General features: G+C 73.6%; 98 protein-coding genes, 5 tRNA genes and 1 pseudogene (1 of these 104 cut by a window edge). 48 read left to right on the forward strand and 56 right to left on the reverse strand.

All coding sequences use genetic code 11. From position 1 onward, the window contains the following. Nucleotides 1-12: 12 nt before the first annotated feature. Nucleotides 13-1,005, forward strand: a complete 993-nt coding sequence (locus ABZY91_RS02285) for a helix-turn-helix transcriptional regulator (RefSeq protein ID WP_355399169.1) — start codon at nt 13-15, stop codon at nt 1,003-1,005. A 74-nt stretch (nt 1,006-1,079) separates the two neighbouring features. Here the strand turns inward: ABZY91_RS02285 and ABZY91_RS02290 are convergent, their stop codons facing one another. The 4 genes from ABZY91_RS02290 to ABZY91_RS02305 form a co-directional block, all read right to left on the reverse strand. After that, nucleotides 1,080-2,369: an LLM class flavin-dependent oxidoreductase gene (locus tag ABZY91_RS02290; protein WP_329952481.1), complete on the reverse strand. Its 1,290-nt coding sequence runs from the start codon at nt 2,367-2,369 to the stop codon at nt 1,080-1,082. Next, nucleotides 2,366-3,436, reverse strand: a complete 1,071-nt coding sequence (locus ABZY91_RS02295) for an LLM class flavin-dependent oxidoreductase (protein ID WP_355399170.1) — start codon at nt 3,434-3,436, stop codon at nt 2,366-2,368. The genes ABZY91_RS02290 and ABZY91_RS02295 overlap by 4 nt, the downstream gene beginning before the upstream one ends. 514 nt (nt 3,437-3,950) lie before the next feature. Next, entirely contained in the window at nt 3,951-5,228 is a 1,278-nt protein-coding gene (locus ABZY91_RS02300) for a PTS transporter subunit EIIC (protein ID WP_329883631.1), read from the reverse strand. A 922-nt stretch (nt 5,229-6,150) separates the two neighbouring features. Next, on the reverse strand, nt 6,151-7,440 hold the full coding sequence (locus tag ABZY91_RS02305) for a PTS transporter subunit EIIC (protein WP_329952479.1): 1,290 nt from the start codon (nt 7,438-7,440) through the stop codon (nt 6,151-6,153). Between the two features lie 426 nt (nt 7,441-7,866). On the opposite strand from ABZY91_RS02305, the gene ABZY91_RS02310 reads away from it, so the two are divergent. The 4 genes from ABZY91_RS02310 to rdgB all read left to right on the forward strand — a co-directional run bounded on the left by ABZY91_RS02310 (nt 7,867) and on the right by rdgB (nt 10,286). Next, nucleotides 7,867-8,100: a PTS glucose/sucrose transporter subunit IIB gene (locus tag ABZY91_RS02310; protein WP_030060521.1), complete on the forward strand. Its 234-nt coding sequence runs from the start codon at nt 7,867-7,869 to the stop codon at nt 8,098-8,100. 269 nt (nt 8,101-8,369) lie between these two features. After that, nucleotides 8,370-9,104 (forward strand): ribonuclease PH, encoded by a 735-nt coding sequence (rph, locus tag ABZY91_RS02315; RefSeq protein ID WP_329952478.1) that lies wholly within the window; start codon nt 8,370-8,372, stop codon nt 9,102-9,104. Between the two features lie 166 nt (nt 9,105-9,270). After that, nucleotides 9,271-9,660 (forward strand): hypothetical protein, encoded by a 390-nt coding sequence (locus ABZY91_RS02320; RefSeq protein ID WP_329883635.1) that lies wholly within the window; start codon nt 9,271-9,273, stop codon nt 9,658-9,660. A 20-nt stretch (nt 9,661-9,680) separates the two neighbouring features. Then, nucleotides 9,681-10,286, forward strand: coding sequence for an RdgB/HAM1 family non-canonical purine NTP pyrophosphatase (gene rdgB / locus ABZY91_RS02325; protein ID WP_355399174.1), 606 nt, complete (start codon nt 9,681-9,683; stop codon nt 10,284-10,286). Nucleotides 10,287-10,354: 68 nt separating this feature from the next. Here rdgB and ABZY91_RS02330 read toward each other — a convergent pair. The 3 genes from ABZY91_RS02330 to ABZY91_RS02340 all read right to left on the reverse strand — a co-directional run bounded on the left by ABZY91_RS02330 (nt 10,355) and on the right by ABZY91_RS02340 (nt 11,926). Then, nucleotides 10,355-10,429: transfer RNA gene (locus ABZY91_RS02330), tRNA-Leu, on the reverse strand. A gap of 9 nt (nt 10,430-10,438) precedes the next feature. Next, on the reverse strand, nt 10,439-11,368 hold the full coding sequence (locus ABZY91_RS02335) for an HNH endonuclease (protein WP_355399176.1): 930 nt from the start codon (nt 11,366-11,368) through the stop codon (nt 10,439-10,441). Between the two features lie 72 nt (nt 11,369-11,440). After that, nucleotides 11,441-11,926, reverse strand: a complete 486-nt coding sequence (locus tag ABZY91_RS02340; protein ID WP_355399178.1) for an HPP family protein — start codon at nt 11,924-11,926, stop codon at nt 11,441-11,443. Nucleotides 11,927-12,020: 94 nt separating this feature from the next. Between ABZY91_RS02340 and ABZY91_RS02345 the strand changes: the two genes are divergently transcribed. Together ABZY91_RS02345 and ABZY91_RS02350 are read left to right on the forward strand one after the other, a co-directional pair. Then, a complete protein-coding gene (locus ABZY91_RS02345) occupies nt 12,021-12,629 on the forward strand; it encodes an ABATE domain-containing protein (RefSeq protein ID WP_355399180.1) in 609 nt (202 codons plus the stop codon). A 312-nt stretch (nt 12,630-12,941) separates the two neighbouring features. Then, complete coding sequence (locus ABZY91_RS02350) at nt 12,942-15,326, forward strand: chitinase C-terminal domain-containing protein (protein WP_329952528.1); 2,385 nt, start codon at nt 12,942-12,944, stop codon at nt 15,324-15,326. Nucleotides 15,327-15,437: 111 nt separating this feature from the next. On the opposite strand, the gene ABZY91_RS02355 is transcribed toward ABZY91_RS02350, so the two are convergent. Both ABZY91_RS02355 and bcp read right to left on the reverse strand, forming a co-directional pair. Beyond that, nucleotides 15,438-16,184: a hypothetical protein gene (locus ABZY91_RS02355; protein WP_355399182.1), complete on the reverse strand. Its 747-nt coding sequence runs from the start codon at nt 16,182-16,184 to the stop codon at nt 15,438-15,440. Between the two features lie 162 nt (nt 16,185-16,346). Next, nucleotides 16,347-16,823: a thioredoxin-dependent thiol peroxidase gene (gene bcp / locus ABZY91_RS02360; RefSeq protein ID WP_329883641.1), complete on the reverse strand. Its 477-nt coding sequence runs from the start codon at nt 16,821-16,823 to the stop codon at nt 16,347-16,349. Between the two features lie 174 nt (nt 16,824-16,997). Here bcp and ABZY91_RS02365 point away from each other — a divergent pair, with 174 nt between their 5' ends. Then, the gene (locus ABZY91_RS02365) at nt 16,998-17,309 is read left to right on the forward strand and encodes a DUF3618 domain-containing protein (protein WP_329883643.1); all 312 of its coding nucleotides are present in this window, start codon (nt 16,998-17,000) and stop codon (nt 17,307-17,309) included. A gap of 214 nt (nt 17,310-17,523) precedes the next feature. Further along, nucleotides 17,524-17,826 carry a co-chaperone GroES gene (locus ABZY91_RS02370; protein ID WP_329883752.1) on the forward strand — a complete coding sequence of 101 codons (303 nt, stop codon included), beginning with the start codon at nt 17,524-17,526 and terminating at the stop codon, nt 17,824-17,826. A gap of 194 nt (nt 17,827-18,020) precedes the next feature. On the opposite strand, the gene ABZY91_RS02375 is transcribed toward ABZY91_RS02370, so the two are convergent. Further along, entirely contained in the window at nt 18,021-20,516 is a 2,496-nt protein-coding gene (locus ABZY91_RS02375) for a transglycosylase domain-containing protein (protein WP_355399185.1), read from the reverse strand. Between the two features lie 287 nt (nt 20,517-20,803). Here ABZY91_RS02375 and ABZY91_RS02380 point away from each other — a divergent pair, with 287 nt between their 5' ends. From ABZY91_RS02380 to ABZY91_RS02425, 10 genes are all read left to right on the forward strand, one after another. Then, entirely contained in the window at nt 20,804-21,679 is an 876-nt protein-coding gene (locus tag ABZY91_RS02380) for an ABC-2 family transporter protein (RefSeq protein WP_355399187.1), read from the forward strand. Next, the gene (locus tag ABZY91_RS02385; protein WP_329952473.1) at nt 21,672-22,592 is read left to right on the forward strand and encodes an ABC transporter permease; all 921 of its coding nucleotides are present in this window, start codon (nt 21,672-21,674) and stop codon (nt 22,590-22,592) included. Before ABZY91_RS02380 ends, ABZY91_RS02385 begins: the two co-directional genes overlap by 8 nt. A gap of 106 nt (nt 22,593-22,698) precedes the next feature. Next, nucleotides 22,699-23,658 carry an ATP-binding cassette domain-containing protein gene (locus ABZY91_RS02390; protein WP_329883647.1) on the forward strand — a complete coding sequence of 320 codons (960 nt, stop codon included), beginning with the start codon at nt 22,699-22,701 and terminating at the stop codon, nt 23,656-23,658. A 258-nt stretch (nt 23,659-23,916) separates the two neighbouring features. Then, nucleotides 23,917-25,167 (forward strand): glycosyltransferase, encoded by a 1,251-nt coding sequence (locus tag ABZY91_RS02395; RefSeq protein WP_355399189.1) that lies wholly within the window; start codon nt 23,917-23,919, stop codon nt 25,165-25,167. Continuing rightward, a complete protein-coding gene (locus ABZY91_RS02400) occupies nt 25,164-26,591 on the forward strand; it encodes a nucleotide sugar dehydrogenase (protein ID WP_355399191.1) in 1,428 nt (475 codons plus the stop codon). Before ABZY91_RS02395 ends, ABZY91_RS02400 begins: the two co-directional genes overlap by 4 nt. 93 nt (nt 26,592-26,684) lie before the next feature. Further along, nucleotides 26,685-27,980, forward strand: a complete 1,296-nt coding sequence (locus ABZY91_RS02405) for a DUF445 domain-containing protein (RefSeq protein ID WP_329952470.1) — start codon at nt 26,685-26,687, stop codon at nt 27,978-27,980. A gap of 238 nt (nt 27,981-28,218) precedes the next feature. After that, on the forward strand, nt 28,219-29,238 hold the full coding sequence (locus tag ABZY91_RS02410; RefSeq protein ID WP_329883754.1) for an adenosine deaminase: 1,020 nt from the start codon (nt 28,219-28,221) through the stop codon (nt 29,236-29,238). 148 nt (nt 29,239-29,386) lie between these two features. Further along, nucleotides 29,387-29,941, forward strand: a complete 555-nt coding sequence (locus ABZY91_RS02415) for a hypothetical protein (protein WP_355399193.1) — start codon at nt 29,387-29,389, stop codon at nt 29,939-29,941. A gap of 320 nt (nt 29,942-30,261) precedes the next feature. Then, on the forward strand, nt 30,262-31,218 hold the full coding sequence (locus ABZY91_RS02420) for an ATP-binding cassette domain-containing protein (protein ID WP_355399310.1): 957 nt from the start codon (nt 30,262-30,264) through the stop codon (nt 31,216-31,218). Beyond that, nucleotides 31,215-31,991, forward strand: coding sequence for an ABC transporter permease (locus ABZY91_RS02425; RefSeq protein ID WP_329952468.1), 777 nt, complete (start codon nt 31,215-31,217; stop codon nt 31,989-31,991). Before ABZY91_RS02420 ends, ABZY91_RS02425 begins: the two co-directional genes overlap by 4 nt. A gap of 76 nt (nt 31,992-32,067) precedes the next feature. On the opposite strand, the gene ABZY91_RS02430 is transcribed toward ABZY91_RS02425, so the two are convergent. Next, nucleotides 32,068-32,799, reverse strand: coding sequence for a TetR/AcrR family transcriptional regulator C-terminal domain-containing protein (locus ABZY91_RS02430; RefSeq protein ID WP_329883652.1), 732 nt, complete (start codon nt 32,797-32,799; stop codon nt 32,068-32,070). Nucleotides 32,800-32,989: 190 nt separating this feature from the next. Here ABZY91_RS02430 and ABZY91_RS02435 point away from each other — a divergent pair, with 190 nt between their 5' ends. After that, nucleotides 32,990-34,489: an MFS transporter gene (locus ABZY91_RS02435; protein ID WP_355399196.1), complete on the forward strand. Its 1,500-nt coding sequence runs from the start codon at nt 32,990-32,992 to the stop codon at nt 34,487-34,489. Nucleotides 34,490-34,602: 113 nt separating this feature from the next. On the opposite strand, the gene ABZY91_RS02440 is transcribed toward ABZY91_RS02435, so the two are convergent. The 5 genes from ABZY91_RS02440 to ABZY91_RS02460 form a co-directional block, all read right to left on the reverse strand. Beyond that, nucleotides 34,603-35,244: a peptidase inhibitor family I36 protein gene (locus ABZY91_RS02440; RefSeq protein ID WP_355399198.1), complete on the reverse strand. Its 642-nt coding sequence runs from the start codon at nt 35,242-35,244 to the stop codon at nt 34,603-34,605. Between the two features lie 115 nt (nt 35,245-35,359). After that, on the reverse strand, nt 35,360-36,379 hold the full coding sequence (locus ABZY91_RS02445) for a CU044_5270 family protein (RefSeq protein WP_329952465.1): 1,020 nt from the start codon (nt 36,377-36,379) through the stop codon (nt 35,360-35,362). Further along, a complete protein-coding gene (locus tag ABZY91_RS02450; protein ID WP_329952464.1) occupies nt 36,376-36,990 on the reverse strand; it encodes an RNA polymerase sigma factor in 615 nt (204 codons plus the stop codon). The genes ABZY91_RS02445 and ABZY91_RS02450 overlap by 4 nt, the downstream gene beginning before the upstream one ends. Nucleotides 36,991-37,101: 111 nt before the next feature. Continuing rightward, nucleotides 37,102-37,287 carry a DUF397 domain-containing protein gene (locus ABZY91_RS02455; RefSeq protein ID WP_355399200.1) on the reverse strand — a complete coding sequence of 62 codons (186 nt, stop codon included), beginning with the start codon at nt 37,285-37,287 and terminating at the stop codon, nt 37,102-37,104. A 4-nt stretch (nt 37,288-37,291) separates the two neighbouring features. Beyond that, nucleotides 37,292-38,155, reverse strand: coding sequence for a helix-turn-helix transcriptional regulator (locus ABZY91_RS02460; RefSeq protein ID WP_355399202.1), 864 nt, complete (start codon nt 38,153-38,155; stop codon nt 37,292-37,294). A gap of 270 nt (nt 38,156-38,425) precedes the next feature. Here ABZY91_RS02460 and ABZY91_RS02465 point away from each other — a divergent pair, with 270 nt between their 5' ends. The 4 genes from ABZY91_RS02465 (at nt 38,426) to ABZY91_RS02480 (ending at nt 40,645) form a co-directional block, all read left to right on the forward strand. Further along, on the forward strand, nt 38,426-38,788 hold the full coding sequence (locus ABZY91_RS02465) for an ATP-binding protein (protein ID WP_355399204.1): 363 nt from the start codon (nt 38,426-38,428) through the stop codon (nt 38,786-38,788). 22 nt (nt 38,789-38,810) lie between these two features. Next, nucleotides 38,811-38,954, forward strand: a complete 144-nt coding sequence (locus ABZY91_RS02470; protein ID WP_355399206.1) for a hypothetical protein — start codon at nt 38,811-38,813, stop codon at nt 38,952-38,954. A gap of 211 nt (nt 38,955-39,165) precedes the next feature. Beyond that, on the forward strand, nt 39,166-39,585 hold the full coding sequence (locus ABZY91_RS02475) for a hypothetical protein (RefSeq protein ID WP_355399208.1): 420 nt from the start codon (nt 39,166-39,168) through the stop codon (nt 39,583-39,585). 496 nt (nt 39,586-40,081) lie between these two features. Beyond that, nucleotides 40,082-40,645, forward strand: coding sequence for a hypothetical protein (locus ABZY91_RS02480; protein WP_355399210.1), 564 nt, complete (start codon nt 40,082-40,084; stop codon nt 40,643-40,645). A gap of 124 nt (nt 40,646-40,769) precedes the next feature. Here the strand turns inward: ABZY91_RS02480 and ABZY91_RS02485 are convergent, their stop codons facing one another. From ABZY91_RS02485 to ABZY91_RS02535, 11 genes are all read right to left on the reverse strand, one after another. Then, on the reverse strand, nt 40,770-41,171 hold the full coding sequence (locus tag ABZY91_RS02485) for a hypothetical protein (protein ID WP_329952461.1): 402 nt from the start codon (nt 41,169-41,171) through the stop codon (nt 40,770-40,772). A 318-nt stretch (nt 41,172-41,489) separates the two neighbouring features. Beyond that, nucleotides 41,490-41,843 (reverse strand): hypothetical protein, encoded by a 354-nt coding sequence (locus ABZY91_RS02490; RefSeq protein WP_355399212.1) that lies wholly within the window; start codon nt 41,841-41,843, stop codon nt 41,490-41,492. Nucleotides 41,844-42,008: 165 nt separating this feature from the next. Continuing rightward, on the reverse strand, nt 42,009-42,911 hold the full coding sequence (locus tag ABZY91_RS02495) for an aminoglycoside phosphotransferase family protein (RefSeq protein ID WP_355399214.1): 903 nt from the start codon (nt 42,909-42,911) through the stop codon (nt 42,009-42,011). Nucleotides 42,912-43,023: 112 nt separating this feature from the next. Next, entirely contained in the window at nt 43,024-44,364 is a 1,341-nt protein-coding gene (locus tag ABZY91_RS02500; protein WP_355399216.1) for a serine hydrolase domain-containing protein, read from the reverse strand. 187 nt (nt 44,365-44,551) lie between these two features. Next, nucleotides 44,552-45,856, reverse strand: a complete 1,305-nt coding sequence (locus tag ABZY91_RS02505) for a serine hydrolase domain-containing protein (protein ID WP_355399218.1) — start codon at nt 45,854-45,856, stop codon at nt 44,552-44,554. A gap of 258 nt (nt 45,857-46,114) precedes the next feature. Continuing rightward, nucleotides 46,115-46,885 carry a CDP-alcohol phosphatidyltransferase family protein gene (locus ABZY91_RS02510; RefSeq protein WP_329883665.1) on the reverse strand — a complete coding sequence of 257 codons (771 nt, stop codon included), beginning with the start codon at nt 46,883-46,885 and terminating at the stop codon, nt 46,115-46,117. Between the two features lie 195 nt (nt 46,886-47,080). After that, nucleotides 47,081-47,869: a YidC/Oxa1 family membrane protein insertase gene (locus ABZY91_RS02515; protein WP_355399220.1), complete on the reverse strand. Its 789-nt coding sequence runs from the start codon at nt 47,867-47,869 to the stop codon at nt 47,081-47,083. 159 nt (nt 47,870-48,028) lie between these two features. Further along, nucleotides 48,029-48,325: a DUF6412 domain-containing protein gene (locus ABZY91_RS02520; RefSeq protein WP_329952455.1), complete on the reverse strand. Its 297-nt coding sequence runs from the start codon at nt 48,323-48,325 to the stop codon at nt 48,029-48,031. Between the two features lie 79 nt (nt 48,326-48,404). Beyond that, on the reverse strand, nt 48,405-48,953 hold the full coding sequence (locus ABZY91_RS02525; RefSeq protein ID WP_329952454.1) for a hypothetical protein: 549 nt from the start codon (nt 48,951-48,953) through the stop codon (nt 48,405-48,407). Continuing rightward, nucleotides 48,950-50,407: a hypothetical protein gene (locus tag ABZY91_RS02530; RefSeq protein WP_355399222.1), complete on the reverse strand. Its 1,458-nt coding sequence runs from the start codon at nt 50,405-50,407 to the stop codon at nt 48,950-48,952. The genes ABZY91_RS02525 and ABZY91_RS02530 overlap by 4 nt, the downstream gene beginning before the upstream one ends. A gap of 3 nt (nt 50,408-50,410) precedes the next feature. Further along, complete coding sequence (locus tag ABZY91_RS02535) at nt 50,411-50,830, reverse strand: type VII secretion target (RefSeq protein ID WP_355399224.1); 420 nt, start codon at nt 50,828-50,830, stop codon at nt 50,411-50,413. A gap of 137 nt (nt 50,831-50,967) precedes the next feature. Between ABZY91_RS02535 and ABZY91_RS02540 the strand changes: the two genes are divergently transcribed. After that, on the forward strand, nt 50,968-51,252 hold the full coding sequence (locus ABZY91_RS02540; protein WP_188295332.1) for a type II toxin-antitoxin system Phd/YefM family antitoxin: 285 nt from the start codon (nt 50,968-50,970) through the stop codon (nt 51,250-51,252). Then, nucleotides 51,245-51,670, forward strand: a complete 426-nt coding sequence (locus ABZY91_RS02545) for a type II toxin-antitoxin system VapC family toxin (RefSeq protein WP_329952452.1) — start codon at nt 51,245-51,247, stop codon at nt 51,668-51,670. Before ABZY91_RS02540 ends, ABZY91_RS02545 begins: the two co-directional genes overlap by 8 nt. 107 nt (nt 51,671-51,777) lie before the next feature. Here the strand turns inward: ABZY91_RS02545 and ABZY91_RS02550 are convergent, their stop codons facing one another. After that, the gene (locus ABZY91_RS02550; protein WP_355399227.1) at nt 51,778-52,878 is read right to left on the reverse strand and encodes a Gfo/Idh/MocA family oxidoreductase; all 1,101 of its coding nucleotides are present in this window, start codon (nt 52,876-52,878) and stop codon (nt 51,778-51,780) included. A 582-nt stretch (nt 52,879-53,460) separates the two neighbouring features. Here ABZY91_RS02550 and ABZY91_RS02555 point away from each other — a divergent pair. From ABZY91_RS02555 to ABZY91_RS02570, 4 genes are all read left to right on the forward strand, one after another. Next, entirely contained in the window at nt 53,461-54,240 is a 780-nt protein-coding gene (locus tag ABZY91_RS02555; protein WP_329883673.1) for an HAD-IIA family hydrolase, read from the forward strand. Between the two features lie 84 nt (nt 54,241-54,324). Further along, complete coding sequence (locus ABZY91_RS02560; protein WP_355399230.1) at nt 54,325-55,554, forward strand: low temperature requirement protein A; 1,230 nt, start codon at nt 54,325-54,327, stop codon at nt 55,552-55,554. 181 nt (nt 55,555-55,735) lie between these two features. After that, on the forward strand, nt 55,736-56,413 hold the full coding sequence (locus tag ABZY91_RS02565) for a uracil-DNA glycosylase (RefSeq protein ID WP_329883756.1): 678 nt from the start codon (nt 55,736-55,738) through the stop codon (nt 56,411-56,413). A gap of 200 nt (nt 56,414-56,613) precedes the next feature. Next, nucleotides 56,614-57,690, forward strand: a complete 1,077-nt coding sequence (locus ABZY91_RS02570) for a glycoside hydrolase family 6 protein (RefSeq protein ID WP_355399232.1) — start codon at nt 56,614-56,616, stop codon at nt 57,688-57,690. A 159-nt stretch (nt 57,691-57,849) separates the two neighbouring features. Here ABZY91_RS02570 and ABZY91_RS02575 read toward each other — a convergent pair whose 3' ends face one another. Beyond that, nucleotides 57,850-59,142 carry a hypothetical protein gene (locus ABZY91_RS02575; RefSeq protein WP_355399234.1) on the reverse strand — a complete coding sequence of 431 codons (1,293 nt, stop codon included), beginning with the start codon at nt 59,140-59,142 and terminating at the stop codon, nt 57,850-57,852. 402 nt (nt 59,143-59,544) lie between these two features. Further along, nucleotides 59,545-60,141: a VTT domain-containing protein gene (locus tag ABZY91_RS02580; protein WP_329883678.1), complete on the reverse strand. Its 597-nt coding sequence runs from the start codon at nt 60,139-60,141 to the stop codon at nt 59,545-59,547. 536 nt (nt 60,142-60,677) lie between these two features. Between ABZY91_RS02580 and ABZY91_RS02585 the strand changes: the two genes are divergently transcribed. Beyond that, nucleotides 60,678-61,793, forward strand: coding sequence for an LLM class flavin-dependent oxidoreductase (locus ABZY91_RS02585; protein WP_355399236.1), 1,116 nt, complete (start codon nt 60,678-60,680; stop codon nt 61,791-61,793). Nucleotides 61,794-61,841: 48 nt separating this feature from the next. On the opposite strand, the gene ABZY91_RS02590 is transcribed toward ABZY91_RS02585, so the two are convergent. After that, a complete protein-coding gene (locus ABZY91_RS02590) occupies nt 61,842-63,692 on the reverse strand; it encodes an EAL domain-containing protein (RefSeq protein ID WP_355399312.1) in 1,851 nt (616 codons plus the stop codon). 761 nt (nt 63,693-64,453) lie between these two features. Then, complete coding sequence (locus tag ABZY91_RS02595; RefSeq protein WP_329883681.1) at nt 64,454-64,882, reverse strand: OsmC family protein; 429 nt, start codon at nt 64,880-64,882, stop codon at nt 64,454-64,456. Between the two features lie 343 nt (nt 64,883-65,225). Here ABZY91_RS02595 and ABZY91_RS02600 point away from each other — a divergent pair, with 343 nt between their 5' ends. Continuing rightward, a complete protein-coding gene (locus ABZY91_RS02600; RefSeq protein WP_355399239.1) occupies nt 65,226-65,588 on the forward strand; it encodes a chorismate mutase in 363 nt (120 codons plus the stop codon). Between the two features lie 190 nt (nt 65,589-65,778). After that, nucleotides 65,779-66,669, forward strand: a complete 891-nt coding sequence (gene lepB, locus ABZY91_RS02605) for a signal peptidase I (protein WP_355399241.1) — start codon at nt 65,779-65,781, stop codon at nt 66,667-66,669. On the opposite strand, the gene ABZY91_RS02610 is transcribed toward lepB, so the two are convergent. From ABZY91_RS02610 to ABZY91_RS02620, 3 genes are all read right to left on the reverse strand, one after another. Continuing rightward, nucleotides 66,632-67,816, reverse strand: coding sequence for an EamA family transporter (locus ABZY91_RS02610; protein WP_355399243.1), 1,185 nt, complete (start codon nt 67,814-67,816; stop codon nt 66,632-66,634). The genes lepB and ABZY91_RS02610 overlap by 38 nt on opposite strands. 127 nt (nt 67,817-67,943) lie before the next feature. Then, nucleotides 67,944-70,469 carry a transglycosylase domain-containing protein gene (locus ABZY91_RS02615; protein WP_355399244.1) on the reverse strand — a complete coding sequence of 842 codons (2,526 nt, stop codon included), beginning with the start codon at nt 70,467-70,469 and terminating at the stop codon, nt 67,944-67,946. Nucleotides 70,470-70,712: 243 nt separating this feature from the next. After that, nucleotides 70,713-70,786: transfer RNA gene (locus ABZY91_RS02620), tRNA-Lys, on the reverse strand. Nucleotides 70,787-70,910: 124 nt separating this feature from the next. Between ABZY91_RS02620 and ABZY91_RS02625 the strand changes: the two genes are divergently transcribed. Together ABZY91_RS02625 and ABZY91_RS02630 are read left to right on the forward strand one after the other, a co-directional pair. After that, nucleotides 70,911-71,138, forward strand: coding sequence for a hypothetical protein (locus ABZY91_RS02625; RefSeq protein WP_355399246.1), 228 nt, complete (start codon nt 70,911-70,913; stop codon nt 71,136-71,138). Next, nucleotides 71,135-72,037 (forward strand): alpha/beta hydrolase, encoded by a 903-nt coding sequence (locus tag ABZY91_RS02630; RefSeq protein WP_355399247.1) that lies wholly within the window; start codon nt 71,135-71,137, stop codon nt 72,035-72,037. Before ABZY91_RS02625 ends, ABZY91_RS02630 begins: the two co-directional genes overlap by 4 nt. 31 nt (nt 72,038-72,068) lie before the next feature. Here ABZY91_RS02630 and ABZY91_RS02635 read toward each other — a convergent pair whose 3' ends face one another. The 5 genes from ABZY91_RS02635 to ABZY91_RS02655 form a co-directional block, all read right to left on the reverse strand. Next, complete coding sequence (locus ABZY91_RS02635) at nt 72,069-72,767, reverse strand: GPP34 family phosphoprotein (protein ID WP_355399249.1); 699 nt, start codon at nt 72,765-72,767, stop codon at nt 72,069-72,071. Nucleotides 72,768-72,954: 187 nt separating this feature from the next. Further along, a tRNA-Lys gene (locus tag ABZY91_RS02640) sits at nt 72,955-73,028 on the reverse strand. Nucleotides 73,029-73,125: 97 nt separating this feature from the next. Then, nucleotides 73,126-75,330 carry an ABC transporter ATP-binding protein gene (locus tag ABZY91_RS02645; protein WP_355399251.1) on the reverse strand — a complete coding sequence of 735 codons (2,205 nt, stop codon included), beginning with the start codon at nt 75,328-75,330 and terminating at the stop codon, nt 73,126-73,128. Then, a complete protein-coding gene (locus ABZY91_RS02650) occupies nt 75,327-76,217 on the reverse strand; it encodes an ABC transporter permease (RefSeq protein WP_355399314.1) in 891 nt (296 codons plus the stop codon). Before ABZY91_RS02650 ends, ABZY91_RS02645 begins: the two co-directional genes overlap by 4 nt. Before the next feature lie 96 nt (nt 76,218-76,313). Further along, nucleotides 76,314-77,297, reverse strand: coding sequence for an ABC transporter permease (locus ABZY91_RS02655; protein ID WP_329883690.1), 984 nt, complete (start codon nt 77,295-77,297; stop codon nt 76,314-76,316). A gap of 363 nt (nt 77,298-77,660) precedes the next feature. Here ABZY91_RS02655 and ABZY91_RS02660 point away from each other — a divergent pair, with 363 nt between their 5' ends. Together ABZY91_RS02660 and ABZY91_RS02665 are read left to right on the forward strand one after the other, a co-directional pair. Beyond that, nucleotides 77,661-79,370, forward strand: a complete 1,710-nt coding sequence (locus tag ABZY91_RS02660; RefSeq protein WP_355399254.1) for an ABC transporter family substrate-binding protein — start codon at nt 77,661-77,663, stop codon at nt 79,368-79,370. A gap of 574 nt (nt 79,371-79,944) precedes the next feature. After that, nucleotides 79,945-81,135, forward strand: coding sequence for a low temperature requirement protein A (locus tag ABZY91_RS02665; protein WP_355399255.1), 1,191 nt, complete (start codon nt 79,945-79,947; stop codon nt 81,133-81,135). Nucleotides 81,136-81,290: 155 nt separating this feature from the next. On the opposite strand, the pseudogene ABZY91_RS02670 reads toward ABZY91_RS02665, so the two are convergent. After that, nucleotides 81,291-82,271 (reverse strand): annotated as a pseudogene (locus ABZY91_RS02670) (LysR family transcriptional regulator); the annotation flags it as partial. Nucleotides 82,272-82,896: 625 nt separating this feature from the next. Between ABZY91_RS02670 and snpA the strand changes: the two are divergent. Next, nucleotides 82,897-83,523 (forward strand): snapalysin, encoded by a 627-nt coding sequence (snpA, locus tag ABZY91_RS02675; RefSeq protein ID WP_329883693.1) that lies wholly within the window; start codon nt 82,897-82,899, stop codon nt 83,521-83,523. A gap of 270 nt (nt 83,524-83,793) precedes the next feature. Further along, the gene (locus ABZY91_RS02680) at nt 83,794-84,453 is read left to right on the forward strand and encodes a pentapeptide repeat-containing protein (protein WP_355399258.1); all 660 of its coding nucleotides are present in this window, start codon (nt 83,794-83,796) and stop codon (nt 84,451-84,453) included. A gap of 48 nt (nt 84,454-84,501) precedes the next feature. Here ABZY91_RS02680 and ABZY91_RS02685 read toward each other — a convergent pair whose 3' ends face one another. Next, nucleotides 84,502-85,299, reverse strand: coding sequence for a phosphoribosyl-dephospho-CoA transferase MdcG domain-containing protein (locus ABZY91_RS02685; protein ID WP_355399260.1), 798 nt, complete (start codon nt 85,297-85,299; stop codon nt 84,502-84,504). A gap of 203 nt (nt 85,300-85,502) precedes the next feature. Between ABZY91_RS02685 and ABZY91_RS02690 the strand changes: the two genes are divergently transcribed. Continuing rightward, nucleotides 85,503-86,462 carry an SDR family oxidoreductase gene (locus tag ABZY91_RS02690; RefSeq protein WP_355399262.1) on the forward strand — a complete coding sequence of 320 codons (960 nt, stop codon included), beginning with the start codon at nt 85,503-85,505 and terminating at the stop codon, nt 86,460-86,462. Here ABZY91_RS02690 and ABZY91_RS02695 read toward each other — a convergent pair. After that, nucleotides 86,453-87,496, reverse strand: a complete 1,044-nt coding sequence (locus ABZY91_RS02695; protein WP_355399264.1) for a WYL domain-containing protein — start codon at nt 87,494-87,496, stop codon at nt 86,453-86,455. The genes ABZY91_RS02690 and ABZY91_RS02695 overlap by 10 nt on opposite strands. 177 nt (nt 87,497-87,673) lie before the next feature. Here ABZY91_RS02695 and ABZY91_RS02700 point away from each other — a divergent pair, with 177 nt between their 5' ends. Further along, nucleotides 87,674-87,970 (forward strand): hypothetical protein, encoded by a 297-nt coding sequence (locus ABZY91_RS02700; RefSeq protein ID WP_355399266.1) that lies wholly within the window; start codon nt 87,674-87,676, stop codon nt 87,968-87,970. A gap of 132 nt (nt 87,971-88,102) precedes the next feature. On the opposite strand, the gene ABZY91_RS02705 is transcribed toward ABZY91_RS02700, so the two are convergent. After that, nucleotides 88,103-91,327: a S41 family peptidase gene (locus tag ABZY91_RS02705; RefSeq protein WP_355399267.1), complete on the reverse strand. Its 3,225-nt coding sequence runs from the start codon at nt 91,325-91,327 to the stop codon at nt 88,103-88,105. Between the two features lie 358 nt (nt 91,328-91,685). Between ABZY91_RS02705 and ABZY91_RS02710 the strand changes: the two genes are divergently transcribed. Next, nucleotides 91,686-93,272: a glycosyl hydrolase family 18 protein gene (locus tag ABZY91_RS02710; RefSeq protein ID WP_355399316.1), complete on the forward strand. Its 1,587-nt coding sequence runs from the start codon at nt 91,686-91,688 to the stop codon at nt 93,270-93,272. Nucleotides 93,273-93,309: 37 nt separating this feature from the next. Here the strand turns inward: ABZY91_RS02710 and ABZY91_RS02715 are convergent, their stop codons facing one another. Then, on the reverse strand, nt 93,310-93,672 hold the full coding sequence (locus ABZY91_RS02715) for a MerR family transcriptional regulator (RefSeq protein ID WP_329883699.1): 363 nt from the start codon (nt 93,670-93,672) through the stop codon (nt 93,310-93,312). Nucleotides 93,673-93,737: 65 nt separating this feature from the next. Here ABZY91_RS02715 and ABZY91_RS02720 point away from each other — a divergent pair, with 65 nt between their 5' ends. Continuing rightward, a complete protein-coding gene (locus tag ABZY91_RS02720) occupies nt 93,738-94,937 on the forward strand; it encodes an MFS transporter (RefSeq protein ID WP_329883700.1) in 1,200 nt (399 codons plus the stop codon). Between the two features lie 80 nt (nt 94,938-95,017). On the opposite strand, the gene ABZY91_RS02725 is transcribed toward ABZY91_RS02720, so the two are convergent. Together ABZY91_RS02725 and ABZY91_RS02730 are read right to left on the reverse strand one after the other, a co-directional pair. Continuing rightward, nucleotides 95,018-95,701 (reverse strand): response regulator transcription factor, encoded by a 684-nt coding sequence (locus tag ABZY91_RS02725; RefSeq protein WP_329883701.1) that lies wholly within the window; start codon nt 95,699-95,701, stop codon nt 95,018-95,020. After that, nucleotides 95,698-96,921 carry a sensor histidine kinase gene (locus tag ABZY91_RS02730; RefSeq protein WP_355399270.1) on the reverse strand — a complete coding sequence of 408 codons (1,224 nt, stop codon included), beginning with the start codon at nt 96,919-96,921 and terminating at the stop codon, nt 95,698-95,700. Before ABZY91_RS02730 ends, ABZY91_RS02725 begins: the two co-directional genes overlap by 4 nt. Before the next feature lie 239 nt (nt 96,922-97,160). On the opposite strand from ABZY91_RS02730, the gene ABZY91_RS02735 reads away from it, so the two are divergent. Beyond that, nucleotides 97,161-97,931 carry a DUF2306 domain-containing protein gene (locus ABZY91_RS02735; protein ID WP_355399272.1) on the forward strand — a complete coding sequence of 257 codons (771 nt, stop codon included), beginning with the start codon at nt 97,161-97,163 and terminating at the stop codon, nt 97,929-97,931. A gap of 17 nt (nt 97,932-97,948) precedes the next feature. Then, nucleotides 97,949-98,884, forward strand: a complete 936-nt coding sequence (gene hemC, locus ABZY91_RS02740; RefSeq protein WP_355399274.1) for a hydroxymethylbilane synthase — start codon at nt 97,949-97,951, stop codon at nt 98,882-98,884. 96 nt (nt 98,885-98,980) lie between these two features. On the opposite strand, the gene ABZY91_RS02745 is transcribed toward hemC, so the two are convergent. Both ABZY91_RS02745 and ABZY91_RS02750 read right to left on the reverse strand, forming a co-directional pair. Then, nucleotides 98,981-99,054: transfer RNA gene (locus ABZY91_RS02745), tRNA-Lys, on the reverse strand. 129 nt (nt 99,055-99,183) lie between these two features. Continuing rightward, nucleotides 99,184-100,092 (reverse strand): NADP-dependent oxidoreductase, encoded by a 909-nt coding sequence (locus ABZY91_RS02750; protein ID WP_355399276.1) that lies wholly within the window; start codon nt 100,090-100,092, stop codon nt 99,184-99,186. 176 nt (nt 100,093-100,268) lie between these two features. Here ABZY91_RS02750 and ABZY91_RS02755 point away from each other — a divergent pair, with 176 nt between their 5' ends. Both ABZY91_RS02755 and pgi read left to right on the forward strand, forming a co-directional pair. Continuing rightward, complete coding sequence (locus ABZY91_RS02755) at nt 100,269-101,852, forward strand: Na+/H+ antiporter (RefSeq protein ID WP_355399278.1); 1,584 nt, start codon at nt 100,269-100,271, stop codon at nt 101,850-101,852. Nucleotides 101,853-102,176: 324 nt separating this feature from the next. Beyond that, nucleotides 102,177-103,838 carry a glucose-6-phosphate isomerase gene (gene pgi / locus ABZY91_RS02760; RefSeq protein ID WP_355399280.1) on the forward strand — a complete coding sequence of 554 codons (1,662 nt, stop codon included), beginning with the start codon at nt 102,177-102,179 and terminating at the stop codon, nt 103,836-103,838. Between the two features lie 129 nt (nt 103,839-103,967). On the opposite strand, the gene ABZY91_RS02765 is transcribed toward pgi, so the two are convergent. The 6 genes from ABZY91_RS02765 to ABZY91_RS02790 form a co-directional block, all read right to left on the reverse strand. Next, nucleotides 103,968-104,041 (reverse strand) — tRNA-Lys (locus ABZY91_RS02765). A 120-nt stretch (nt 104,042-104,161) separates the two neighbouring features. Then, nucleotides 104,162-104,692, reverse strand: coding sequence for a bifunctional DNA primase/polymerase (locus ABZY91_RS02770; protein WP_329883708.1), 531 nt, complete (start codon nt 104,690-104,692; stop codon nt 104,162-104,164). Between the two features lie 206 nt (nt 104,693-104,898). Further along, on the reverse strand, nt 104,899-105,306 hold the full coding sequence (locus ABZY91_RS02775) for a hypothetical protein (RefSeq protein WP_329883709.1): 408 nt from the start codon (nt 105,304-105,306) through the stop codon (nt 104,899-104,901). A 214-nt stretch (nt 105,307-105,520) separates the two neighbouring features. After that, nucleotides 105,521-106,876 carry an AAA family ATPase gene (locus ABZY91_RS02780; RefSeq protein WP_355399283.1) on the reverse strand — a complete coding sequence of 452 codons (1,356 nt, stop codon included), beginning with the start codon at nt 106,874-106,876 and terminating at the stop codon, nt 105,521-105,523. Nucleotides 106,877-106,884: 8 nt separating this feature from the next. Continuing rightward, on the reverse strand, nt 106,885-108,549 hold the full coding sequence (locus ABZY91_RS02785; RefSeq protein ID WP_355399284.1) for a hypothetical protein: 1,665 nt from the start codon (nt 108,547-108,549) through the stop codon (nt 106,885-106,887). Then, nucleotides 108,546-109,877 carry a hypothetical protein gene (locus tag ABZY91_RS02790; protein ID WP_355399286.1) on the reverse strand — a complete coding sequence of 444 codons (1,332 nt, stop codon included), beginning with the start codon at nt 109,875-109,877 and terminating at the stop codon, nt 108,546-108,548. Before ABZY91_RS02790 ends, ABZY91_RS02785 begins: the two co-directional genes overlap by 4 nt. Before the next feature lie 200 nt (nt 109,878-110,077). On the opposite strand from ABZY91_RS02790, the gene ABZY91_RS02795 reads away from it, so the two are divergent. Beyond that, on the forward strand, nt 110,078-110,728 hold the full coding sequence (locus ABZY91_RS02795) for a histidine phosphatase family protein (RefSeq protein ID WP_329883713.1): 651 nt from the start codon (nt 110,078-110,080) through the stop codon (nt 110,726-110,728). Between the two features lie 24 nt (nt 110,729-110,752). Here the strand turns inward: ABZY91_RS02795 and ABZY91_RS02800 are convergent, their stop codons facing one another. Then, nucleotides 110,753-111,990, reverse strand: partial view of a tetratricopeptide repeat protein gene (locus tag ABZY91_RS02800; protein ID WP_355399288.1) — the 3' portion only. Its footprint extends 307 nt past the window's final position; only the last 1,238 of its 1,545 coding nucleotides appear in the window; the start codon falls outside the window, past its right edge — the gene reads right to left on this strand; it ends in the stop codon at nt 110,753-110,755.

Genomic DNA, 111,990 nt, shown 5'->3' on the forward strand with positions numbered 1-111,990 from the left:
TAGGCTGCGCCGATGGAGAGCCCCACCGGCGGCGACGCCACCCAGCTCTACGCCCGCCTGCTCGCCGAACCCGGCCGCCCGCCCGCCGCCGCCGGCCCCGACTGGGACGAACCGCGACTCGCCGCCGCCACCGCCGAACTGCTGGCCCTCGGCCTGCTCCAGCCCACCGCCGCCGGAGATCCCCCCGGCCACGCCGCCGTCTCCGTCGACACCGCCGTCCGCCAACTGCTGATCGACGCCGACGAACAGGTCACCGCCCTGGTCGGCGCGCTCCACCGGGCCCGCGACTCGGTCGACCGCCTGCACACCCGCTACCTCCCCGTCCAGCACCGGCACCGGACCGGCAGCGCCCTCGAACTGGTCAGCGGCGCCGAACGGATCGCCGCCCTGCTGGAGGACGCCGCCCGCGGCGCCCGCACCGAGGCGCTCTCGCTCCGCCCCGGCCAGGACCTCTCCGAGGCCGCCCTCGCCGGCAAGCTCGCCCGCGAGCGGCTCGCCCTCGCCCACGGGGCCGCGCTGCGCACCATCTACCCGGCCGCGGCGCTGCGCCGGCCGGCCGTGCTCGCGCACGTCCGGGAGCTGACCGCGGCCGGGGCGCGGATCAGGACGGCCCACTCGCTGCCGCTCTGGCTGATCGTGGTCGACGCCCGGCTCGCGATCCTGCCCGCCCCGGGCGCCGGGCCGGGCGGGGACGCCCCCGCCGCCGAGGCGGCGGTGGTGGTGCGCGAGCCGGCGCTGGTCGCGCTGGTGGCCGAACTGTTCGAGTACTTCTGGTCGGCGGCCTGCACCCTGGTCGAACTCGTGCCCGGTGCGGAGGAGATGACGGATCGGCACGGCGCGGTGCTGCGGTTGCTGGCGGCCGGGCTGACCGACGTGGCGATCGCCCGGAAGCTGGAGGTGTCCGAGCGGACGGTGCGCCGGCTGGTCGCCGAACTGACCGCCGGCCTGGGCGCGGAGAGCCGCTTCCAGGCCGGCGTGTACGCGGCCCGTCTCGGCCGCGTCTGACCGCCCCGGCCCGAGATACGGCCCGAGACGGCCGGGGCGGGGCGGTGCGGCCGGACGGTCGGACGCGGGCCGGGTCAGCGCCGGTTGGGGACCGGCAGGCCGAGGTGGTCGCGCAGCGTCGTCCCGGAGTACTCGGTGCGGAACACCCCGCGTTCCTGGAGCAGCGGCACCACCCGGTCGACGAACCCGTCGAGCCCGCCCGGGGTGAGGTGCGGGACGAGGATGAAGCCGTCCGCCGCGTCGCTCTGCACGTAGGTGTTGACCTGCTCGGCGATCGCCTCCGGGGTGCCGATGAAGGACTGCCGGCCGGTCACCTCGATCACCAGCTCGCGGCTGGTGAGCTTCTTCTCGGCGGCCACCGCGCGCCACTTGGCGGCGATCTCCAGCGGATCGCCGAGCGTGGTCCGGCCCTTGACGATGCCGGAGTCCGGGAGCGGGTCGACGGTGGGCAGCGGGCCGTCCGGGTCGTGGTCGGAGAGGTCGATGCCCCAGACCTGCTCCAGGTAGCCGATCGTGGTCGCCGGGCTGACCTGGGCGCGCCGGATCTCGGCGGCCCGCTCGACGGCGTCCGCCTGGGTGTCGCCCAGGACGTAGGTGACCCCGGGCATGATCTTGAGCTCGTCCGGCTTGCGCCCGTACGCGGCCAGCCGGCGCTTGACGTCGGCGTGGAACGCCTGGCCGGCGGTGAGGGTGTGGTGCCGGCTGAAGATGACGTCGGCCGTGGCGGCGGCGAACTCGCGGCCCTCGTCGGAGTCGCCGGCCTGGATGACGACCGGGTGCCCCTGCGGCGGGCGGGGCACCGAGAGGGTCCCCTCGACGTCGAACTGCGGGCCCTGGTGGCGGACGGTGCCGCCGTCCGTCGCGTCCCAGAACTCCCGGGCCAGCTGGACGAACTCGGCGGCCCGGGTGTACCGGTCGGCGCGGTCGAGGTAGCCGCCGCGGCGGAAGTTCTCGCCGGTGAAGGCGTCCGAGGAGGTCACCACGTTCCAGGCGGCCCGGCCGCCGGACAGGTGGTCCAGCGAGGCGAACCGGCGGGCCAGTTCGTAGGGCTCGTTGAAGGTGGCGTTGACGGTGGCGGCCAGCCCGAGGTGGGTGGTGACGGCGGCGAGCGCGCCCAGCACGGTGATCGACTCGGGGCGGCCGACCACGTCCAGGTCGTGGATGCGGCCCTTGACCTCGCGCAGCCGCAGGCCCTCGGCGAGGAAGAAGAAGTCGAACCGCCCGCGCTCGGCGGTCTCCGCGAGCCGGCGGAAGGAGCTGAAGTCGATCTGGCTGGCGGACGCGGGGTCGGTCCAGACGGTGGTGTTGTTGACGCCGGGGAAGTGCGCGGCGAGGTGGATCTGCTTGAGCGGGCGGTCCGTCATCGGGTCACCTCGGCGGGAGCGGCGGGGGCGGCGGCGTCGTTGCCGGCGGCGGGGGTGTGGGTGATGGTGGCGGCGACGGCGTAGCGGCCGGCCGGGCGGGCCAGGCCGAGGTGGTCGCGCAGGGTGCGGCCGCTGTACGCGGTGCGGAACAGGCCGCGCTCGCGCAGCGCCGGGACGACGCGGTCGGCGACGGCGGCGAGGTCACGGGCCGGGTCGGCGGGCACCAGGTGGAAGCCGTCCACTCCGCCGCCGCCCTCGGTCACCTCGGTGACCAGCGCGGATGCGGCGGCGTCGTCGGTGAGCGCGGCCGGGATCCTGGCCAGGATCCGCAGGGACTCGCCGCCGCGCAGCCGCAGTTCGGTGGCGGCGGTCAGCCGGGCGGCCCGGTCGGGGGCGTCCAGGAGGACGACGTCGGCGTACCGGACGGCCGTGTCGACCCGGGCGCGGCCCCCGGCGGTGGCGTCCGGGGCGAGGTCGGAGGCGGAGACCGTGACGGCGACGACCGGTCGGCCCTGCGGCGGACGCGGGGTGATCGAGGGTCCGCGGACCGAGAAGTGCGGGCCCTCGAAGTCGATGTAGTGCAGCTTCTCGCGGTCGATGAACCGGCCGGTGGCGGTGTCGCGGATCTCCGCGTCGTCCTCCCAGCTGTCCCAGAGCCGGGAGGCGACCTCGGCGGCGTCGGCCGCCTCGGCCCAGAGCTCGTCGGTCGGCGCGGTGCCCTTGCGGCCGAAGGCCTTCGCCTCGGCCTCGGTGTCGGAGACGCCGACCAGCCAGCCGGCGCGGCCCTCGCTCACCCAGTCCAGGGTGTTGACGGATATCGAGGTGTGGAACGGCTCGGTGTGGGTGGTGGTGACGGTCGGCACCAGGCCGAGGCCGCCGGTGACCGGGGCGAGCCTGGCGAAGGTGGCGAGCGCGTCGAGCCGGCGCGGCTCGGGGGTGTAGGAGTCGTCGAGGGTGACGAAGTCGAGGGTGGCCCGTTCGGCGAGGTGGGCGAGGGCGGTGAAGTGACCGGCGTCGACGTGGCCCGGACTGTCGAGGGCGGCGGAAAGATGCAGCTGGCGGGGCATGTGTGGCCTTGACTTTCCTCGTACGGAAGCGGTGCGTGCGGAGGCGGTGCGCCGGGCTGCGAGGTGCGCGGACGCGGTGCGTACGGACGCGTGGTGTGCCGTGCGGGCCCGCCGCGCGCGGGTTCGCGCGCGGTGCGGCCGGGCGGACGGCGGCATGCCCGGGTCACGGGCGGGACGGGAGGCGGTGCGGCCGGGGCGCGGCGGGGACGTCAGCGGCGCGGCGGCGGGGGGAACGCTCGGGTCAGGCGCAACACGCCGCGGACCACACGCGACCGAAGTCGATGTGGCTGCGGGTGACCAGCATGCGAGGGGCGTTCACCGCTTCAGTTGACCAGCGATCTTCCCGGTTCGTCAACCACCGTCTCACCGGGCGGCCTCCGGTACGAGACACGGGCGGTCTCCGGTACGGGGCACGGACGGGACCCGGTACGGGACACGCGAACGGCCCCGCCCCGCCACCCGGGGGAGCGGGTGGCGGGGCGGGGCCGTGAGCGGCGTCAGGTGGTTCCCGGCGTCAGGCCTTGGTGACGTCCTCGATCTCGTCGTCGTCCTCGCGACCGGGGGTCTTGAGGTCGAACTTGACGATCGCGAAGCGGAAGAGGAAGTAGTACAGGGCGGCGAACGCCAGGCCGAGCGGGATGATCATCCACGGGTCGGTGGCCTTGTTCCAGGCGAGCAGGTAGTCGATCAGACCGCCGGAGAAGGTGAAGCCGTCGTGCACCCCGAGCGCCCAGGTGAGGGCCATCGAGACGGCGGTGAGGAGCGCGTGGATGACGTACAGCAGCGGGGCGATGAAGACGAAGGAGAACTCGATCGGCTCGGTGACACCGGTGACGAAGGAGGTCAGCGCCAGGGACAGCATCATGCCGGTGACGGCCTTGCGGCGGTGCGGCTTGGCGGTGTGGGCGATGGCGAAGGCGGCGGCGGGCAGCGCGAACATCATGATCGGGTAGAAGCCCGACATGAACTGTCCGGCGGTGGGGTCGCCGGCGAAGAAGCGGGTCAGGTCGCCGTGCACGACGGTGCCGTCGGGCTTGGTGAAGTCACCGGTCTGGAACCAGGCGAAGGAGTTCACGAACTGGTGCATGCCGACCGGCAGCAGACCACGGTTGACCAGGCCGAAGGCGCCTGCGCCGAGCGCGCCGGCCCCGATCAGGGTGTCGTTCAGGCTCTTGATGGCGTCGCCGATCGGGCCCCAGGTCAGGGCGAAGAGGACACCGACGGCGGTGCCGACGAAGGCCATGATGATCGGGACGAGACGGCGGCCGTTGAAGAAGCCGAGCCAGTCGACCAGCTTGGTGCGGTGGTACTTCTGCCACAGCACGGCGCTGAGCAGACCGATCACGATGCCGCCGAGCACACCCGGGTTCTGGTAGGTCGGGGCGACCCACTTGCCGTCCGTGACGTGGCCCTCGGTGATCGGGAACGCGGTGAGCACGTTCTTGTAGACCAGGAAGCCGACCAGGGCGGCGAGGGCGGTCGAGCCGTCGGCCTTCTTGGCGAAGCCGATGGCGATGCCCACCGCGAAGAGCAGCGGCAGGTTGTCGAAGACACCGTTGCCGGCGGTGGCGAACACCGCGGCGACCTTGTCCCAGCCGAGGCCGTCCTTGCCGAAGACGTCGTCCTGGCCGAGGCGCAGGAGCAGACCGGCGGCCGGGAGCACGGCGATGGGCAGCTGGAGGCTGCGGCCGATCTTCTGCAGACCCTGGATCAGGTTCTGGCCGAACTTCTTGGTGGGGCTTGGCGTGGCCGGAGCCGCGGCGGGCGCCGGTGCCTGCGCAGACTGACTCATGGGGGTGGGTTCCTAACGGCAAGGGCGGGTCGGTCGGGGGACAGGCACAGGGGGCCGAACCGCGAACTGGTCTACACCACACGTGGTGTAGACCAGTTTTGTAGCACGGGTGGAGAAGGGGGGGAACCCCCGAAAGCGCTGCTGATGGGAAGCGCTATGAAATCGAAACCTACTTGCGGATCGACGATCATGATTACCCGCGGTGATTGGGATTTTGGCTATTTGCGCAACAAAAAGCCGGGACCCCCGGCAGGCCCGGCCCGCAGGGCCGTCGGAGGCCGGAGGGGAGGCCCCCCGGGAGCCCCGGGCGGCCCCGGACGCGGGGGAGGGGCGGGCGGGGGTCCGCCGGAGGACGGCGGGGGATGTGGCCGAGGTCGCGGCGGCCGGGGGAGCCGGGCCCGAGCCGGCCCGCCCCGGACGGTCGCGGCCCGGCGGGGCGCCGGTGTCATGTACCCCCCTCGCCGGGCACCCGGTAATCGTCGTCGGGATTGCTCCCCGGTCCGCCGCCGCGATCTCTTCGCGCAGGAAACCGGAGGCGAAACGGCAGGGCGGCGGTGGTGGCGGATTGTCCGGCGGTGGTTCTCGGCGGGTTGTGATCTTCCCCCCACCCGGACCGCTCCCACCCCCCGGCCGCGGTCCGCGGGCGCCGTGCCCGCCGGGCGGCCCCCTGCGGCCCACCCGTTGCCCTCCTGTGCGGGCCCCGTTGCCCGTCGACGCCCGCCCGCCGTGCCCGCCGGTGCTGTCCGGGTGCCGCCCGGGCGCAGGCCGGGCGGCAGTCGGGGCCGTGGTCCTGTCCCCGAATTTCCGGTCCCTGAATTGTCCGGAGTTTCGTGTCGGGACCAAAGACCCGCCCCGGATAAGCCGAAAGCCCCCGGACCGGTCGTCCGGGGGCTTTATCGGATAGCTCGTGGTGACGCTCGGTTTATGCCTTGGTCACGTCCTCGACCTCGTCGTCGTCCTCGCGTCCGGGCGTTTTCATGTTGAATTTCACGATGATGAACCGGAACAGCACGTAGTACACGACGGCGAAGCAGAGCCCGATCGGGATGATCATCCAGGGCTTGGTGGCCAGGCTCCAGTTGATCGCGTAGTCGATCAGGCCGGCCGAGAAGCTGAACCCGTCGTGTACCCCCAGCCCCCAGGTGACGGCCATCGACGCGCCCGTCAGCAGCGCGTGCACCGCGTACAGCGCCGGGGCGACGTAGGCGAAGGAGTACTCGATCGGCTCGGTCACGCCGGTGACGAAGGAGGTCAGACCGACCGAGAGCATCAGGCCGTAGATCTCCTTGCGCCGGTGCGGTTTGGCCGCGTGGGCCATCGCCAGGGCGGCGGCGGGCAGCGCGAACATCATGATGGGGAAGAAACCGGAGGTGAACTGGCCCGCCGTGGGGTCGCCGGCCAGGAAGCGCGGGATGTCGCCGTGGACGACGGCGCCGTCCGGTTTCGTGAAGTCGCCGAACTGGAACCAGACGAAGGTGTTCAGCAACTGGTGCATGCCGATCAGCAGCAGTGCGCGGTTGGCGAGGCCGAAGATGCCCGCGCCCCACGCGTCCAGGTCGGCGAGGGTCTGGCTGAAGTCGTTGAAGGCCCGGCCGATCGGCGGCCACGCCCAGACCGCGATGACGGCGACCACCATGCCGACCAGGGCGGTGATCATCGGCACCAGGCGGCGCCCGTTGAAGAAGCCCAGCCAGTCCACCAGTCTGGTGCGGTGGAAACGCACCCAGAGCCACGCCGACAGCAGACCGATCAGGATGCCGCCCAGCACGCCCGGGTTCTGGTAGGTCGCCGCGGCCGCCTTGGCGGAGGTGAAGTCCACGCACTGGTTGCCGACCAGCACGGTCGGCAGCTTGCAGTCCTCCGGGAAGGCGTGCAGGACCTGGTAGAAGACGAGGAAGCCGACCACGGCCGCCAGCGCGGTCGAGCCGTCCGCCTTCTTCGCCATGCCGATCGCGACGCCGATGCAGAACAGCATCGGCAGACCGAGCGAGGAGTCCAGCAGCGCGCCGCCCGCCGCCGCGAAGACCTTGGCGACGTTGTCCCAGCCCAGGCCGTCCTTGCCGAAGACGTCCGGCTGACCGAGCCGGTTGAGGATGCCGGCGGCCGGGAGCACCGCGACCGGGAGCTGGAGCGAGCGGCCCATCTTCTGGAGGCCGCCGTAGAAGGTGTGCCACCACGCGGTCTGCGGGGCTGTGGCGCCTGCCGAACTCATCCTTCGCCCTCCGAGAGCAGTTGCCGGCCGCGGGCCCCCGGGGGGACCTTCGGGCAGGGCCAGGAACACCCGGGGCTCTTCCTGCGTTCATCGGAGTACACATATATTGGTGTAGACCACTTCGGGACGCAGGCCGCGAGCACCGGGAGCACGAACCCCGCTGATCGTCATCCTCGGACGGCGGTCCGGGGCATGCGCGCCGGAATGGGCCAAAAGTGGACTAACGTGGCATATCGCTCCGGATCGGGTCATGCTGGTCGCGCTGCCGGGCAGCACGACACGGCATGACGCGGTACGACCGTCGGCTGACCTCGCGTCAGCACCGAACCGGACCCATCACCCCCCGACCTCCGGCCGGGGACGGCAGCACAGCGCACGACGGCACCCGGCAGAGCAGCCGACGGGCCGAGACAGAGGGAGAAAGCAATGGCCAGCAAGGCTGAGAAGATCGTCGCCGGTCTCGGCGGCATCGACAACATCGAAGAGGTCGAAGGCTGCATCACCCGCCTGCGCACCGAGGTCAAGGACGCCTCCCTCGTCGACGAGGCCGCGCTGAAGGCCGCCGGCGCCCACGGCGTCGTCAAGATGGGCACCGCGATCCAGGTCGTCATCGGCACCGACGCCGACCCGATCGCCGCCGACATCGAGGACATGATGTGAGCTGAGCCCACCAGGCTCACCACCCCCTCGGCCCGCCCGCCCCCGTGGCCGGCGGGCCGAGGCACGCCCGGACCCGGACGCGGCCCGGACGCACCCCGGGACACCGCCCGGACGCACCCCGGACACGGGCCGGACGGGCACGGCGCCACAGCCCCTCCGGGCGGCCCCCACCACCCGTTCGGACCCCCGCCACCGCCCGCCCCGGGCGCACCCGGGACTCCACGGGGCGTACCCGGACCACCCACCGAAACCGGCTACGCTCGGTGCCTATGTCACGCATCGACGGCCGCACCCCCGACCAGCTCCGCCCCGTCACCATCGAACGGGGCTGGAGCAAGCACGCCGAAGGCTCCGTCCTCATCTCCTACGGCGACACCAAGGTGCTGTGCACCGCCAGCGTCACCGAAGGCGTCCCGCGCTGGCGCAAGGGCAGCGGCGAAGGCTGGGTCACCGCCGAGTACTCAATGCTCCCCCGCGCCACCAACACCCGCGGCGACCGGGAGTCCGTCAAGGGGCGGCTCGGCGGACGCACCCACGAGATCAGCCGGCTCATCGGCCGCTCGCTGCGCGCCGTCGTCGACCACCGGGCGCTCGCCGAGAACACCATCGTCCTCGACTGCGACGTCCTCCAGGCCGACGGGGGCACCCGCACCGCCGCGATCACCGGCGCCTACGTCGCCCTCGTCGACGCCGTCGCCTGGGCGCGTGACAAGAAGATCCTCCGCGCCAAGGGCCAGCCGATCACCAGCGGCGTCAGCGCCGTCAGCGTCGGCATCATCGACGGCGTCCCGATGCTCGACCTCCCGTACGAGGAGGACGTCCGCGCCGAGACCGACATGAACATCGTCTGCACCTCCGACGGCCGCTTCGTCGAGGTCCAGGGCACCGCCGAGGGCGCCCCGTTCGACCGCGCACTGCTCGACCGGCTCCTCGACCTCGGCACCCTCGGCTGCGCCGAACTCGACGAGATCCAGCGCAAGGCCCTCGGCTCCCTCGAAGGCTGAGGTCTCGGTTCCGCTTCGGTTCCCGAAAACCCCCGGGCTCCGGCCTCGGTCGCTGTACAGGCCGGGTCCGGAGCCCGTACGGTTCCCGCAGCACCCGGTTGCGGGAACCGTGCACCCTCGGCGCGCGTCCTTCCCTTCCGGAAACCCGCGCACCGAGGAGGACCGGATGCCCCAGAGCATCGCCCGCCCCACCATGCTCGCCGTGGCCGGCCTGATCGCCATCCTCCCGCTCAGCGCCGTGAGTTGCGCGGCAGCCCAGAAGGCGCTCGACTGCGGCAACACCGCGGTCAAGATCACCGGTGACATCACCGAGGTCAGCAACGCCTACAGCAACGCCAGCAACGACGCGGCCGCCGCCGGGCAGGCGCTGCAGAAGCTCAAGAACGACCTCGACCAGCTCGGGAAGAACTCCAAGGACACCGACGTCTCCCAGGCCATCACCGACCTCTCCACCCAGGTCGACAAGGTCCAGCAGGCCGTCAACAACAAGCAGGTGCCGGACCTCAAGCCGCTCGGCGACGCCGCCTCGAACCTCACCAAGGTCTGCACCGGCTGACGTCCGGTTAGGGTGGTTTCATGACCACCCGACTCATCCTCGCCACCCGTAACCAGAACAAGGTCGTGGAGCTCCGCGACATCCTCGGCAGCGCCGGCCTGGACGTCGAACTGGTCGGCGCCGACGCCTACCCGGAGATCCCCGACGTCCGCGAGACCGGCGTCACCTTCGCGGAGAACGCGCTCCTCAAGGCCCACGCCCTCGCGCAGGCCACCGGCCTGCCCGCCGTCGCCGACGACTCCGGCCTCTGCGTCGACGTCCTCAACGGCGCCCCCGGCATCTTCTCCGCCCGCTGGGCGGGCAAGCACGGCGACGACCGCGCCAACCTCGACCTGCTGCTCGCCCAGCTCTCCGACATCGACGCGGTCCACCGCGGCGCCCACTTCTTCTGCGCCGCCGCCCTCGCCCTCCCCGACGGCACCGAGCGGGTCGTCGAGGGCCGCCTCCTCGGCACCCTCCGCACCGAGCCGTCCGGCGACGGCGGCTTCGGCTACGACCCGATCCTCCAGCCGCTCGGCGAGACCCGCACCTGCGCCGAACTGACGCCGGCGGAGAAGAACGCCATCAGCCACCGCGGCCACGCCTTCCGCGCCCTCGCCCCGGTGGTCCGGGACCTGTTGGGCTGAGTACGGCCGGGAGAACGACAATGTCCCGTTGACCTTCGATTCGAAGGTCAACGGGACATTCTGCTCGGTACGCCCGGTGGGACTCGAACCCACGACAATACGGACCTAAACCGTACCTCTCTAGCCAGCTGGAGTACGGGCGCATACCAGAGCTAGCCTACCGGCTCACTGTCCGGTGGGCCGCACCTTTCTGTCCGGCCTTCCGGCCGTTCCTTTCGCCGTGCGGCGCCCACACCCCCCGGAGCGGCCCGCTCCTTGTTCCGCCCGCAGTAGGTCGGCGTGATGGAGTGACAGTTCGGACAGAGCAGCCGGAGGTTCTCCCGCCTGTTGTCGAGCCAGTCGCCGTTGAGGTGGTCGACCTCCAGCGTCATCGGGAGCCCGAGCCAGACCGGGGGCGTGTCGCACATGTCGCAGCGATCCGGGTGCCCGAGGTGGACGAGCATGGCCCGGAGGCGGTCGCCGGGGATCCGGTGGCTTCCCGGTGGACGCCGGACGAGCAGTTCCTCGGCTCTCTTCCGCGGCCCCGTCCGTTGCCCCCTGTTGTGCGCCTGCCCGGTGAAGTGGCCGGTGTCGAGTCGGTGGAAGGCGATGCTCTCCCTGACCAGGGTGCGGGAGTTGCCGCCGTCCACCATGCCGAGCGCGAGTATGACGCCGCGGAAGCTCCGGTTGGTCGCGACGGCCTGTGTCAGGACCTCGCGGGGGATCGCTGCGGCCCTGCGGCCGCCGTCGCCCCGGAAGGTGAAGTGCGAGGTGTCGATGTCGAATTCGGCCAGTCGCTTCTTCAGGTACGAGTACAGGCTGTCGTAGGGCGTCACTCCCAGGTGCACCATCATCGCGTTGATGCTGTCACTGTTCGCAGCGGCCTCGGTCAGGGCTTCGCGCGAGTACCGGCGACGCCCGTAGTCCGGGCGGCCCTCGTTAAAGTGCGAGGTGTCGATCCCGTAGTGCCGCAGCCGCTTGCTCAGGTAGCTGTGCGTGCCACCCGCCATCGGTACGCCGAGCCGCCGCATCATGTCGTTGATGCTGGTCGACTCCGCGGCGACCGAGGCCAGCAGCTCGTGGGTGTATCTGGTGACCGGCATGGTGTTCCCCTTCGGGCGTGTGGGCCCGTCCCCCGTGTGGGCGAACGACCGGCCGGTCGTCCGGTCACGGGCTCACCACCAGTACGTGGGGTAGCGGCGGTTGCGGAGGCGGGCGGCGACGAGGCCGGTGAGGGTGAGGAGGGCGGCGGCGAGGGCCAGGAGCGGGAGGAAGTGGCGGGGGTCCGGGGAGGTGAGGGTGACGATGACGGCGGTCGCGGCGGCGGGGGAGTGCGGGGTGCGGGCGAGGGTCATGACGCCGAGGGCGAGGCCGCCGGCGATGGCGGCCGACCAGTAGGCGGGGGTGGTGAGGGCGAGGACGGCGTAGCCGGTGAGGGCGGAGAGCAGTTGGCCGCCGATGACGCTGCGGGGTTGGGCGAGGGGGAGGTCGGGGGCGCCGGCGATGAGGGCCATGGAGGCGGCGAGGGGTGGGATGAGCAGGGGGTGTTCGGTGAGGGTGCCGAGGGCGGCGAGGAGGAGGAGGGCGGTGACGGCGGTGGCCGTGGAGGCGAGGACGGCGGTGGTGGCGGGGCGGGCGGGGGCTCGGCTGGGGAGGGGCACGGCGGCGGCTTCCTAACGCTTGTCATTGACTTGTAGCGTTAGTTTGCTCGGCTTGGCTAGCGGATGGCAAGCCGCGTTACCGTTAGGTATGGGTATGGGCAGGGATGTGGTGGAGCACGGTGCGGTCGACGGGATGCCGGTCGACGGTGAGCACGTGGCACTGGACCTGGTGAACAGCACCTTCATCCGGGGCGGCCTGCGCGGCCACCTGGTGGACGTGCTGGTGGAGCCCGCGGGTCTGGCGGCCTGGGTGGAGCGGCATGCGGACGGGCTGGATCCGGCGAGCGCGCCGGCCGGGGAGCTGGGTCCGGCGGAGCTGGCGGCCTTCCGGGAGCTGCGGCGGGCGCTGCGGGCGGTGCTGACCGCGGTGGTGGCGGGCGGGCCGGCGGCGGAGCCGGACGTCGCGGTGGTGAACGAGGCGCTGCGGGCGGCTCCGGGGTGGGCGGAGCTGCCGCCGGGGGCGGTGGGGCGGGCGGTGCCGCGGAGTCTGGCGGGGGAGCGGGGGAGGGTGCTGCTGGCGCGGGTGGCGCAGGCGGCGGTGGAGTTGCTGACGGGGGAGCGGCGGGAGTCGGTGAAGGCGTGTCCGGCGCCGGGCTGCATCCTCTTCTTCCTGCAGCAGCACGCGCGGCGGGCGTGGTGTTCGACGTCCTGCGGGACGCGGGTGCGGGTGGCCCGGCACAGCCGCCGGCGTGCGGAGGAGTGAGCGCCGCGGCGATCCGGGACGTGGTCCGGAGGGGGACCTGGCTGACCGTCGACAATCAGCCGTTCGACCGGCGATGTTGGGGAATTGATTACCAATTGGTACAGACCTATTGACCTATGTGGTTCAGACCACATAGCTTCAGCGCCAATCTGCTTTCCCCCACTGTGCGTGCTCCCCCACAGGCACGCGCCGGCACTCTGCCCGGAGGACCGAGTGTTGATCCGATCCACGGCTGAGCGGCGTCCCACCGCTGCTCGCCGTTCCACGAGCCCGGCGGCCCGCGCCGGCCTGGCCTCGCTGGCTGCCGCCGCCATGGCCGGCCTGCTGGTGGCCACGCTGGGCGCGGCGCCCTCCCAGGCGTCCGCCACCGTCGACAACGCGGCCTGTCGTCCGGACGGTCAGTACGCCACGCCCGGCGTCGACGTTCCGTACTGCAGCGTCTACGACACCAACGGCCGCGAGAAGATGGGCGCCGATCACCAGCGCCGCATCATCGGCTACTTCACCGGCTGGCGTACCGGCAAGGACGGCACCCCGCCGTACCTGGTGAGCGACATCCCCTGGGACAAGGTCACCCACCTCAACTACGCCTTCGGCCACGTCGGTTCCGACAACAAGCTGTCGGTCGGCACGGACAACGACAAGAACGAGGCCACCGGGATCTCCTTCCCCGGCGTGCCCGGCGCGGAGCTGGACCCGTCGCTGCCCTACAAGGGTCACTTCAACCTGCTGACGAAGTACAAGAAGCAGTACCCGAACGTCAAGACCATGATCTCGGTCGGTGGTTGGACCGAGACCGGCGGGTACTTCGGGGACGACGGCAAGCGCGTCAACTCCGGCGGCTTCTACTCGATGACCGTCAACCCGGACGGCAGCGTCAACCAGGCGGGCATCGACTCCTTCGCCACCTCGGCCGTCGACTTCATCAAGAAGTACGGCTTCAACGGCGTCGACGTCGACTACGAGTACCCGACCTCGATGAAGGACGCGGGCAACCCGCTGGACTGGCAGCTCGCCAACAGCAAGCGCGGTTCGCTGGCCAAGGGCTACGCCGCCCTGATGAAGACGCTCCGCGAGAAGCTGGACCGGGCGGGCGCCACCGACGGCAAGCACTACCTGCTCTCGGTCGCGGCCCCGTCGTCCGGCTACCTGCTGCGCGGCATGGAGACGTTCCAGATCGCGCAGTACCTGGACTACGTCAACATCATGTCGTACGACCTGCACGGCGCCTGGAACAAGTACGTCGGCCCGAACGCCTCGCTGTTCGACGACGGCAAGGACGGCGAGCTGGCGGCGGCCAACGTCTACGGCACCGGCCAGTACGGCGGCATCGGTTACCTCAACACCGACTGGTCGTACCACTACTTCCGCGGCGCGATGCCCGGCGGCCGGATCAACGTCGGTCTGCCGTACTACACCCGCGGTTTCAAGAACGTGGTCGGCGGCACCAACGGCCTCTGGGGCACCGCCTCGGCGACCACCTGCCCGGTCGGATCCGGCCTGACCGCGTGCGGTGACGGCGCGGTCGGCATCGACAACATCTGGAACGACAAGGACGACGCGGGCAAGGAGTCCCCGGCCGGGTCGAACCCGATGTGGCACGCCAAGAACCTGGAGAAGGGCATCCTGCCCGACTACCTCTCCAAGTACGGCGTGAAGGACACCGCGCTGACGGGCACCTACGCCCGCAACTACAGCTCCGCCCTGGTGGCGCCGTGGCTGTGGAACGACGCCAAGAAGGTGTTCCTCTCCACCGAGGACGAGCAGTCGGTGGGCGCCAAGGCCGACTACATCGTCAACCAGGGCGCCGGCGGCGCGATGATCTGGGAGCTGGCCGGCGACTACAAGTGGGACGCGGCCGCGAACGGCGGCAAGGGCCAGTACGTCCCGGGCAACACGCTCACCTCGCTGATGTACGACAAGTTCAAGGCGGCCTCGCCGTACGGCGCGATCCGCTCGACGACGGCGCTGCCGCAGCAGACCCTGCCGATCGACGTGTCGTTCACCAACTTCGCGCTGGGTGACTCGAACTACCCGATCAACCCGAAGATCCACATCGTCAACAACTCGACGCTGACCCTGCCGGGCGGCACCGAGTTCCAGTTCGACTACAGCAACTCGGCCCCGGGCAACGCCAAGGACCAGTCCGGCTTCGGTCTGACGGTCATCAAGCAGGACCACACCGGGTCGGGCAACGTGGGCGGCCTCAAGGGCACCTACAACCGCGTGTCGGTCAAGCTGCCGGGCTGGCAGTCGCTGGCGCCGGGTGCGTCGATCGACATGGACTTCACCTACTACCTGCCGGTCTCGACCCCGTCCAACTGGACGGTCAACGTGGGCGGCACGCTGTACGGCCTCAAGGGTGACCTGACCCGCGGCGCGGTGAACGGCGGCACGCCGACCCCGACCGTGACGCCCACCGTGACCCCGACCGTCACCCCGACCGTGACGCCCACCGTGACCCCGACCGTCACCCCCACGGTGACGCCGACCGTCACGCCCACCGTCACGCCGACCGTGACCCCGACCACCGGCACCTGCGCCGCTGCGCCGAGCTGGGACGCGGCCACCACCTACGCGACGCCGACCAAGGTGTCGTGGAAGGGCCACTACTACCAGAACAAGTGGTGGACCAAGGGCGACGACCCCGCCGCCAGCGGCGCGTGGGGAGTCTGGAGCGACCTCGGGGCCTGCTGATGACAGCGGTCTCCTGAGGTGAGAGACGGCGGTGGCGGTGCACCCGGTCGGGGGGTGCGCCGCCACCGCTGCGTCGTGCCCGGGGGCGCCCCGGGGCCCGGCCCCCGGCCGCTACTTCTCGATGTCGCCGCGCATCCCGGCGAAGAGGGCCGCGGCCTCGGCGGGGGTGCTCTTCGGGAACAGGGCCACGCCCGCCGTGGAGGCGTCGGACCAGCCGCAGAGGACGTCGGTGGTGGGTGCCGCCGGAAGCTGCAGGCACTCCAGCGAGCCGCCGAGCGGGCCGGCCGCGTACGGGACGCCGGAGGTCGGGTCGCCGGTGGAGCCGTGCTGCTGGGCGTAGTCGATCAGACCGCGCCAGAGGTGCTCGCGGCGCTTGGCCGGGTCCTCGGGGACGTTGTCGACGGCGACCAGCAGGATCCGGCGGCCGGAGGTCTGTCCGGCGCGGTCGTAGTTCGCGACCACCAGGTGCATGCCGTCGCGCATCTCGCCCGGGTCGACGGGGACGTCGGAGACGGCGTCGGGGCCGGTGGTCCTGGCCAGTCCGCCGGCCGTCCGGGCCTCGACGACCTGGCGCTTGCCGGTCGGCGAGGTCGGCGCGGTCGGCGCGGTCGGCTTGGCGGAGGCCGAGGACGGCGCGGCGGTGGTCGGCGGCGCGGTGGGCCGAGCGGTGGTCGACGCGGTCGGAGCGGCGGGCTGCCCGGCAGGCGGGGTGCTCACGGGCTCGGTGGTCGGCCGGGTGGGCGGCGGCGGCACGGCACTGTCGTCGTTCTCCGGTCCGCAGGCGCTCAGTGCGAGGACGGCGGCGACCACGCCGACGACGGCGAGGCGGGTGACGGAACCGGATCTGGCGCTCTGCACGGCTCACTCCAGGGGCGTGGCGGGACCCGGGCGGCGGGCCCGGTGAGCAGCACGCTAGGGCCCGCCGCGGACCGCCCGACAGGGCCTTCGCGGAGTGGGGACAGCACCGGGACGAGGCGGTGACGAAGCGGGCCCCGCCGCGTCCCGGTGCGGTGCGCGGTCTCAGGCGGTCTCGACCTTGAGGTCGCGCAGCAGCTTGGCCACGTGGCCGGTCGCCTTGACGTTGTACAGGGCGTGCTCGACCTTGCCGTGCTCGTCGACGATCACGGTGGAGCGGATCACGCCGGTCACGGTCTTGCCGTACAGCTTCTTCTCGCCGAACGCGCCGTACGCCTCCAGGACCTTCTTCTCCGGGTCGGAGAGCAGGGTGACCTTGAGGTCCTCGGCCTCGCGGAACTTGCCGAGCTTCTCCGGCTTGTCCGGCGAGATGCCGATGACGTCGTACCCCGCGCCGGCGAAGACCTCCAGGTTGTCCGTGAAGTCGCACGCCTGCTTGGTGCAGCCGGGGGTGAGCGCGGCGGGGTAGAAGTAGACGATCACCTTGCGGCCGAGGTGGCCGGCGAGGGACACCTCGTTGCCGTCGGCGTCGGACAGGGTGAAGGCGGGCGCGGTGTCGCCGGGCTGGAGACGCTCACTCACGGGGTTTCTCCTGGTGCTGGACGGGCGGTCGTACCACGGCCAACTTACCCCCGTTGGTGGGTGGGGCCGCGCGGGGCCGCCCGTCAGCTGACACACTGGGTCAGTCGTAGGAGCAGGACAACATCAGTGAATGGGGTGGCCCGAGTGGGCGAGGCGAGCAGTACGGACAAGTCGGTGCGGACGACCGCTCAGATCGAGGCGGACATCTCCCGGACCCGCACCCAGCTGGCGGAGACCCTGGACGAGCTCGCCATGCGGGTCCACCCGACCACCATCTCCGCCCAGGTGAAGGCGAAGGCCGTGGCCACGGTCGAGGAGAAGGCCGGCCGGGCGTACGTGGCGGCCAGCGGGCTGGTCGAGCAGGCCCGGGCGCAGTTCGTGGACGAGAAGGGCCGGCCGCGCAAGGAGCGGATCGTCCCGGCCGCGCTGGTCGGCGTCGGCCTGGTGCTGCTGGTCGCCTCGGCCCGCAAGCGCCGCAAGGGCTGAGCGGGGCCGGGAGGCCGATCGACGTGGGCCGGGCACGGTTGTGCCCGGCCTCCCGCTTGTCGGGCTGCCGGCTGCCGGGCCGACCTCACACGGCGCGCCCGGGAGCGGTACCTTCGGGATCGTGAGTACGAACGACGAACCGACCCAGCTGTCCCGTTCCGCCGTGAGCGACGTGCCGCGTCACGACCGGCTGGGCGAGAAGCTGCCGATCAAGATGCTGCACGACCGGGTGCTGGTGAAGACCGAGATCGGCGAGGGCGAGCGGCGCTCGACCGGCGGCATCCTCATCCCGGCCACCGCGGAGCTGTCCAAGCGCTGCGCGTGGGCGGAGGCCGTCGCGGTGGGGCAGAGCGTCCGCTCGGTGGAGCCGGGGGACCGGGTGCTGTACGACCCGGAGGACAAGCTGGAGGTCGAGGTGCGCGGCGCGACCTACGTGCTGCTGCGCGAGCGGGACCTGCACGCGGTGGCCGCGATGCGTTTCGGCGACACCGAGGGATCGACCGGGCTGTACCTGTGAACCCCTGACCTGCGAACTTCTGACGCGAAGCCCCTGACGAGGAGCACCCGACGCGGAGCCCCTGACGCGGGGTCCGCGGCGCGGAGCCCCTGACGCGGGGCTCCCGGCGGGCCGTCACGCCGTGGGCGTGGCGGCCCGCCGTGCTGTTCGGGGCCGGTTCCGGCCGGAGGGGAGTCGGCCGGAGGAGCGGCCCGTCAGGCGGGCGGCCGGTCGGCGGGCGGCGGGGTGTCGGGCTGGGGCCGGCCGGTCGTGGTGGGGGGACGTCCGGTCGCGGGCGGCGCGGTCGTGGCCGGCCCCTGGGTGGGCGGTGTGGTCGGTTTGGGCTGCTCGGTGGGCCGGTCCGTGGTGGGCCGGGCGGTCGGCGAGGACTGTGACGGCTCGGGTTCCCGGGTGGTCGGGGTGATCATGGTCGGCTGGGCGGGTTCGGTGGTGGGCTGCTCGGGTTCCTCCGTCGGCCGGGTGGTGGCGGTGGGCCGCTTGGGAGGGGTGGGCACGGACTGTCCGGGGCCGGTGCCGCCCGCGCCGCCGGTGCCGCCGCTTCCGCCCGTGGTGTCGGCCCCACCGGTCCCACCGGCCCCACCGGTCCGGCCGGGTGCGGTGTCGGCGGAGGGCGACGGCGAGGCCGAGGCCGAGGGGGCGGTGAAGGTGGGGGTCGGGCTGCCGGTGGGCCTGGTGTTGCCGCCGCTGGGCCGGAGGTCGAAGGACTGGACGACGGTGCCGTCCAGGACCTCGCTCATGTAGGCGGTCCAGATCTCGGTGGGGAAGGCGCCGCCGTTGATCCGGGTGTAGCCGGCGGTGCCGGCCAGGGGTTCCTTGGCGTGGGTCTTCGGGTTCTCCCGGAAGAGGCCGACGGTGGTGGCGAGTTCGGGGGTGTACCCGGCGAACCAGGCGGACAGGTTGGAGTCGGTGGTGCCGGTCTTGCCGGCGGCGGGCCGGCCGAGGTCGAGGGCGGCGGCGCCGGTGCCGCGCGGGCTGACGACGTCGCGCAGGACGTCGGTGACGGCGTCGGCGGTGCCCCGGTCGACCGCCGTGGTGGGTGCGTGCTCCGGCATCCTGGGGACGTCGACGGAGCCGGAGCCGGCGTTGACGCGTTCGAGGGCGCTCACCGACCAGGGGGTGTACGCCTCGCCGTGGTTGGCGAGGGCGGCGTAGACGCCGGCCAGGTCGAGGGCGCTGGGGGTGGCGGTGCCGAGGGTCATCGAGGTGTTGGCGGGGTCCAGGCCGGGGACGTCGTCGGGGATGCCGAGTCGCAGGGCGGTGTCCCGGACGTGGGCGAGTCCGGCGTCGACGCCTTCCTGCGCGTACACCGAGTTGACGGACTTGACCATGGCCTGGCGCAGGCTGATGGAGCCGTAGTCGATGTCGTCCTCGTTGGGCGGCGCGTACGGGGTGGGGCCGTCGGTGACGGGGCGTTCGCTGGTGCCGTCGTAGTGGGTCTCGGTGGTGATGGGGAGCCCGTCGTCGCTGCTGCGGCCGGAGGTGAGGCCGGCGGCGAGGTCGATGGGCTTGAAGGTGGAGCCGATCTGGTTGTCCTGGCGCAGCGCGTCGTTGTAGGGCTGTTTGGCGTAGTCGGGCCCGCCGTAGGCGGCGACGACGCGGCCGGTCCCGGGTTCGACGGAGGCGCCGGCGACCCGGACGTCGGTGTCGGTGTCGGGTCGGGCGGTGGGGTCGAGCTCGTCGGTGAGCTGTTCCTGGACGGCCCGCGCGAAGGCGTCCTGCTTCTCCTGGTCGAAGGTGGTGGTGATGCGCCAGCCGCCGGCCTTGAGGGTGGGGGTGTCGATGATGCGGTGGGAGATCAGGTAGTTGTCGGCGACGCCGACGAGGTAGCCGGCCTGGCCGCGGAGTCCGCTGGTGGGCTGGGGGTCGACCGGGTCGGGGAAGGCGACGGCGGCGCGGTCGACGGCGGTGAGGAAGCCGAGCTGGACCATGCCGTCGAGGGTGTAGTGCCAGCGGGCGACGGCCCTCTCGCGGTTGGCGGGGGTGGCGGTCTTGACGTCGTAGGCGCTGGGTGCCTGGAGCAGGGCGGCGAGGTAGGCGCTCTGGGGGAGGGTGAGCTGGGAGACGTCGACGCCGTAGTAGGCGCGGGCGGCGCTCTGGATGCCGTAGGCGCCGCGGCCGAAGTAGCTGGTGTTGAGGTAGCCGGTGAGGATCTCGTCCTTGTCGCGCTGCTGGTCGACCTTGAGGGCGATGAAGAGTTCGCGGCCCTTGCGTTCGATGGTCTGGGTCTGGGTGAGGTAGTAGTTCTTGACGTACTGCTGGGTGATGGTGGAGCCGCCCTGCATGCCCTTGCCGGTGAGGGTGTTCCAGCCGGCCCGGACCATGCCCTTCAGGTCGATGCCCCGGTTCTGGTAGAAGGTGCGGTCCTCGGCGGAGACGACGGCGTGCCGGGTGTCGACGGGGATCTGTTCGATCGTCACGTCGGTGCGGTTGACGGCTCCGGTGCGGGCGATCTCGGTGACGCCGTCGGCGTAGAGGTAGATGTTGCTCTGGGCGACGGCGTGGGCGTTGGGGTCGGGCACGGGGACGATGACGTAGAGCACGGCGAAGGCGCCGACGGCGAGCAGCAGGACGGCGGTGAGGGCGCCGAGGATGACCCGCCAGGTGGGCAGGAGCCGCCGCCAGAACGGCAGGGCGCGGCGGGCCTCGCGGCGGGCGGCCCGTCTGGCCTGGCGGCGGGTGCTCAGGGTCATGCCGAGATTATGTGCTATTTGATCGTCGATCAGGTGCTGACCGGGCGTCGGTCGGGTGCCGGAAAAACCGGGTGCGGCGGGTAGTTCGCGGCGGTACGGTGAAAGGTGCAAGCCATATGGCGCACCTGGTTCCGGCGTACGTGTTCCGCGTTCCGGCCCGGTGCGGTTCCGGTCGAGCTCCGCCGCCCGGCCCGGTACCCCCGGGGGACGGTGGTCGGGGCGGGTTCGGCGTGCGCCGGTGCGGTTCGGCACCGCCCTGCGCTCTGATTTGTCGACAAGGAGACAATATGCAGAAGGCTGTTCCCGTGGCGCCCCGCGCCACCCACCCGCCCGATCCCGACGGCACCCCCGCGGGCGGCGCGGCGCGCCTCTACACGGCGATCGCCCGCGGCGCGTTCCGCCGCTTCTCCACCTACCGCGCCGCCACGCTGGCCGGCGCCTTCACCAACACCGTCTTCGGCTTCATCCTCGCCTACACCTTCCTCGCCCTCTGGCAGGCCCGGCCCGGCCTCGGCGGCTACGACCAGAGCGCCGCCGTCACCTACATCTGGGTCAGCCAGGCGCTGCTGGTCACGGTCGCCGTCTGGGGCGGCGGCTTCCAGGACGACGTCCAGGAGCGGTTCCGCAGCGGCGACATCGCCGTCGACCTGTACCGTCCGGTGGACTTCCAGGGCTGGTGGCTGGCCACGGACCTCGGCCGGGCCGCCTTCCACCTGCTCGCCCGCGGCGTCCCGCCGCTGCTGGCCGGCGCCCTGGTCTTCCACACCCGGATGCCCGAGGCCCCGCTGACCTGGGTGTTCTTCCTGATCTCGGTCCTGCTCGCGGTGGTGGTCAGCTTCGGGCTGAGGTTCCTCGTCTCGCTCACCGGCTTCTGGCTGCACGACTCCGAAGGGGTGCGCGCGGTGATGCTGGTGGTGGCGATGTTCTTCTCCGGGATGCTGCTGCCGATCGGGCTCTTCCCCGGAGTGCTCGGCGAGGTCGCCCCCGTGCTGCCCTGGGCCGCGCTGGTACAGGTGCCGACCGACGTCTTCCTGGAACGGTCGACCGGTACCGGCCTGCTCGGCGCGTTCGGCTTCCAGCTGGCCTGGGCGCTGGTGCTGCTCGCGGCCGGCCGGCTGTTCCAGCTGCTCGCGACCCGCAAGGTGGTGGTCCAGGGTGGCTGAGCCGACCACGTCCCTCCCGGGCGCCGCGGCCACGGACACCGTGATCCGGGAGGCAGTGACCCGGGGTGCCGACCTCGGCGACGTCACCCGCGACACCCCGGCCGCCCGTACGGCGTGGGCGCTGCGCTCCTGGTGGCTCACCGCCGCCATGTGGACCAAGGCGATCATGTCCTACCGGGCGTCCTTCGTCCTGATGCTCGGCGCCAACGTCGTGGTCACCTTCCTCGACTTCGCCGTGGTGATCCTGATGTTCCGGCACACCGACACGCTCGGCGGCTGGACCCTGGCCGAACTCGGCTTCCTCTACGGCACGTCCACGCTCGCCCTCGGCCTGGCCAACCTGTTCGTCGGCTCCATCGACGCGCTCGGCGAGCGGATCCGGGCCGGCACGCTGGACACCATGCTGGTCCGGCCCGCGCCCGCGCTGGCCCAGCTCTGCGCCGAGCGGTTCTCGCTGCGCCGGCTCGGCCGGCCGCTCCAGGCGGTGGCGGTGCTCGGCTGGGCGGTGGCCGCGCTGGACGTCCACTGGACCTGGGACCGGATCCTGCTGGTGCCCGTCCTGCTGATCTGCGGCACCCTCATCTTCGCGGCCGTCTTCATCGGCTTCGCCAGCCTCCAGTTCTGGTGGGGCGAGGCCAAGGAGCTGCAGAACTCCTTCACCTACGGCGGCGCCACCCTGCTGCACTACCCGCCGACGATCTTCGCCAAGGAGCTCGTCGCCGGTGTCGTCTTCGGCGTGCCGCTGGCCTTCGTCAACTGGCTGCCCGCGTTGCGGATCCTCGACAAGCCCGATCCGCTCGGCCTGCCGACCGCCTTCCAGTTCGCCTCCCCGCTGGCCGCCGCGCTCGGCCTGGCCGCCGCCGGGCTCGCCTGGCGGGCGGGCCTGCGCGCCTACCGCGGCGCCGGCAGCTGAACCAGGCCGCCGGACCGGGCAGTCGATCCCGTCGGCCGTACGCGCCGTACGCGCCGTACGCGCCGGGCCCGGCAGCCGAACCCCACCCCCGTTCTGAGGACATCCCATGGCACTGATCGAACTCGACGACGTCCGCCGCACCTTCACCGTCCGCGCCAAGGTCGGCCGGCTCCGGCGGGAGAAGCGCGAGGTGCGCGCCGTCGACGGGCTGAGCTTCACCGTCCGGGCCGGCGAGTGCGTCGGCTACATCGGCCCCAACGGCGCCGGCAAGTCCACCACCATCAAGATGCTCACCGGCATCCTCGTCCCCACCGCCGGGCGGCTGCGCGTCGCCGGCGTCGACCCGGCCCGCGAGCGGGTCGCCCTGGCCCGCCGGATCGGCGTCGTCTTCGGACAGCGCACCACCCTCTGGTGGGACCTCCCGCTGCGCGACTCCTACGAACTCGCCCGCCGGATCTACCGCATCCCCGAGCACCGATATCGGGCCAACCTGGAACGCTGCGTCGAACTGCTCGACCTCGGGGCGCTGCTCGACACCCCCGTCCGGCAGCTCTCGCTCGGCCAGCGGATGCGCGGCGACCTCGCCGCCGCCCTGCTGCACGACCCGCAGGTGCTCTACCTCGACGAGCCCACCATCGGCCTGGACGTGGTCAGCAAGGGCAAGGTCCGCGAGTTCCTCCGCGAGGTCAACCGCGACCGGGGCACCACCGTGCTGCTCACCACCCACGACCTCACCGACATCGAGCAGCTCTGCGACCGGGTCATGGTCATCGACCACGGCCGGGTGGTGTACGACGGCGGGCTGGACGGGCTGCACGCGGCCGGTGAGAGCGAGCGGACCCTGGTGGTCGACCTCGCCGAGGCCCGTCCGCCGATCGAGGTGGCGGGGGCCCGGGTGGTGCGGGTCGAGGGCCCGCGCCAGTGGCTGGCCTTCCCGGCGCAGCAGAGCGCGGCCCCGATCGTCGCCGCCGTGGCCGAGCGGTACCCGCTGGTCGACCTGTCGGTGCGCGAGCCGGCCATCGAGGACGTGATCGCCCGGATGTACGCGGAGGTCGCGATCGGCTGACCGTGACGTGACCGGCCCGTGGGCCTCTCCCCGGGCCTCCCCACGGGCCGGTTCGCGGGCCGGTTCGCGGGGCGGTCACCGGGGGCGGGGCGCTCGACCGTACGTTCCGCCGCCCGTCCGCGCGTTCCCCTCCCGTCACCTGTCCGGGTGGCGGTCGTGACTCCGTGCCGCACAGCCGAGTTGACCTTGCATCGCCGGGCGGACCGTGGTCCGCCCGGTGCATGCTCGGCGATTAGCGCACCGGAGGGGCAGCGCCCGATGACCGTACCCGACGTGACCGTGGTGATCGCGGTCTACAACACCATGCCGTACCTGATCGCCTGCCTGGACTCGTTGGTCCGGCAGACCATCGGGCACGTGCGCATGGAGGTGGTCGCGGTCGACGACGGTTCGACGGACGGCGGAGGCGCCGTGCTCGACGACTACGCGGCCCGCCACCCCGGGCTGTTCCAGGTCGTCCACCAGGCCAACTCCGGCGGCCCGGCGGCCCCGACCAACCGGGGTCTGGCGCTCGCCCGCGGCCGGTACGTGCTCTTCCTCGGCGCCGACGACTGGCTCGGCGGCGAGGCGCTGGAGCGGATGGTGGCCGCCGCGGACGACTGGGAGTCGGACGTGCTGATCCCCAAGCAGATCGGGGTCAACGGGCGGCTGGTGCCGCAGGGCATCTTCGGCGGGACCTCCCCCTCGGTCGGCTTCGAGGACTCCGCGCTGGCCTGGGCGCTCGCCGACACCAAGCTCTTCCGGCTGGACCTGATCCGGCGCCACAACCTGGCCCGCAAGGAGGAGCTCAAGGTCTACTCCGACCAGCCCTTCACCCTCGCCGCGTGCCTGCGGGCCCGCCGGATCTCCGTCCTCGCCGACTACGACTACTACTTCCTGGTGCTGCGCGAGGACCGGGGCAACGTCACCCAGCGGGCCGGCGCGCTGGACCGGATCCGCGGCGTCGCGGCGGTGCAGTGGGTGGCGGCCGAGCTCGCCGCCCCCGGCGGCCAGCTGGACGCGATCAAGGCGCGGCACTTCGGCTGGGAGGTCCCGCAACTGCTGCAGGACGACTTCCTGCGGCTCGACGAAGGGCTGCAGGGCGAGATCTGCGGCGGGGTGGGCGAACTGGTCCGGCAGTTCGGCGCCCGCGAGGTGTACCACCGGATCACCGTGTCCGACCGGCTGCGCCTCGAACTCGCCGCCGCCGGCCGGGTGGACGCGGTCCGCGAGCTGATCGCGTACGAGGCGGAGCACGGCGATCCGCCGGTGGTGGCGGACGGGCGGCAGCGCTACGCCGGGTACCCGGCGTTCCGGGCCGGCGGTCCGGGACTGCCGGACGACCTGTTCCTGCTCGGGGAGGAGCCCGCGCCCGACGAGGCGCCGCAGCTCCGGCTCGTGCAGCAGCTCTGGCGCGGCGCCGTACCGGTCCAGGTGCGCCGCCGTCTTCGCCGCTACCCGGCCTGGCGCCGGTTCGCCGAGTCGGTGGCCGCCCCGGCCGCGGACCGGCCGGAAGGGGGACGGGGATGAGCCCGCTGGACATCCGCCCGACGGCAGGCGTGCCGCTCGACATCTGCGTGGTCGGCCTCGGCAAGCTCGGGCTGCCGCTCGCCGTCCAGTTCGCCGCCATGGGGCACCGGGTGACCGGAGCCGACGTCGCTCCGCCGGTCGTCGAGGCCGTGAACCTGGGCAGGCCCCCGTTCCCCCGCGAGGCGGGGCTGGACGAGGCGCTCAAGCGGGTGGTGGCCGAGGGCCGGCTGTCCGCCACCACCGACACCACCGCCGCGGTCGCCCGGTCGGAGGCCGTCGTCCTGGTGGTCCCGCTGGTCACCACCGCCGAGGGTGAGCCGGACTTCACGCTGCTGGACGCGGCCACGGACGCCGTCGCCGCCGGGCTGCGCCGGGGCACTCTGGTCAGCTACGAGACCACCCTGCCGGTGGGCGTGACCCGGGGCCGCTGGGCGCCGCGCCTGGCCGCCGGATCGGGGCTGGTCCCGGGTCGGGACTTCGCGCTGGTGTTCAGCCCCGAGCGGGTCCGCACCGGCCGGGTCTTCGCGGACCTGCGCCGCTACCCCAAGCTGGTCGGCGGGATCGACCCGGCCGCCACCCGGCGCGGCGCCGAGTTCTACCGGGCCGTGCTGGACTTCGACCCGCGCCCCGACCTGGCCCGGCCCAACGGCGTCTGGGAGCTGGAGTCGGCCGAGGCCGCCGAGTTCGCCAAGCTCGCCGAGACGACCTACCGGGACGTCAACATCGCGCTCGCCAACCAGTTCGCCCGGTACGCGGACCGGGTCGGGGTGGACTTCGCGGCCGTCGCCGACGCCTGCAACTCCCAGCCGTTCAGCCATCTGCACCGGCCGGGTGTCGCGGTCGGCGGGCACTGCATCCCGGTGTACCCGCGGCTCTACCTGTGGAACGACCCCTCGGCGACGGTGGTCCGGGCGGCGCGGGCGGCCAATCTGGAGATGCCGGAGTACGCGGTCGGCGTGCTGGACGGCGCGCTGGTCGCGGGCAGGGTCGCGGGTGAGGGCGAGGCCCCGGGTGGGGGTGCGGGCGCGTGGCCGGGCGGCGAGGCGGGCGGCGGCGCGGCGCCGGGCGGCGGCGGGGTGGCCGGACAGGGGGTGCTGGTGCTCGGCGCGGCGTACCGGGGCGGCGTCAAGGAGACGGCGTACTCGGGGGTGTTCCCGCTGGTCGAGGCGTTGCGGGCGGTCGGCGCCCACCCGTACGTGTCCGATCCGCTGTACCGGGCGGAGGAGCTGGCCGCGCTCGGCCTGCCTCCCCACGAGGGCGAACCGGTGGTGGCGGCGGTGCTCCAGGCCGACCACCCCGAGTACCGCGAGCTGGCGCCCGCCGACCTGCCGGGCGTCCGGGTGCTGCTGGACGGGCGGCGGTGCACCGATCCGGACCGGTGGGCCGTGGACGGAGTGCGCCGGATCGTCCTCGGGGGCGCGTGACGAGCTCCCGAGCAGGGGGGTCGCACCACGGACCCGGCGCACGTTTACCGGGCACGCCGTCCGCTCGCGCCGGGTAACGGGCAGACTGGCGGGGTGAGCGACGAAGCCTTGAGCGGGACGGGCCCCGGGGTCCGGTTCACCGCGGCCGACGAAGAGAAGACACGCGGCGTCCGCCGGATGAAGACCATCGCGACCGGCCTGCTGGCCTTCGCGACCCTGGTCTTCGCCCTGGCGACCTGGGCGGAGTCGGCCGGCGCCGGCGCCTGGGCCGGGTACGTGGCGGCCGCCGCCGAGGCGGGCATGGTCGGCGCGCTGGCCGACTGGTTCGCCGTGACCGCGCTGTTCCGGCGGCCGTTCGGCCTGCCGATCCCGCACACCGCGATCATCCCGACCAAGAAGGACGCGTTCGGCCGCTCGCTCGGCGACTTCGTCGGAGAGAACTTCCTCTCCGGCCAGGTCGTGCGCGGCCGGCTCGCGGCGCTCGGCATCGCCCGCAGGCTCGGGGAGTGGCTGGCCGCCCCCGGCAGCGCCGAGCGGGTCACCAAGGAGGCCTCGGCGGCGCTGCGCGGCGTGCTCGCGGTGCTCCGCGACGACGACGTGCAGGCGGTCGTCGCCGAGGCGGTGACCAGACGCGCGGCGGCCACCTCGGTCGCCGAGCCCGCCGGCCGGATGCTCGGCAAGGTGGTCGCGGACGGCGGGCACCACGGGGTGGTCGACCTGATCGCGGTCCGGGCGCACGACTGGCTGGCCGAGAACCACGCCGAGGTGGTCGACCGGGTGACCCAGAAGACCCCCGGCTGGACGCCGAAGTTCATCGACCATCAGGTCGGCGAGCGGGTCTACAAGGAGCTGATGCGGTTCGTCACCGACATCCGGGACGACCAGGAGCATCCGGCGCGCGGCGCGATCGACAACTTCCTCGCCGACTTCGCCACCGAGCTGCAGACCGACCCGGAGACCATCGCCCGGGTCGAGCGGGCCAAGGCCGACCTGCTGGCCCGCCCCGAGGTCCAGGACCTGATCGCCTCCACCTGGGCCGCCGTCCGCTCGCTGGTGATGAACGCCGCCGAGGACGAGGAGAGCGAGCTGCGCCGGCGCATCCGCGAGGGCGTGCGGACCTTCGGTGCGCGCCTCGCGACGGACGCGAAGCTCCAGGCCAAGGTGGACGGCTGGCTCCAGGACGCCGCCCAGTACCTGGTCGACACCTACCGGACCGAGATCACGTCGATCATCTCCGAGACGGTGGCGGGCTGGGACGCGGACGACGCCTCCCGCAAGATCGAGGCGAACGTCGGCCGGGACCTCCAGTTCATCCGGATCAACGGCACGGTGGTCGGCGCCCTGGCCGGTCTGGTGATCCACACGGCCGCGGTGGCCCTCGGCGGGTGAGCCGGGCGCGGCGTCCGAGGGCGCGCGGGGTGGCGGGGCGGCTCGCCGTCGCCCGGGCGGGCCGGCCGCCGCGCCCCGCCGGGCCCGGCGGGGGAAGCCTGCCGGGCACCCGCCGCGGTGCTCTGCCTATCCTTGCGTGCACCGCTTGATACACGCGTAGAGGAAGAAGGGCACCACCGTGGTCCAGCCGGACGGAAGTCGGATCGGAACCCCCAGCAACACGGGCGGAGGACGCTCGATCGAGGCGTTCATCGCCGGAATGCCCAAGGCGGAGCTGCACGTCCACCACGTCGGGTCGGCCTCGCCGCGCGTGGTCGCCGAGCTGGCCGCCCGCCACCGCGGCCAGGCGAAGGTGCCGACCGACCCCGAGGCCCTCGCCGAGTACTTCACCTTCACCGACTTCGCGCACTTCATCGAGGTCTACCTGAGCGTCGTGGACCTGATCCGCGACGCCGAGGACGTCCGCGCCCTGACCTACGGCGTCGCCGAGGACATGGCCCGGCAGAACATCCGGTACGCCGAGCTGACCGTCACCCCGTACTCCTCGGTCAGCCGGGGCATCCCCGACGTCGCCTTCATGGAGGCCATCGAGGACGCCCGGGTGCGCGCCGAGAAGGACCTCGGCGTGGTGCTCCGCTGGTGCTTCGACATCCCCGGCGAGGCCGGTCTGGCCGCCGCCGAAGAGACCGCCCGGCTCGCCGTCGACCTGGCCCCCGAGGGCCTGGTCAGCTTCGGCCTCGGCGGCCCGGAGATCGGGGTGCCGCGCCCGCAGTTCAAGCCGTACTTCGACCGGGCGCGCGCGGCCGGCCTGCGCAGCGTCCCGCACGCCGGGGAGACCACCGGTCCGGAGACGGTGTGGGACGCGCTGCGGGAGCTCGGCGCCGAGCGGATCGGCCACGGCACCCAGGCGGTCGGGGACCAGGCGCTGCTCGACCACCTCGGCGAGCACCGGATCGCGCTGGAGGTCTGCCCGACCTCCAACATCGCCACCCGGGCGGTGGCGCGGATCGAGGAGCACCCGATCAGGCGGATGGTCGACGCGGGCCTGCTGGTCACCGTCAACAGCGACGACCCGCCGATGTTCGGCACCGACCTGAACACGGAGTACGCGGTGGCGGCCCGGCTGCTCGGACTGGACGAGGGCGGGGTCGCCGGACTGGCGCGGAACGCCGTGGAGGCCTCCTTCCTGGACCCGGCCGGCAAGGCCCGGCTGACCGGTGAGATCGACTCCTACCTGGCGGGCTGGCGCCGCGGCTGACCCGCGCGCCCCCGCTCTCCGAGGCCCCGCCGGCGACCCGCCGGCGGGGCCTTCCGCGTCGTCACACTCTCCGGCGGACGGTGAATGGTGCCACGGAGTGGCGCCAAAACACCTCGACATGGCGCCATCGATGTGCCATTCTCGTGCCATGGACCTCACGCCGTACGTCGACAACCTCCGGCGCGAGCTCGCCGCCGCCGCAGGTGCGGGCGGGGACGAAGCCCGGGCTCTGGCCGAGCGCCTGACCCTGCCGCTGGAGTCGGCCGCCCGGCTCACCCTGCTCCACGCCCTCTCCGCCGCCATGGGGGAGGTCACCCGGGAGCTGGCGCCGGGCTCGGTGGACGTCCGGCTGCGCGGACTGGACCCGGAGTTCGTCGTGACGGCGCCGTCGGCGTCGGAGCCGTTCCACGGGGCCGGGTCGGAGGGACCGCTTCCGCCCGCGCCGCCGGCCGTCGCGGCCGGGGGTCCGTCCGGCGCCGCGGCGCCGGATCCGGGCGACGACGCCGGCACCGCCCGGATCAACTTCCGGCTCCCGGCCCATCTCAAGGCCCGGGTGGAGGAGGCCGCCGGACAGGAGGCCCTCTCGGTCAACGCCTGGCTGGTGCGGGCCGTCGCCGCCGCGCTGGAGCCGGGGCGGCCGGCCCGGCCCGAGGGGCAGAGCCGGCGCGACACCGGCCAGGCCTTCACCGGCTGGGTCCGCTAGCCGCCGGTCGCCAACCGCTGGCCGCCGGCGGTCCGTCACCCACCACCGGTCCACCCGCCGCTGCCCGTCACCCGTCACCCGCCATCCATCACCCGCCGCCCGCCGCCCGCCGCCCGCCGCCCGTCACCGGTCCACGCGTCGCCGTCGCCCGGTGCTGCCCGGTGCTGCCCGGTCCCGGCGTCGAGTCGGCCCACAGCGTCGTCCGGACCGTCGAACCGGTCCGTGACCGGGTCGCCCCACCGGACCGCCGTGGGCGACCGCACGATCCGACCGTCCTGACCCGCCGTCACCGTCCCTGATGCGGAGAGAGCGTGACCGCCATGCCCTTAACGTCCACCGAGTCCGCGCCGCCCCCCGCGATCGCCGCGGTCGGCCTGACCAAGGCCTACGGAGGGAGGACCGTCCTCGACGGCATCGACCTGACCGTGCCGGAGGGCACCGTGTTCGCCCTGCTCGGGCCGAACGGCGCCGGCAAGACCACCGTGGTGGAGATCCTCTCCACCCTCGTCCCGGCCGACGCCGGGGCCGTCCGGGTGGCCGGCCACGACCTGGTCCGGGAGGCCGACGGGGTCCGCGCCGCGATCGGTGTCACCGGCCAGTTCTCGGCGGTGGACAACCTGCTCACGGCCGAGGAGAACCTGCTGCTGATGGCCGACCTGCACCACCTCCGCCGTCGGGAGGGGCGGGGGCGGGCGGCCGGGCTGTTGCGGCGCTTCGACCTGGCGGAGGTGGCCGGGAAGCCGGTCGCCACGTTCTCCGGCGGCATGCGCCGCAAGCTCGACCTCGCCATGACCCTGGTCGGCGACCCCCGGATCATCTTCCTCGACGAGCCGACCACCGGGCTCGACCCGCGCAGTCGCCGGACCATGTGGGAGCTGATCGAGGGGCTGGTCCAGGAGCAGGGGGTCACCGTCCTCCTGACCACCCAGTACCTGGAGGAGGCCGACCGGCTCGCCGGTCGGATCGCCCTCCTCGACGGCGGCCGGATCGTCGCGGAGGGCACCGCCGAGGAGCTCAAGCGGCGCATCCCCGGCGGCCACCTGCGCCTGCGCTTCGCGGCCCCGGCCGACCTCAGGGCGGCAGCGGCCCTGTTCGACTACGCCAGTCCCGACGCCGAGGCGCTCACGCTCTCGATCCCCGGTGACAACTCGGTCGTCACGGTGAAGGCCGTCCTCGACATCCTGGACAGCGCCTCCGTCCGCGCCCAGTCGCTCACCGTCCACACCCCCGACCTCGACGACGTGTTCCTCACCCTCACCGCGGAGGGCGCCCGATGAGCACGACCTCCTACGCCGTCAGCGACTCCCTGACGATGCTGCGGCGCAACCTCAAGCACGCGCGGCGGTACCCGTCGCTGACCTTCGCGGTCGTGCTGATGCCGGTGATGATGCTGCTGCTCTTCAACTACGCCTACGGCGGTGCGCTGGGCGTCGGCATCGGTGGCGGCGAGTACATCGACTACGTGACGCCCGGCATCGTGCTGATGGCGGCGACGTCCGGGGCGCTGGTGACGGCGGTCGGTGTCTGTGTCGACAAGACCGAGGGCATCGTCAACCGGTTCCGGACGATGGCGATCTCGCGGGCGGCGTTCCTGACCGGGCACGTGGTCGGCAGCCTGATCCAGACCGTGCTGGGGCTGCTGCTCGTCCTCGCCGCCGCCTTCGCGATGGGCTTCCGGCCCGACGCCACCCCGGTGGAGTGGCTGGCCGCGGGCGGACTGCTGGTCTTCGTCATCCTCGCCCTGACCTGGTTGGCGGCCGGGATCGGTCTGGTCGCCAAGACGCCCGAGAGCGCGAGCAACCTGCCGATGCCGCTCCAGTTCCTGCCTTTCGTGGGCAGCGCGATCGTCCCGCCGGAGTCGATGCCCGCGGCCCTGCGGTGGTTCGCCGAGTACCAGCCGTTCACCCCGGTCATCGAGACCCTGAGGGGTCTGCTGATGGGCACCGCCATCGGTGCGAGCGCGCTCGTCGCCCTGGCCTGGTGCGTCGCCCTCACCGGGGTCGGCTACCTCTGGGCGCGCGCCACCTTCCGCCGGCCGCCGAGGCGGTAGCGCGGCCCCGGCGGTGCCCGGCCGGGTCGGGAGCGGCCGGGCCCGGTGCCGCTTCGCCGGCGGGCCGGCCCGGGCGTCAGCGCGGGAGGCGGAGGGCGAGTCCGTCGAGGATGATCTCCAGGCCGTAGTCGAACTTGGCGTCGCGCATCTCGGTGGGGTCCGTGATCGCGGCGGTGGCCGCCGCGGCGGCGTAGGAGTCGGAGAGGAGGTCGTGGCCGGCCACGGCCTTCTGGGCGGTGGGCATCAGCCGGGCGACGAACTCGGCCTCGCTCTCGCCGCTGCGGGCCACCGCGGTCAGCCAGGCGGCCTCGGTGGTGCTCATGCCGATGACGTAGGCGAGGACGGTGTCCAGGCCGCGCGAGGCGTCGGGGAAGCCGGCCGAGGTGAAGAGCTCGGCGAGCCGTTCGGAGACGGCGACCAGGTTGGGGCCGAGGTAGGCGAGTCCGGCCTGGCCCAGGACGGACGCCAGCCAGCGGTGGCGCAGCGTGGCGGACCGGAAGGACCCGCAGGTCTCGATGACGGCGGCCCGCCATTCGGCGGGGTCGGTGGCCGGCACGGTGATCTCGCCGAAGACCTCGTCCACGGCGAGTTCCATCAGCTCGTCCTTGGTGGCGACGTGCCGGTAGAGGGAGGTCGCGCCCGCGTTGAGGCGGGCGCCGAGCTTGCGCATGGAGAGCGCCTCGATGCCGTCGGCGTCCAGCATGGTGATCGCCTCGCGGACGATCACGGCTCGGCTGAGCGCCGGCTGTTCGGGTTCGCGCTGCTGGCGGGCCCATACGGACGGGATCGGATTCGTCTTCGCGGCCATCGGCCGGTCCTCCCTCGGTGGGTCGGCGAGTTGTCCCTGCGTACACCGTGCGCATTCAGCGTACAGGGTTCGGGCGCTGCACACGGCGTTCGCAATTGCGCACGGCGTTAAAGGGTTGCGCACACCGTTCCATGATGCGTACAGTGTGCGCAACGGCGGAACAATGTACGCACCTCGGAGGGGAACATCCATGGAAGCCCGCAACCCACGTCGCTGGTGGATCCTGATCGTGCTGTGCCTCAGCACGCTCGTCCTGGTGGTCGACAGCATGGCGCTGACGGTGGCGGTGCCGTCGATGACCGAGGACCTGAAGGCCACCGCGCAGGACACGCAGTGGATCCTCGACTCCTACATCCTGGTCTTCGCGGGCCTGCTGCTGACCTCCGGAAGCCTGGGGGACCGGTTCGGCAGGCGGAAGGTGATGATCATCGGACTGCTGCTCTTCGGAGCGGCGTCGCTGGCGGCGACGCTCTGCAGCAACCCGGGTGAGGTCATCGCGAGCCGGGTGGCCATGGGTGTGGGTGGCGCGCTGATCATGCCGTCGACGCTGTCGATCCTGATCACGGTGTTCGAGGAGGACGAGCGCGGCAAGGCGATGGCGGCCTGGGGTTCCGTCTCCATGCTGGGCCTGGTCGGTAGCCCGGTGCTCGGTGGCGTGCTGATCGACCACTTCTCGTGGCACTCGATCTTCTTCATCAACGTGCCCGTCGTCGTGCTCGCCATCACCGCCGCGCTGGTCCTGATGCCGGAGTCCAGGGGCCCGTGGCAGAAGCCGGACCCGCTGGGCGCGGTGCTGTCGGCGGTCGGCATGACCGCGATGATCTGGTGGATCATCGAGATCCCGAAGCACGGCGCGTTCGGCGGCACCTCGCTGGTGACCCTCGCGGTCGCGGTCCTGGCGCTCGGCGGGTTCGTGGTCTGGCAGAACGTGGCGGCGGAGCCGATGGTGCCGCTGATGCTCTTCAAGAAGCGCAACTTCAGTGGTGGCTCGCTCTCCCTGACGCTGGTCCAGATCGGCAACGGCGGTCTGCTGCTGGTCCTCACCCAGTACCTGCAGTTCGTGCTGGACTACTCGCCGGTCAAGGCGGGCCTGGCCTTCGTGCCGATGGCGATCGCGGCCCTGATCGGCAACGGCCTGGGCGCCGGTCTGGCGGCGAAGATCGGCAACCGGATGCTGGTGCTGGTCGGCATGCTGATGATGGCCGGGGCGTTCGTCCTGTTCAGCACGGTGGACGCGGCGACCGGGTTCGCCGTCCCGGCGACCGCCCTGGGGATCCTGGGATTCGGTGCCGGTCTGGCGATGCCGGCCGCGGTCGGTGCGCTGATGGGCGAGATCCCGGCGGACAAGGCGGGCGTCGGCTCCGCGCTGAACGACACCATCCAGCAGGCGGGTACGGCGCTGGGCATCGCGATCCTCGGGTCGATGCTGGCCAGCGGCTACGCGGACAGGATGCCGAAGGGCTCCTCGGAGCAGGCGAAGCAGTCGATCGTCGGCGCCCTGGCCGAGGCCAAGGGGGACGCGGGCCTGGCGCACGCCGCCCGGGAGGCCTTCACCTCCGCCATGTCGACCACCTTCACGGTGAGCGCGGTGGGCGTGCTCGCGGCGGCCCTGGTGGCGACGATCGTGATGCGGGACAGGAAGACGGCCGAGCAGGCTCCGGCGGAGGACGCGGCCGAGCTGGCGGCCTGACCCCGCAGGATCCCGGGCCCGCAGCAACCTGGGCCCGCAGGACGAAGGCCGAGGGCCGGCACCCGGAAGATCGGGTGACCGGCCCTCGGCCTTCTCCGTGCGGCCGTGCCGGGTCAGTTGACCGTGAGGTAGTCGACCCGGTCGTTCCAGCTGCCGCCGTAGGGGTAGCCCTGGGCGGAGAGGTCGTAGCAGCCCCATCCGAGGTAGAGCGACGGGTCCGGCTGGAGGGCGCGGTCGTCGTAGAGGGTCGCGCCGCTCGCGTTGTAGGCGCAGGCGGAGCTGGCCCGGTCCCGGAAACCCCAGTCGGACAGGTACTTGGTGCCGAACTGCGACCAGCGCAGGGCGGCACCCGTGTAGTTGGAGTGCTCCCAGATGCAGACCCAGCCCGAGGAGCAGTCCGCGTCGGTCAGTGAGGCTCCGGCGGCAGGCGCCTTCCGCGAGGTCCGGGCCGAAGCGGGATCGATGGTGGCGAGTGCCTGGTCGGCCTCGGCGATGCTGTCGTGGCAGTAGACGGCACCGCCGGTCACCTCGGTGCAGACGCGGGCGCCGCCCCAACCCTGGGAAAGGTCGATCTTCTTGCCTCTATAGGTGGCGATCACGGGCTTGGACGGCCTTGCGTCCGTCGGATCCGCGGACTGCCTGACGTCGGTGGCCTGCGCAGACGCGTCTGCGGGTGCGGCCACGGCCGTCGGAGCCGCCAGCGCGAGTGCGCCGGCGACCGTGGTGACGGCAGCGAGCGTGCGGAATGTGCGCACGGTCAACTTCCCCCCTGCTCGGTTGTGTCGGTTCGGTGCTGACACGACCCAACGCGGGATTCGCCGATCACACAATAGCTGCAGCGCAGTCCGGTCAATGGCTGACCGAATCGACTCAGGGGGTTGCTTCCTGGGGTGCTGCCTCACCGGGGGTGTCCACGATGCCCCAGGCGACGAGGGCCGCGGAGTCCACCTCGTCCCCGGATTTGCCCCACGGGCCGTCCTTGATCAGGACCGTGCGGGTACCGAGCAGACGCATCGTCTGGCGGTCGAAGATCCACTCGAAGCGTTCGCCGTTGTGGACGCGGGCCACGGCCACCCCGCGGCGGCCGGCGGCGTCGACGGCGTCGTCGACCGCCACCACACCGGGGATGCGGGCCGCCGCGCGGTAGAGGGCGGCGCTCAGTCGCGGCGGCACGACCGTGCTGCGCAGGAGGTCGCCGATCGCGACGAAGGACTCCTGGTCGGGACCGGTGGTCGAGTCGGAACCGCGTCCGTGATCGCGTACGGCGTCGGCGTGGATCTTCCTGAGCAGCAACTCGGGGTCGGTCGGAAGGGTGGCCAGCAGGCGGTAGGAGGAGGACGTCAGGAGGGAGCCGTCGAGGGCGGAGAGCGGTTCGTCGGCGCCGGCGTGACGGGTCAGCCCGGGCCGGCTGCCGTCGACCGAGGCCCACTTCTCGGCTTCGGTGGTGGTGGTGCCGCGCCGCATCGTGCCGTCGGCGGACTCGCTGAGCGAGGTGGAGTGGCTGACGGTCCTGAGGTAGGTGTACTGGGCGTCCCGGACCGAGGGCTCGGGGCCGGACCAGGCGACCCGGGCGGCCCGGTCGAGGAGTTCCACGGAGGCCGCGGTGGCGGGGGGCGTCCGGTTCGCCGAGGCTCCGGTGCCCTGGGTGAGGGTCACCGCCATGAGGGTGGCGGCGGTGCCGACGGCGGCCACCAGGGCGAGGCCCCGCCAGCGGGAGGTCAGGGCGGCGAAGGGACGTGACCGGTCGAACTCGTCCAGCAGGAACTCGCGGCGGGCGGCCATCTGGTCGAGGGACGGGACCGGATGCGGGGGCGGGGGCAACAGGCGGGCCAGTTCGCGGCGCTCGCCGTGCTCGTCCCACCTGTCGTGGTCGGTGGATGCGGTGTTCATGGCCGGCTCTCCTGGTGGTGCCCCACGGGCTGACGGCTGGCGGCGAGGTGGTGGGCGCGGTCGTGCGGTGGCTCCGGCGGGTCCTCGGTGTCGACGATCCGGCGCAGCTTGTCCCGCACGCGGGAGAGTCGGGAGCGGACGGTGCCCACGGGTATGCCCAGGGCGCGGGCGGCCTCCGCGTAGCCCAGCCCGGACCAGACGACGAGGGTGAACACCTCGCGCTCGGGGGCGCCCAGCTGGTCGAGGGCGCGCACGGCGGCGGCGGCCGTGTTGGCGTCCGTGATCCGGCCGACCACCTCGTCGGCGAAGTCGGGGATCGGGTCGCGGCGGGGGAGGCGGGACATCGCCTCGCGGTGACGGCGCGCGGTGCGGGCCGTGTTGCGCAGGACGTTGGTGGCGATCGCCAGCAGCCAGGCACGGGGGTGCAGGACCTCGTCGCGGAGCTTCTTCCGCAGCCGCCAGGCTTCGAGGAAGGTCAGGGAGACGATGTCGTCCGCGAGGTCGCGGTCCCCGGTGGATCTGTAGGCGTGCGCGAAGACCGTGCGCGCGTGCTGATCGTAGAGCTCGGCGAAGACCTGGCGGTCGCCGGGCTGCGCCTGCTTACTGGACAAGGAGGACTCCACGCAGATCTGGTGTCCGCAGCGGGGGAGTGGTTCCAGGGAATGTTGAGGAGATGTGGACGACCGGTGCCTCCCGGGAGGCACCGGTCGCGCCGGAGCAGGTCAGACGTCGAACTCGCCGTTGCGGATGCCGGCGAGGAGGTCACGCCACTCGGCGAGGGTCAGCTCGGCTATGGAGGAGGGTTGGAGACTGCTCCGGACGTAGACCGTGCCGCCTGTCACAGCCACCTCAGGGCAGCTCGCGCCTTCGCCACATGATTCAGGGCGCTGCCAACGGAGGTTATCCATCGTGCTAGATCTCTTTCTTGAGGAGTGCGATGAAGTCGCGCGACTTGTTCGGAGGCAGGGATCGATCGGTCATCGTCTCGATGATGTGGTGGTAGTTCTCCAGTTGCCGCTGTTCATGCAGGAACACGGGGCCACCGACGGAGTCCAGTTGGACGGTGTCGAGTCGTGGCACTGATCCGCTCGCGTAGATGATGCCTTGCCCAGCACCCTTGAAGCCGTTCGATTCGAAGAGGACCACTTGCAGGGTGACGTGCGGAAGCTCGGTGTACGTCAGCAACTGCTCCAACTGCCTCAAGGTGGCCTCGCGACCCCCGAAGCGCATCCGTAGGGCAGCCTCGTGAACGACGGCGGAGTATGGCTGAGCGCCCTCGGCCATCAGAGAAGCTGACCGCTGGATCCTGTTCTCCACGCGAGATTCGAGCAACCGTGGCGACAGCGGAGGATAGACGTCCTGGAAGATCGCTCTTCCGTACTCCTCTGTCTGCATGGCGCCCGGGATGTGGCAGACCTGGTAGGTGCGGATCCCTTGGGCGAAGTGCTCCATCTCGGAGATGTCCAAGAACCCGGTCGGCACCGAGCCCCGGTACTCGTTCCACCATCCGCGATGTCGCTCCTCCGCCATGATGGACAGCGCATGGATGAACTCGCTGTCGCTCTCCTCGTAGTCCGAGGCAAGAACGCGCACGCGCTCCGAGGTGACCGGGTAGTACCCCTTCTCGATCTGCGTGATCTTCGTGCGATCGAGCCCGAGGAGCGCGGCGGACTGGGCTGTCGTGCGGCCGGCGCCGTCGCGCATCTTCCGCAGTTCGATACCGACCCGTTCCTGCCTGACTGTCGGGGTGGTTCGTGGTGGCATGCCCTCAAGCATCCACCTTGATCCCTTGGCCGGTCCAGCAATCCCCCGATCGAGTGAAGGAGGGGGAAGAAGTGCCCGCACGTGTGCCACTCATGGCCTACAGTCTGTGATGCACCGCTCACCGGACGGATTGTCATCAACGTCCCGGATCAGGGCAGTTGGTACCGGCTGCCCGGGCACCGAAGAGCACTCGTGCGCGGCGTCGCCATCGCCGCCGCGACCTTGCTCACGGCGACGCACCCCGTTCTGGTGTGCCCCACCTGCACCGCTGGGAGACTCCCCATGTGTAACCTCAACTCCCCTTCCCTCACCATCGCCCGAGCCGCGCTCCGGGACGCCATGGTCCGCAGCGGGTTCCACCCCGAGGCCATCGCCGACGCCGAGCTCGCCCTCGCCGAACTGATCGTCAACGCCTGGCGGCACGGCCGGACCACGTCGCCCGTCGTCCTCGTCCTCGTTCTCGACCGGACGCTCCGCGTCTCGGTCGGCGACGACTCCTCCGACTTCCCCGAACGGCGAACGCCCGCCGGCCTCGCCGAGTGCGGCCGGGGACTCCAGCTCGTCGACGGCCTCACCCACCGTTGGGGGACCGAACCGCAGAAGCGCGGCAAGATCGTCTGGTTCGAACTGGATGCCGCCGCGTGAACCTCCCCACCGTCCGCGAGGGTTGGCCGCCGTGCTCGGGCTGCTGATCCTCGTCATCGCGGCAGCCGTCGTCGGCGCCGTCTGCCAGGTCCGCACCCAGGCCCTCCGTGATCGCCACCACGATCAGGACGCCTCCGCCCCCGAGCGGACCCGCATACCCGACTGACCTGCCGACCCGCCACGTCCTGCGGCTCGTCCGGTTCACGCGCCCCCGCCGTCGGGCGGGGGCGCGAACGGCGGCTGCGGCCTGGCGGATCGCGGCAGTCGCTTGATCGGGTGGAAACCCGGGTGCGGCGAAGTGCAGCCCCATCGCATGGCCGTGCATGCGCGGCCGTCACCGCAGGTTCTGCCGGACAGGCCGTTGGTACCGTTCCGGTATGACGCGACCTGCCAAGTTCGGTGCGCTCCTCCTCGCGGCGGTGACCGTGACGGCGGTCCTTGGCGCCTACCTCGTGGTCCGGTACCTGGACGCCACCGGACCGCCGCCGAGCCCGGTCGGGCGCTGGTCCGGCGACAGCATCAGCCTGGTCTTCGACGAGAGCGGACGGCTCGGCCCGTCCGTGGTGCCTGCCGAGGCATGCCCCACACACAACCCCTTGGCGGCGGACGGCCCGTTGGAGGTTTCCTCCGGCACCTGGGCGGAGACGTCCGACGCGGACGCCGGCTACCTGGTGAGGGTGCAGTTCACCCAGCCCGAGGAGTGTCTGCTTGTCCTGACCAGTCGGGGAGGGAAGCGCGAGAGGCCCACCCTGTGGTGGAGTTCCGGCGAGCGTTCCTGGATTCTGACCAGAACGTGAGGCCCGACCGCCGGCGACCGGGACCGGTGTTCTCGTAGGTCCGCGCTGATGACCCCCGAATTGGTGAAAGTCATTCAGCCGGGATCGAGCCCCCATGCTGCAGCGTTCCACGTTGTCGGGGGCTGTCCGGCGCTGGACGTCGTCTTGGCGTCGATCAGTAGTCGTGCGCACTGGGATGATTGCGCAACGGCTCTGGCTCGGCCGATCCCGGAGGCGCGTCTCAGGAGGGTTCTCGATGTCCTTTCAACCGGATGACGCAGCCCGCCGCAGTCTGGAGGGTGCACACGCCAGGGCTGCCGCCTTCCTCGGCCTCGCTTGTACCGGTCCATCCGTCTTCGGCACCTCCGGGTCGACCGTCGGCCGCCGCGCAGGGCAGCTCTGGCTCCGCGTTTCCGGCAGCCGGCGCCGGTTCGCCCCCCGGCCGGCCGGTCAAGGGCCCCTTGGAGCCGAGCAGTGCATTCCGGAGTCTGTCCCGCGTCCACGGCTGCACGACACCATGGACTGGACGGACGACGACCGGTTCTACCAGGCCGACGTGTTCGACCTCACCGGTCCGGCGGTTTCCTCGACACCCGACCTCCGAGAGGACCCGGTACTGGAGGACGGATGGTGGAGCGGTCTGAGGACCGCGTTGGCCGGGATCGCCAAGGCCTCCGGCACGAAGATCACCTTGCGCCAGGAATGGATCGAGGAGGTTTTCCCGAAGTACCTCGGTATCCCGGCCCCCTCGACGGTCGAGCGCACCACCGGGCACGGAGACTTGCAGTGGGCCAACCTGACCGGCCGGCCGCTCGCCATTCTGGACTGGGAGCGCTGGGGACTCGTGCCCGTGGGCTACGATCCCGCGGTCCTGTGGATCAGCAGTCTCCGGGTGCCCCCGGTCGCGGTCCGTGTCCGGGCAGAGTTCTCCGATGTCCTCGACTCCCCGGCGGGCCGCGTGGGCCAGTTGATCGCCCTCGCGGAAATGCTCCAAGCCGTTGACCGCGGGCACTATCCCGAACTGGCGCCGCTCGTCGCCGCAGCAGCAGCCGACCTCACCGGTGTCCGGCCCGGTTGCTGACCGCGGATGCCCGGGCGTGGTGCGGATTGTGCCGGGAACGACCGACGCGCCCCCGCCGTCGGGCGGGGGCGCGTCGGTCGTTCAGCGGTGGTCGCCGGGTTCGGCGTCCGGGTGTGCCGTCGGATCAGGGGGTCGTGCAGACGGCGTACGCCCTGATGGACTCGTCGACGTTGTTGGTGTTGGTCCCGCGGACGATCCAGGCGCTGCCGCTCGGGTAGGAGTCGGTGAGGAAGATCCTGAAGGCGCTGGTCGTGCCGCCGCCACCGGTGGGCACCTGGCCGGACGGACAGAGCACGGCCGCCGACAGGTTCTGCCCCGGGTGCACGACGACCGAGTCGCCGGTGACCTGCGTGTGCGCGGACAGTAGGGACGCGTCGGCGGCGGCCTGGTTCCCGGGGACGACGACGGTCGGCTTCTCCTTCGGGCGGGCGGCCCCGCGGTCGTCGGCGGTGGCGATCGCGGCGCCTCCGACCAGGATTCCGACGGCGCCGAGCGCAGTCAGGGCGAGGGGGATCGTGCGGGCCATTCCGGCCTCCTGAGGTGTGGGCTTCGACCTGTGCCGACGAGGGCGGTGGCACCCTGCGCCGACTGCGATCAGTACCCGACCCGCTCCCGCCGCCGCCGTCGGGCGCGGCGACCGGCTACCCGAGCGGAGGAACACCGCCCCTCGGCCGGTCTAAGAACTCCTCACACAAGGAGTCACCGGACATGACTGCCCGCCATGTCGCGCTCACCCCGGCATCGGCGAGGTGTGGGGGCGTGCGACTGCCCCCGAGGTGGTGCGGCGCGAGCTGTGGGAGGTCGAGGACGGTCGTGGGAGCGGGTCGAACCGCCGCCTTCGAGATCACGCAATGCCGGCTTTGCGTTCCGTCAGTTCGTAGAGCTCGCGGTCCGGAGCCCGAAAGTGCAGGTACCGCTCACGTTCGTTCTCGCCGATCGGCCCTACCTCGACGCCCGCTTCGCGCAGATCCGCCGCCGCAGCGTCGAGATCGTCCACGAGGAAGCCGACGGACCGGGGCGCCCCCATCCCGCCGGGCGAGGCCACGGCGAAGGTCGACCCGTCGGGCAGTTCGAACAAGTCGGCCTCAACGCCGCCCACCTGAACACGGGGCAAGCCCAAGGTGTCGCCGAGGAAGGCGGCCATCTGAGAGCGGTGGGGCGTGGACGTGCCCGCGAAGACGAGGCCGAGGATGCGCATGCCGTCATACTCTCCCAACTCAACTACCCCAACGAGTCATTTGTTTGAGCCCTCAAAGCCGACTCGCCGTGGCGGAGGGCTTCGGGCCCACCGCCACGGGCGTCGAACGGCGTCGGCAGGTGGAGGCGGGCGGCCGACGGTCCGGCGACACCTGCGCCGCGCGCCTCAGCTCTCCTCCAGGACCGCCCGGATCACGTGCCGGGCGTTGGCCGCCATCAGCGGGTTGGTCTCCCGGTAGTACGGCAGCGCCCCCAGTGCCTGCGCGAGGGTCCGCCCCCTGCCGCGCCGCCAGGTCGCGTCGTCCACGTCGAGCGCCTTGCGGAAGACCTCCCGCCCCTCGGCGGGCAGCAGGTTCCAGGCCGGGAACATGTCGCAGGCCGGATCGCCGACGCCCGCGCACCCGAAGTCGATCACCGCCGTGAGCCGGCCCCCGCCGTCCACCAGCAGGTTGCCCGGCATCAGGTCCGAGTGCAGCCACACCGGCGGCCCGTCCCACACCGGAGCCCGCAGCGCGTCCTCCCAGACGGCGGCCGCGGCGTCGCAGTCGACGCCCTCCTCGGGGAGGCCGCGCAGTTCCTCGATCGCCTCCCGGGTCGACTCGTCGAGCAGCCGGACCGGCCCGCCCCGGTAGGCGGCGGGCCCGCCCGGGAGGGTGATGCTCCGCATCGCCGACACGAACCCGGCCAGGTCCTCGGCCAGCGGGACCGGCGCGGTCAGCGCGCCGGCCTCCGGGTTCTTCCCGTCCAGCCAGCGGTACACCGACCACGCCCACGGATACCCCTCGGCGGGCCCGCCGAGGGCGATCGCCGCCGGGATGGCCGTCGGCAGGAGCGGTGCCAGGCGCGGCAGCCACTCCTGCTCCGTGGCGACGTCCACCTCGCCCCAGTCGACGAGCGGCAGCCGGACCACCATGTCGTCGCCCAGCCGGTACATGGCGTTGACGGTGCCGCCGGACGGGAAGCCCCGCACCGGCAGCCCCGCCCACTGCGGGAACCGACCGGCGACCAGTCGCCGTACGAGGTCCTCGTCGATGGCGTGCTGACCGGGGTGCAACTGCCCTGTGCTCATGGGACACCATCCGACCGGCGGGCGGCGACGGGCGTCAACCGCTTTTCCCCCCCGCCCCGCCCCGCCCGGTCCGCCCCGTCCGGTTCCGCCCCCGCTCGGTTCCGGGGGCCGGTCAGCGGGTGGCCGGGCCGAGCTCCACGCGAAGCTCCGGCCCGGTGCCCGGGATCGCTCCCACGAGCGGGGGAGTCCCGGCGCCCGGGGCCACACCGGCGCCGACACCGGCGCCCGCGACCGGGCCGCACAGCGTCTTGGCCAGGAGCGAGCCGATCGCCTCGCCGCTCGCCGAACTGTCCGTGCCCAGGTACGGGTTGTGCGACAACGCCAGCTGCCGCCGCCCGTCCCCGGTGCCGACCAGCAGGGTGCTCCACCCGGGGAGGCCGCCGTCGTGGCCCCAGGCCGCCTCGCACCCCGTGCCCAGATCGATCCGGAACACGCCGAGGCCGTAGCGCATCTCCGGCGTCGAGGTCTCCACCGTGTCCGTCAGCGCGGCCAGTTGGGCCGGCCGCAGCAGCTTCCCGCCGAACAGCGCGGCGTGGAAGCGGTTGAGGTCGGCGGTGGTGGAGATGCCGTTGCCGGCCGCGTCCACGACGGTCGTGTTGTACCGGGTGACGTCGGCCGGTCCGGCCGGCATCGCGGCGTAGGCGTGGGCGTGCGGGCCGCCGAGGCCGGTCTCGGATCCCGGGAAGGAGGTGTCCTCCAGGTGCAGGGGCCGGACGATCCGCCGTTCGACCTCGCGCTGCCAGGTGTGTCCGGTGACCTTCCTGATGATCATCCCGGCGAGGACGTAGTTGGTGTTCGAGTAGTGCCAGCCCTGTCCGGGTGCGAAGTACGGCGGGTGCTCGGCGGAGACCGCGGCCAGCTGCTGCGGCCGGTAGTTCCGGTAACGCCACGTCCCGTACACGAAGTCCTGCAGTTCGGCCTCGGTCCTGACCAGGAACCGGTCGTCCTCCGTGAAGTTGAACAGGCCGCTGGTGTGGTTCAGCAGCTGCCGGACGGTGATCGCGCCGCCGTTCGGGACGACGCCCGGCAGGTGGCGCTCGACCGGGTCGTCCAGCCGGATCCGGCCCTCCCCGACGAGCTGGAGCACGACCGTCGACACGAACGACTTGGTCACGCTGCCGATGCGGAACCGGCCGTCCGACCTGGCCGGCTGCCCGTCGGCCAGGTCGGCGGTCCCGGCGGCGCCCCGCCACAGGGGGCGGCCGGCGTCGCGGATCTCCGCGAGCGCGGCGGTCATCCCGCCGTGCTCCACGAGGTACCGCAGTTCCTGCTGTCCGTCGACGCGGGGTCGACGTTCCTGCGCGGACCCGGTCGCGGATCCTGGTGCCCCCGCCGCCGCCACCGCTGCGGTAGGAGCGAGCGTGACGACGGTGGCCCCGGCCAGGGCGACGGCTGCGAGCCGCAGCCCCGCCCGGCGTCGCCGGTACGGAGATCGAGCCTGAACGATGGTCATGGTGCCCCGCCCCTTCCGGCCCGGCCCCGGGCCGTCCGCACCACGTTCGCACCGAACGGAACACCGGCGCGTCGTCCTGAGGGGGTCATCGACCGTGCGTCCCGAGGACCGGGCGCCCGGCCGAAGGGAAGGCATGACGCACGGTCAAATCATCGTCGAGGCGCTTGACTTGTCGAGTTTTGCGGTATCAGCGCAGCGTCTTGAAGGTCGTCGACGGCGAGCCTCCGCCCGCTCCCTTCGCCGCGGGGGTCCCCGGGGCCGCCGCCGTGTCCGGGCCGCAGGCGGCCCTCAGGATGAACGTGTTCAGCGTGGTCTCGGTCTCCTCGGTCTCGGTGCCCTCCAGCAGGTTGAACGAGAGGGCGAACTGCCGCGAGCCGTCCCGCGCTCCCAGCAGCACCGAGTTGAACCCCGGGATGCCCCCGGTGTGGCCCCAGACCTCGCCGCACGGCAGGTCGTAGCGGATCAGGCCCAGCCCGTAGTGCGCGCCGATCATCGGCGCCGGGACGGCCGTGGTCATCTCGGCCAGCCGGGCGGCCGACAGCAACTTGCCGCCGAACAGGGCGGCGTGGAAGCGGTCGAGGTCGCTGGTGGTGGAGATGCCGTTGCCGGCCGCGTCCCCGACGGTCGGGTTGATCAGGGTGACGTCCGCCGGACCCTCCGGCAGCTTGACGTACCCGTGGGCGTGCGGGCCGGGGATCCCGGGCCACGAGCCCGGGAAGGAGGTGTTGTCGAGGTTCAGCGGCTCGACGATCCGCTTCTCGACCTCGCGCTGCCAGGTGTGGCCGGTGACCTTCTTGATGATCATCCCGGTGAGGATGTAGTTGGTGTTGGAGTAGTGCCAGCCCTGGCCGGGCGCGAAGTACGGCGCGTGCTGCACGCCGACCGTGACCAGCTGCTCCGGGCGGTAGTTCGTCCAGCGCCCCTGGGCGAGGAACGCGCGCAGGCTCGCCTCGTCGTGGAAGAGGAACTGCGGGTCCTCCAGGTAGTCGTACAGACCGCTGGTGTGGTTCAGCACCTGCCGCAGGGTGATCGCGCCGCCGTTCGGCACGACCCCCGGCAGGTAGCGGTCGACCGGGTCGTCCAGCCGGAGCCGGCCCTCGTCGGCCAGCTGCAGCACCACGGTGGAGACGAAGGTCTTGGTGATGCTGCCGATCCGGAACCGGCCGTCGGCGCGCGCCGGACGCCCGGAGTCCAGGTCGGTGACGCCGGCCGCGTCGCGCCAGGTCCGGCGGCCGTTCTCGCGCGTCTCGCCGAGCGCGGCGGTCGAGGAGCCCCGCGAGACGATGTCCCGCAGCTCCGGGCCCAGGTCGACGGACGGGCGGTGCCGGTCGGACGAGGCCGAGGAGTCGGCGGAGTCGGTGGCGGTGCCGGCCCCCGCCGCCACCGCCGTCGGGGCCAGCGAGACGACGGTCGCCCCGGCCAGCGCGGCGGCGGCGAACCGCAGGGCGAGCCTGCTGCGGCGGCGCGGCCGAACGAAGTGGTTGGCGTGCATGGTGATCCCTCCCGGGCCCGACCTCCGGGCCCCGGCCACCACGTTCGCATCCGCACCGCGCCGCCCGCGTCGTCCTGCGGAGGGTGCCGCGGTGCGTCCTGCGGGTACCCCTCCGGAGCCGAACGGCGGGGGGCGTTCGTCGTCAAATACTCTGCGGGTGGCTTGACTTGAGGTCCGGGATGGGCGCATCGGGGCCCGCCGTGTCACCGCTGCTGCCGGTGGGGCGGACCGTGCTGTCGGTGAGGTTGGTGGAGCCGCTCAGCGCAGGCGGGAGGACGAGAGGATCGACGCCAGGTGGGCGACGACCATCCCCCAGGTGATCACCGCGATCGCCGCGACCGTCCCCTGCGTCGGATCGGTGGAACCCACCACCGCGTCCGCGACCGCCGCGGCCAGCAGCACCAGCGACGCCTCGATGCCGTTGGTCACCCGGTGGATCTTGAGGATCGAGCCCAGCCGCCGCGCCGTCGCGATGCCCTGCGACCGCGGCTGCGTCGACTCCTCGTCCGCCGGGGCCAGCCCGCTGCGCGCCCGCGCCACGTCGACCAGGTCCGTGGACGCCTTCAGCAGCACCACGCCCAGCGCGGCCGCCAGCCCCACCGACACCCACAGCTCCGACCCGCCCCGGGCCGCCCGGACGCCCGCACCGATCATCAGTGCGGCGTCCGCCAGGTAGGCGCCGAGCCGGTCCACGTACACCCCGGCCGTGCTGAACCGGCGCGTCCAGCGCGCCACCTCGCCGTCCACGCAGTCGAAGAACAGGAACCCCTGGAACAGCACCGCCGCCAGCGCGGCCCCCGCCAACCCCGGGATCAACAGCGCCGCCCCGGCCCCGACCCCGCACACCACCATCAGCCAGGTGAGGGTGTTCGGCGAGACCGACGTCCGCACCAGGTGCCGGGTCGCCCGCAGGGAGAGCCGCCGCATGTAGAGCCGGCCCGCCCAGTGCTCCCCGTTGCGGCTCGCCAGCTTCGCCTGCGGCTGGCAGACCTCCCGCAACTCGGCCAACGCCGGAGCAGCGACCACCATGACGACATCCCTCCACCTGTCCGCCGGCCGGGGACCCGGGTGGTCGGCGGACGACGAAAACGATCAGCTCAGGCTAGAGCAGCGCCACCCGCCGGTCGGCTCCCGGTCAGGGGCGGGGGGAGCGGTGGTCGGCACGGGGCCGGGGCGGCTCACCGGGGCGGCGGCCGGTCGGCGCGCCGCCCCGGTCGGCCGCCGTCAGACCAGCGCCACGCCCGCGCCCACCGGCACCGGCGCGTTACGGTGCAACCACGCCCGCTCGGCGGCCGACCACGCGGTGGTCGTCAGCAGGTAGACCCCGGCGGCCAGCGGCACCAGTGCGGCGAACAGCACCGTGCCGAACGACAGGTACGGCAACAGCGCGAGCGCCGGCTGCGGCAACGCGGCCTCGGCCGCCGGACCGCCCTTCGCCCCGCCCTTCGCCCGGCCGCCCCGAGCCTTCCTCGCCTGCTCCGCCTGCAACGCCTGCTGCTCCTTCTGCGCGGCCTGCGCCCGACGGGCCCGCCGGAAGCCGACGTACGCCACCGCCGCCAACCCGGCGTACAGCGCGCCGAACACCACCCACTGCGCCACGCCCTGCGCGCTCCCCACGTGCAGGCCCAGCGGGACGCCGAACAGGGTGTGGCCGAGCAGGTCGTTCGGCGTCGTGAACAGCCGGTACATCACCGAGAAGAACGGAATCTGCACCAGCATCGGCAGACATCCGGCGAGCGGCGAGGACTTCTCCTGCGCGTACAGCGCGGCAAGGGCCTCCCGGAGCTTCTCCGGCCGGTCCTTGTGCCTCCGGTTCAGCTCGGCGACCTGCGGCGCCAACCGGGTCCGGGTCTGCTCGCCCCGCGCAGCGGCCCGCGCCAGCGGGTGCAGCGCCAACCGGACGCAGACGGTGAACAGGACGATCGCGAGCGCCGTCGGCACGACCTGGGCCAGCGCGGCGACGACGTCGTGGGCCAGGCCGACGGCCGGGTCGAGAAATGCGAAAACGGACATGGTGGAGCGAGCCCTCCGGGGGTCTCGGCGCGCTGCGGCAAGCGGCATGCGGCGCGTACGACACGGCGTACGGGGCATGCGGCGGAAGGCCGGCGGCGCGCGGAAATGAGTGGTCGGCGGAGGACGGCCGCGTCAACGGCCCAGCAGTCGTGCGGGGGGTTACGCGGCCGCCGGGGCCGCCCCCGGCGCCCTGGGGCGTCGCCGGCCCCGGGCATCCGGATCACGCTGCGGAAGGAACGCCGTCCTGAACGCGCGTCTGCGCAACACCCCGGCCCTGACGGCGGCGGGAGCCCGCGCCCCCAACAGCCGCGAGACGACCAGCGCCCCCGCGACCGCTCCGGTCACCAGCACCACGGCCGCTGCGGCCGCCACCGAGGCCAGCGACCCGCCACCCTCGACGAGCCACTCCCCACTCAGCACCCGGAACACCCCGAGCAGCATCGCGACCAGCGCCACGGCGTGCTCCTTCCTGTGCTCCGGACCAGTGCTCCAGCCCAGGATACGGCCGGGCTGCCACAGAGGTTCCCGACTCGGTTCAGGGAACGTTCATCGCGTACACCCACACCTGGACGGGGCTGTCGCCGGCTGACGGTCCCAGCCATACCTGGCTCGCCACACGCTTGGTGTGCCCCGGCAGGTGTGAGACGAAGGTGCCGTAGCGCAGGGTGAGTGCGGAGAGCGGATCAGGGGCCCCGATGCGCTGCAGGTCCCGCAGGGCGCCGGTGTCCGGTGGCCGGGCGGCCTCCTTCCACGTCGCCTCTCTGAGGCCGGCCGTGAAACGGTCCACTTCGTCGGCCGGCAGCCGGAACGCCAGCACAGCCGTGTCGTCCTGGAAGCCCTTCGTGTATCCCCATCGGGCGTCGACCGCGCCGGCAGGGATGGGCACCTGGGTGAACTCGGAGATCTCGGTGGCCGTCAGCGTGGTCATCCACGACCCGGGCCGCCCGCTGTTCGGCTCCGGATGACGGAGCTCGGCATCCGCCCGGAACGCCACATATCCGACGGCTCCCAGCAGGGCCAGCGGGAGCACCACCAGCACCCAGATCCACACACGCCGTCGCCGTCCGGTACGCACGCCGCTCATCGGGTCTGCCTCCCCGGATCGGCGGGTCCGCCCTCCCGATCGGCGTATCTCTCGCCGGTGCCACCGGGTACCAAAGGCGAGCCGTCGCCGACTACCCGGGTCGACGCAGAACTCCGACCACTGATGTCGTACTCCTGAGCCAGGCCCGTCTGGTGGAGCCTCTGCATGTCCGCGTCCGAGATGTTGATGCCGGCGATCGTTGTGCTCTTGTCCTTGTCCCAGTTGTACCTGTCCCAGACATTGACCTGGTACTGCATGGAAACGGCGGGCTTGCCGTCGGGCCCCGGCTTCACGGTCACCACCCCCGATACGACGTACGGCTGGCTTCCCACTGCGGTGAACCAGTTGGGCTGCTCGGATTGGCGGAACGTGTAGTCGCTCTTCGTCTCCACCGGGACCGCGACGGGGGACCCTCCTGCCTTCGCGTAGGCAGCCAACGCGGTCTCACGCCACTGGGCATCATTGGCGGCCATCGACGAATCCACGTGGTTGCGGAAGTTGGGGTCATCGCGCAGCATCCGGTCCACGCTCACGGTCAAGGGTTCGCCGCTCGCGTCCAGGAAGTGCTGCAGGTGGCGGGCCGCGTCCTCGTGACCCACGAACGTGCCGCCGGCGACGAGCCCGGTGGCGACAGCGTAGAACGTCCGATCGCCGGCGTCGGGCTCGCGGACGTGGAACGGGCCCGCGCCGCTGTCGGGCGGTGACCACTTGTAGGTCGGGTCGAGGATTCCGGCCTCGATCAGCGGGCCCGGTGAGAGCTCCAGCAGCTGCGCCCGGACGGCGGGGTCCACCGTCGCCCACCAGGCCGGGACGTCCTTGCGGTCCTTGGGCATGCCGACCGCGCCCATGACATCCGCCTTCGCGTCCCGAAGGGCGCCGGGGCGGGTTGCCGGGTCGACCTGGGTGGGGTCGAGGGCGCGCAGGGCCGCGGCGGCCGTGGTGTCGGCCTCGGTGGCCGTGGTCACGGCCTTGCGCATGGCCTCGATGTGCTGCTGTACCTCGTCCCACTTCCGCTTCTGGTAGGCGATCGAGTCCGGGTCGTTGCGCTCCTCGGCGGGGAGGGGCGGCAGGGTGACGGTGCCGTCGTCCGAGACGGTCGCGCCGAGCCCCTCGGCGTCGCCGACGGCGCGCAGCAGGTCCTGCCTGGCCCGGGCGAACGCGGACTCGGCCCGGCGCAGGGCGGCCGTGACGGCGAGTGCCTCGTAGCGGAACGCGGTCAGCTCGTCGGCCAGCAGGCCGATCTCCCGGGCGGCCTCGTCGGCCGCGAGGCCGGTCCACGCGCGGCTCCCCGGGGCCGAGAAGGCGTGCGGTCCGGCTCCGGTCAGCGGTTGCAGGACGCCCGACCGTAGCCGGCCGGCGATCTGTTCGACGTGTCCGGAGACGCCGTTCCAGGTGTCTCCGGCCTTGCCCAGCGGTTCGAAGGAGCCGTGGCGGAGCTGCGCGAAGGTCACCACGGCTCACGGCGCCTTGAACGTGGAGGCGGAGGCCCCGTCGGTCGACCGGTAGGCGCCGGCGGTGGCCTCCAGCCGGTCGGCGGTCAGGCCGAGGCGGTTGTCCATGCTGGTCCAGCGGGCCTTCCACCAGGTGAGGACCTGGGAGAGCGCGGCCCCCGTGCTCCAGCAGTCGGCGGACAGCGCCCTGGCCGCCGCGCCGGTGTCCGGCTCGATGTGGACGACCGAGTTCCTCAGCTCGCCCTGGAGGCGTCGGGACACCCCGGCCGCCTGCCGGAGGGTGGCCGGTTCGACGTGGACCGGGGCGCTCCCGGAGGTGCCGGTGGCCCACGGGCCCGGGCCGGTGGCCTGGGCGGGGATGCCGGCCGGTGGGCCGTCCTGGCCGTAGAGCCAGGGATTGTGTTGTGCCTCGGTGGTGTCGGTCATGGCCAGAGCCCCCTCTGTCCGCCGTGCGCTGCGTCGACGGTCGGACGTTAGCGCACCGACGGTCCGGTTGTGGGGCGTTTCCGGAGGGCGGTGCAGGGGTGTAGCCGCCGGTGCTACACGGGGCTACCTTGGAAAGCATGAAGACGATTACCCAGCGGGAGTTCCGGAACAACTCCGCAGCGGTGATGGACGCGGTGGAGGCGGGGGAGACCTTCCACATCACGAGGAATGGGGTCGAGGTCGCGGAGCTGCGGCCGGTGTCGGGCCGGCGGCGGCTCACGGCGGAGGAACTGGTGGCGCGGCACGTGAAGCTGCCGCGGGTCGACTACCAGCAGATGCGCAAGGAGGCCGAGGAGTACTTCGGTCCCGAGGAACTGGTGGGCGACGAGGACGGCGACCCGTTCGAGCGGCGGCGTGGCTGAGCGGCGGAGAGCACCCCGTCGCCGGCGGCCGGCCGGGGTGCTGGACACCTGCGTCTACATCGACCTCGCGCTGCTCGGCGCGGCCGACCTGCCCGCGGTGCCGGAGCTGACCGCGATCACCTTCGCCGAACTCCAGCAGGGCGTCTCGATGGCCCGCGACCCGGTCAGCCGGGCGGCGCGGCTGGAGGTGCTGGGCGCGGCGATGGCCGACTTCGAGCCGCTGCCGTTCGACGCGGCGGCGGCGGCCCGGTACGGGACGCTGGTCACCCTGACGATCGCCGCCGGCCGCCAGCCGCGCCCGCGCCGGATCGACCTGATGATCGCCGCGATCGCCTCCGCCCACGGCCTGCCGCTGTACACGCGCAACCTGGCGGACTTCAAGGGGCTGGGTCCGGCGGTCGAGGTCATCGGGATCTGAGGGTCGCCCCTTTCCTCCCCCTCCCCGCTCCGGTCCTCCGTTCGCCTGAGGAAGCCTGAGGAAGCCGGAGGGGGCGGGGGAGGCGTGGTGCCGTGGGGCTCCGGGGTTCAGCCGAGCCGGACGGCGGTGCCGGTGGCGGCGGAGGCGCGGGCGGCCTCCAGGACGGCGAGGGTGGCGACGGCGTCGCGGGGGTCGACCGGGGGCGGGGTGCCGGGGTCGGCGAGGGCGGCGGCGACGCCCGCGTAGAAGGCCGGGTAGTCGCCCGGGTCGGTCGGCAGCGGGGCGGCGGTCTCGTCGGTGCCGAGGGTGCCGTAGTACGCGGGGTCGTCGGCGCCCCACGGGGCGGTGCCGTCGGGGCGGCGGCCGGCCCGGAGGTCGGCCTCCTGCGGGTCCATGCCCGACTTGACGTAGCCGGCCCTGTCGCCGAGCACCCGTAGGCGGGGGCCGACGAGCGGGGTGACGGCGCTGGTCCACAGGTGCGAGCGGGTGCCGTCGGCGTGGGTGAGGGCGAGGAAGGCGTCGTCGTCGACGACCGCGCCGTCCCGGCGGACGTCGATCTCCGCGTACACCGTCTCGACCGGCCCGAACAGGGCGAGCGCCTGGTCGACCAGGTGGCTGCCCAGGTCGTACAGGGTGCCGCCGACCTCGGCGGGGTCGGCCAGCTCGCGCCAGCCCGGCTTCGGCTTGGGCCGGAACCGTTCGAAGCGGGACTCGAACCGGTGGACCCGCCCGAGTGCGCCCTCGCGGACCAGACGGGCGGCGGTGAGGAAGTCGCCGTCCCAGCGACGGTTCTGGAAGACGGTGAGCAGGGTGCCGTGCGACTCGGCCAGCTTGCAGAGCTCCAGCGCCTCGGCGGCGGTGGCGGCGAGCGGCTTGTCGACCACGGTGGCCAGGCCGGCTTCCAGGGCGGCCCGGGCGAGCGGGACGTGGGTGCGGTTGGGGGAGGCGATGACGACCAGGTCGAGCGCGTCCGGGTCGGCGAGCAGCTGCTCGGGGGTGTCGACGGCGCGGGCGTCGGGGTGCTCCCGGTGCAGTTGGGCGCGGCGGTCGGGGTTGGCGGTGACCACCGCGTCCAGTCGGAGCCCGGGGGTGGTGGCGATCAGCGGGGCGTGGAACGCGGAGCCGGCCAGGCCGTAGCCGATCAGGCCCACGCGGAACGGGCGGGCCGGGTCGGCGTTCCGGGAGACGGGGCGCGTGGAGGGGGTCATGGGCCCTACTCAACCACGGGGTGTCCGGTCTGCCCCGGTTCCTGCGTCACGGGGGACCCTCCGGGGCGCCCGGGGAGGGGGGCGCGCCCCGGAGGGCTGTCTGCGGCGGTAGCTGTCGCCGCCGCGGTGGGGGTCGCGGCGGCGGCAGCTACCGCAGCGCCGAGGGGGTCCGTCCGGGCCCCTGGTCGGCGTGCCGTTCACGCTAACCGTGCCGGGCGGTTCTGCTGAGGGGTCATCACTGCGGTTAGGGGTGGGTTAAGGACTCGTTGAGACGGGGCGGGGCGGGGGAGCGGTGCGGAGGGACGGTCCTGCGGTGATCCTTCTCCGGCCCGTCCCGCACTCGTCCCGTACTCGACCTGTGCCCGTTCCCCGCGCGTCCCGTGCCCGTCCCGCTGGGCGGGACATGCTGCCGTCGGCCTGGTGTGCGGATTAGGCTGTGCCCCGTTGGGGCAGCCAGCAGTACCCCCGGCGGTCCGGTGTCCCGAGGAGGGTCCGGTCGGTGGGAGGCGCAACGGTGACGACGGTGCGCCGCAGTTTCGTATGACCATCGCACTACATGGCAAGACTTCGGGAGACACGCACGTGGCAGACCGCAAGCCCATCGAGTCCTGGCTGACCGACATGGACGGCGTCCTCATCCACGAGGGCACGCCGATCCCCGGCGCGGAGGAGTTCCTTCGTCGGCTGCGGGAGTCCGGCAAGCCGTTCCTGGTCCTCACCAACAACTCCATCTACACCCCGCGCGACCTCAGCGCCCGCCTGGCCGGCATGGGCCTGGAGGTGCCGGAGGAGTGCATCTGGACCTCGGCCCTGGCCACCGCCAGCTTCCTGAAGGGCCAGCGTCCGAACGGCACCGCCTACGTGATCGGCGAGGCCGGCCTGACCACCGCGCTCTACCAGGCCGGCTACGTGCTGACCGACAACCACCCGGACTACGTCGTCCTCGGTGAGACCCGCACCTACAGCTTCGAGGCGCTCACCAAGGCGATCCGCCTGATCAACCAGGGCGCCCGGTTCATCTGCACCAACCCGGACGAGACCGGCCCGTCCACCGAGGGCGTGCTGCCGGCCACCGGCTCGGTCGCCGCACTGATCACCAAGGCGACCGGCGTCGAGCCGTACTTCGTCGGCAAGCCCAACCCGCTGATGATGCGCGAGGCGCTCAACACGGCCGGCGCCCACTCGGAGACCGCCGTCATGATCGGCGACCGGATGGACACCGACATCGTGGCCGGCATGGAGGCGGGCATGGAGACCATCCTGGTGCTCACCGGCCTCACCGCCGCCGCCGACGTGGAGCGTTTCCCGTACCGGCCGACCCGCGTGTTCAACTCCATCGCGGACCTCGTCGAGCTGGTCTAGCCTCGGCACTGCTGTTGCGGGCTCCGCCGCCCCGGCCGACGGTCGGGCGGCGGGGCCCGTTCGCTGTGCGCCGAGGAGGGGCGGATGAGTACTACGGGGGAATCACCGGTGGCGGTCGAGGAGAAACGGGTCACCTGGGCGGAGCTCTACTTCGACCTGGTCTTCGTCTTCGCCATCACCCAGGTCTCCGGTCTGCTGCACCACCACCACGACTGGGCCGGCGTCGGCCGGGCCCTGGTGGTGTTCGTGCCGGTCTACTGGTGCTGGGTCGGCACCACCGTCCAGGCCAACATCCGGGACGTGGACAACCCGCGCGACCGGCTCGGCATCCTCGCCGTCGGGCTGACCGGCCTGGTCATGGCGCTGGCCGTGCCCGGCGCCTACGGGGGCCGGGGCGTCCTGCTCGGCGCCGGGTACTGGGCGGCCCGGGTGGTCCTGCTGCTGCTGGTCGTCCGCGTCCCCGGTGTGTGGCGCGGACCGTACGGGGTCGGTGTGCTGGTCAGCGGACCGCTGCTGTTCGCCGGCGGGCTGCTGCCGGAGGGGCCGCGGACGGTGCTCTGGGCGCTGGCGGCGCTCTGCGACCTGTCCGCGCCGGTGCTCCTGCGCCGCCGGCTCGCCGCGGTGGCCTACCACCCCGTGCACATGCCGGAACGGTTCGCGCTCTTCCTGCTGGTCGCGCTGGGCGAGTCCATCGTCGGGATCGGCGCCACCGCGGCGGGGGTGCCCCTCGACGCGGCCGAACTCGTCGCCGTCACCGCCGCGTTCACCATCTCGGCGGGGCTCTGGTGGCAGTACTTCGTCCACGCGGCCGACGCCATGCGGCACGCGGTCACGGTCGCCGAGTCGCGCCGGGACGTCATCCGGCGCGTCTTCCAGTACGGGCACCTGGCGCTGGTGGCCGGGGTGATCGCGGTGGCGGTCGGCTTCGGCGAGACGGTGGCCGACCCGCGCCGGGCGCTCGGCGCGGGCACGGTGGCCCTGCTCTACGGGGGCTGCGGGCTGTACCTGCTCGCCTTCGGCTACACCCGGTGGATGATGTTCCGGAGGGTGGCGACCACCCGGATCGTGGCGGCGGCGGTGGTGCTGGCCCTGGCCCCGGCGATGGTGCGGTGGCCGGCGATCACGGCGCTGGTGGCGCTGGCGGTGGTGCTGGTGGTGCTGAACGTGGTCGAGCACCTCCGCGTGGCGCGGGCGGGGACCGCGGCGCCCGGCGGTGCGGCCCCCGGCGAATCGGTGGCCGCGGGTGCCGTCGTGGGCCCTGCGGCCCCGGTTGCCCCGGCGGCACCCGTGGCACCTGCGGCTCCGGCGGAGTGAACTGTCAGTGGGCCTGTGTAGCGTTCGGTGTGGAAAGAGGGCGTGCGGCGCAAGGGCCGCAGGGCGTCCGAGGGTCGGGGCGGTGCGGCGGTGAGCGGCCGTCCGGTGGGAGGTTGATGTCGTGACGGACACGGTCGAGGCGGGCGTGACGGAGCCGGGTACGCCGGAGGCGGGCGCCGGGCTGGAACTGCCCGAGTCCTGGCACACGGTGCTGGGCGCCGAGACGGAGAAGCCGTACTTCGCCGAGCTGGCGGCCTTCGTGGCGTCCGAGCGCGCGGAGCAGCAGGTCTTCCCGCCGAGCGGGCAGGAGTTCTCCGCGCTGGAGGCCACGCCGTACGACAAGGTCCGGGTGCTCGTCCTCGGCCAGGACCCGTACCACGACGACGGCCAGGCCCACGGCATGAGCTTCTCCGTGCTGCCCGGTACGAAGACGCCGCCGTCGCTGCGCAACATCTTCAAGGAGCTGGACGCCGACCTCGGCATCCCGGCGCCCGACAACGGCTACCTGATGCACTGGGCCGAGCAGGGCGTGCTGCTGCTCAACGCGGTGCTCACGGTCCGTGCGCACGAGGCCAACTCGCACAAGGCCAAGGGCTGGGAGAAGTTCACCGACGCGGTGATCAAGGCGGTGAGCGCGCGCGAGGAGCCGGTGGTCTTCGTGCTCTGGGGCAACTACGCCAAGAAGAAGCTGCCGCTGATCGACACCGAGAAGCACGTGGTGGTCCAGGGCGCCCACCCGTCGCCGCTCTCCGCCAAGCTGTTCTTCGGCAGCCGGCCGTTCTCCCAGATCAACACGGCGCTGGAGGGCTTCGGCGTCGACCCGATCGACTGGCGGGTGCCGGACCTCAAGCAGGGCTGATCCGCCGGCGGCCGCCGGGGCGCCCGGCCGTCCGCCCGGAAGGCCCTCCGGGGCATCTGACGTGCAGTCCACTCGGCGTCGGCCGCCCGCTGTTCACCGGCTGGTGAACAGCGGGCGGTACCCGGTATGCGAAGCTGGGGACCGACCGGTCGCCCGACCGGGTCTGGGAGGGGCGGTACGTGCGCCGAGCAGGGCGAAGAGTGGGTTTCCGGCTGGCCGCGGGGGCGGCGATGCTGGGGCTGGTGACGGGCGTCGCGGGGTGCGCCGGAGGCAGCGCCGGGGCGGTCAAGGGGCCTTCCGGCGGCGGGAGTTCGAACAGCGCCGCGTCGACGGGCGCCTCGGCGGCCCCCGCACCACCCGGCGGTGCACCCGCCGGGGGCGCGGGCGTGCTGCCGCAGCTTCCCGGTCAGGCCTTCTACGTCTCCGACCAGACCTCCGCCGCCCGTCAACTGTCCGCCCTGCGCGGCCAGGGCCGCACGGCCGAGGCCGACACCCTGCTCCGGATCGCCGCCCAGCCCTCCTCGCAGTGGCTCGGCGACCAGGCGGCCCGGGGCATCGCCGAGCAGGTGAGCCGGCGGGCCGCGGCAGCGGACCGCACGCCGGTCTTCGTCGCCTACAACATCCCGCACCGGGACTGCGGCCTGTACTCGGCGGGCGGTGCGCCCGACGCCGCCGCGTACCGGTCCTGGATCACCGGCCTGGCCGAGGCGCTGGGCGACCGCCGGGCCTGGGTGGTCCTGGAGCCGGACGCGGTGGCGCACACCCTGGACACCTGCGGGGTCAAGGGCGACGCGGCGGCCGAGCGGTACGGCCTGCTCGCCTTCGCCGTCCAGGAGTTGAAGAAGCGCCCGCAGGTGCGGGTCTACCTGGACGCGGGAAATCCCGGGTGGGTGCAGGACCCCTCCGCGCTGGCCGAGGCGCTGCGCAAGTCCGGTGTCGCCTCGGCGGACGGTTTCGCGGTGAACGTCTCCAACTTCTCGACCACGGACCGGAACGCCACGTACGGTGCCCAGCTCTCCGCCCTGCTGGACGGCAAGCACTTCGTCATCGACACCAGTCGCAACGGCAACGGCCCGCTCAGCGGCGAGGCGTGGTGCAACCCGCCCGGCCGCGCGCTCGGGGCGCCGCCCACCGCCGACACCGGGCGGCCGGGCGTCGACGCCTACCTCTGGATCAAGAACCCCGGCGAGTCCGACGGCGAGTGCGGGCGCGGCGAGCCCCGGGCGGGCGAGTTCTGGCTGCCGTACGCACTCGGGCTGGCCCAGGCCGCCGGCTAGCCCGGGCCCGGCCCGGCTCCGCCCCACACCGGCCCGGCCCTGTCCGGGCCGGCTCCGCTCGGCGCTGCCCGGGCCGGACCGGGTGTCTGTCCCCGGTCCCGCTCGCCCGTCCGCCCGCTCGCCCGTCCGTCGGAAGAAGGGGTGCGCCGCAGCGGGACGTCAGCCGGCCGTGCCGAGGAAGGACTCCCAGCCGCCGGCCGGCGCCTGGCCGACACCGAGGGTGCGGAGCTTGCGGAGGGTGGACTGGTCCTGCGCCTCCAGCCACTCGACCAGCTGCTTGAAGGAGACCAGCCGGACCTCGGGCCTGCCCGCCACGGCCTTGATCGTCTGCTCCACGGCGTCCATGTAGATCCCGCCGTTCCACTGCTCGAAGTGGTTGCCGATGAAGAACGGCGCGCGGTTGCCGTTGTAGGCGCGGTCGAACCCCGCGACGTAGGAGTCGCGGGCCTGCGCGCGCCACTCGTCGTACTTCGCCGGGTCGCCCTTGGTGCTGCCGGCCGACTGGTTGGCCAGGATGTTGTAGTCCATGGAGAGCACCTGGAACGAGTGCCCGGGGAACGGGATGCTCTGCAGCGGGAAGTCCCAGACCTTGCCGTCCTGCACCTTCTGCGGCCAGATCTGCTGGCCGCCGGGGGAGCTGGCGTCGTACTTCCACCCCAGCTTGGCGGCGGTGGGCAGCAGGGCCTTCTGCCCCTCCAGGCACGGGGTGCGGCCGCCGATGAGCTCCTTCCGGTAGTCGAAGGGGAGCGGGTCGACGTCGGTGAAGCCGGTGTTGGTCCGCCACTGGGTCACGAAGCCGACGGCCTGGGATATCTCGCTCTCCCAGTCCTCGGGGGTCCACTTGTTGACGCCGTTGCCGTCCGAGCGGCTCGCGCAGAAGTGGCCGTTGAAGTGGGTGCCTATCTCGTGACCGGCCAGCCAGGCCTGGCTGATGATCTTGATCGTGCTCTTCACCCCGGCGTCCGAGAGGTACGGGATGTCGGAGGCGCCGACCGAGTGCTTCGGCGGCTGGTACTGGTTCGCCTTGCCCTTCGGCAGGGTGTAGATGCCGGAGAGGAAGAACGTCATCGAGGCCTTGTGCTCCTCGGCGAGCTTGAGGAAGCGGGGGAACTGGCCGTCCTCGGTCGCGCCGGCACCGTCCCAGGAGAGGACCACGAACTGTGGCGGGCGCTCGCCGGGCTTGAGCTTCTCCGCCTTCGGCTGGTTCGGCTGCGGGCCGGTGTCAGAGGTGGAGCCGTCCCCGATCGGGGTGCCCTTGGGGCCGTTCGTGGTGGGGGCGCCGCTCGTCGGTCCGTTGCTTCCGCTGCTCCCGGTGGGGGCCGGGGCGGAGCCCGATGTCGGGCCGGACGTCGAGCCCGAGCCCGACCCGCTGCCGGAACAGGCGGTCACCGCACCGAGGGCCGCGGTGGCGGCGCCGGCTGCGAGCACGGTCCTGCGAGAGATGATGCTCATGGTCTCCCCTGGTGCCCCGGGCCGGGGGTCGCGGCCGTGGCCGTGGCCGATCCGGCCAAATCGGACAATTGATCGATTTCCGTCTTCAGCATGGCATACGGACGCGGGGGCACCGAAGGTGCCGGGGTCCGTCGACACTGAACACGCATGGCACAGGTGTGCGGGATGCGCGCAGGTGTCGTCTGTTGCCGTCCTGTGACGATTCGCCCGTTTCGACGGATTGGTCGCGTCGATGCCGGATGCCGGATGCCGGATGCCGGATGCCGGATGCCGGATGCCGGATGCCCGATGCCCGATGCCCGATGCCCGATGCCGGATGCAGGGCACTCGATGCCCGGTACGCGGGGCTCGGTGCCGGTGCTCGGCGCCCGGCGGTGGTCGCGGCGTCGCGGTGCCGGGGCGTCAGCCGAGGGAGAGGCGGCGGTTGCGCCGCACGACCCGTGCGATGGCCGTGCTGATCGCGGTGGCCGCCGTGCAGGAGACCGCGAGGCTCAGCCAGGCGGTGTCGAACCAGTGGCTGTTGAGCCAGCCCAGGGTCACGATGTAGGTCGCCCAGATCATGGCGGCCAGCGCCGACCACCGGAGGAACCGGTGAGGGTGCGCGGGAGAGTGGCCGATGGCCAGGTCGAGCACGGTCCGCCCGGCCGGTACGAACCGGGCGATCACCACCATCGCGGCGGCGGCCCGGGTGGTCCGTCCGTCCAGTGCCTGCTGGACCCGTTCCACGCTGGCGGCCAGCTGCGGCCGGTGTTCGAGGCGCCGCCGGACCATGGGTGCCCCGCTCCGGGCGACCCGGAGCAACAGGAGGTCGCCGAGGAAGGAGGCCATCGCCACCCCGAGCCCGAGCATCAGCGGCGCACCGTCTATCTGTGCCGTCTTGAGCACGGCCAGGATGACGAGTGTCCCGCTGGGGATGAAGGGGAGGAACGCGTCGCCGAGGACGGCGCAGAGCGCCAGGGCGCAGATCCACGAGGATCCGACCAGCGTCGCGATGTCCATATCCGAAATCTCCCTCCAGACCGCCCGGGGGAGCAGGTGGCTGCAGAGGACAACGCTAGCGCCTCGACTTTTCATGCCATGAAGCACCCCGGCGTGCTGCGGGTCACAGGGCCCACCATGGCGCGAGCCCCCGGAGCGGGGTGCCGCTCCGGGGGCTCGCGGGGATCGATCGGCGCTGGTCCAGCCCGACGATCTTGCTGGTGAGTGCGGATCCGGTTGGGTGATCCGCTCCTGGCCCATAGCCTGCCGGACGCCGACCGCCGACCGCGAGCCCTGGGGCTGGCGACTTCCCGCGCTGGCGTGAAGTCGCCACGGGTGTTCGGATGCTGGCGGAGCGTCAGCCGCGTGCCCGCCGCTCCGGCGCGGGTCCCCGGATACGGCGCCGGCGGGGCCGGGACCGGGCGGGGAACAGCGGACCCCGCCGCGTGGTTGACCATCCTCGGCACCGGCGACGGCACTGACCGCCGAGACCGGTGAGCGACACCGGTGGACACCACCGGCGCACGGCAGCGACCACGGCCAGGAGGACGGACGGCATGACCACCGAGGACCGGCACGAGAACCAGCGGGACCACCGGACGGACCCACGCGTCGACGAGGTGGTCCGCGGTACGGCCCGGGGCACGGCGCCGGCGCCCCTGTCGATCCTCGACCTGGCCACCGTCGGCGTCGGCTACACGCCCGCGCAGGCCCTGTCCGCGACCACCACCCTGGCCCGCAGCGCCGAGGAGTGGGGCTACCACCGCTTCTGGGTGGCCGAGCACCACGGCATGCCCGGTGTCGCCAGCTCCACGCCCGCGGTCCTGCTGGCCCACCTCGGCGCCCACACCAGCACCCTGCGGCTCGGCTCGGGCGGGGTCATGCTGCCCAACCACGCCCCGCTGGCGATCGCCGAGCAGTTCGGCCTGCTGGAGGCCCTGCACCCCGGGCGGATCGACCTCGGCCTCGGGCGCGCCCCCGGCACCGACCCCGCCACCGCCCGCGCGCTGCGCCGCGGCCTGGCGGAGGGCGCCGACGACTTCCCCCGGCAGCTCGCCGAGCTGACCCACTTCCTGGACGGCACCTTCCCGCCCGACCACGCGTACGCGCGGCTGACCGCCGTGCCCAAGGGGGAGGGGCGGCCGCCGGTCTGGCTGCTCGGTTCCTCGGGCTTCAGCGCCCAGCTGGCCGGCAGCCTCGGCCTGCCGTTCGCGTTCGCGCACCACTTCAGCAGCGTGAACACCGTCCCGGCCCTCGACCTCTACCGCGCCGCGTTCCGCCCCTCGGCGGTCCTCGACGAGCCGTACGCGCTGATCGGGGTGAGCGCGGTCGCGGCGGACGACGAGGCCACCGCCCGCCGGCTCGCTCGGTCCGCGGCGCTCGGCATGCTCCGGCTGCGCCGGGGCAACCCGGGCCCGATCCCCACGCCGGAGGAGGCGGAGTCCTACCCGTACAGCCCGGTGGAGGCGGACTTCATCGACGAATGGCTGGGCAACGTCGTCCTGGGCTCACCGGGCGAGGTGGCCGACGGCCTGGAGGCGCTCCGCAAGCGGACCGGGGTGGACGAGCTGATGGTCACCTCGCACATCCACGGCCACGAGGCGCGGTACCGCTCCTACGGGCTGATCGCCGAGGCGTACGGCCTGACCGGGGCGAAGTCCGCCGACGCCTGAGAACCCCCTCGGGGGCGGCCGCCGGCAGGACGGCCGTCCTCGGGCCTCCTACTCGACGGGGCCGACGGCGCCGCCCGGGCCGACCGGTCCTCCCTGGGCGTCGCGACCGTCGCGGCCGTCACGGAGTATCGCCGCGACGAGTTCCGCGTCGCCGGGGCGGGCGAAGTACCACCCCTGGGCGGTGTCGCAGCCGGTCAGCCGGAGCCGTTCGGCCTGGGCCGCGCTCTCGATGCCCTCGGCGGTGACGGTCAGGCCGAGGGTGTGGGCCAGCTGCACCATCGCGCCGACGATCTGCTCGTCGGCGTCGCTCCGGCGCGCGTCCCGGCCGGCGAGCCCGGTGCGGGTGCCCGTCGGGGCCGGGTCGCGGAACCCCTCGATGAAGGTGCCGTCCAGCTTCAGTACGTGCACCGGCAGGCGGGAGAGGTAGGCCAGGTTGGAGTAGCCGGTCCCGAAGTCGTCGATCGCGATCCGGACGCCCATGTCGGCGAGTGCCTGGAGCGCCTGCAGCGGGCGTCCGCCGGGGCCGAGCAGCGCGCTCTCGGTGATCTCCAGCTGCAGCAGCCGGGCCGGCAGGCCGGTGCTTTCGAGCGCCTGGGCGACGTCGGCGACCACGTCGGAGTCCCAGATCTGGCGGGCGGCCAGGTTCACGCTCACGAAGGTCTCGGTCTCCGGGAACTCGGTGAGCCAGCGCCGGGCCTGGCGGCAGGACTCCTCCAGGACCCACTTGCCGAGCGGCACGATGGCGCCGGACTCCTCGGCGAGCGGGATGAAACGGTCCGGCGAGAGCGTCCCGTAGCGGGGGTGGCGCCAGCGGACCAGCGCCTCGGCCCCGTGCACCGTGCCGTCGGCCAGGCCGACCAGTGGCTGGTACTCGATGGTGAACTCGCCGCGCTCCAGCGCCGGGCGCAGTGCGGTGGAGAGCAGTTGGCGGGTCAGCTGGTGGGCGCCCCGGTCGGGGTCGTAGAGGGTCCAGCGGGCCCGGCCGTCGGCCTTGGACCAGTAGAGCGTGGAGTCGGCGTCCTTGACCAGGTCGGTGGGGGTGGTCTCGTGGACGGACCGTTCGACGACGCCGACGCTGGCGGTCACCGCCAGCCGGTGGCCGGCCACGTCGAAGGGGCGTTCCAGGGCTTCGAGGATCCGGGCGGCCAGGTCGGTCAGCTGGTGGCTGCCCTTGCTGTCGGTCACCAGGACGGCGAACTCGTCGCCGCCCATCCGGGCCACCAGCTGGGTCTCGCGTGCGGAGAAGCCGCGCCGCAGGCGGGTCGCGACGGCGATCAGCAGCTGGTCGCCGATGTGGTGGCCGAGGGTCTCGTTGATCGCGGCGAATCCGTCGAGGTCCAGGTAGCAGACGCCGACCCGGCGTTCGTCCGTCGTCGCCGAGCCGGCCGCCGGGCCCACCCAGGCCGTCCCCGTCCCGGTGACGGTCCGGGCCGGTGACCCGGCGGTCGACCCCGTGGCCGACCCGGCCGGGCGGGCGGTCGTCCGGTCGGGGGTGAGGCAGGCGGCGTCGAGGCGCTCGAAGAAGAAGGTCCGGTTGGGCAGCCGGGTCAGCGGGTCGTGCAGGGCCTGGTACTCCAGGCGGTCGCCGAGCCTCCGCTGTTCGGTGATGTCCTCGACCAGGGCGAGCGTGTAGAGGGGGCTGCCCGCGCCGTCCCGGATGAGGGAGATGGTCACCTTGCTCCAGACCGTGCGTCCCTCACGGTGCTTGAGCTGCTTCTCCACCCGGAGCCGGTCGCGCTCGCCGTGGACGAGGGCGGGGAACAGGCGGTGCGGCATGCCCTCGGGGTCGAGGATCTCGTGGATGTGGGTCCGGGCCAGCTCGCCGACCGTGCGGCCGGTCAGGGCGGCGAAGGCGGGGTTGACCTCGATGATCCGGTCCTCGGGGTCGATCAGTGCCATGCCGATGCCGGCGTCGCAGAAGGCGGCCCGGAAGCGGGACTCGCTCGCCCGGAGCGCGGCCGAGAGCCGTTCCGCCTCCAGGGGTGACGCTTCGGCGGCCCCGTCCTCGGCCGGCCGGTGGGCCCCGTCGCCGAGCGGTGCCGAACAGGTCGGGCAGCGGTGGGGGCCGCCGTCGGCGGCGGGGGCGCGGGGGTCGGTCAGAACGGCGTGGGCTGCCCCGTCGGGGGCTTCGCCGTCGAGTGCGGTGCCGTTGAGCGCGACGCCGTTGGCCGGGCGGACGCCGGGTGGCGGGGGGAGGGGGTGTCGGTGCCGTGGCTCCTCGTGCCGCACGCCCGGGTAGTGTGCGTCGGCCCCCTCGTTCTGGCCCGGCACGGCATGCTCCCGTCCGCTGCTGCAGCTTGACGCTTGACGCTGGTCCGGCCGGTCACCCGACTGGCGGCGGCCGACTCCGCACTCTTCCGGGGCCCTCGGGGCCGGGGTCCGGTGCGGAACGCTCGGGGTGGAGCGGCCGTGCGGAAGCCCGCGTGAGGAACCGTGAGGAACAGGGCGCTGCGGCCGATCATAGGACGCGTCGGCAACGCGCGGTGACCGCCGCCAGGGTGATTCGTCGGCTTTGGGGGCAAGTGCGGCGATACATGCGGACGCCCCCGGTACACATCACATGACGTGTACCGGGGGCGTGTGCTCCGGTAGTGCGCTCTCGGGCGCCGGTCGAGCGCGGTGCGTGCGCCCGCCGGGCCCGAGGACCGCAGGTCGGAGCGTCAGCCCGCCAGCGTGGCGGTGAGGGTGATGGTGGTGCCGGTCAGGGCCTGGCTCACCGGGCAGTTCGCCTTGGCGTCCTCGGCGGCCTTCGCGAAGCCGTCCGCGTCCAGGCCGGGAACCTCGCCGACGACGGTGAGGTGGATCCCGGTGATGCCGGTACCCGGCTGGAAGGTGACGTCGGCCTGGGTGTCGAGCTTGGTCGGCGGGTTGCCCGCGCCGGCCAGGCCGTGCGAGAGGGCCATCGAGAAGCACGCGGAGTGCGCGGCCGCGATGAGCTCCTCCGGGCTGGTCTTGCCGTTCGCCGCCTCGGCCCGGGCCGGCCAGGACACCGGGTACTCGCCGATGCCGGACGACGCGAAGGTCACCTGGCCCTTGCCGTCGAGCAGGTTGCCTTCCCACGCGGTGCGGGCGGTGCGGGTGGTTGCCACGATCGGTACCTCCAGTAATGAGGAACTGCTGATTCGTCACGTCCGGTCATGCCGCGCTTAGCCTACGTGCAGGTCGGGGGCCTGCCACAAGTAGCGCATCGGGCACGTGCGTCCGAAAACGCCTCGGCCGTCCGGGTGACGGTGCCGGTGAGGGGGCGCGCCCCGCCAGCTCGGAGCCCCGCCGGGGGATCACTCCGTGTGCCGTCCATATCGTGGACGGATAGGCCAAATGGTGCGGGCCCGTGCGGGGTGCCCTGTTAGATTGACCCGGGCCCGAGCCCGGCCGGTGCACGACCGGTGCACGACCGGGTGCCCATTCCGAGAGAGCCGCGGAGCCGCCCCGATGACGGACCACCCCACGACCCCCGACGCCGGACTGCACGAGGGGATCGACGACACCGTGCGGGCCGAGCTGACCAGCCTGCGCGAGAGCATCGACAACATCGACGCCGCGGTGGTCCACATGCTGGCCGAGCGCTTCAAGGCGACCCAGCGGGTCGGGCGACTCAAGGCCGAGCACAAGCTCCCGCCGGCCGACCCGGCGCGCGAGCGCACCCAGATCAAGCGCCTGCGCGAGCTGGCCGCCGGTGCGCACCTGGACCCGGTGTTCGCCGAGAAGTTCCTCAACTTCATCATCGCCGAGGTCATCCGCCACCACGAGGCCATCGCCAGTGACGCCGTGACCGGCGGGAACGATTCCGCCTGACCCCGGGCCCGGCCCGACCCGTGGGTCGGGCGGGGGATTCCGGGAGAGCCCCCGGAGGTCCGTTCCCGGGAGGACGGGTGCCCCGGCCCCCTCCGGCGGTGTCGGGCGGGGGTAAACGCCCGATTTCGCCAGGCTCCCCGGGTGGCGTAGCGTGCAGGTTCCCCCGCAGCCGGAGAGTGGAGCAGCGACGATGGCGGTGAACCTGCCCGGTACGCACGGCGACGCCGGGGCCGCTCCCTCCGGGGCCGTCGGTTCCGGCGGCGGTGCGTACGGCGCCCCCGGTGCTCCCGGGGCCGGCGGTGGTCCCGGTGTGCCGGGGTACCCCGGCAGCCCGGAAGCCTCCGGAACCTCCGGGACCCCCGCCGTGCCGTCCGGCGGCCGGGCCGAGGCCCGGCGGGCCCGGCGCGCTGCCGAGGGACGCCGGACTCCGAAGCCCCGCCGGCAGCGTCCGTGGTGGATCGAGATCCCCGCGATGGCGGCGGTCGGCCTGGTGGTCGCCCTGCTGATCAAGACCTGCCTGTTCCAGGTGTTCACCATCCCCTCCGGGTCGATGGAGAACACGCTGCGGATCGGTGACCGGGTCGGGGTGAACAAGCTGGCCCCGCTGACCGGCTGGGAGCCCGAGGCCGGCCAGCCGGTGGTGTTCAAGGACCCGGGGGACTGGCTGCCTCCGCAGCCGACCGGCGGGAACCCGGTCGCCAACGCGCTGGGCTCCGCGCTCGGCTTCGTCGGGCTGATTCCGCCCAAGGACGACAACTACCTGGTCAAGCGGGTCATCGCGACGGGCGGGCAGACCGTCCAGTGTGCGGGTACCACGCTGACCGTCAACGGCACGAAGGTGGACGAGCCCTACCTCCACTCCGGGGACGACTCCTGCGCGGGGCTGGACTTCGGCCCGGTGACGGTGCCCCAGGGCTACGTCTGGGTCGAGGGCGACCACCGCAGTGACTCGGCGGACTCGCGCTACCACCAGCGCGGCCCCGGTGGCGGCGCCGTGCCGGTGGACAACGTGGTCGGCCCGGTGTCGGCCGTCGTGTGGCCGCTCAATCACCTCGACTGGTTCGGCTGGGTCGGTCGCTGATCCCGGCCCGGTCGGCCGTCGCGTCGGCCTCGGCCGCCGCCCCGGCCAGCCGCTCGCCGAGTGCCGTCGCTCCCGCCGGCACCGCGTCCGGACCTCGCGTCACCCGGTCCGTTCCCGGCGGAGCGTTCTCCCGCCCCACCGAGGCCGCAGCCCCAGCCGCAGTCCCAGCCCCAGCCGCAGTCCCAGCCCGAGCCGCAGTCGTAGCCGTCTCCGGCGCGGTACCGGGCTTGCTCGCCTGGGCGGCGAAGGCGCCGGCCAGCACCAGCAGACCGCCGGTCACCTGCGGCAGCCCGAGGTGCTCGCCGAGCAGGACCCAGGCCAGCACGGTGGCGACGACCGCCTCCAGGTTGGCCACCACCCCGGCGATCGGGGGCGACAGGTGCCGCACGGCGATCACGCCGGTCAGGTACGCGAGCACGGTCGCGATCAGGACCATCCACGCGGCCGGGAGCAGCGCGGGAACGGTGTGCCCGTTCATCACCACGTCCCCGCCGAGCAGGCTCCAGTCGGCCTCCCAGGGGCGGGTGAGGGCGGTGAGCACGATCGCGCCGATCAGCAGTCCGTACGCGCTGACCGCGATCGGGTCGACCGGCCGTTCGCCCCGGCTGCCGGCGTCGGCCAGCACGAAGTAGCCCACCTGGCAGCAGGCCGCCCCGAGGGCGAACAGGACGCCGAGCGCGTCGAAGCTCAGGCCGTTCCAGATCTCGACCACGCAGGCCAGACCCGCGACGGCCACCCCGGCGCCGACCGCCGCGCCCCGGCTGATCGGGCGTCGCTGGACGAACCGCACGTAGCCGATGAGCAGCGGCGGACCGAGGTACTCGATCAGCAGCGCCACGCCGACCGGGATCCGGGAGATCGCGGCGAAGTAGCAGGCCTGGACGCCGGCCACGGCGAGCAGGCCGAAGCCGATGAGCAGGCCGGGCCGCCGCAGGACGGCGGCGCGGTGGCGGTAGGCGAGCGGCAGGAGGACGACGGCGGCGCCGGTGACCCGGAGCCAGACCACGTGCAGCGGTGAGAGCCCGGCGGCGATCAGCGGCTTGGCGGCGGTGCCGGAGCCGCCGAAGGCGATGGCGGAGACGAGCGCGAGGGTGAGACCGAGGGTCCGGGCGGAGGAACCGCCGAGCAGGTGTTTTGAGCTGTGCACCGACGAATTGTGACAGTCGTACCGGCACTTCGGTAAGGGGTCATTCCGCTATTCGGTCCTGCCGGGGGCCGTGTGTGGCGACGGGCCCACCGCTCCGTGCGGTGGACCCGGCTGTTCCGGGCCGGCGCTACTGTGCCGCGCCGGCGCCCGCCAGGGCGTTCGCGCCCGCGTCCGCCCCGGAGCCGGTGGCGCCGCCGGCGTTCGAACCGCCCGCACCGCCCGCACCACCGCTGCCGCCGGATCCCGACCCGCCGGTGCCGCCGGTGGGCTGCGGGCTGGGCGTCGGTGCGGTGGTCGGACCCGTCGTCGGGGCCGTGGTCGGCGCCGGCGTCCTGGTCGGCCGGCCGGTCGGCGAGGACGTCGCCGGCTGGCTGGGAGCCGTGGTCGCGCCGCCGGATCCGGCACCGCCGGTGCCGCCGCCCGTGGGCTGCGGTGCGGTGGTCGGACCGCCGGTGGGCGCGGTGCCCGGCGTCGTGGCCGAGCCGTCCGAGGCCCCCGACCCGCCGCCGCCGGTGGTCGCCGGCGAGGACGGTGCGCCGGACGGCGTGGCCGACCCGTCCGTCCCGCCCGAGGGCGAGGCGGAGGAGCTCGGGGAGTTCGCGGAACCGCTGCGCGAGGAGGAGTCCTCGGCGCCCGACGGGGCGGGGAAGTCGGCGACCGGCTGCCCCTTCAGCGCGCTCTTCATGTAGGTGGTCCAGATCTGCGCCGGGTACTGGCCGCCCGCCGCGCCCTCGATCCCGCCGGTGCCGCTCAGGCTGACCTGCGCGCCGGTGGCCGGGTCCTGCCCGAACAGCGCCACCGAGGTGACCAGCTCCGGGGTGTAGCCGATGAACCAGACCGACTTCTGGTCGTCGGTGGTGCCGGTCTTGCCCGCGGCGGGGCGGCCGAGCGCCTTGGCGCGCCAGCCGGTGCCGCCCTGGTCGCTCACCACGCCCTCCAGCATCGAGGTGACCTCGCGCGCGGTCTGCTCGCTGACCGCCTGCGTGGTCTTGTGGGCCGGCAGCGGGAGCGCCTCGCCCTCGTGGTCGACCGACTGCACCAGCCAGGGGGTGATCTGCCGGCCGTCGTTGTCCAGCGTGGCGTACACCCCGGCCAGGTCGAGCACGCTCGGGGTGGCGGTGCCGAGCGGGATGGACGCCACCGGGTCGAGCCCGGGGGTGGTGCCGGGCAGGCCGAGCGCGATCGCGGTGTCCCGGACCTTCGACAGCCCGGTGTCCTGGGCGAGCTGGGCGAACGCCGAGTTCACCGACCAGTCGGTGGCCTGCTGGAGGGTGATCTGGCCGTAGCTCTTGTCGCCCTCGTTCGGCGGCGCGTACGGGGTGCCCTTCCCGCCGCGGACCTTGCGGCCACTGGTGCCGTCGTAGACGGTGCGCGGGGTGACGGTCTGGCCGGACTGGGTCCTGGCGTCGTTCTCCAGCGCCGCGGCCAGGCCGATGGCCTTGAAGGTGGAGCCCGCCTGGTAGTCCCGCCGGGTCGCGTTGTCGATGTAGTGCCTGGTGTAGTCGACGCCGCCGTACAGGGCGACCACGGCACCGGACTTCGGGTCGACCGAGACGGCGCCGGGCTGGACGTTGGCGTCCTTCTTCCGCTTGTCCGGGTCGAGGGTGTCGTGCAGCTGGACCTGGACCGCGTCCTGGAGGGCCTGCTGGCGCGCCGGGTCGACGGTCAGCTTGATGGTGTAGCCGCCCTTGGCCAGCTCGGACTCGGTGATGATCTGATTGGTGGTGAGGTACTCGGTCGCGGCGTTGACCAGGTAGCCGGCCTGGCCGGAGAGGCCGAGCTGCGACTGCGGGTTCCTGACCTCGGGGAAGGCGGTGGCGGCGCGCTCCTCGGCGGAGAGCCAGCCCTCCTTCACCATGCCGTCCAGCACGTAGTTCCAGCGGTTCACGGCGTTCTGCCTGCCCGCCGGGGTGGCGGTGGCGACGTCGTAGGCGCTCGGGGCGTTCAGCAGGGCGGCCAGGTAGGCGCCCTGGGCGGCGTCGAGTGCGGAGGCGTCGACGCCGAAGTACTGCTGGGCGGCGGCCTGGATGCCGTACGCGCCGCGCCCGTAGTACGAGGTGTTGAGGTAGCTGGAGAGGATCTCGTCCTTGCTCTCGGTGGCGTCCACCTTGATGGCGATGAAGAGTTCCTTCACCTTGCGGGTGATCGACTGCTTCTGGCTCAGGTACGTGTTCTTCACGTACTGCTGGGTGATGGTGGAACCGCCCTGGGTGCCCTCGCCCTGGGCGGTCTTGACGGCGGCGCGGACCAGGCCGGGTATGTTGACGGCGCCCTCGTGGTAGAAGTTCCGGTCCTCGGCGGCCAGGGTGGCGTGCTGCGCGGCGGGGGAGACCTTGTCGAGGGCGACGTTCTGCCGGTTGGTCTGGCCGGTCCGGGCGATCACCGAGCCGTCCTGGTAGAGCCAGGTGTTGCTCTGCGCGGTCGCGGCGGCGTGCGCGTCCGGCACCTTCACCAGGGTGATGCCGAGGGCGAACAGGCCGACGCCGAGCACCAGGGCCGCGGCGAAGCCGGTCAGCGTCATCCGCCAGGTGGGCACCAGCCGGCGCCAGCCGGTGCGCCGGGGGCGGCGGGACTTCCTGCCGCCCCGCCCGGTACCCGGCCCGGTGTTCTGTTTCGCGGTGCGCTGGATGCCGCTCTGGGCGTCTCGGGACAAAGCGGCGGCCTTTCCTGCGGGCGGGCGTCCGGGCGGGGCAGGCCGTGCGGGCCTGCTCGGACGGGATCGTCGGCGATAGGGGACCTTTGTCCCTTTTCCGGTTTACAGCCCAAAACGCGTCCAACGGGCCGGTTGGATCCACTGGGAGGACAAGCGAGACCGACATCACACACAAATCGGACGTCGATGGGCAGCAAAAAGCCGGAGAGCCCCTCGCAATGGCGAGAGGCTCCCCGATGTCGGTGCGCCGCCAGGGACTCGAACCCCGGACCCGCTGATTAAGAGTCAGCTGCTCTAACCAACTGAGCTAGCGGCGCCTGCTGACGTGGAAAACAATACACGGTCCCGGCGAGTGCCTCGAACCGCTTGCGGCGGAGCCCGCCCCGGCCTGCCCGTTTCCGCCCGGTTGGGGTGGAGTTTGCCGCCGGTTAGGGTGGAATCGTGCCCAGCTCCCACCCAGGCCGCCGGAAGACTCGGCTCACCGCCGCGCTGCTGCTCAGTGCGGTGGCCTGCACCGCCTGGGTCCTGGAGGTCGCGCTCAGCACCCGACACGACCCGGTCCGGGCCCGCGTCGGCGAGCTCGCCGCCGAGGACCGGACGCTGGGCGGCCTCTCCCGGGCCGCCGGGGCGGCGGGCGCGGACCCGTCCCGGGAGAGGGGGCCGGGATGACCGGCCCCGGGCAGGGCGCCTCCCCGCGCCGCCGGGCCGCCGGGGACACCGCGGCCTTCCTGCGCGTCGACGGCGTCCCCCTGCACGTCCGCGTCGAGGGCGACGGCCCGCTCTGCCTGCTCACCGGCGGGCTCGGCAGCAGCTGGTTCGACTGGGACCTGGTCGTCCCCTTCCTCGCCCCGTACCGGACGGTGGTCCGCTTCGACCGCCCCGGCTACGGGCTGAGCGCGCCCGAGCCCGCGACCCGGGCGCTCCCGACGGCCGCACGTGAGGCCCACCGGATCCGCGCGGTGCTGGAGGCGCTCGGCCGGGAGGAGCCGTGCACCGTGGCCGGTCACTCGCTCGCCGGCTTCCACGTCGAGACCTTCGCCCGGCTGTACCCGGACCGGACCGCCGGGCTGGTACTGCTGGACGGCAGCGCCGAGGCGGACCCGCGTCCGCGTCCGGCCCCGGAGCTGCGGGACCTGACGGCCCGCGCGGCTGCCGGTGCGGCCACCGCGGTCGCGGTGCCGTACCTGCTCGGACCCACCGCGCGCCGGTGGGTGGCCCGCGCCTCGACGGTCCGCCGCGAGGACCTCGCCCCCGTGTCGCTGGTCCGGCACTGCTACCGGACCGGCCGCTCACTGCGCGCGCTGCTCCGGGAGAACACCCACTACCTGGACATGGCCGCCGAGCTCGCCGCACTGCGCCGCACCACGCCACTGCCGGACGGCCTGCCGGTCACCGTGCTCGCCGCCGACGACGGCCTCCGCAGCCGCCGGACCGAGGAGTGGCTGGCCGTCCAGCGCGAGCTGGCCGCGCTGCTCGGCGCCGAGTTCCGGACCACCGCCCCGGCCGGACACCTGCTGATGTTCGACCGTCCGGACGCCGTGGCCTCGGCGATCCTGGAGACCCGCTGACCCCGCCCGAGGCGCCCGGACGGCGCCGGCCTCAGCCGCCGCTGGCGTTGTCCGCGTCGACGAGGCGGCGCACGGCCCGCGCCACCGGCAGTTCCTTGACGAGCCGCCGTGCGGCCTTGCGGACCTCGGTGTTCTCCGGGCCGGGGAAGATCCGCCGGTCCAGTCGGGCCGCCCCGATCAGCCCCGCCAGTTGCAGGTCGGGCCCGTCCGGTCCGCAGGCCCCGACGGGGGAGACGGCCGTGCCGCCGGTGCCGGCCCCGGTGCGGCCCAGGGCGCGGGCGATCCGGTCGGCGATCTCCTGCCCCGCCGTGGCCGGCACCGGCAGGTGGGCCCGGTAGGGGATGAGCAGGACATGCCGCCGTTCGACGGTCAGCGCGCCGTCGGCGACCAGCCGTTCGCGGAAGTGCCCGAGCGCCTCCCGGCGCGGGATCTGCCGCATCACGTGGTCGAGCCCGAGCCGGTGCTTCCGCTTGCCCGCCTCGGCCAGCCGGTCCAGTACGCCGGCGCTGATGTCGTCCTGCGCCCCGAGCGGCCGGAAGCCGGTGATCCGCCGGTCCTCGACGGTGACGGCGCCGGCCAGCACCAGTTCGGCGAGCACGCCGCCCGTGAGCGCCCGGTAGAAGGCCGCGGCCGGGACGGGCATCCGGCCGTGGGCCGGATCGGTGCAGAGCAGCACCAGTTCCTCGGGCATCGGGCGCCGGCCGTGCGGTCCGGAGTCGAGCGGAGCCATGGCGGCACCTCCGATGGGGCCGTGCGAGCGCGCGTCGCGCGCGGTGGGGGCAGCGCCCCCAAGCTATCCGGCGCGACGGTGCGGGCGTGCCGGAACCGGGAACGAAGGTGCCCGGACGGGCCGGGCAGGGGTGTGCGGGGAACGCCGAAGGGCCCCTCGCTCTCGCGAGGGGCCCTTCGGCTGTCTGTGCGCCGCCAGGGACTCGAACCCCGGACCCGCTGATTAAGAGTCAGCTGCTCTAACCAACTGAGCTAGCGGCGCCTGCTGACCTGGAAGACATTACACGCAGTCGGTCCGATCCGCCGAATCGCCACCGGCCGGACACGCACCGTGGCGACCGGCACAACCGCCGGAGGCGCTACCCCTCCGGGAAGTGGCACGCCGCCCGGTGGTCGGTGTCCGGCGCGGGCCCGGTCGGCAGCGGGGCCTCGGTCTCGCAGCGGGTGCGCGCGGCCGGGCCGCCGAGCCGTGCGTAGACGGGGCAGCGGGTGCGGAACGCGCAGCCGGTGCGCCGGGCGGTGGGGGAGGGCGGGTCGCCGGCGAGCAGGATGCGGGCCCGGGCCCGTTCGGCGGCCGGGTCCGGCAGCGGGACGGCGGACAGCAGTGCGCGGGTGTAGGGGTGGCGCGGACGGTCGAAGACGGCGGAGACCTCGCCCTCCTCGACCGTCCGTCCCAGGTACATGACGCTGACCCGGTCGGCGAGGTGGCGGATGACCGAGAGGTCGTGCGAGACGAAGAGGTAGGAGAGGCCCAGCTCCGCCTTGAGGGCCTGGAGCAGGTTGAGCACGCCGGCCTGGATGGAGACGTCGAGCGCGGAGACCGGTTCGTCGAGCACCAGCAGCTTCGGCCGGACGGCCAGCGCACGGGCGATCGAGATCCGCTGGCGCTGCCCGCCGGAGAACTGGTGCGGGTAGCGGACGGCGTGGGCCGGGTCGAGGCCCACCTGCCGGAGCAGCTCGGGGACCCTGCCGGCGATCTCGCCCCCGGAGGCCCGCTGGGCGCGCAGCGGTTCGGCCACGATGTCGCCGACCGGCATCCGGGGATCGAGGCTGGCCATCGGGTCCTGGAAGACGATCTGCAGTCGGGCCCGCATCCGGTGGGCCTCGGCGCGGGAGAGCCCGGCGGCGTCCCGGCCGAGCAGCTCGATCCGGCCGGACTCGGGGGCGGTGAGGCGCAGCAGTTCGAACAGGGTGGTGGACTTGCCGGAGCCGGACTCGCCGACCAGGCCGAGCGTCTCGCCCTCCCGGATCGACAGGTCGACGCCGTCCACCGCGTACACCGAGCCGATCCGGCGCTTGAACACGGTGCCCTTGAGGAGGGGGAAGGTCTTGGTGAGCCCGGTGACGTCGAGGACCGGGGCGCGCTCCTCCCTCGGGACGGGGTCCGCCGCAGGCGGGGGGAGGGCGGGTACCGGGTAGACCTCGGCGGGCGCGGGCCGCCGTTCGGCCAGCTCGCCCGCGCGGACGCAGGCGGCGAGATGCCCCTCGACCGGCGCCGGCCCGTCCGCCTCCCCGGCGGCCCCGTCGGCGCCGGTCCCGTCCACGGCCCCGGCCGTCCGGCCCGCCACCGCCGTGGCCGGTCCGCCCGTCCCCGCGAGCGGCGGCTCCGTGCTCCGGCAGCGGTCCTCGGCCAGCGGGCAGCGCGCCGCGAACGGGCACCCGGCCGGCAGCTCGGCCATCGGCGCGGGCACGCCGGGGATCGGCACCAGCGGCCCGCCGCGCCCGTCCAGCCGGGGCACCGCGCCGATCAGCCCGAGCGTGTACGGGTGCCGGGGTGCGGCGAACAGTTCGTCGACGCCGGTCGTCTCGACCACCCGGCCCGCGTACATGACCGCGACCCGGTCGGCCATCCCGGCGATCACGCCGAGGTCGTGGCTGACGAGGACGAGCGCGGCGCCGGTCTCGCGCCGGGCGGTGCGCAGCACGTCGAGGACCTGGGCCTGGATGGTGACGTCGAGGGCGGTGGTGGGTTCGTCGGCGAGCAGGACGTCGGGGTCGTTGGCGATGGCCATGGCGATCATGGCGCGCTGCCGCATGCCGCCGGAGAACTCGTGCGGGAAGCTGTCGAGGGCGCGGTCGGGTGCGGGGATGCCGACGAGGTCGAGGAGTTCGGCGGCCCGTTTGCGGGCGGCGGCCCGGTCGAGGGGCTGGTGGATGCGGAGCGCCTCGACGATCTGGTCGCCGATCCGGTAGACGGGGGTGAAGGCGGAGAGAGGGTCCTGGAAGACCATGGCGATCCGCCGGCCGCGGACGGCGGCGAGCTCGCGCCCGGGCAGGCCGACGAGTTCGCGCCCGTCCAGTCGGACCGAGCCCCGGACGCGGGCGGTGCCGGGCAGCAGGCCGAGCACGGCCAGGGCGGTGACCGACTTGCCGGAGCCGGACTCGCCGACGATGCCGAGGGTCTCGCCGCGCCGCAGGGTGAGGTCGACGCCGCGGACGGCGGGGACGGGGGCGCTGCCGCGCGGTCCGGTGAAGTCGACGTGGAGGTCCCGGACGGTCAGCAGCGGGTCGGCGGGTGGGGGTGCGGGCGCGCCGGGCGGCGGGGTCTCGACGGTGGTGGTCACGTGCGGGCCTTCTTCCTGCGGGCGGAGCGACGGGGGCGCCGGGCGGCCTCGGAGGTCGGGTCGAGGGCGTCGCGCAGTCCGTCCCCGACCAGGTTGACGGCGAGGACGAAGAGGACCAGCAGCCCGGCCGCGAAGTAGAACAGCCAGGGGAAGACGGGCGCCTCGCTGGTGCCGGCGGCGAGCAGGGTGCCGAGCGAGACGTCGGGCGCCTTGACGCCGAAGCCGAAGTAGGAGAGCGCCGTCTCGCTCATCACGGCGCCGCCGACGGCGATGGTGGCGTCGATGATGAGGAAGGAGGCGACGTTCGGGAGGATGTGCCGGGTGATGATCCGCAGCGGGTGGACGCCCATGAACCGGGCGGCGCGGACGAACTCCCGCTCGCGCAGGGAGACGGTCATCGAGCGGACCACCCGGGCGGTGATCATCCAGTTGAACAGGGCGAGCAGCAGGACGAAGGCGAGCCAGCCGGCGCCCCTGAGGCGCGGCGAGATGATCGTGACGACCAGGAACGCCGGGAAGACCAGCATCAGGTCGACCAGGAACATCAGGATCCGGTCCGTCCAGCCGCCGAAGTAGCCGGCGCAGGCACCGACCAGGGAGGCCAGCACGGTCGAGAAGAGGGCGACCAGCAGGCCGATGACGAGTGACTTCTGCAGGCCGCGGACGGTCTGGGCGAAGACGTCCTGGCCGACCCCGTTGGTGCCGAACCAGTGGGTCGCGGACGGGGGTTGACGCAGCGCCGTGTAGTCGGGGGCGGCGTAGTCCCAGGGGGTGAGGAGCTGGCCGCCGAAGGCGAGGGCGAACAGCAGCACGACGACGACGGCGCCGGCCACCGCCCAGCGGGCGGCGAGCAGGCGGGCGAGGACGAGCCGGCCCCGGCCGGTCACCCCGGGAGCGGCTGCGGTGGTGGCGCCGGCGGCCGGGGCGGGCTCCACGGGCCCGGCGGGCTCGACGATCACGGTGGTCACGGGGCTCTCCTCCGGTCAGGTCCGCACGCGCGGGTCGAGGGCGGCGTGCAGGGTGTCGGCGAGGAAGCCGGAGGCGAGGACCACGACGGCGGCGAACAGGTTGACCGCGACGACCGCGTTGACGTCCTGCTGGTTGATGGACTGGATGAACCATTCGCCCATGCCGTGCCAGCCGAAGATGGTCTCGGTGAAGGCGGCGCCGGTGAAGATGCCGAGGAAGCTGTAGGCGAACATCGTCGACATCGGGATCACCGCGGTCCGCAGTCCGTGCCTGAGCAGGGCGCGGCCGCGGGTGAGGCCCTTGGCCTCGGCGGTGCGCAGGTAGTCGGAGCCGAGCACGTCGAGCATCGTGCCGCGCTGGTAGCGGCTGTAGGTGGCGAGGCCGCCGAGCGCCAGCGAGAGGGTGGGCAGCAGCAGGTGCAGCGCCCAGTCGGCGAGGTGGGTGCCGAGCCCGCCGGTGAGCCCGGGGGTCTCGTAGCCGGTGAACGGCACGACCTCGTGGCCGACGGCCTCCTTGGCGGCGATGGCGCCGTTCTTCAGGAAGAGGGCGACCAGGAAGACCGGGGTGGAGAGCAGGACGAAGGAGACGAGGGTGAGCAGCCGGTCGGAGATCCGGTACTGGCGGACCGCGCTCCAGGCCCCGGCGGCGACGCCGAGCACCATGCCGAGCAGGCTGCCGATCAGCAGCAGCCGCAGCGAGACCCAGACCCGGCGGCGGAAGTCGTCGATCACCGGGGTGTCGTGGATGGTGCGGCCGAGGTCGCCGTGGAGCACCAGGTCGCCGGCCCACCGGCCGAACCGCTCGACGACCGGGGTGTGGTCGTTCAGGTTCAGGTCGGTGAGCTGCCGCTCGACCGAGGCGGCGGCGGGGCGCGGCACCTTGGCCTCGAAGTAGGTGCGCGGCTGGAGGGCGGCGGCGGAGAGCGCGTACGCCAGGAAGACGGCGGCGGCGAGCAGGACCGCGTAGTAGGCCAGCCGCTTCGTCAGGTAGCGGAGCATCAACGGCTGCCCGGGGTGGGGGCGGGGCCGACGCGTCGGGTGGGCATCGGGTGGGTGGCCTTCGGTCGGTGGGCCCGGTAGCGGCCCGGTGAGGGGGTGGGTGGGGGCGGTCGGGGCGCGGGATCCCGGGGGTGGTCGGGAAACCGCAGGTCAGAGTGTTGCACCGGCGGGCGGCCGGGGTGTTGCGGCGGTGTTGCGCCGTGTATCGGTTGGGTCAGGTGTGAACCAGGCCCCCTAGTACTGGTTCTGATCGACTGTTACCTTCGCTCCGCCGGCACCGACTTGGCTGCCCACGCTCAAGCCTCGCCACACCTCGCGACGCTCAACTCTCACCACTCGCCGGACATCACGGGGGGAACCCTCATGGACGCTCTCGCCACGCCCGCACGCCGCCGACTCGGCCGTGCCGCCGTGCTCGCCCTCGCCGTCACCCTCGCCGCCGCGGCGTGCACCTCGGGCGGCGGCGGCTCCGCCGACACCGCGGTCAGGAGCGGGGCGCCGGCCCAGGGCGCCATCGACATCAACGCCAAGGCGGCGGACCTGGTCCGCGACGGCGGTGAGGTCCGGTTCCCGCTCTACCAGTGGATCACCCAGTGGAACCCGTTCCAGGTGGACGGCCGGTACGGTGACGCGGTCGAGATCATGCGGGCCCTGGAGCCGAACCTCTTCACGACCGACGAGGCCGGCGCGTTCAAGCCCTCCCCCGACTACCTGGTGGACGCCAAGGTCACCTCGACCTCCCCGCAGGTGGTCACCTACAAGCTCAACCCGAAGGCCAAGTGGTCCGACGGCAAGCCGCTGAGCTACCTGGACTTCAAGGCCGACTGGGAGGCCAGCAACGGCAAGAAGGACGGCTACAACATCGCCGACTCCTCCGGCTACGAGCTGATCTCCGCGGTCGAGCAGGGGGCCGACCCGGCCGAGGTCAAGGTGACCTTCGCGGACACGTACGCGGACTGGCAGAACCTCTTCCGCCCGCTGATCCCGGCCGCCGGGATCGCCACCGCGGACGACTTCAACAAGGGCTGGGTCGAGAAGATCCCGATCACGGCCGGCGCGCTGAAGATCGGGACGGCGGACAAGACCGCGCAGACCATCACGCTGGTCCCGGACCCGGCCTGGTGGGGCGCCAAGCCCAAGGCGGAGAAGATCACCTTCCGGGTGATGTCGCAGTCGGCGACCACCCAGTCCTTCCTCAACAACGAGATCGACTCCGCGACGGCGGGTACCGCCACCGCGTACGGGCAGCTCAAGGACGCCAAGGACACGGTGATCCGGTCGGCCAGCCCGTGGGACGAGGTGCACATCTCCTTCGGCGGCGGCGGTCCGCTGGAGGACCTGAAGGTCCGCCAGGCGCTCGGCAAGGCGCTGGACCGCAACTCGCTGATCAAGATCGCCAACAACGGCGTCCCGGTCGAGTTCAAGCCGCTCGGCAACCACATCTTCATGCCCAACCAGACCGGCTACCAGGACAACTCGGGCGAGTGGGCCAGGTTCGACGTGCCCGCGGCGAAGAAGCTGCTCGACGAGGCGGGGTGGAAGGAGTCCGGCAGCGGCCAGCCGCGCACCAGGGACGGCAAGCCGCTGACCCTGCACTGGGTGGTCAACGAGGCCACCACGCAGGCCCAGCTCGACCTCGCCACCGCCGCCCAGGCGATGTGGCTGGCGGCGGGCGTCAAGGTGGAGCTGGACAAGGTCCCGTCGAACGACTTCTTCACCAAGTACGTCAACCCGGGCAAGTTCGACATCGCCAGCTGGCGCAACACCGACTCGTTCCCGCTCTCCACCAGCCTGCTGAACTTCCGGCTGCCGCAGGGGGACAACGTCTTCGGGAACTACTCCAAGCTCGGCACCGAGGAGATCGACGGGCTGCTGAAGAAGGCGGCCGGCACCATCGACCCGGTGGAGGCCGCGAAGTTCTACAACCAGGCGGACGCCAAGATCTGGGAGCTCGGCCACACCGTCGAGCTGTACCAGCGGCCGACCGTGCTGGCGACCCGCAAGGGCCTCGCCAACTACGGCGCCTTCGGCCTGGCGAGCCTGGACTACGCCAAGGTCGGCTGGGAGAAGTAGCCGCCGGGGCCGGTGCGACCGTACGGCGGGCGCGGACGAGTGCGCGGGTGCGGAGACGGGTGCTGAGACAGGTGCGGAGGCGACGTGCGATGCGGAGGTCGTGAGCCGCACGGCAGGCGCTAACGAGCAGCGCGGTGATCACGAGGCCGGTGGTGCGGACACGGGAGGAACGGCTCTGCCGCCCCCGCTGTCCTGCCACCGGCCTTGACCTTCCGCGATGCCCGCAGGCCGCCCGTGTCGTGGGTCCGCCCGGACCCGCCCGCTTCCAACCGGGGAAGAATCTAGCGGGGTGTTCGGGGCCGCCGTGCCGTACGGCGCTGGCGCGCCCGGAAACCCGCCGTGCTGTCACCCGGTTCGCGCACCGCAGCGTCAACTCTGGCTGACGACACGGCACATCGGACCGTCCGGTGCCGTCCCGGGCCCTGCGCGCCGGGCGCCGGGGCGGGACGCCGGCCGTACGGCGGTGCCGCCGACCGCCGTACGGCGCCGCGCCGGTGCGTGCGTGCCGACCGGGCCGCTGCCAGGATGCGGCGGGTACCTGCCAGCCCGCCCGTCCGGAGCCCGGAGACCGCCGATGACCAGCGATTCCGCCGCATCACCCCACCCGCACCACGCCGACCCGCGCGCGGTGCGCCGGATGGTCCCGCGCAGCCGGGACGAGCCGCACCGGGTGGCCACCCCGCTGGAGCTCTTCTTCGACCTCTGCTTCGTGGTCGCGGTCGGCCAGGCGGGTCGGGAGCTCGCCCACGACCTCGCCGCCGGCCACTGGGGCGACGGCCTGACCGGCTACCTCTTCGCCTTCTTCGCGATCTGGTGGGCCTGGATGAACTTCACCTGGTTCGCCTCCGCCTACGACTGCGACGACGTCCCCTACCGGATCACCACCCTGGTGCAGATCGCCGGTGTGCTGATCCTGGCGGCCGGCGTGCCCCGGATGTTCGCCGACCAGGACCTGGTGCTCTCGGTCATCGGGTACGTGGTGATGCGGCTGGCCATGGTGACCCAGTGGCTGCGCGCGGCGGCCGGCGAGGAGGGCCCGGCGCGCGGCGTGGCGCTGCGGTACGCCGCCGGGATCACGCTCTGCCAGATCGCCTGGGTCGTGGTCCTGGTGCTGCCGGACGGTGCCCGGGCGGTGCTCATCCCGCTCGGCATCGTGGCGGAGCTCTCCGTGCCGGTGCTCGCGGAACTGCGGCTCCGGACCACCTGGCACCCGCACCACATCGCCGAGCGGTACGGCCTGTTCACCCTGATCGTGCTCGGCGAGACGGTGGCGGCGGCGACCATCGCGGTGCAGTCCGCCGTGGACGAGCACGAGGGGCTGAGCCGGCTGCTGCCGGTCGCCGGCGGCGGCCTGCTGATCTGCTTCTCGGCCTGGTGGATCTACTTCGCCCGGCCGGTCCACGAGCACCTCCGCTCCAACCGGCAGGCCTTCCTCTGGGGGTACGGCCACTACGTGGTGTTCGGCGCGGCGGCCGCGATCGGCGCAGGGCTGGAGGTGGCGGTCGAGTCGGCCGTACACAAGGCGCACATCTCCGAGACGGCCGCCACCGCGACGGTGACCGTGCCGACCGCGCTCTACCTGATCACCGTCTGGCTGCTGCACTCCCGGCACGTCAAGACCGGCGCGGCTCAGGCGCTGCTGCCGGTCGCGTCGGTGGCGGTGCTCGCCTGCACGGCGGCGGGCTGGGCCGGGGTCCTGGCGGCCGGTCTGGTGAGCGCGGTGACCGTGGGGGTCGGGGTGGTGCTGCACGCCCGGGAGGGCTGAGCGGAGGCCGGACGGCGCGGGGGCGCCGGCTCGCGCGGCTGGGGCGCGGGCTCCCGCGGCCGGCCGGCCGCGGGACCGTCCTCGGCCCGCCCGGTGGGCGGCAGTTCGGGGGGCCGGTCGCCCAGTAGGTCGCGGAGGATCTCGCCGTGCCCGGCGAGCCAGGTCCGGTACGGCGGACTGGCCTGCGCCAGGTCCAGGTAGACGGCCCGCAGCTCCCCGAACAGGGCTTCGCGGGCCGGCACGCCGAGCGCACGGGGCCGCCAGACCAGCAGCAGCCGGACGGCCAGCGGGTCGCCGTACAGCCGGCGCACGACGCTGCCGGGACCGGGGGCGGAGGTCGGCTGGCAGGGGCGGACGGCCTCGCCGGAGGCGACCAGCTCGGCGGCGGTCGTGTTGTCGCGGACCTGGACCACCCGCGGGTTGAGCCCGGCGGCGCGGAACACCCGGCGCATCGCCGCGTACTCGTGGTCCGCCGTCGGGTCCACCATCCAGGTGTCGTCGGCGAGTTCGGCCAGCCGGACCACCGGGCGGGCGGCTGCCGGGTGGTTGGCGGCGAGCGCGACGAACTGCGGCTCACGGGCCATCAGCACCCGGTGCTCGGCGTCCGGGGGCAGCCGCAGCGGGAACCCCTCGCTCTCGTGGACGAAGGCGACGTCCAGTTGGTCGGCGGCGATCATCCGGAGCAGTGCGTTGGCGGAGATGTCGATCTGGATGGTGGTGTCGGTCTCCGGCAGCCGTTCGTGCACCCGGCGCAGCCACGCGGCCACCGCCCGGCTGCCGACGCTGCCGATCCGCAGCCGCCGGGCGCGCTCGCTGCCGGCCGTCTCCCGGGCCTCCTGGCGGGCGGCGGCGATCAGCGCGGCCATCTCGGCGATCACCGGCCTGGCCCGGGACAGCACCGAGTGGCCGAGCGAGGTGGGCCGGCTGCCGGTCTGTTCCCGGGTGAACAGCGTGCCGCCGACGGCCCGTTCGATGCGGTGCAGCTGGGTGGTGAGGGACGGCTGGGTCATGCCGAGTTGCAACGCGGCCTTGCGGAGGCTGCCGGTATCGGCAATCGCGCACAGCACCCGGAGGTGTCTCACGTCGAGCTCCACATCGGGAGCGTAACGGTCGAAACGGCGCAACGCCAGGGACATGACAGGTTGTCGGGTCGGCAGGGGCACCGGCCTCCCCGGCCCGCCCGGTTCGCACCGCCGTCCGTCCGGCGCTCGGTCCGGTGGTCGGCCCGGTGGTCCGTCCGGCGCTCGGCCCGGGGGCGGACGGTGATCGGTCCGGTGATTGGTTCGTGCTATCGCCGGTTGACATCATCCGCCGGGCCGCCGGCCTGGCCGAAGCTCTGGGGCAGCAAAGCATTCATCCGATGCCCGAGGCCCGGCCCCCACCGGACCGCGGCGCTTCCGCGAATCGGAGCCCCCACATGGATCGCGTCTCGCGCACGCCCTCCGCCGTGCCAGGCCCGGCGGCCCCTCCGGCCCCGGCCCGTTCGGTGCCGTCCCGTTCGGCACCGGCCCGCACCCGGAGCGTGCCGGGCGCAGCCGCGTCGACTCCTCCCGGCGGAACGTCCGGCCCGGCCGGCGGCCCGGCCTCCTGACGACCCCCGGCGCGGCCCACCGGACGGCCCCCTCCGGCCGGTCGGCGTGCCGGGCGGCGCGCACCACCCCGCGTACGACCCCACGCACCACCGCACGCCCGGTACCGCCTGCACCACCGGTACCACGCGCTACCCCCCACCCCTCCACCCCCGTGAACGGGAGCCCCCACATGAACCGTGTCTCACGCACCTTCTCGGCCGCGCTCGGCCTGGCGCTGGCCGCCGGTCTCGCCGCCCTGCCCACCACGGCCGCCGCCGCGCCCACCCAGGGCTACACGGCCACCGCCGCCCGCACGACCTCGGTCGCGGAGGACGCCAACAACAAGGCGTTCTACGAGGCGGTCATGAAGTCCGCCAAGGCCAAGCAGGCCGCCAACCCGTACCTGCTGGCCGTCACCGTGACCTACGACGCCAGCAGCGCGCCGACCTTCCGCAACCAGATAGCCCAGAGCACGCAGATCTGGAACAGCTCGGTCGCCAACGTCCAGCTGCGGTCCGGTTCGGCCGCCGACTTCCGCTACTACGAGGGCAACGACTCGCGCGGCTCGTACGCCAGCACCGACGGCCACGGGCGCGGGTACATCTTCCTCGACTACGCGCAGAACCGTCAGTACAACTCGCTGCGGGTCGTCGCGCACGAGACCGGGCACGTGCTGGGCCTGCCCGACCACTACTCGGGCCCGTGCAGCGAGCTGATGTCCGGTGGCGGCCCCGGCACCTCCTGCACCAACCCGAACCCGAACAGCGCCGAGCGCAGCCGGGTCAACACCCTCTGGCGGAACGGCCTGGCCGGCTGACGCCCGACGCACCGCAGGACGGCCCGGCCGCTGAACCCCGGCGGCCGGGCCGGTCCGTGCGCGTGCCCGCCCACTGCGGCGATCCCGAGCAGGGCCGGCGGTGCGCGCCCCACCGTGTCACCGCCGCGCCCGCTCGCGCCGGGCGCCGCCCGGGGAAGCCCGTCGGTGCCGCGCCCGCTCGCGCCGGGCGCCGCCCGAGGGGATCTGTCGGTGCCGCGTGCGAGCATGCGGGCGAGAGTCGTCCGCCGCCGACCGCGAGGTGCCGCCGCTATGCCCAAGCCCGTCCCCGACCGCCTGGAAGACCTGCCGTACGCCGACCTGCTGCGCCCGCACACCGGGCCGCTGCGCAGCGACGCGCGCTACGACACCGTCCACTTCGACGGCGGCGAGTACACCGACCTGTCGGCCGCCGGTGCGACCTTCCTGGAGTGCGCGTTCACCGGTGTCGCGCTGAGCGGGGTCAAGCTCCGGCAGGCCCGGTTCAACGAGGCCTGGGTGCAGGCCGGCCGCTGGGTGGCCTGCGACCTCGCCGACAGCGAGTGGCAGGACGCCCTCTTCGCCGGCGGCGTCCTGGCCGGCGTCACCGCGCACGGCTCCGCGCTGCGCCGGGTGGTGTTCCGCGGCTGCAAGCTGGAGGCGGTCAACCTGCGCGCCGCCGTCCTGCGCGACGTCGTCTTCGAGGACTGCCTGCTGCGCGACGTGGACTTCGGTGACGCGCGGCTCACCGACGTCGCCTTCCCCGGCTCCACCCTGGAGGAGGTCCGGCTGCGCGGCGCGGCCCTCAGCAAGGTGGACCTGCGCGGCGCCGCCGCCCTGGGCCTGCCCGACGGCCACCAGGGCCTGCGCGGCGCCCTGATCAGCTCCACCCAACTGCTCGAACTGGCACCCCAGTTCGCCCAGGCCCTGGGAATCACCGTGAAGGACGGCTGAGCGCCCCGGCCCCCGGCCCCCGTCCAGGCGGCGAGGCCGGCACGGGTGTCACAGCTCCCGGGGGAACCACGGGTCGTGGACCTCCCGGGGGCCGTCCGGCGTCAGCAGGGTGACCGTCGGCGGCGCGGCCGCGTACTCGGCCAGCAGGACGGCGCCGTGCCGGGTCTCCAACTCCGCCTGGACGGGCACCCGCAGCCGGCTCAGCGCCCGCCGCAGCTGCAGCGCGTCCCGCCGGCTCACCGGCTGCGGCGCGCGCAGCACCAGCCGCAGCGGGCTCAGCGGGCCGGCCACCGGCTCGCCGCTGCCCAACTCGTAGCCGACCGCGCCGATCGGCCCCCAGGCCAGCCGGTGGTCCGCCACCAGCTGCCCGGCCACCGGGAGAACCGCGAGCGCCGGAACCGCCGCCGTCCGCTGCGGCGGCAGCAGGTCGATCCGGCCGGGGAGTTGTTCGGGCCGGAGCGTGCGGGCCACCGCCGCCCGGGGCACCAGCGCGTCCAGCCGCTGCCCGCGCTCCGGGCCGCGCACCGTCACCGGCAGCCAGGTCTCCGGCGCGGCCGAGGCGTCCCGGACGCAGCTCACCGGATGCGGGGTGTCCGCCGGGGAACCCGCCACGACGGGCGCCCGGCCGACGGTCACCCAGGGGTGGGCCCGCAGCACCTGCCGCGCCCAGTGCGGCAGCCCGCCGCCGCCGAGCGGGCGCAGCGAGCTCGGGCACTGCACGAGCAGCAGGTCGTGGACGCCGGGCAGCCTGCCGTCCAGCGCGGCCAGCGGCCCGACCAGCCGGCGCGGTCCGTCGTGCAGCTCCTCGCTCGGGCGGCGGACACCGGTGTGGGCGGCGACGGTCACGGCGGGCTCCTGGGGTGGGATCGGGACCGGGTGACGGGTCCCACCCTGCTCCTGGTCCGCCGTCAGGGATACGGCCTTTCGACGCTTCCACCCGGGACCAACGGCTCAAGGCTCGGGGGACGGGAACGCCTCGGAGGAACGCGCGGGACGCTCGCGGAAAAGGGTGACGTGTTCTGTCACTTTTGGTGTGGACGATGGAGTGCATGAACCGGGAAACCACCACCCCTGACGTCGTCCAGGACGGTCCGCTCGTCGGTCGGATCGCGCTCGTGGCCGGGGCCACCCGCGGCGCGGGGCGCGCAATCGCCGTCGAGCTCGGCCGCGCCGGCGCCACCGTCTACGTCACCGGACGCACCACCCGCACCCGGGCCAGCGAGGTCGGCCGGAGCACGGAGACCATCGAGGAGAGCGCGGAGCTCGTCACAGCGGCCGGCGGCACCGGGATCGCCGTCCCCACCGACCACCTCGACGAGGACCGGGTCCGCGCCCTCGCCGAGCGGATCGACCGTGAACAGGGGCGCCTCGACGTGCTCGTCAACGACCTGTGGGGCGGCGAACACCTGCTCGTCCGTTCCGTCTTCGGCAAGAAGAGCTGGGAGACGCCGCTCGCCGACGGCCTGCGCATCCTGGAACTCGGAGCCCGTTCGCACGTGATCACGGCGGCACTCCTGTTCCCGCTGCTGATCCGCTCCGACGCGCCGCTGCACGTGGAGGTCACCGACGGCACGGCGGTCTCCAACCGCCGCTACCGCGAGAACATGTACTACGACCTGGCCAAGAACGCCCCGATCCGCCTGGCCTTCGGGCTGGGCCAGGAACTGGCCGAGTACGGGGGCACGGCGGTGGCGGTCTCGCCGGGCTTCCTGCGCTCGGAGCAGATGCTCGCCCACTTCGGGGTCGGCGAGGAGAACTGGCGCGACGCCGTCGCCCGGGAACCGGCCTTCGCGATCGCCGAGTCGCCGCACTACCTCGCGCGCACGGTCGCGGCGCTGGCCGCCGACCCGGACCGGGCCGCGCGCTGGAACGGCAGGTCCACCTCCAGCGGGGAGCTCGCCAGGGCCTACGACGTCCGGGACGTGGACGGCAGCAGGCCGGACGCCTGGGCCTACTTCGAGGACGTCGTCCACGGCGGGAAGGACGCCTCGCCCGACGACTACCGCTGATCCTCGGGCCCGGGTGCCCCGTACAGGGCGGCCAGGGCCGACGCGCGCTCGCGAAAGCGGGCGCGCAGGCCCGCCGGGGCCAGCACCTCCACCTCCGGGCCCAGCCTGGACAACTGGTCGAACGCGACCTCGTCCGACTCCGCCGGCAGGTCGAGTGTGACCCGCCCGGCGGCGTCCGGCGCGGTCGCCGAGGCCAGCGCCTCCTCGACCGCCGCCTCGTCCACCACGGCGGGCAGCCGTCGCAGGCCCGACGCGGTCAGCCGCACCGCGACACGGGTGCGCAGCAGCGCCCGGGCGAACCCGGCCGAGTGCGCCTCCCAGTGCGCCGCCAGGTCGAAGGCCGGGTCGCGGACGAACGGCCCTTCCGGGCCCGGGGCGGCGGCCAGTGCCGTGACGCGGTCGACACGGTAGGTACGCCAGGCGCCGTCACGGTCACGGTCGGTCGGCTCACCCGGAACGCGGCCCACCAGGTACCAGACGCCCGCTTTCAGGACGACCCCGTACGGCTCCACCACGCGGGTCACCGCGGCGGGCGGGGCGCCGTCCCTGCCCGGCCGCGCGTACGTCAGCTCCACGGTCCGGTCGGACCACACCGCGCGGGCCAGCTCCGGCAGGAGCCGCGGTGCCTCCGGCTCGCGGAACCAGGCGGGGGCGTCGAGGTGGAAGCGGCGTACCGAGGACTCGGCCGCCGTGCGCACCGACGGGAGCAGGGTGGCGGTCAGTTTCAGCCGGGCCGCGCTCGCCGCGTCCGACAGCCCGAGGTCCCGCAGGGCGGTGGGCACGCCGGACAGGAAGAGGGTCTCCGCCTCGGTGGGGTGCAGCGTGGTGAGCCGGGTCCGGTAGCCCGGCGGCAGGTGGTAGCCGCCCACCCGGCCACGCTCCGAACGGACCGGGACACCGGCCTCCTGGAGGGCCTGGGCATCCCGGATCACCGTCCGCTCGGAGACCTCCAGCTCACGGGCGAGGGTGGCGGCGGTCACGCCGGGGTTCGACTGGACGAGGAAGGCCATGCGGATCAGGCGGGCGGCACGCATGCCTCAATGATCGGCGGCCGGGTGAACGGGCACGGCACCGGTTCCGCCCGGGCCACCGGTTCCGCCCGGGCCGGCCCGGCCGGCCCGGCACCCCGCCGCCCGTCTCCGCAGCGGATGCGTCCGTCGCGCGCCGGTGTGAGAGTGGGGGCAGCCCGGAAGTCGTCCGGAGGAGGAGTCATGGGCATCTTCGACAGGTTCCGCCACAAGGAGCACGCCGCCGCAGGGGAGGACAGGTCCTCGCTCGGCGGGGGCCACGAGCAGGACACCACCGCGATGGCGGACTCCGCCCAGCGCGCCGCGCTCGCCCACGACGAGGCGGCCGACGCTTTCAACGCCGACACCGAGCGGGCCCGTGAGGTCCGGGAGGCCGAGGTCCGGGAGTCCGAGGCCCGGCGGTCGACCGGGATCAGCGAGCGGGAGGCCGAGGAGCGGGCCCGCGAGAACATGACGGCCGAGGGCGACCCCTGGGACTGACCCCGCCCGGTCCGCCGCGGGGCGCCCGCCCGCCGGGCGCCCCGGCGGACCGCTGCCGCCGCGTCCCCCTGCCGTCCCCGGCGTCCCCGCCACCGTCCGGATCACCGCCCCCGAATCCCGTCCCCGTCCGCGTCACCGGTCCCGGGGCGGCAGCGGGGGCCGCCGCAGGTCCGGCCGGGGGGTGTCGTCGGGAGGAGGGACGGCGGCCGGTACGTCGTCCAGCAGCTCCAGCGCCAGCCGCACCGCCATGACCAGCTCGGGGTAGCGGCCCGAGGCCCAGTCCCGGGGGGTGCGCAGCACGTGCACGTCCGGCTCGACGCCGCGGTTCTCCACCGACCAGCCGAGCCCGCCGGTGAACCAGGAGGCGTTCTTCGGCACCGAGATCTGCGTCCCGTCGCCGAGGGTGTGCCGTCCGGTCATGCCGACCACGCCGCCCCAGGTCCGGTTGCCGACCACCGGGCCGAGCCCGAGCAGCCTGATCGCCGCGATGATGACGTCGCCGTCCGAACTGGTGGCCTCGTCGGCGAGTGCCACGACGGGCCCGCGCGGGGCGTCGCGCGGCCACCGGACCGGCTCCCGGCCCCGGCTGAAGTCCCAGGCGAGTACCCGCCGGGTGAGTTTCTCCAGCACCAGTTCCGAGACGTTGCCGCCGGCGTTCCCGCGGACGTCGAGGACGAGCGCGGGCTTGTCGAGCTCGCGCCGCAGGTCCCGGTTGAACTGGGCCCAGCCCGAGCCGCCGAGGTCGGGGATGTGCAGGTAGCCGCACCGGCTGTCGCTGAACTCGCGGACCAGGGCGCGTCGTTTGGCCACCCAGTCCTGGTACCGGACGGGGCGCTCGTCGGTGAGCGGTGTGACGGTGATCCGCCGCACCTGGCCGTCCGGCCCGCCGCCGCGCAGGGTCAGTTCCACGATGGTCCCGCCGGTGCCGGCGAGCAGCGGGAGCGGTCCGCGCACCGGGTCGACCGGGCGGCCGGCCACGGCGAGCAGTTCGTCGCCGTCGTGCACGCCCTGGGCGGCGAGCGGGGCGCGGGCGCGCGGGTCGGAGGACTCGCCGGGGAGGATGCGGTCGAGCAGCCAGCGTCCGTCGGGGGAGCGGTGGGCGTTGGCGGCGAGCAGGCCGAGCGGCTGCTGGGCGAGGGACGGCCCCTCGCCGCGCCGGGAGGCGGTGACGTAGGCGTGCGAGGTGCCGAGTTCGCCGAGGAGTTCGCGCAGCAGGTCGGCGAAGTCGTCGGGGCCGGCGATGCGGTCCAGCAGCGGCTCGTACTGGGCGACCAGGGCCGGCCAGTCCAGCCCGGACATCCCGGCGTCCCAGAACTGGTCGCGGACGATCCGGGCGGCCTCCGCGTAGGACTGCCGCCACTCGGCGGCCGGCCGCACGGTGTGGGTGATCCGGCGCAGGTCGACGCTGGTGGCGGCGGTGGGGGCGGCCACCGGGAGGATCCGCAGGGTGCCGGACGAGTAGACGGCGACCGAGCCGCCGTCGCCGGAGACGGCGTAGCCGTCGAGCCGGTCGGCGAGGGTGGTGCGGGTGCCGCGGGCCAGGTCGAAGTACTCCAGGGAGGGGCGGCCGGAGGTGTCGTCGGGGTTGGTGAAGGTCTGCCCGAGGGTGCCGGAGATCGGCCAGCGCAGCCAGACCAGCCCGCCCCGGACGCTGTCGGTGGCCGAGTACTTGGAGGCCAGCACCGGGAAGGGGACCAGCCGCTCGCCGATGCCCGCAGGATCGACGTGCACGGTGCCGTCGCCGCCGCCGTCGCCGCGCGGGGCGCCGTCCTCGGCGGGGGCCGCGAACGGGGACGGCGTGTCGGCGGCGAGCGGCACGAGGTAGGGACGGCAGCCGAGCGGGAAGGAGAGGTCGCCGGTGTGCACGTCGTGCACGGGGTCGAAGCCGCGCCAGGAGAGGAAGGCCAGGTAGCGGCCGTCCCGGGTGAAGACCGGCTGCTCGTCCTCGAACCGGCCGTCCGTGACGTCGGTGACGGGCGCGGGCCCGTCGGTGCGGGTGAGCCGGATGCGGCGCAGTGAGCGGCCGGCGGCCGGCTGGGACCACGCGAGCCAGTGCGAGTCGGGGGAGAACCGGGCGCCGGCGACCGGGCCGTGGCCGGAGGCCGCGACTTCGCGGACGGTGCCGTCGGCGGTGGCGAGCAGCAGGAGCCGCCCGTCGGAGGAGGCGGCGGCGAGGTGGGTGCCGTCGGGGGAGGCGGTGAGTTCCAGGACGCGGCCGAGCCGGCCGTCGGCGAGCACCCGGTGGCCGCGCTGTCCGGGGGCCTGCTCGTGGCCGGGCAGCGGCACGATCTCGACTGCGTCCTCGCCGCGGGCGTCGGTGATCCAGGCGGCCTCGCCGGTGTGGCCGAGGACGACCGGCAGCCGGGTGCGTACGCCGGGCGTGTCGGCGAGGGCCCGGGCGGGCCCGTCGCGGTGGGTGAGCCAGTACTGGCTGCCGCGGACGGTGATCACCCCGGCCCGGCCGGTCTGGTCGCAGGCGAGGTCCTTGACGTGCGAGGCGGCGTTCACCTGGTAGGGCCGTCGGCCGGCCCGGGCGCCGCCGAGCGGGACGCGCAGCCGGCGCGGGGCGGGGGCGTCGAGGCTGTCCAGCAGCCAGAGGTCGCCGGCGTGCTGGTAGACGATCCGGGTGCCGTCACCGGCGGCCTCGCGGGCGTAGTAGGAGGCGTGGTCGGTGTGCCGGCGCAGGTCGGTGCCGTCGGGGCGGCAGGAGTAGAGGTTGCCGATGCCCTCGTGGTCGGAGAGGAAGGCGATCCGGTCGCCGTCCGCCGAGGTGACCGGCATCGGCGAGGCGAGGTGGCCGGGGTGGCCCTCCAGGAGGCGTTCGCCGTCCACCCAGAGCCGGCCGGTGGCGCCGCCCCGGTAGCGCTTCCAGGCGGCCGGTTCGTGCGGGGCGGAGCCGGTGAGGAGCACGGTGTGGGCGGGGCCGACCTGGGCGTCGCCGACCGGCCCCCAGGGCATCCGGCGACCGGGTCCGCCGTCGGCGGGGAGGGCGTGCGCCCAGGTGTAGTGGCCGAAGGGCTCGTGGTACGAGGTGACGGCGAGCAGTTCGCCGTCCGGCAGCCAGCCGCGCAGCCGGGTGTCCTGGCTGCCCCAGTGGGTGAGCCGGTGGGCCTCGCCGCCGTCGACGGGTGCGGTCCACACCTCGGGGGTCAGGCTGTACCAGCCGGTCCAGGCGAGGGTGCGGCCGTCGGGGGAGAGGCGGGGGTGGCTGACCCGGGTGCGGTCGCAGCTGACCCGCCAGGCGCGGCCGGTGGTGGCGTCGTCGCCGAGCGGTGCGAGCCAGACGTCGTCCTCGGCGGTGAAGGTCAGCAGGTTCCCGCGCAGGTGGGGGTGGCGGAGGTAACCGGGTGACGTCACTCCTCCATGCTTCGACGGGGTGTCACGTCCGGCAACCGGGGGCGGTCCGGGCGGGCCGGTGCCGGGGCCCTCTCCGGGCCGGTGTCCGGGCCGTGGCGGGGGCCGGAACCGGTCTGGACCATTGACACCGAACCGCCGCATCCACTTCAGTGGTCTAGTCCAACTGGTATGTCTGGCCGCGCCGTTCCCCCACCGTCTGCGCGCGTTCCGGCCTGCCCCGGACGACCCCCACGCCCGCGCCTCCGCGAGGAGAGTCCCCCACATGCGCAGATCCCCCGTACCCGTCGTGCCCGCCGTCCGCCGCCGCCCGCGCACGCTGCTGGCCGCCGGTACCGCGTCCGCCGTCGCCGCCGCCACCATGGTCGGCCTCACCCTGGGCCTCGCGCCCTCCGCCTCCGCCGGCGAGTTCCTGGTCAACGGCGGCTTCGAGAGCGGCGCCGTCGGCCCGTGGAGCTGCTCCGCGGCCTCCGGTAGCGTCGTCACCGGCCAGTCCCACGGAGGTAGTTACGCCCTGGCGGCGGCCGCCTCGGCGAGCGACACCGCCCGCTGCGCGCAGACCGTCACGGTCGCGCCCAACACCACCTACACGCTCAGCGCGTACCTGAAGGGCTCGTACGTCTACCTCGGCGTGGACGGCGGCACCTCCACCTGGACGCCCGCCACCGGCGGTGCGTACCAGAAGCTCAGCGTCAGCTTCACCACCGGCGCCAACCAGACCAGCGCCACCGTCTACACGCACGGCTGGTACGGGCAGGGCACGTACTACGCCGACGACGTGTCGCTGGACGGCCCGGGCGCTCCCAGCCCGACCGTCACGCCCACCGCGACACCGACCGTCACCCCGACCGTGACGCCGACGGTGACGCCCACCGTCACCCCGACCGTGACGCCGACCGTGACGCCCACGGTCACGCCCACCACGCAGCCCGGCGGCAAGGCCCTGGTCGGCTACCTGCACGCCAGCTTCGCCAACGGCGCCGGCTACACGAAGGTCGCCGACATCCCGGACTCGTGGGACTTCATCAACCTCTCCTTCGGCGAGCCGACCTCCGTCACCTCCGGCGACATCCGGTTCAACCGGTGCTCGGTCGCCGACTGCCCGACCGTCGAGTCCGACGCCGACTTCAAGGCCGCCATCGCCGCGAAGCGCGCCAAGGGCAAGAAGGTGCTGATCTCGATCGGCGGTCAGAACGGCCAGGTCCAGCTCACCACCGCGGCGGCCCGGGACACCTTCGTCAGCTCCGTCTCGGCGATCATCGACAAGTGGGGCCTGGACGGCCTGGACATCGACTTCGAGGGCCACTCGCTGTCGCTCCAGACCGGCGACACCGACTTCAAGAACCCGACCAGCCCGGTCGTCGTCAACCTGATCTCCGCGATCAAGACGCTGAAGGCCAAGTACGGTCCGAACTTCGTGCTGACCATGGCCCCGGAGACGTTCTTCGTCCAGCTCGGCTACCAGTACTACGGATCGGGCCCCTGGGGCGGCCAGGACCCGCGCGCCGGCGCCTACCTGCCGGTGATCCACGCCCTGCGCGACGACCTCACCCTGCTCCACGTCCAGGACTACAACTCCGGCTCCATCATGGGCCTGGACAACCAGTACCACTCGATGGGCGGCGCGGACTTCCACGTCGCGATGACCGACCTGCTGCTCAAGGGCTTCCCGGTGGCGGGCAACGCGAACAACGTCTTCCCGCCGCTGCCGGCCTCCAAGATCGCCATCGGCATGCCGGCCACCACCAACGCGGGCAACGGCTACGTCGCCCCCGCCGAGGTCAACAAGGCGCTGGACTGCCTCACCAAGCTCACCAACTGCGGCACCTACGTCCCGAAGGCCGGCGCCCAGCCCGGCCTGCGCGGCCTGATGACCTGGTCGATCAACTGGGACCAGTTCGCGGGCCGGGAGTTCTCGAAGAACTTCGACTCCTACTTCCGCCGCTGACCGGACGGCCGCCGGGCGGCGGGGACACCCCCGCCGCTCAGCGGTCCACCCGGACCGCCTCCAGGTACTCCGCGATCGCGTCCCGGTTGCGGGTGAGGCACCGGATCCGCTCGCTCATGCCGTCCCGCTCCTGCTCCAGGGTGGCGATCATCTCCGGCGTGGCGTCCGGGAAGTGGATGGCCCGGGGCTTGTCGAGGCACGGCAGGATCTGCTTGATGATCCTGGTCGGCAGCCCCGAGTCGAGCAGTCCCCGGATCTGCAGCACCCGGTCCACGGTCGGCTCGTCGTAGGCGCGGTAGCCGTTGGCGCAGCGTTCGGCCAGGATCAGGCCCTGCTCCTCGTAGTACCGCAGCAGCCGCCGGGACGCCCCGGTCCGCTCGGACAGCTCGCCGATCCGCATGTGCCCCACCTCACCCCGGGACTGATTGACCCTCACACCAGTGTGAGCGTTCGAGCATAGCCGCCATGCGGACCACCGACCGACCCACCGCCGTCGAGCAGCGGAAACTCCCCCTGCCCGCCCTGCTGGCCCTCGCCACCGCCGTCTTCGTCACGGCCCTCACCGAAACCCTGCCCGCGGGCGTCCTGCCCGCGATGAGCGCCGACCTCGGCGTCGGCGAATCCGCCATGGGCCAGGCCGTCACCGTCTACGCCCTCGGGACCGCCGTCACCGCCGTCCCCCTGACCGCGGCCACCGCCGGCCGGCCGCGCCGCCGGCTGCTGCTCACCGCCATGGCCGGGTTCGCGGTGGCCAACACCGTCACCGCCCTCTCCACCGACTACCTGCTCACCATGGCCGCCCGGTTCCTCGCCGGGGTCGCCGCCGGCCTCGCCTGGGCGCTGCTCGCCGGGTACGCCCGCCGGCTCGCGCCGCCCGAACTCCAGGGCCGGGCCATCGCCGTGGCGATGACGGGCGTCCCGCTCGCCCTGTCGCTGGGCGTGCCTGCCGGGACCTTCCTCGGCAGGGTGCTCGGCTGGTGGGTGTCGTTCCTGGTCATGACCGTGATCGCGGTCGGCGTGACCGGCTGGATCGCCGCGACCGTCCCCGAGCGGCCCGGCCTGGCCCGGACGGAACGGGCCCCGGTGCTGCGCGCCCTGGCCGTCCCCGGGGTGGCGCCGGTCCTGGCCGTGACCTTCGTCTTCGTCCTCGCGCACACCGTCCTCTACACCTACGTCGCCCCCTACCTCGACCGGCGCGGCATGGGCGGCGCCACCGACACCGTGCTGCTCGCCTTCGGCGTCGCCTCGCTGGTGAGCATCTGGTTCACCGGCGCGCACATCCACCGACGACTGCGTGCCCTGACCGTCGCGTCCACCCTGCTGGTCGCCGCCGCGGCGGCGGTCCTCGGCGTGCTGGCCGGCAGCGCCGTCCCGGTCTACGCCGCGGCCGTGCTGTGGGGCCTCGGCTGGGGCGGCATCCCGACCCTGCTGCAGACCGCCGCGGGCGACGCGGGCGGCGAGCAGGCGGACGCCGCGCAGGCGATGCTGGTCACCCTCTGGAACGCGGCCATGGCGGGCGGTGGCGTGGCCGGCGGGCTGCTGCTCGACGGGCTCGGCGCGGACTCCTTCCCGTGGGCCGTGCTGCTCCTGCTGCTCCCCGTCCTCGCGGTCGTCCTCGCCGCCCGCACCCACGCCTTCCCGTCGCGCCGGACCACGCCGGCCTGACCGCGCCGCAGGGCCTGACCGAGCCCCGGGCCTGACCGAGCCCCGGGCCGTACGGACACGGGCCGGGGCCCGGCCCGGGGTCAGTACCCGCCCAGCGCGTCCCGGGGCGGCATCAGTCCGCTCCGGTACGAGATGGCGACCGCCTGGGCGCGGTCCCGGGCGTCGATCTTCGTGAGGATCCGCTTCATGTGCGTCTTCACCGTCGACTCGGCGAGGACGAGCAGCGTGGCGATCTCCCGGTTGGACCGCCCCTCCGCCGCCAGCCGCAGCACCTCCCGCTCGCGCGCCGTCAGCTGGGCGAGCCGGGTGTCCTCCGGCGACGGCGGAGGCCGGTCCGCGACACGGCCGACCACCTGGGCCACCAGGTCCCGGGTGACCGCGGGGTCGAGCACCGACTCGCCCCCGGCGAGCGTGTGCACCGCGTCGATGAGCCGCTCGGCCGAGGCCCGCTTGAGGAGGAAGCCGCCCGCTCCCGCCCGCAGCGCGCCCCACACGTAGTCGTCGTGGTGGAAGGTGGTCAGCACCAGCACCCGGGTCGACAGTCCGGCGGCGGTGATCCGCCGGGTCGCCTCCACCCCGTCGATGCCGGGCATCCGGACGTCCATCAGGACGACGTCCGGCACCAGTTCGCGGCAGAGCTCCACCGCCCGCAGGCCGTCCGCGGCGTGGCCGACCACCTCGATCCGGTCGTCGGTCTCCAGCACGAGGGCCACCCCCGCGCGCAGCAGTGCGTCGTCGTCCGCCACGACGACCCGGATGTTCACGGGATCGGGAGCACGGCGCGGAGCCGGAAGCCGCCCTGCTCGCCGCGCTCGTGTTCCACGCTGCCGCCGAGCATCGAGACCCGCTCGGCGATGCCCAGCAGCCCCCGGCCGGGTGTGTACCCGGCGTCGGAGCCCCGACCGTCGTCGCTCACCTCGATGTCGAGCGAGCCACCGGTGCACCGGACGGTGACCGAGGCGGTCCGGGCCCGGGCGTGCTTGACGGTGTTGGTGAGCGCCTCCTGGACGATCCGGTACGCCGACACGTCGAGGCTCCGCGGCACCCGGTCGGCGCCCCGGTCGACCCGCACGCTCACCCGCAGGCCGGCCTGTTCGAGCCGCCCGGTGAGCCGGTCCAGATCGGCCAGGCCCGGCTGCAGGGCGGGGCCCCCGGGCGCCTCGGCACCGCGCCGCAGCAGCCCGAGGACCCGGTCGAGGTCGTCCAGCGCCTCGCGGCCGCTGTGCTCCATCCCGGACAGCAGCTCGCGGGTGCGCTCCGGCTCCCGGTCGAGCAGCCGTCGGGCGGCGCCGGCCTGGATCAGGAGGACGTTCAGGGTGTGGCCGACCAGGTCGTGCAGTTCGCGGGCGAGCCGGGCCCGCTCCTCGGCCACGACCTGCTGGCGCAGCCGCAGCCGGGCGGCGCCCCGCTCCTCGACCCGCCGGGCCGTGCCGTAGCCGACGGCCCAGCCGAGCAGCCACAGGAAGAGGACGCCGGTCGGGATGACGGGGTAGGTGTGGGCGAGGTCCGCGAAGTAGGCGGCCATGCCGAGCAGGGCGGCGAAGGGGCCGAACCAGGCGCGGCGGCGCGTCGCGTACAGGCCGATCGAGTAGAGGCCGACCAGGTTGGCGTACGGCGAGACGGCGCTGGGCAGGACGAACAGCGCCTCCGCCGAGAGCGCCGCCGAGCCCACCAGGTAGCCGGCCAGCGGCAGGGTCCGCCGGACGGCCAGCGCACCGGCCGCGACCGCGCTGAGCGTCAGCGCGAGGGGCAGACCGGTGTGCAGTCCGTCGGCCGCCTCGATCCGGTCGACGGACATGGCGATCAGGAACACGCCCGCCAGGACGGCGTCCCGGGGGCTGGTCCAGTTCGTCCGGCCCAGCGGGCCCGCCCGGCCCGCCCGGTCGGCCGGGCCCGTCCACACCGGCGGGACCAGTCGGCTCATCCGCTTCAGCGGGCTCGTCCGGATCATCCCGATCGGCCGGATCGCGGACGGAGGGCTCATGGCGGCTCCCGGGTGAGGGCGGTGACCGCCGCGCGGGGGTGCGGGCGCACGGGCCGTACGGTAGCGGTGGCCGGCCGGGCCGCGCATCGCCCTGCTGGGGTATTCCGGCGCCGACCGTCCGGCGGTGCGGCGCCCTCCGGTACCACCTCCGGGGGCGCGCCGGTCACCCGCCCGGAGCAGGCCGGGCCACCCCGAGGGGTGGACGCGCCCGACCGCCCCGGATCCGTACCGTCCGGGGCATGAACGATCCGGACTCCCGTGCCCCGACCGGCACCCCCGAGCCGTCCGCGCCGACGGCCGCGCCGCCCGCCCGCGCCGGTGCGCCCGCCGCCACCCGGACCTCGCGCCGCGCCTCCACCGGCCGGGCCCGCCGGGCCGGCTGGTTCGCGGTCACCGCGCTGGCCGCCGCCACCGCCCTCCTCACCTCCCGCTACCTCACCCTCGACCCCGAGGTCTTCCTGGAGGAGCAGCGGGCGGTCTACCTGGCCAACCGGCTCCCGCTCGCCCTGCACGTCGGCGGCGGCGTGCTGGCGATCCTGCTCGGCCCCTGGCAGTTCCTGCCCCGGCTGCGGGCCCGCCGCCCCGGCCTGCACCGGACGATCGGCCGGGTCTACCTGGTCACCGTCCTGGTGACCGCCGCGGGGGGTCTCGTGCTGGTGCCGAAGGCCCTGGTCGGCCCGATCGCGCCGATCGGCTTCGGGATGCTGGACGCCCTGCTGCTGCTCTCCACGGCCGTCGCCTGGCGGGCCGTCCGGCGCGGCGAGATAGCCCGCCACCGTGCCTGGATGACCCGCTCCTACGCGCTGATCTTCGCCGGGGCGACCCTGCGGGTCTGGCTCGTCGTGATGGACGCCCTCGGCGTCCCGTTCGACCAGGCGTACGCGGCCGCCTCCTGGACGTGCTGGCTGATCAACCTGGTGGTGGCCGAGTACCTCATCACCCGGGCGCCCGCCCCCGCCACGGCGGGTGGCCGCCGTCCGGGTGACCCGTCGCCGGCCCTTCCTGTCTGACGACCTATCATCCGACCATGACCACCGCAGAGTTGATCCGCATCGTCTCCCGCTCCTCGCCCATGGCGCTCGCCCAGGTCGAGCGGGTCCGGGCCGAACTCGCCGTCCTGCACCCGGGGCTGCGTACCGAGGTGGTGCCGGTGACCACCTCCGGCGACCGGTGGATGGGCGACCTGGCCCGGCTCGGCGGCAAGGGCGCGTTCACCAAGGAGGTGGACGAGGCACTGCTCGCCGGTGAGGCGGATCTCGCCGTGCACTGCCTGAAGGACGTGCCGGCCGACCGTCCGCTGCCGGCCGGCACGGTGTTCGCCGCCTACCTGCGGCGCGACGACATCCGCGACGCGCTCGTCCACCCCGGCGGCCTCACTCTGGACGAGCTGCCGCCCGGCACCCGGATCGGCACCTCCTCGGTCCGCCGCCGGGCCCAGCTCGCCGCCTCGCACCCGCACCTGGCGTGCGTGCCGATCCGCGGCAACGCCAACAGCCGGCTGGCCAAGCTGGAGGCGGGGGAGGCGGACGCGCTGCTGCTCGCGCTCTCCGGCCTGGAGCGGATCGGCGAGGAGGCCCGGATCAGCGAGGTCCTGCCGATCGAGACGATGTGCCCGCCGATCGGCGCCGGCATCCTGGCCCTCCAGTGCCGCGTCGAGGACACCGCCACCATCGACGCCGTCGCCGGCCTCGGTGACCACCCGACCTGGCGCGAGGCGAGCGCCGAGCGGATGTTCCTGCACGTGCTGCAGGGCCACTGCAACTCGCCGATCGCCGGCTACGCCAAGGCCGAGCCGGACGGCCGCCTCTCGCTGCGCGGGCGGGTCTTCACCCCGGACGGCAAGCAGATCCTGGACGCCCACGAGTGGGCCGGCTCGCTGAGCCCGGAGGACCTCGGCACGGCGACCGCCCTCGCCCTCAAGCGGCAGGGCGCCTCCGAGCTGATCTCCGCCATCCCGCACTGACCGCTACGGGCCCGTCGCGCCGCGCCCGGCGCGCGCCTGCGGACCCGGAGACGCCGGAAGGCCCTTCGCTCTCGCGAAGGGCCTTCCGGCTGTCTGTGCGCCGCCAGGGACTCGAACCCCGGACCCGCTGATTAAGAGTCAGCTGCTCTAACCAACTGAGCTAGCGGCGCCTGCTGACGGCAGGAACATTACCTGGTCAGCAGCCGGAACGCACAATCGGCCGGGGCGGCGGTCAGGTGCCCGGGGCGGCACCCGGCGCGAGACGCCCCGCGCCCGCGCCCGGGGCCCGTCGCACGCCGTCACGGCACGAGGACGACCTTCCCCCGGACGTGCCCGGTGCCGACCAGCCGGTGGGCGTCGGCCGCCCGCTGCAGCGGGAAGGTGTCGGCGATCTCCACCCGCAGGGCGCCCGCCTCCCACAGGCCGACCAGCTCGGCCAGCCGGGCCGCCGTCCGCTCCCCCCGGATCCCCCGGACACCGAGCCGTCCGGCGCCCGGGTAGTCGACCACGGTGCCGATCCGCTCCCGGTCGGCGACCAGCTCGACGGAGGCCTCCAACGCCCCGCGCCCGGCCGCGTCGAAGGCCGCGTCCACGCCCTGCGGCGCGACCGCCCGGACCCGTTCGACCAGCCCGTCGCCGTACGTGACCGGGATCGCGCCGAGCTCCCGCAGGTAGTCGTGGTTGCGCTCGCCCGCGGTGCCGATCACGGTCACGCCCCGGGCCCGGGCCAGCTGGACGGCGATCGTGCCCACCCCGCCGGCGGCGCCGTGCACCAGGACGGTCTCGCCCCGGTCGACCTTCAGCTGTTCGAACGCGAGGTGCGCGGTCTGCCCGGAGGCGGAGAGCGCCCCGGCCTGCTCCCAGGGCATCCCGGCCGGCTTGCGCACCAGGCGGGCGCCGTCCGCGACGACCCGCTCGGCACTGCAGCCGAGCAGCCGGAAGCCCAGGACCTCGTCACCGACCGCCCAGCCCTCGGTGTCGGGCCCGAGGCGGTCGACCACCCCGGCGAACTCGTTGCCGGGCACCAGCCCGGGCGCTATCTCGACGCCGGCCGGGGCCAGGCCCGCACGGACGGAGAGGTCGACCGGCTGCACCCCGGCCGCGTAGACCGTCACCCGCACCTCGCCCGGCCCGGGGACGGGGTCGGGCACCTCGGCCACCCGCAGCACTTCGGGGCCGCCGAACCGGGGCACGGTGACTGCCTTCATGGGGGAACTCCTGTCTGGTCGACCGTCGGGGCTCGATCATCAGACGTGAAGCCTGCTTGAGGTCAACCCCTGTCCTCGGCGCGTTGCCACAGTTGAGTGCATTGTCAGATTTATCCTCGACGGCGGCCCGGATCACGTCCGCGCCGTACCCGTCCGTCGCCGAGAGGAACCTCCCCGTGGGCCAGCTGCCCCTGCTCTTCCTGGTGCTGCTCGCCTCCGTGGTGACCATGCCGCTGGCCCGCCGCACGGGCGTGCCGCAACCGGTGCTGATGACCCTGCTCGGCATCGTCATGGCGGTGGTCCCGCAGATCCCGGACATCGCCATCGACCCCGACCTGATCCTGCCGCTGGTCCTGCCACCGCTGATCTTCGCCGTCGCGCGGCGCTCCTCGGTCCGCTACTTCAAGGCCAACATCCGCTCCATCCTGCTGCTCGCCGTCGCCCTGGTGGTGGTCACCACCGTCGCGGTCGCCGGTACCGTGCACTGGCTGCTGCCCGCCCTCCCGCTCGCCGCCGCCATCGCCGTCGGCGCCCTCGTCTCCCCGCCCGACCCGGTCGCCGCCGTCGCGGTGGCCGGCAGCGTCGGGCTGCCCCGCCGGCTGGTGTCGATCCTGGAGAGCGAGGGCCTGTTCAACGACGTCACCGCGATCGTCATCTACTCGCTGGCCATCGACGCGGTGGTCGGCGGCGACTTCTCGCCCAGCCACGCCGTGCTCCGCTTCGTCCTCTCGGCGGTGCTCGCCGTCGTCATCGGCGTCGCCCTCGGCTGGGCCAACACCAAGCTCGCCTCCTACCTGGAGGACCCGACCCAGCAGGTCGCGCTCAACCTGCTGGTGCCGTTCGCCGCCTACAGCCTGGCCGAGGAGATCCACGGCTCCGGCGTCCTCGCCGTCGTGGTCTGCGGGCTCTACCTGGCCGAGCGGGCCGCCGACGCCGACGCCGTCTCCTTCCGGCTGGTCGGCAACGCCTTCTGGGAGATCGTCGAGATCCTGATCACCGGTGTCGCCTTCGGCCTGATCGGGCTCGAACTGGCCACCGTCCTCAAGGAGGCCGGCTCCGGCTGGACCAGCATGCTCGGCGACGCCGCCGTGGTGATCGCCGTGGTCGTCGTGGTCCGGCTGCTCTGGCTGCTGCCGGCCGGCTGGCTCTCCCAGAAACTGCGCTCCGGCTCCGAGGAGGACACCCCGATCAGCTGGCAGGAGAGCGTGGTGCTCTGGTGGTCCGGGATGCGCGGGGTGGCGACCGTGGCGCTGGCCCTGGCCGTCCCGCTCACCGTCGACTCCGGTGACGCCTTCCCGGAACGCGGCCGGCTGGTCTTCATCGCCTTCAGCGTGGTGCTCTTCACCCTGCTGGTCCAGGGGCTCACCCTGCCCTTGCTGGCCAAGTGGCTCCACCTCGACCTCGACCACGACCGGCACGAGCAGGCGGTCCGCCTGCTCTGGTGGCGCGCCGCCCGTGCCGGCCTCGACCGGCTCGGCGAGCTGGAGGAGCAGGACAAGCTGCCCGCCGAGGTCGCCGACCGGCTGCGGGACCGTCAGCACGACCGGCTGGCCCGGCTCTGCCCCGAGAACTACGCCGAGGAGGAGGCCGCCGAGGCCAAGCAGCGTCTCTCCCAGTGGCGCGCCGCCCACAGCGTCGAGCAGGAGATGATCGCCGCCTCCCGGCGCGAGATGCTGGTCGCCCGCGCCGAGACCGGCGCAGACCCGGAGCTGGTCGACCAGGTCCTCCGCGGCCTGGACCTGCGCTCCGAACGGAAGTGACGGACCCTCCGGGAAGGGCCCCTCCCCGCGCCCGCCCCACGCGGGGCGGGCCCGGCCGTCCCTCCCCGCGCGGGGCGGCTCCGCACCCCGGCCGGACGGTCCGTGACATCCCGGCGGCCGTACCGCGACGCGCGCCTGAACAGCGGCGACCGCCGACCGGACGCCGACGAACGGAATGCGCACCCCCGGTCCCGGCGTTGCATAGGCTGGCCCCGGGCAAGGCCGCCAACGGAGTCGGCGCACCCCCAGAACCGGTACGACCTCGCGAAACCCTCCCGCCTGGCCCCGCCGGTATCTGCACCCAGATGAAACGAGGAGCAACCGATGTCGGAGACCCGCGCCGACGCCCGAACCCCGCTGGACCGCACCCCGCAGTGGGCCGCTCTCGCCAAGCACCGGGAGGAGTTCGGCGCGACGCACCTGCGCGACCTGTTCGCCGCCGACCCGGAGCGAGGCCGCCGCTACACCCTCCAGGTCGGCGATCTGCACGTCGACTACGCCAAGCAGCTCGTCACCGACGAGACGCTGGCCCTGCTGCGCGAGCTGGCCGGGGCCACCGGCGTCGCCGCCCTGCGGGACGCCATGTTCCGCGGCGAGAAGATCAACACCACCGAGCACCGCGCCGTCCTGCACACCGCGCTGCGCGCCCCGCGCGACGCCGTGATCGAGGTCGACGGCGAGAACGTGGTGCCCGGCGTCCACGCCGTGCTCGACAAGATGGCCGCCTTCGCCGAGCAGGTCCGCAGCGGCGCCTGGCGCGGCCACACCGGCCGGCGGATCCGCGCCGTCGTCAACATCGGCATCGGCGGATCCGACCTCGGCCCCGCCATGGCCTACGAGGTGCTGCGCTCCTACACCGACCGCGGCATCGACGTCCGCTTCGTCTCCAACGTGGACGGCGCCGACCTGCACGAGGCCGTCCGCGACCTCGACCCGGCCGAGACGCTCTTCGTCGTCGCGTCCAAGACCTTCACCACCATCGAGACCATCACCAACGCGGTCTCCGCCCGGAACTGGCTGCTCACCGGCCTGCAGGCCGACACCGACGCGGTGGCCAAGCACTTCGTCGCCCTCTCCACCAACGCGGAGGGCGTGGCCGACTTCGGTATCGACACCGCCAACATGTTCGAGTTCTGGGACTGGGTCGGCGGCCGCTACTCCTACGACTCGGCGATCGGCCTCTCGCTGATGATCGCGATCGGGCCGGACGCCTTCCGCGAGATGCTGGACGGCTTCCACCTGGTCGACGAGCACTTCCGCACCGCGCCGCCCGAGGAGAACGTCCCGCTGCTGCTCGGCCTGCTCGGGGTCTGGTACGGCGCCTTCTTCGACGCCCAGGCGCACGCGGTGCTGCCGTACTCGCACTACCTGTCGAAGTTCACCGCCTACCTCCAGCAGCTGGACATGGAGTCCAACGGCAAGTCGGTGGACCGCGACGGCAACCCGGTGAGCTGGCAGACCGGCCCGGTGGTCTGGGGCACCCCCGGCACCAACGGCCAGCACGCCTACTACCAGCTGCTCCACCAGGGCACCAAGCTGATCCCGGCCGACTTCATCGGCTTCGCCCGGCCGGTCGCCGACCTGCTGCCCGGCCTGGTCGCCCAGCACGACCTGCTGCTCGCCAACTTCTTCGCCCAGACGCAGGCGCTGGCGTTCGGCAAGACGCCGGAGGAGGTCGCGGCGGAGGGCGTGCCCGCCGAGCTCGTCCCGCACAAGACCTTCCGCGGCAACCACCCGACCACCACGATCCTGGCGGGCGAGCTGACCCCGTCGGTGCTCGGCCAGCTGATCGCGCTCTACGAGCACAAGGTGTTCGTCCAGGGCGCGGTCTGGAACATCGACTCCTTCGACCAGTGGGGCGTCGAGCTGGGCAAGGTGCTCGCCAAGCGGATCGAGCCGGTGCTGCTGACCGGTGAGGGCACGGAGGAGCTGGACAGCTCCACCGCCGAGCTGGTCGCCCGCTACCGCGCGCTGCGCGGGCGCTGAGACCGGCCGGGGCCGGCCGGGGAGCTCTCCCCGGCCGGCACCGGGCCTGCTTTCCGGGCCTGTCCCCGGCTCCGGTCGCCGAAACGCCGGAAGGCCCTCCGCTCTCGCGAAGGGCCTTCCGGCTGTCTGTGCGCCGCCAGGGACTCGAACCCCGGACCCGCTGATTAAGAGTCAGCTGCTCTAACCAACTGAGCTAGCGGCGCCTGCTGACAGGGAAGACTTTAGCAGCGGGTCGCGGCCCGGCCAAAATCGAATATCCGCCCCCGGCGCCGCGCCCGGGACCGCCGCTCCGGCCCCGCGCCGGGCTCCCCCGCCGGGTGCCGTCAGCGGAGGGCGGCGGCCGGTTCCCGGGCCGCCCGGACGCAGGCCCAGAGCACCACCGAGGCGCCCGGCAGCCACGGCTCCCGGCTGTCCGGGGCGACGATCCACCGCCCCGCGCCCAGACCGGGGGAGTCCGGGCCGTTCACCATCCGCTGCACCGGCGGGACGGTGACCGCGTCCCCCTGCCCGTGGCAGAGCAGCGGCGGTACGTCCCGGGCCCACTCCTCCCAGGCCAGCAGCCGGCGCAGCCGGGGCGCCGCCCCCGGCCGCACGAACAGCAGCGTCCGCCCGCGGTAGGCGGCCACCGGCCCGCAGCCCGGCCCGGAGGCCCACAGCTCGTCCAGCACGCGGCGCCCGAACAGCGCGGGCATGCTGATCACGTCGAAGGCACGTCCGCAGGGCAGCACCGAGGGCGCCCACGGGCGGGACTCCCAGAGGGCGCGCATGCTGCGCGGGTACTCGCTGGCGGAGGCGAGCCAGGCCTCCCCGGCCACGGTCACGTACTCCACCGACTGATACGTCCAGATGTCCACGCACAGCAGGGTGGGGTGTCCGGGGCGTGGCCGGGAGGGAAAGCGTGGTTTGCCGGACAGTGGAGCGGCCGACGGCGTACCCTTCCGCTTCCCCCGGGCATATGCCAGCGGCGGCGGAGGGTTCCGGGCGCCCGGAACGGGCCCGGGCCGGGGCACGGGACGGGCCGCGTCGGGACGGGCCGCCGGCGGGCCGGGTCCGGCGCGCCTCAGTCCTCGTGGCGGCGGGGCAGGAGCAGGCTGCGGCCGTACTCGATCATCTTGGCCGCGTAGTCCGGCGTCCAGTCGGCCCGTCCCGCGATCTCGGTCTCCGAGAGCGCGTCGAACCGGCGCGGATCCGCCAGCTGGGCCGCGGCGACCGCCTGGAAGTCGGTGGCCCGCTCGGCGGCCGCGCGGAACGCCAGCGCCAGCTCGGTGGAGCGGCGCAGCAGCTCGGCCGGGTCGTCTATCGACTCCAGATCGAAGAAGCGTTCCGGCTCCGGTTCGTCGGCCTGCGGCTCGAACAGCAGCTGCACCGGGCGCTTCCGGCGGCCGGGCGCCGCACCGGCGCCCTCGCCGGGACCGGCCGCCGCGGCCGGGCCGCTCGGGTCGGACGCCTGCGCATGGGAGTCGGGCATGGAAGGACACCTCCGGGTGCTCGGTAGGGGCGGGCGGCGACGGCTGGGACGGCCGCCGCCCGGTCGTGGCCGCCGTCCATTGTCTCGCGGCGGCGGCCGGTAACGGAACGGTGCGAGTTCGGGAGCTATTCCCGCCGGGCGCGCCGGGGGCGTGCACCGCCCGGGCCGGCCCCGGTGGCCGGGTGCGGCGGCCCGGGCGGCCGAGGCGGGCGGCTCAGCGGTCCAGCCGCACCCGGTGCCCGGAGAGGTGGTGCAGCACCCGGTGGTTGGCCTCCCAGCCGTCCGGGAAGGTGACCGGGACGCCCAACTGCACCGGTTCGGTGGCCGGATGCTCGTCCAGCAGCTCGGCGATCCCGGCCCGGGCCACCACGATGCAGGCGTGCCGGTGGCGGGAGGCGAGCACGCAGAGCCGGCCGGTCTCCAGGTGGAACGCCGTCGCGTCGGGCCGCCCGGAGAGCGGGTGCAGCACCACGGTGACGTCGTACTCGCGCCCCTGCAGCCGGTTGGCGGTGTCCACCGTCACCGCGGGTCCGGCCGTCGGATCGACCGGGACCCCGGCCCCGACCAGCGCCGCCCGGACGGCCGCCGCCTGGTCCCGGTGGGCGGTGCCGACCGCGACCCGGCCGGGGGTCAAGGGCACGGAGCCCTGCTCGGAGTGGGCCGTCAGCCCGCGCTCCAGCAGCCTGCGGACGGTCGCCGCGACGGCGGCGACCGCCTGCGGATCGGTCCGGACGGTGTGCCGGGGCGGCAGCTCCAGCAGCGCCCAGCCGTGCTCGGCGGCGCGGTCGATCGCCGCGTCCAGCGCGGAGCCGTCCGGGCGCACCGCCGCCGTCAGCCGGCGGTCCTCCGGGCCGGTGCCCGAACGGAACGGCGTGTACGGGTAGAACGCGCCGGAGATCAGCGGCGCCGCGCTGGCCGGCAGCCGCCAGGAGACCGGCAGCCGGTGCGGCTCGATCTGCGGGTTGTGGGCGAGCAGGGTGACCACCGCGCTGCTCGACGGGTCGTACGACAGGCCGGCCCACTGCTCGGTGCCGACCACCGTGAACGGGTCCAGCTGACCAGGGTCGCCGACGAACAGCGCCCGCTCGAACAGGCGGGCCACGGCGAGCAGCGCGTCCGAGCGCATCTGGTACGCCTCGTCGACGATCGCGTGCCGCCAGGGCTGCTCGGTCCGCACCCACTGCCACTTGGCGGAGGTGGAGATCACCACGTCCAGCTCGGCGAGGTCGGTCACCTTGTCGGAGGGCGTGACGTTGGGGTGCCGCAGCACCTCGGGCGCCGGCCGGGCGTCGGCCGCGTGCAGCCGGCCGATCGTCAGGTCGGGCGCCTTCGCGGCCAGCCGGTCCACGAGGTCGTCCACCTGGCCGTTGGTCTGGGCGACGATCATCAGCCGCTCGCCCGCGTCCACCAGCTCCCGCGCGGCGCGCACCACCAGGGTCGACTTGCCGGCGCCGGGCGGCGAGTCCACGACCACCCCGCGCGGCGCGCCGACGGCCGGGTGGACGGTCGCCGCCAGGATCCGCGCCACCGCCGCGTCGGCGGCGTCACCGGGGGTCTGCTCGGTGCTCATCGGCCGGATCACTCCCAATCCTCGGAGGCCGCGGGGGCGGTCGCCGTCAGGGTGACGGTCGCACCGGGCGGACCGCCGTGCGTCCACGGGGTGTCGTCCGGCTCGGGCAGCGGCGCGGCCTGCCGGGCCGTCAGTTCGAACAGGGTGAAGGTGACCCGCTCTCCAGGCTCGGGCAGGCTCCCCGGCTCGGGCTCCTTCTTCCGCCCCATCCCGGAGAGCACCCGCACGGTGATGGTGCCCGCCGTCCGGTCGACCGCGGCGATCTGCGCCTTCTGGGTCTTCTGCCCGGCCGGAGCGCTCCCGGACCCGGGGTCGGGGGACCCCCACACCCGGTGCGCGTCCCGGCCGAGGTCGGCGTGCGGGCGGTCGTCGGTGCGGACCGTCACCAGCGGACGCGGCTTGGGTGACCGGCCCGAGGTGTCGTAGTCCGGCACCACCTCGGTCACCACGCCGGTGAACGCCTCGCCGGCCAGCCGGTGCTCGGCCATCGCCAGCGGGTCGTCCAGCGCCTCCTGGACGTCCAGCCGGGTCTGCTCGCGCTCGCGCTGGGCGAGCTTGCGGGCGGCCGTCACGGCGTCGTCCACCCGGGGCTGCGGAGGCTCGCCCGCCGCCAGCCGGTCCCGGTGGCCGGTGTAGGACCAGCGGTCGCCGGTCCAGCGCTCCGCCAGGTGTCCGCCCGGGGGCAGGGCGCGCAGCAGGTCCAGGCCGTGCCAGACGTCGTGCCAGGTGGGCAGCAGCTGGTCCGCGTGCACCGCGCGCAGCCGGTCGACCGAGACCCGGACGGCCTCCCGGGCCCGCTCGGCGGCGGCCGGGTCGGCGGCGGTCCCCGCTCCGTCCGTCAGGGCCGCCAGGGCCGCCAGGGCAGCCACGGCGGCGTCGTAGCGTGTGATCGCCGGGGCGAGCACCTTCGCGTCGAAGGCCGGGTCGGTGGCCGGCCCGGCCGGCGGGTGGAGCAGCCGGCCTTCGGGGTCCCGCGCGGTCTCGGCCCGCTCGGCGGCCTCGGCGCCGGTCAGCCCGGCCGGCGGCGCGTGCCAGGCGAGCAGCGCGGCCAGGTGCTGGTCCTCCAGGTGGCTCTGGCCGGTCGCCCAGTGCCGGGCGAGCAGGCCGGTCATCGGCAGCAGCAGGCTGGAGCCGGGCACCATCGCGCGGTCGGTGAGCTGGGTGAGCCAGCGGCCGAGCAGCGGCACCCGGGCCGGCGCCGGGTAGGGACCGGGTTCGTCGTCCTCGGCGGTGCGGCGGAACCGGGTCGACCGGCCGAGCAGCGCCAGGTGCCGGATCCCACCGGTGTTCGGCACGATCACCTGCGGTGCGTCCGCGCACAGCTCGCGGAAGACCTGCGTCTTCTCGCCGGTCTCCGGGTCCTTCTCGGAGCCCTCGATCTGCTCCACGTCGTCGCCGAAGGACTCCAGGTAGGGCAGCAGGTCGGCGGCCAGTTCGGCCAGGAAGTCGAAGCGCAGCGTGCGGTTCAGCGGCTGCGGGACGAAGTGCAGCCTCGGTGCGTCCCGGTCGGTGCCGAGCAGCACGGCCAGCGGGGCACCGGCCTCGCCGGCCGCCGTGAGCGGGACGACCACCATCGGGCGGTCGGACAGGTGCCGGTGGCGGACGGTCGCCAGGGGCTCGGCCCGGCCGCTGCGGACGGCCTCCAGCCGGGCGAGGGTGGTCAGCAGGCTCACCGGGGGCCTCCGGCGGAGGCCGGGACGGGGCGGCCCAGGGCCTCGGCGCGCAGCGCGGCGGCGTGGACGAGCCGGGCGGCGGCCTCGTCGGCCGCGGCGTCGGGGTGCCCGTCGTGACCGTCGTTCTCGCTGTCGCTGTCGCTGTCGCTGTCGCTGTCGCCGGGGTCGGAGTCGGGGTCGGGGTCGGGGTCGGGGTCGGCGAGGCTCCGGGCGGCCGGGCCGTCGTGGGCGACGGCCAGCGCCTCGGTCACCGTCCGGATGGTGCCCAGCTCGCTGCGGACGCTCCGGCCGAGCTGTTCGACCCGGTCGTCGCAACGGGTCCGGGCGCGGCAGTGGAACCCCAGCTCACACGTGGAGAGGCAGTCCGGGCTGTAGGCCGCGGGCACCGCCTCGACCGACCCGGTCAGTTCCTCGGTCGAACGGACCGGGGCGCCGCTCGGGTCGGGGGAGAGGTCGAAGTCGGCCCCGGGCGGCAGCGCGTCCAGCAGCCGGCCGATACCGGTCATCCGGTCCAGCTGGCGGCGGGTGGTGGCCAGTTCCCGCCGGACGTCCACCGGGACGGCGGTCGGCCGGTTGCCGAAGTCCTTGGGACAGACCAGCAGCACGGTCGACCGAGGGCTTCCCGGCAGCTGCTGCTCGGCGTACGGGTCCGGATCCGTGTCCAGTCCGGCCAGCGCGGCCGCGGTCTCCTGGAGCGCCAGCACGTAGACGGCGGCCTGCCGGGCGGCGGCGCCCACCTTGGCCGGGTCCGCGCTGCCGTCCAGCACCGGGAAGGACTTGATCTCGACGACGGTGCACCGCCCGCCGTGCACCACGACGGCATCCGGCTCCAGGTAGGCGGTGGAGCCGGCGACGGTGAGCCGCAGCAGCGGGTGGTCGAGCAGGGTCCAGGCGTCCGGGTCCGCGGCGGCCTCCGCCAGCGCGGCCCTCGTCCGGTCGGCCCGGACCGCGGGACCGGAGGAGCGCAGCAGGTCCGGTACGGCGAGCGGGGTGTCCCCGTCGGGGGGGAGGCCCAGCCGGTGGCGGAGCGGCTCCAGCAACGCCGCGTAGCCGTCCTCCTTCAGCCGGGACTCGAAGATGACGCCGCGCGCGAGGGCGAACGGCGACTGCCCGAACGGAGCGGCGTGGCCGAGCCGGGCGGCCAGTGCGGACTTGTCCACCCCGGCCGCGTCCAGCACGGCCCGGCGGTGACACCCGGGATTGGCGGCCAGCGCGGCGAGGGCGCGGGCGTTCAGACTGCGCTGCGGCGCCGGTCCGCGCAGCGTGGCGAGCCGCTGGGCGAGCGGCTCCGCGGGCCCGCCGGACGGGGCGTTCGTCGAGACGTTCATGGTGCGGCCCAGTGTCGCATCCGGGTCCGACAGAGTGGCCGGGACCGGCCGTTGACGGTCCTCGGCGGTGGTCGCCACCTCCCCGGACCTCCGTGGGGGGCGGCCTGGATCGTGGGCGCCGCGCAGGTGAGGGATCATGGAGACCGGTGCTCAATGGTGAGGCCGATCGTTGACGCCGTCCTGTGCGCGAGGAGCCTGCCATGCCCGCTCGAATCCTGCTGGTCCGCCACGGCGAGACCGAGTGGTCCGCCACCGGCCGCCACACCGGCCGCACCGACATCCCGCTGACCGACGAGGGCCGCGCGATGGCCCGGGCGCTCGGCACCCGGTTGGCCGGGGCCCCCTGGAACGGCCTGCCCGACGCCCTCGTCTACACCAGCCCGCTGGACCGGGCCAAGGAGACCTGCGCGCTGGCCGGCCTCGGCGACCGGGCCGTCGAGCGGCCCGAGCTGCTGGAGTGGGACTACGGCCAGTACGAGGGCCGGACCGGCGCCGACATCCGCGCCGCCGACCACCCCGGCTGGCTGATCTGGCGCGACGGTGTGCCCGGCGGTGAGAAGCTCTCCGACGTCGCCGCGCGGGTGGACGCCCTCCTCGCCGATCTCAACGACACGCACGGTGTCCCGGAGCCGGACACCACCGTCATGCACTGCGCCGACCGCGATGTGGTGCTCTTCGCCCACGGTCACCTGCTGCGCATCCTGACCGCGCGCTGGCTGGGCCTGCCGCCCGAGTACGCCCAGCGGTTCAAGCTCGGCACCGCCGCGCTCTGCGTCCTCTCCTGGGAGTACGGCGCCCCGGCCGTCGAGGTCTGGAACGACCTCGGGCACCTGGAGGGCCTGAAGCACTGACGCCGCCGGCCGGCCGGCGCCCGGTCAGGCCGCCGCCGCCACGTCGTACTCGGTCAGGAATCGCCCCACCTCCGGCACCCGCCGGTGCGGGCGCAGCCGCTGCGCGGTGTCCGCCAGCATGGAGCGGATCCGGGCCGAGCGGACCTCGTCGAACAGTGCGACGGCGGCCGACCCGTGCTGGGCGGCGCCGGCCAGATCGCCCCCGCCGAGCCGGTCGTGGGCCAGCTCGGCCGTGTACAGCACCCGGTTGCGGACGAAGTGCGGCTTCTGGAGCGCTATGGCCAGCCCCGCCTGCTCGCTGGCGCGGTCCCAGTCCCCGAGGGCGGACCAGCACTGGGACCGCAGTCCGGCGAGCTCGGCCTCGCCGAAGAAGGACATCCACTCCGGGTCGGTCTCCGACGGACCGCCGTCGAACAGCAGGCAGGCGCGGGTGATCGCGCGCTCGCAGGCACCGCGGTCCTGCAGCAGCGCCCACCCGCCGGCCTCGCGCATGGCGAGCAGGGCGAGCAGCCGGTCGGAGTCGAGCCGCCGGGCGGCGGACTGCCCGGCCTGGGCGGCCCGCAACGCCTCGCGGGGGCGTCCGGCGTCCCGGGCCAGGAAGGCGCTGTTGCAGAAGACGTGCGCCTCCAGCGCGGCGTCGCCGGCCATCCGCGCGGTGGCGAGCGCCTCCGCGTAGAACGACCGGGCGTCCGCCAGTCGGTTCGAGTCATGTGCCAACCAGCCGACCGAGACGGCGAGTTCACCCGCGCCGGCCTGGAGCCTCCGCTCGGTCTCGGTGGAGTACTCGCACGCGTCGAGCAGCAGGTAGGCCGTCCGCAGCGACCGCCCGGCCAGCTCGAACAGGGCGTCGGCGCCGTGCGCGTCGTCCGCCAACCGGATCTCCCGGACCGCCTGTTCGACGCCGAGCACCTCGGCCGCGCCGACCTTGCGGGGCGGCGGAACCGCTCCGGGGCGGCCCGGTACGAAGGCGTTGTCGGCCGTGGGGGTGCCGGGGCGGTCGATGCCTGCCGCGGTGGCCAGCGCGGCCGGGCCGCCGGCCAGGAACGTACGGCGACGCACGTCGTCGTTCTCCTCGTCGGAATGGTGCGGTTCGTCGGGCCCCCGGGGCGCCGCCGCGAACCTCGGCATCGGGGCCCCGACCGGTGGGGGCGATTCCGCGTACGGCGAGGCAGCGTACGGGAGTCGGGCGGCGAGCGGCAGTCGCGGGGCGGGCACCTGGGGGAACGGTGGGCGGAGCGGAGGTGGCGTCCAGGCCTCGTCCT

It is taken from the genome of Kitasatospora sp. NPDC002965 (assembly GCF_040611255.1).
Taxonomy (GTDB): domain Bacteria; phylum Actinomycetota; class Actinomycetes; order Streptomycetales; family Streptomycetaceae; genus Kitasatospora.

Bases quoted from the DNA above. Each gene is read 5' to 3' on its own strand.
- ABZY91_RS02285 (WP_355399169.1), top strand. From the start codon at position 13: ATGGAGAGCCCCACCGGCGGCGACGCCACCCAGCTCTACGCCCGCCTG.
- ABZY91_RS02290 (WP_329952481.1), bottom strand. From the start codon at position 2,369: ATGACGGACCGCCCGCTCAAGCAGATCCACCTCGCCGCGCACTTCCCC.
- ABZY91_RS02295 (WP_355399170.1), bottom strand. From the start codon at position 3,436: ATGCCCCGCCAGCTGCATCTTTCCGCCGCCCTCGACAGTCCGGGCCAC.
- ABZY91_RS02300 (WP_329883631.1), bottom strand. From the start codon at position 5,228: ATGAGTCAGTCTGCGCAGGCACCGGCGCCCGCCGCGGCTCCGGCCACG.
- ABZY91_RS02305 (WP_329952479.1), bottom strand. From the start codon at position 7,440: ATGAGTTCGGCAGGCGCCACAGCCCCGCAGACCGCGTGGTGGCACACC.
- ABZY91_RS02310 (WP_030060521.1), top strand. From the start codon at position 7,867: ATGGCCAGCAAGGCTGAGAAGATCGTCGCCGGTCTCGGCGGCATCGAC.
- rph (WP_329952478.1), top strand. From the start codon at position 8,370: ATGTCACGCATCGACGGCCGCACCCCCGACCAGCTCCGCCCCGTCACC.
- ABZY91_RS02320 (WP_329883635.1), top strand. From the start codon at position 9,271: ATGCCCCAGAGCATCGCCCGCCCCACCATGCTCGCCGTGGCCGGCCTG.
- rdgB (WP_355399174.1), top strand. From the start codon at position 9,681: ATGACCACCCGACTCATCCTCGCCACCCGTAACCAGAACAAGGTCGTG.
- ABZY91_RS02335 (WP_355399176.1), bottom strand. From the start codon at position 11,368: ATGCCGGTCACCAGATACACCCACGAGCTGCTGGCCTCGGTCGCCGCG.
- ABZY91_RS02345 (WP_355399180.1), top strand. From the start codon at position 12,021: ATGGGCAGGGATGTGGTGGAGCACGGTGCGGTCGACGGGATGCCGGTC.
- ABZY91_RS02350 (WP_329952528.1), top strand. From the start codon at position 12,942: ATGGCCGGCCTGCTGGTGGCCACGCTGGGCGCGGCGCCCTCCCAGGCG.
- ABZY91_RS02370 (WP_329883752.1), top strand. From the start codon at position 17,524: ATGCTGCACGACCGGGTGCTGGTGAAGACCGAGATCGGCGAGGGCGAG.
- ABZY91_RS02375 (WP_355399185.1), bottom strand. From the start codon at position 20,516: ATGACCCTGAGCACCCGCCGCCAGGCCAGACGGGCCGCCCGCCGCGAG.
- ABZY91_RS02380 (WP_355399187.1), top strand. From the start codon at position 20,804: ATGCAGAAGGCTGTTCCCGTGGCGCCCCGCGCCACCCACCCGCCCGAT.
- ABZY91_RS02390 (WP_329883647.1), top strand. From the start codon at position 22,699: ATGGCACTGATCGAACTCGACGACGTCCGCCGCACCTTCACCGTCCGC.
- ABZY91_RS02395 (WP_355399189.1), top strand. From the start codon at position 23,917: ATGACCGTACCCGACGTGACCGTGGTGATCGCGGTCTACAACACCATG.
- ABZY91_RS02400 (WP_355399191.1), top strand. From the start codon at position 25,164: ATGAGCCCGCTGGACATCCGCCCGACGGCAGGCGTGCCGCTCGACATC.
- ABZY91_RS02415 (WP_355399193.1), top strand. From the start codon at position 29,387: ATGGACCTCACGCCGTACGTCGACAACCTCCGGCGCGAGCTCGCCGCC.
- ABZY91_RS02420 (WP_355399310.1), top strand. From the start codon at position 30,262: ATGCCCTTAACGTCCACCGAGTCCGCGCCGCCCCCCGCGATCGCCGCG.
- ABZY91_RS02425 (WP_329952468.1), top strand. From the start codon at position 31,215: ATGAGCACGACCTCCTACGCCGTCAGCGACTCCCTGACGATGCTGCGG.
- ABZY91_RS02430 (WP_329883652.1), bottom strand. From the start codon at position 32,799: ATGGCCGCGAAGACGAATCCGATCCCGTCCGTATGGGCCCGCCAGCAG.
- ABZY91_RS02435 (WP_355399196.1), top strand. From the start codon at position 32,990: ATGGAAGCCCGCAACCCACGTCGCTGGTGGATCCTGATCGTGCTGTGC.
- ABZY91_RS02445 (WP_329952465.1), bottom strand. From the start codon at position 36,379: ATGAACACCGCATCCACCGACCACGACAGGTGGGACGAGCACGGCGAG.
- ABZY91_RS02455 (WP_355399200.1), bottom strand. From the start codon at position 37,287: ATGGATAACCTCCGTTGGCAGCGCCCTGAATCATGTGGCGAAGGCGCG.
- ABZY91_RS02460 (WP_355399202.1), bottom strand. From the start codon at position 38,155: ATGCTTGAGGGCATGCCACCACGAACCACCCCGACAGTCAGGCAGGAA.
- ABZY91_RS02465 (WP_355399204.1), top strand. From the start codon at position 38,426: ATGTGTAACCTCAACTCCCCTTCCCTCACCATCGCCCGAGCCGCGCTC.
- ABZY91_RS02475 (WP_355399208.1), top strand. From the start codon at position 39,166: ATGACGCGACCTGCCAAGTTCGGTGCGCTCCTCCTCGCGGCGGTGACC.
- ABZY91_RS02480 (WP_355399210.1), top strand. From the start codon at position 40,082: ATGGACTGGACGGACGACGACCGGTTCTACCAGGCCGACGTGTTCGAC.
- ABZY91_RS02485 (WP_329952461.1), bottom strand. From the start codon at position 41,171: ATGGCCCGCACGATCCCCCTCGCCCTGACTGCGCTCGGCGCCGTCGGA.
- ABZY91_RS02490 (WP_355399212.1), bottom strand. From the start codon at position 41,843: ATGCGCATCCTCGGCCTCGTCTTCGCGGGCACGTCCACGCCCCACCGC.
- ABZY91_RS02495 (WP_355399214.1), bottom strand. From the start codon at position 42,911: ATGAGCACAGGGCAGTTGCACCCCGGTCAGCACGCCATCGACGAGGAC.
- ABZY91_RS02500 (WP_355399216.1), bottom strand. From the start codon at position 44,364: ATGACCATCGTTCAGGCTCGATCTCCGTACCGGCGACGCCGGGCGGGG.
- ABZY91_RS02505 (WP_355399218.1), bottom strand. From the start codon at position 45,856: ATGCACGCCAACCACTTCGTTCGGCCGCGCCGCCGCAGCAGGCTCGCC.
- ABZY91_RS02510 (WP_329883665.1), bottom strand. From the start codon at position 46,885: ATGGTGGTCGCTGCTCCGGCGTTGGCCGAGTTGCGGGAGGTCTGCCAG.
- ABZY91_RS02515 (WP_355399220.1), bottom strand. From the start codon at position 47,869: ATGTCCGTTTTCGCATTTCTCGACCCGGCCGTCGGCCTGGCCCACGAC.
- ABZY91_RS02525 (WP_329952454.1), bottom strand. From the start codon at position 48,953: ATGAGCGGCGTGCGTACCGGACGGCGACGGCGTGTGTGGATCTGGGTG.
- ABZY91_RS02535 (WP_355399224.1), bottom strand. From the start codon at position 50,830: ATGACCGACACCACCGAGGCACAACACAATCCCTGGCTCTACGGCCAG.
- ABZY91_RS02540 (WP_188295332.1), top strand. From the start codon at position 50,968: ATGAAGACGATTACCCAGCGGGAGTTCCGGAACAACTCCGCAGCGGTG.
- ABZY91_RS02550 (WP_355399227.1), bottom strand. From the start codon at position 52,878: ATGACCCCCTCCACGCGCCCCGTCTCCCGGAACGCCGACCCGGCCCGC.
- ABZY91_RS02560 (WP_355399230.1), top strand. From the start codon at position 54,325: ATGAGTACTACGGGGGAATCACCGGTGGCGGTCGAGGAGAAACGGGTC.
- ABZY91_RS02575 (WP_355399234.1), bottom strand. From the start codon at position 59,142: ATGAGCATCATCTCTCGCAGGACCGTGCTCGCAGCCGGCGCCGCCACC.
- ABZY91_RS02580 (WP_329883678.1), bottom strand. From the start codon at position 60,141: ATGGACATCGCGACGCTGGTCGGATCCTCGTGGATCTGCGCCCTGGCG.
- ABZY91_RS02585 (WP_355399236.1), top strand. From the start codon at position 60,678: ATGACCACCGAGGACCGGCACGAGAACCAGCGGGACCACCGGACGGAC.
- ABZY91_RS02590 (WP_355399312.1), bottom strand. From the start codon at position 63,692: ATGGCACTGATCGACCCCGAGGACCGGATCATCGAGGTCAACCCCGCC.
- ABZY91_RS02600 (WP_355399239.1), top strand. From the start codon at position 65,226: ATGACGGACCACCCCACGACCCCCGACGCCGGACTGCACGAGGGGATC.
- lepB (WP_355399241.1), top strand. From the start codon at position 65,779: ATGGCGGTGAACCTGCCCGGTACGCACGGCGACGCCGGGGCCGCTCCC.
- ABZY91_RS02630 (WP_355399247.1), top strand. From the start codon at position 71,135: ATGACCGGCCCCGGGCAGGGCGCCTCCCCGCGCCGCCGGGCCGCCGGG.
- ABZY91_RS02635 (WP_355399249.1), bottom strand. From the start codon at position 72,767: ATGGCTCCGCTCGACTCCGGACCGCACGGCCGGCGCCCGATGCCCGAG.
- ABZY91_RS02655 (WP_329883690.1), bottom strand. From the start codon at position 77,297: ATGCTCCGCTACCTGACGAAGCGGCTGGCCTACTACGCGGTCCTGCTC.
- ABZY91_RS02660 (WP_355399254.1), top strand. From the start codon at position 77,661: ATGGACGCTCTCGCCACGCCCGCACGCCGCCGACTCGGCCGTGCCGCC.
- ABZY91_RS02665 (WP_355399255.1), top strand. From the start codon at position 79,945: ATGACCAGCGATTCCGCCGCATCACCCCACCCGCACCACGCCGACCCG.
- snpA (WP_329883693.1), top strand. From the start codon at position 82,897: ATGAACCGTGTCTCACGCACCTTCTCGGCCGCGCTCGGCCTGGCGCTG.
- ABZY91_RS02680 (WP_355399258.1), top strand. From the start codon at position 83,794: ATGCCCAAGCCCGTCCCCGACCGCCTGGAAGACCTGCCGTACGCCGAC.
- ABZY91_RS02690 (WP_355399262.1), top strand. From the start codon at position 85,503: ATGAACCGGGAAACCACCACCCCTGACGTCGTCCAGGACGGTCCGCTC.
- ABZY91_RS02695 (WP_355399264.1), bottom strand. From the start codon at position 87,496: ATGCGTGCCGCCCGCCTGATCCGCATGGCCTTCCTCGTCCAGTCGAAC.
- ABZY91_RS02700 (WP_355399266.1), top strand. From the start codon at position 87,674: ATGGGCATCTTCGACAGGTTCCGCCACAAGGAGCACGCCGCCGCAGGG.
- ABZY91_RS02710 (WP_355399316.1), top strand. From the start codon at position 91,686: ATGGTCGGCCTCACCCTGGGCCTCGCGCCCTCCGCCTCCGCCGGCGAG.
- ABZY91_RS02715 (WP_329883699.1), bottom strand. From the start codon at position 93,672: ATGCGGATCGGCGAGCTGTCCGAGCGGACCGGGGCGTCCCGGCGGCTG.
- ABZY91_RS02720 (WP_329883700.1), top strand. From the start codon at position 93,738: ATGCGGACCACCGACCGACCCACCGCCGTCGAGCAGCGGAAACTCCCC.
- ABZY91_RS02730 (WP_355399270.1), bottom strand. From the start codon at position 96,921: ATGAGCCCTCCGTCCGCGATCCGGCCGATCGGGATGATCCGGACGAGC.
- ABZY91_RS02735 (WP_355399272.1), top strand. From the start codon at position 97,161: ATGAACGATCCGGACTCCCGTGCCCCGACCGGCACCCCCGAGCCGTCC.
- hemC (WP_355399274.1), top strand. From the start codon at position 97,949: ATGACCACCGCAGAGTTGATCCGCATCGTCTCCCGCTCCTCGCCCATG.
- ABZY91_RS02750 (WP_355399276.1), bottom strand. From the start codon at position 100,092: ATGAAGGCAGTCACCGTGCCCCGGTTCGGCGGCCCCGAAGTGCTGCGG.
- pgi (WP_355399280.1), top strand. From the start codon at position 102,177: ATGTCGGAGACCCGCGCCGACGCCCGAACCCCGCTGGACCGCACCCCG.
- ABZY91_RS02775 (WP_329883709.1), bottom strand. From the start codon at position 105,306: ATGCCCGACTCCCATGCGCAGGCGTCCGACCCGAGCGGCCCGGCCGCG.
- ABZY91_RS02780 (WP_355399283.1), bottom strand. From the start codon at position 106,876: ATGAGCACCGAGCAGACCCCCGGTGACGCCGCCGACGCGGCGGTGGCG.
- ABZY91_RS02790 (WP_355399286.1), bottom strand. From the start codon at position 109,877: ATGAACGTCTCGACGAACGCCCCGTCCGGCGGGCCCGCGGAGCCGCTC.
- ABZY91_RS02795 (WP_329883713.1), top strand. From the start codon at position 110,078: ATGCCCGCTCGAATCCTGCTGGTCCGCCACGGCGAGACCGAGTGGTCC.